Origin of the sequence: Streptomyces mangrovi, from assembly GCF_900114215.1 — a bacterium.
Classification (GTDB): Bacteria; Actinomycetota; Actinomycetes; order Streptomycetales; family Streptomycetaceae; genus Streptomyces; species Streptomyces barkulensis.
The window spans coordinates 57,672-145,184 of record NZ_FOSG01000017.1 but is presented as its reverse complement, the minus strand read 5'-3'; the positions used below and the strand labels follow the sequence as shown (position 1 = coordinate 145,184).

The following is an 87,513-nucleotide window of genomic DNA, read 5'->3' as shown; positions in this document are numbered from 1 at the left end:
TCGTGGGGACAGTGTGCCGATCCTGGTGCCGCCGCGGGTGCACCGGCGGGTGGCGCAGTTGGCGCGGGAGCACCGGGCGACTCCCTTCATGGTGGTGCACGCGGCGCTGGCGGCGCTGCTGACGCGGTTGGGTGCGGGGACGGATGTGCCGATCGGGTCTCCGGTGGCGGGGCGTACCGACGACGCGCTGGACGATCTGGTGGGGTTCTTCGTGAACACGCTGGTGCTGCGGACCGATACCTCGGGTGATCCGAGTTTCGCGGAGTTGCTGGAGCGGGTGCGTGCCGTCGATCTGGGGGCCTACGCGCACCAGGACCTCCCCTTCGAACGACTGGTGGAACTCCGCGACCCCGAGCGCTCACTGGCCCGCCACCCGCTGTTCCAGGTGGCGCTGAACTTCGACACGGCCGAGACGGCCGGAGCGCGCGACACCGCGCCCGGGCTGGACGGGCTGACGGTGAGCAGGGAACGGCTCGGGGTCACGACGTCGAAGTTCGACCTCACCTTCGCGCTCACGGAGGCACGCACCCGCGACGGTCGCGCCGACGGGCTGCGGGGCGTGCTGGAGTACAGCACCGACCTGTTCGACCGGAGCACCGCCCAGCGGCTGGTGGAGCGGTTCGTCCGCCTGCTGGAGGCCGTCGCGCAGGCGCCCGGCACCACCCTCGGCGAGATCGACGTCCTGCTGCCGGGCGAGCGCGAGCTCCTGGAAGGAGCGTGGAGCGAGCCCGACCCACAGCCGGAGACCGCCGGGCCCGTCCGGAGCGGTGCCCACTTCCCGGAGCTGTTCGAGAAGCAGGTCGCCCTCACCCCGCACGCGCCGGCGGTCCGGGACGGCGACCTGGAGGTCACCTACGCCGAACTGAACGCCCGGGCCAACCGGCTGGCCCGGCTGCTCGCCGCAAGGGGAGCCGGGCCCGAGGCCACCGTCGCGGTCCTGCTGCCGCGCGGCGTCGAGCTGATCACCGCGCTGGTGGCGGTCCAGAAGGCCGGGGCCGCGTACGTCCCCATGGACACCGAGCTGCCCACCGAGCGGATCGCCCACATGCTGGAGGACGCCGGCCCGGCGCTCGTCGTGACTGTGGCCGGGACACGGGACGCGCTCCCGGCCGGACCGGTCCCCGTGCTCCGCCTGGACGCCCCGGACACCGGGACCGCGCTCGCCGGCCTCGACGCCGCCGACCGCCGCGTACCGGCCGGGGAGCGCAACCCGGCCTATGTCGTCTACACCTCCGGGTCCACCGGCACACCGAAGGGCGTCGTGATCGAGCAGCGGTCCCTGGCGGCCTTCCTGGTGCGCTCGGCCGCCCGGTACCGCGGCGCCGCGGGAACCGCGCTGCTGCACGGCTCCCCGGCCTTCGACCTCACGGTGACCACGCTGTTCACCCCGCTGGTCGCCGGCGGCCGCATCGTGGTGGCGGACCTGGACGCGGCTGAGGACGACACCCCGGACAGGCCCGACCTGCTGAAGGTCACACCGTCCCACCTCGCGTTCCTGGACGGCATCGCCTCCTGGGCGGCTCCCACCGCCGATCTGGTCGTCGGGGGTGAACAGCTCACCGGAGCGCGACTGGCCCGGCTGCGCCAGGCGCGTCCCGGAACGCGGGTCTACAACGACTACGGGCCGACCGAGGCGACCGTCAGCTGCGCGGACTTCGTCCTGGAACCGGGGGCCGAGCCGCCCGCGGACATCGTGCCGATCGGACGCCCCCTGGCGGGCCACCGGCTGTTCGTCCTGGACGCCGCGCTCCGTCCGGTGCCGATCGGCGTCCCCGGAGAGCTGTACATCGCCGGCGTGGGCCTGGCCCGCGGCTATCTCGGGCGGCCGGGAATGACCGCGGAGCGGTTCGTGGCCTGCCCGTTCGGGGAGCCGGGGGAGCGGATGTACCGCACCGGCGACCTCGCCCGCCGGCGGTCCGACGGAAACCTGGAGTACCTCGGCCGGACCGACGACCAGGTCAAGGTCCGCGGCTTCCGCATCGAGCCGGGAGAGATCGAGGCGGCGCTGCTGGACCGCCCGGAGGTCGGCCGGGCCGCCGTCGTCCTGCGGGAGGAGCGGCTGGTCGCCTACGTGGAGGTCCCACCGGCCGCGTTCGACGAGGCCGCGCTCCGGGAACGGCTCGTCGCCCGGCTGCCGCGGTACATGGTCCCGTCCGCGATCGTCCGGCTGGACGGCCTGCCGCTGGCTCCCGGCGGGAAGCTCGACCACAAGGCGCTGCCGCAGCCCCCGGCGCCCGCGGACGGAGCCCCGCACGGCCACCGGGCACCGCGGGACGCCTGGGAGCGGGTGCTGTGCGAGGCGTTCGGGGAGGTGCTCGGCGTCGCGCGGGTCGGCGCGGACGACGACTTCTTCATGCTCGGCGGTGACAGCATCGGCTCCATCCAGCTCGTCGGCCGGGTACGCAGGGCGGGCGGCCGTATAACCGTCCGCGACGTCTTCGAACGGCGTACGCCGGCCGCGCTCGCCGCCCGCTCCCGGGAGAGCGCCCCGGCCTCCGGCGTCCTCGGCGGCCGGGCCGTCGGCCCGGTGCCGCCGACGCCGGTCAGCTCCTGGCTGGCCGAGCGGGGCGGCACGGTCGAGGGCTACAACCAGTCCGTGCTGTTGCGTGTGCCGGCGGGAGCGCGCGAGACCGTTCCGGCCGCTGCCCTCCAGGCCCTGCTGGACCACCACGACGCGCTGCGGATGCGGGCCGAACCGGCGGCCGGCCACTGGCGGATGGAGATCGGCGAGGCGGGCGGCGTGGACGCGGCCGCCCTCCTGGAGCGGGTGCCGGCCGCGGACGTCCCGCGGGAGGAACTGGACCGGCTGATCCGCGCGCGCTGCGCCGCGGCCCGCGAACGGCTCGCCCCCGGCGAGGGCCGCATGCTGCGCGCCGTCTGGTTCGACAGGGGTGCGCAGGAGCCGGGGTACCTCGCGCTCGTCGCCCACCACCTGGTCGTGGACGGGGTGTCCTGGCGCATCCTCACCGCCGACCTCGGCGAGGCGTGGCAGGCCGTCGCCGACGGCCGGGAGCCCCGGCTCGACCAGGTGGGCACCCCGCTGAGGGTCTGGGCGCAGCGGCTGTCGGAACTCGCCGGCGACCCGCGCCGCATCGAGCAGTGCGCCTACTGGGAGGAGCAGTCGGCGCGGCCCCGGGAGGCCGGGAGGATCGACCCGGCCGTGGACGACAGAAGCACCGAGGGGGCGCTCTCCCTCACCCTCCCCGCCGAAGCCACCCGGGCCGTGCTGGGGCCGGTGCCCGCCGCGCTGGGCACCGAGGTGACCGCGGTCCTGCTGGGGGCGTTCGCCACCGCCGTGCGGCGGTGGCGGCCGGCGGAGGCGACGGACGGAGTCACGGTGGGGCTGGAGGGCCACGGCCGCGAGGAGGAGATCGTCCCCGGGGCCGACCTCTCCCGCACGGTCGGCTGGTTCACCGCCGCCCACCCGGTCCGGGTCCCGGCCGCCGGGCCGGACGACGAGCGGACCGGCGTACTGCGGTCGGTCGGCGAGGTGCTGGACCGCGTACCGGACGCCGGCCTCGGCTACGGCATGCTGCGGTACCTCAATCCGCGGACCCGGGAACGGCTCGCCTCCCGCCCCGCACCGCGCTACGGCTTCAACTACCTGGGGCGGTTCGGCGGCTCGGGCGGCGGCAGGGACGGAGCGGACGAAACCGCGGAGACCTTCGACTGGTCACCGGTGGGCAGCGGCGTCGCGGGCCAGCCCGGCGGACTCCCGCTCGCTCACGAGATCGAGGTCAACGCGGTCGCCGCGGACGGCCCCGGCGGCCCCCGTCTGATCGCCACCTGGTCCTGGGCCGGCCGGCTGCACCGGGAGGAGGACGTCCGCGAACTGGCGGAACTGTGGTTCCGGGAACTGCGCGAACTGGCCTCCGGCGAATGGACCCCGGCCACGCCCCCGCTCCCCGCGCCCCCGCCCCCGGCGGCCGCGGAACCGGAAGCCGCCGGCCCTCTGGTCGAACTCTCCGACACCGAACTCGACCAGCTCGAAGCAGAGTGGAAGGCAGAGTGATGAGCCGATCCCTGCAGGACGTCCTGCCCCTTTCCCCGCTGCAGGAGGGGTTGCTCTTCCACAGCGAGTACGTCGGCGACGAGGCCGTCGACGTCTACACCGTCCAGAACGAGGTGGAACTGCACGGCCCGCTGGACGTGCCGGCGCTGCGCGCGGCCGCCGAGGCGCTGCTGCGGCGCCACGACAACCTCCGGGCGGGCTTCGCGACCCGCGCGCTGAAGGACCCGGTGCAGTTCGTCCCCAGGCAGGTCGACCTCCCGTGGGAGGAGGCCGACCTGCGCCTGGTGGCCGACCCGGAGGCGGAGGCGGCACGACGGCTGGACGAGCACCGCTGGCGCCGCTTCCGGCCCTCCAAACCGCCACTGGTGCGGTTCCTGCTGCTGCGCACGGCGGAGGACCGCCACCGGTTCGCCCTCACCAACCACCACATCCTGCTGGACGGTTGGTCGATGCCGATGCTCCTGCGTGAACTCATGCTGCTCTACCGCACCGGCGGCGACACCTCCGCCCTGCCGCCGGTGCGCCGCTACCGGGACTACCTGGCCTGGCTGGGCCGGCGGGACGAACAGGCCGCACGGGAGGCCTGGCGGCAGGCGCTGGAGGGGCTGAGCGAGCCCACCCTCCTCGCCCCGCGGGCCGAGCGGGCCGCGGAGGCGCCGCGGTGGCTGGACTTCGAACTGCCCGCGGCGGTCTCGGCCGGGCTGACGGAGGCCGCCCGCGGCGCGGGCCTCACCCTCAACACCGTCGTACAGGGGCTGTGGGCGCTGGCCCTCGCCCGCACCACCGGCAGCCAGGACGTGGTGTACGGGGTGGTCGTCTCCGGCCGGCCGCCGGAGCTGGACGGCGTCGAGTCCATGATCGGTCTGTTCGCCAACACCCTCCCGCTACGGGCCCGGATGCCCGTGGACGAACCACTGACGGACTTCCTGCGGCGGTTGCAGCGCGAGCAGAGCGCCCTTCTGGACCACCAGCACCTGCGGCTGGCCGACATCCAGAACCTGGCCGGCCGGGGCGAACTGTTCGACTCGATGATGGCGTTCGAGAACTACCCGGCCGGGCCCGCGGAGGAACCCGCCGGCAAATTCCCCGCCACGCCGCCACGCGTACGCGTGGCGGCCTCGAAGATGCGCGATGCCATGCACTACCCGCTCGGCCTGCTCGTCTCCCCCGGCCCGCCGATGCGGTTCCGCATCGGCCACCGGCCCAGCGCGGTGACGTCCCGCCGGGCAGCCGCTCTGCGCGATCGCCTGCTGAGGCTCGCCGACGCCTTCCTGGCGACGCCGAACCTGCCCCTGGGCCGGCTCGACGTCCTCGACGACGCCGAACGAACCCTGGTGCTGGAGAAGTTCAACGACACCGCACGCGAGGTCGAGGACACCACCGCCACCGAGCTGTTTCTCGGGCAGGCCGCCCGCACCCCCGAACGGATCGCCGTGGAGACGGCCGACCGCGGCATCGACTACGCCCGGCTCGCCGACCGCTCGGGACGGCTGGCCCGCCTGCTGGTGGAGCGCGGAGCGCGGACCGAGCGCTTCGTCGCACTGGCACTGCCGCGCTCACCGGAACTGGTCGAGGCCGCGCTGGCGGTGTGGCAGACCGGTGCCGCCTACATACCGATCGACCCCGGCCATCCGGCCGACCGGCTCGCCCGGCTGCTGCGGGAGGCCGAGCCGCTCCTCACCGTCACCACCGCGGACCTGGCCGGCCGGCTGCCGGCCGGCCTCCCGCTGCTGATCCTGGACTCCCCGGAGACGGCCACCGCGCTGGAGGCGCTGCCCGGCGGCCCGCTGGGCGACGACGAGCGTCCCTCGCCGCCGGATCCGGGGAACGCCGCGTACGCCATCTACACCTCCGGCTCGACCGGCCGTCCCAAGGGCGTGGTGGCCACTCACCGGTCCCTCGTCGGCTACCTGCTGCGCGGGTCCGAGGAGTACCCCGCCGACGGGCGCTCCCTGGTGCACTCGCCGGTCTCCTTCGACCTCACGGTCGGAGCCCTCTACGTTCCGCTGGTCAGCGGGGGCACGGTCCGCCTCGCCTCGCTGGAGGACGAGCCGGTCCTGCGTCCCGGCGAGGCGCCCCCGGACTTCATGAAGGCGACCCCCGGTCACCTTTCGATGCTCGAGGAACTGCCGGAGGCGGTGAGCCCGGCCAAGGCGATCACTTTCGGCGGCGAACAGCTCACCGGCCGGCACCTGCGGCACTGGCGCGCCGGCCGCCCGGACGTCACCGTCTACAACGTCTACGGGCCCACCGAGACGACCGTGAACTGCTCCGAGCACCGGATCGCCCCGCACGAGCCCGTCGGCGACGGCCCGGTGCCCATCGGCCGGCCGCTGTGGAACACCCGCCTGTACGTCCTCGGCCCCGGCCTGGTCCCGGTGCCGGTCGGCGTCCCCGGAGAGCTGTACGTCGCCGGTTCCGGCCTGGCCCGCGGTTATCTCCGCGACCCGGGCAGGACCGCGGAGCGGTTCGTGGCCTGCCCGTTCGGGGAGCCGGGGGAGCGGATGTACCGCACCGGCGACCTGGTGCGGTGGAACGGGGAAGGCCTGCTGGAGTACCTCGGCAGGGCGGACGACCAGATCAGCCTGCGGGGTTTCCGGGTGGAACCCGGAGAGGTGGAGGCGGCGCTGGCGGCCCATCCCGCCGTCCGCCGGGCCGTGGTGGTGGTGCGGGAGGACGGGGCGGGCGACGCCCGGCTGGTCGGCTACGCCGTCCCCGCCGGGGAGGGCGCGTCCCCCTCCGCCCCGGCCGGGGCCGGCACCGCACTGCCCACGGCGCGGATCATGGAGCATCTGCGCCGGGTGCTGCCGCCTTACATGGTGCCCTCACACCTGGTCGGGATGCCCGCACTGCCCGTCACGCGCAACGGCAAGATCGACCGCTCCGCGCTGCCGGAACCCGCCGTCGAGGGCGCCTTCGCCGGAGGGCTGCCCAGGTCCCCGCGCGAGGAGATCCTGTGCGGGCTGTTCGCCGAGGTGCTCCGGCGCCCGCTGGTCTCCATCGACGACGACTTCTTCGCCCTGGGCGGCCATTCACTGCTGGTCACCCGGCTGATCAGCAGGGTGCGGGCGACCCTGGACGCGGAGGTCTCGGTGCGCGGTTTCTTCGAGCACCCCACGGTGAGATCCCTGTCCGCGCTGCTGGACACCCGCGGCCGCGGACGCCCGCCGGTGAGACCGGTGCCGCGCCCGGAGCGCGTACCGCTCTCGTACGCCCAGCAGCGGCTGTGGATCCTGCACCGGCTCACCGGCCCGAACTCCGTCTACAACATCCACCGGGCCCTGCGGCTGGACGGCGAGCTCGACGTCGGTGCGCTGGCGGCCGCGCTGCGCGACGTGGTGGAACGGCACGAGACGCTGCGCACCGTCTTCGCCGAGGACGGGGAGGGCCCGTTCCAGAGGGTGCTGCCGGTTTGGGAGGCGGGCGACCCCCTCACCGTCGTCCCGGTCGCCGGGGAGGAGGTGGACCGCACCGCCGACGAGCTGGCGGCCCACCACTTCGACCTGGAATCCGAACCGCCGATGCGTGCCTGGCTGCTGGAGAGCGGGCCGAGCTCCCGGGTGCTCGTGCTGGTCGTGCACCACATCGCCAGCGACGGCTGGTCGGGCAGGAGGCTCCTGCGCGATCTGTTCACCGCCTACGGCGCACGCCGCGAGGGCCGGGCCCCGGACTGGCGGCCGCTGCCGGTCCAGTACGTGGACTACGCCCTGTGGCAGCGGCGGTTCCTCGGTGAGGCGGACGACCCCGACAGTACCGCCGCCGCCCAGCTGGGCTACTGGGAGCGGCAGTTGGCCGATCTGCCGGAGGAGCTGCGGCTGCCGGCCGACCGGCCGCGCCCGGCCGAGCCGTCCCACACCGGCGGCCAGGTCTGGCTGTCGCTGCCCGCGGCGGTCCACTCCGCCGTGGTCGATCTGGCCCGGACGAGCCGGGCGAGCGTGTTCATGGTCGTCCAGGCCGCCGTCGCGGCCTTCCTCACCCGGATGGGCGCCGGGGAGGACATCCCCGTCGGCACCCCGGTGGCCGGGCGCACCGACGAGGCGGTGGAGGACCTGGTCGGATTCTTCGTCAACACCCTGGTCCTGCGGACCGACACCTCGGGCGACCCCGCGTTCGCCGAGCTCGTCGGGCGGGTCCGCGAGACCGCGCTGGCCGCCTACGCGCACCAGGACCTCCCCTTCGAACAACTGGTGGAGCGTCTGAGCCCGGCCCGTTCGCTCGGCCGGCACCCGCTCTTCCAGGTCGCGCTCTCCTGCAACAACACCGAGGAGCAGGCCGGGCGGCAGGGCTCCCCGCCCCCGGGGCTCACCGTCGGGGCGCACCGGGTGGAGACCGCGCGGTCGAAGTTCGACCTCATGTTCACCTTCCTGGAGAGCCACGGAGAGGACGGCCGGCCGGCCGGGATCGAGACCGCTCTGGAGTACGACGCCGACCTCTTCGACAGGGAGACCGCGCGGGACCTGCTGGAGAGGTTCGGCCGGATGCTCGCCCTCTGGACGGCGGACCCGGGCGGCCCTGTCGGAACCCGGGAACTACTCGCGGCCGGGGAGCGGCACACGGTCGTGACCGAGTGGAACGCCACCCGGCGTGCGGACCTGGTCGCGACGCTGCCGGAGATGTTCCAGGAGCAGGCGGCCCGAACCCCGGGGGCCACGGCACTCGAACACGCCGGACGCAGCCTGACGTACGCCGAGCTCAACGCCCGGGCCAACCGGCTGGCCAGGGTACTGGTCCGGCACGGCGTCGGCCCCGAACGCCGGGTGGCACTGCTGATGCCGCGCTCCGTCGGACAGATCACCGCGCTGCTGTCGGTGCTCAAGGCCGGCGGCGTCCTCGTACCGGTGGACCCGGGCTACCCGGACGAGCGCATCGGCTTCATGCTGCGCGACAGCGCCCCCGCGCTGGTTCTGGCGGCCGAGCCGTACGCGGCGGGGCGCGGGGAGATCGCGGGGTTCCCCGTCCTGATCCCCGACGGGGAGCCGGCCGGGGCGGCGCCGGCCGGACCGTCCGCGGCCGATCTCACCGACGACGACCGGACCGCCCCCCTGACCGCCGGCAACGCCGCGTACGTCGTCTACACCTCCGGCTCCACGGGCCGTCCCAAGGGCGTGGTGACCGAGCACCGCGGCCTGCTGTCGCTGGCCGTGGCGCAGCGGGAGCGGTACCCGGTGGAGGCAGGCAGCCGCGTGCTGCAGCTCGCGTCGCCCTCCTTCGACGGCGCGGTGCTGGAACTGCTGATGGCACTCACCACCGGAGGGACCCTGGTCCTGCCCGACCAGCCGGTCCTGGCCGGGGAAGCGCTCGGAGAGACCCTGGCCGCGCGGCGGATCAGCCACGCCTTCATCCCGCCGGCGGCGCTGACCGGTCTCAGCCCCGAGGGCCTGGACGGCCTGCGCTGTCTCGTCGTCGGCGGCGAGGCGGTCACGGCCTCGGTCGTGGACCGCTGGGCGCCCGGCCGGCGCATGCTCAACATCTACGGCCCGACCGAAGCCACCGCTGTCACGCTGACCAGCCGGGCCCTGTCCCCCGGCGGCCCGCCGCCCCCCATCGGCACCCCGGTGCCCAACACCCGGGTCTACGTGCTCGACGAGAGGCTGCGGCCGACTCCCCCCGGGGTGACGGGCGAGCTGTACCTGGCCGGCGCCTCGCTGGCGCGCGGCTACGGAAACCGCCCGGGACTCACCGCGACCCGGTACGTCGGCTGCCCGTTCGAGGGGGCGGGGGAGCGGATGTACCGCACCGGCGACCTGGTGCGATGGGACCGGGAGGGGCGCGTCCACTATGTGGGCCGCGCGGACGAGCAGATCAAACTGCGCGGCTTCCGGATCGAGCCCGGCGAGATCCAGGCCCGGCTCACCGAGCACGCCGCGGTACGGGAGGCGGCCGTCGTCCTGCGGGAGGGCGGGCAGGGTGAGCGGGGACTGGTGGCCTACGCGGTGCCGGCGGAGGGCCTGCCCCGTCCCACCGCCGCGGAGCTGCGGGCCCACCTGGCCGCTCTCGTACCGCCCTACATGCTGCCCTCGGCCTATGCGGTGCTGGACGCCCTTCCGGCCAACGCCAACGGCAAACTCGACCGGGACGCCCTGCCGGAACCGGAACCGCTCGCCGAGGAAGGCGGCCGGCCGCCCCGCGACGAAAGGGAGGCCGCGCTGTGCGAGTTGTTCGCCGAGGTACTGGAACGGGAGTGGATCGGCGCCGACGACGGGTTCTTCGAACACGGAGGGCACTCGCTGCTGGCCACCCGGCTGGTCGGGCGGATCCGCGAGCGGCTGGGCGTATCCGTCGCCGCGCGGGACCTGTTCGAGGTGCCCACGGCGGCCGGCCTGGCCGAGCGCATCGGACGGGGCGCCGAGCGCCGCGCCCCGGCGCCCCTGCTGACGCTGCGGGGGCGGGGCGACCGGCCGCCGCTGTTCTGCGTCCATCCGGCCGTCGGCCTGGGGTGGGCGTACGCGGGCCTCCTGCGAGAACTCCCCGCGGACGTCCCGCTGTACGCGCTGCAGGCCCGTACGCCCGCCGACGGCGGCGGCGAACTGCCGTGCGACATCGAGGAGATGGCCGGCGACTACGTCCGGCTGATCCGCTCCGTCCGGCCGCACGGGCCGTACCGGCTGCTCGGCTGGTCGCTGGGGGGCCACGTGGCCCACGCCATGGCCGGGCTGCTGGAGCGTGACGGCGAACGGGTGGAGCTGCTCGCCATGCTGGACGCCTACCCTCCCCGCCGCACGAAGGACCCCAGGCAGAGGGAGGAGGCGGCGGAGGCGGCGGAGGCCGAGATCATCGCGGCCAACCTGCGGGAGTCGGGGTTCGAGTGGGACGATGCGGAGCTGCGGGAGGGGCGCTTCCCGATGGAGCGGTTCCGCGCCCACCTGCGCGGGACGGACAGTTCGCTCGGCCATCTCGACGACGGCGAACTGACGGCGGTCAAGGACGTCTACGTCAACAACGTGCGGCTCATGCGGTCCTTCGTCCCCGGGCGTGTCCGCTGCGGGATCTTCCTGATGACCGCGGAGCGCTCCCGCAGCCTCGACCCGGAGGCGTGGAACGCCCACACCGAGGAGGGCGTCCGGGTGCACCGCGTCGACGCCGCCCACACGACCATGCTCACCGAACCGGCGTCGGCCGCCGAGGTCGGCCGCGTCCTGGCCCACCAGTTGGACTCCCTTTGGGGAGCACACACGAAGAAACGAGAGGTGTGAACGATGACCAACCCCTTCGACGACTCCGAGGGCACCTTCCACGTCCTGGTCAACGACGAGGGCCAGCACTCGCTGTGGCCGAACTTCGTCGACATCCCGGCGGGATGGCAGGCGGTGGTCAACGACCGTCCGCGCCAGGAGTGCCTGGACTACATCGAGGAGAACTGGACCGACATGCGGCCCAAGAGCCTCATCGAGGCCATGGCGGCCCACGAGAAGACCGCGGCCGAGTGACCGGGGCCGGGTGACCGGGCCGGGTGGGCGGGGCCGTCGCGGCCCCGCCCGCCCCGCCCACCCGGCCCGCGGCCGCCGGTGCGGCGGGCAGGAGCCCCGGCGACCGTGCCGACCGCGCCGCGGCACGGACCGGGCGGACGTCCCCTCCAGCCGCGCACCGCGGAAGACGACCACTCACGAACGGTCCTTCGGGCCGCCGACGACTTTCGAGGAAGCCTTCGATGCCGACGACACGGATCAACGGGATCCCCCTGGACCACGACCGCACCGGAAGCGGTCCCCCCGTCCTCATGATCATGGGGAGCGGCGCAGCCAAGTCGGCCTGGCACCTGCACCAGGTGCCCGCGCTGGTCGCCGAGGGCTTCGAGGTCGTCACGTTCACCAACCGCGGCATTCCTCCCAGCGGAGGAGAACCCGGCTTCACCCTCGGCGACATGGCGGCCGACACCATCGGCCTGATCGAGCACCTCGGCATCGGCCCCTGCTCGATCGTGGGGATGTCTCTGGGCGCCAGAGTCGCGCGGGAGGTCGCCCGCACCCGTCCCGACCTGGTCTCCCGGCTTGTCCTCGTGGCACCGCGCGGCCGCCTGGACCGGATGAGGGCGGCCGGCAACGCCGCCGAGATCGCCCTCGCCGACAGCGGCGTCACCCTGCCGCCGCGCTACCGCGCGGTGATGCGGGCGGTGCAGAACCTCTCTCCGCGGACGCTCGCGGACGACCAGCGGATCGCCGACTGGCTGGACATCTTCGAACTGGCGGTGACCGACGGGCCCGGTGTGCGCACCCAACTGGACCTCAGCGCGGTGGAGGACCGGCTGGAGGACCTGACCGGCATCACCGCCTCCTGCCGGGTGATCGCCTTCGCCGACGACATCGTGGCGCCGCCGCACCTGGCGGAAGAGATCGCCAGGACCCTGCCCCGGGCCGACTGCCACGTCGTCCCCCACTGCGGCCACTACGGCTACCTGGAGCGGCCCGACCAGGTCAACCGGCTCATCACGGAATTCCTCCGAGCACCCGAGACCACACAGGAGTGAAAGAGCACACCATGGAACCGAACACTCCCTGGCGGCCCGCCGAGATCAGCCCGAGCAGCCACTCACTCCCCGCCACCGCCGACGGCCTGGCCGGCTTCCTCCAGGACTCCGAGCGGATCGTCGAACTCCTGGCAGCCCACAAGGTGCTGGCCCTGCGCGGTTTCGGGGTCGGTCCGCAGGAACTGGAGAAGATCATGCCGCTCCTGCTGCCGGACCGCCTGGCGTACGTCTTCGGCAACTCGCCGCGCACCAAGGTGGGCCGCAACGTGTACACCTCCACGGAGTACCCGCGGGAGTTCACCATCTCGATGCACAGCGAGATGTCCTACGCCGCCCAGTGGCCCGCCCGACTGCTCTTCTACTGCGAGCGGGCGGCCGGCAGCGGGGGCGCCACGCCGGTGGTGGACAACGCCGTCTGGTACCGGGCGCTGGACCCGGAGGTCCGCGAGGCCTTCGCCGGCGGCCTGCGCTACACCCAGAACCTGCACGGGGGGCGGGGGCTGGGCAAGAGCTGGCAGGACACCTTCGAGACCGAGGACCGCCTCGAGGTCGAGGCCTACCTCTCCCGAAGCGGCGCCACCTGGCAGTGGAACGCGCGCGGCGGGCTGCGGGTCAGTCACGTCCGGCCCGCGACGGTCACGCACCCGGAGACCGGGGAAACGCTGTGGTTCAACCAGTCCGACCAGTGGCACCCGGCCACGCTCGGCGACGAGGCCGCCGCCGCGTTGACGGAGATGCTGCCCCCGGAGGAACTGCCCCAGTCGGTGACCTTCGCCGACGGCACCCCGATACCGGCCGACCACGTGCGGCAGGTGCGCGACCGCGGGCTGGAGCACGCGGTGGACAACGACTGGCGGACCGGAGACCTCATGCTCGTCGACAACGTCCAGGCGGCGCACGGCCGCAGGCCGTTCACCGGCGAGCGCCGGGTCCTGGTCGCCATGTCGGACTAGACGCCATGTCGGACCAGGCGGTACGCCGCGCGCCGGCACCCTCCCCACCGAGCCAAGGAAGGCCAGACGGATGAGCATCGCACTCGCCGACGTGGAAGGCGTGAACCAGCACGAGACCGAGTTCCTCTACGACGAGATCTTCACCCGGCGCGGTTACCTGCCCAAGACGCTGCACCTGCCGGAGGACCCCGTCGTCTTCGACGTGGGCGCCAACATCGGCGTGTACACGCTCTTCGTGAAGTCGGAGAGACCCGGTGCCGCGGTCTACTCCTTCGAACCGGTCCCCGAGGTGTACGAGGTCATGTGCCGCAACCGGGAGCGACACGGCGTGGCGGGGCTGGCCTGCCCCTACGGTCTCGCCGAGAAGGAGCAGGAGGTCGAGTTCACCCACTACCCGGGCTATTCGACCATGTCCACGCGCAGCACCCTGGCGGATACCGAGGCGGAGAAGACGTTCGTCAGGGGGCAGGTGCCGACCGGCCACCTGCCGGAGGCCGAGCAGATGCTGGACGAACTGCTGGCCTACAGGTTCCGGGAGCGGACGGTGCGCTGCCGGCTCCGTCCGCTCTCCGCGTTCCTCGACGAGCACCCCGTGGAGCGGATCGACATGCTGAAGATCGATGTCCAGCGCGGCGAGCTGGAGGTGCTGCGGGGTATCGGGGAACGGCACTGGCCGCTGGTGCGCCAGCTCGCGGTGGAGGTGCACGACAGCCCCGGCGGCGCCACCGCCGGCCGGCTCCGGGCGGTGACCGAAGGGCTGGAGCGGCGGGGGTTTCGTGTCGAGGCCGTGCAGGAGGAGCAGTACGCGGGCAGTGACCGCCACTTTGTGTTCGCCGTCTCGGAGCGCCACGGTGCCCGGGGCACGGCGGGGAAGTCCTGAGACGCGCGATCCGTTCGAAAGCCGGGCGCCCCGCCGCGCGGAACGCCCCGGGCGGCAGGACCGGACCGACCACCCCACAACCCCTTTGGAGGGACGGCATGAACCCCGAAAGCCGCTTCGAACTGTCCGACGCCGAACGTGCCGACGTGGCGCTCCTGGCGGACGAGCTGATGCGCACGCCCCCCGGCCTGGTGGACGGACAGGAGTGGCTCGACCGGTGCCGCGGCCTCTCCTGCCACCTGCCCGCCCGCCTCCGGAACCGGCTCCGGGCCTTCCGCCACGACCCGGGCCGCGCGGGCATGCTGCTCATACGCAACCTGCCCGAGGCCGACCCCGTGCCGCCCACCCCGCAGGAGAGCGACTCGGTGGAACGGAGAGCCACGCTGAGCGCCTCGGTGCTCTGCGCCGTCGCCATGGAACTGGGCGAGGTCGTCGCCTACCGCAACGAGAAGCGGGGGGCACTCGTCCAGAACGTGGTGCCCGTGCCCGGCCGGGAGGCCCAGCAGTCCAACGCCGGCTCCGTCCCGCTGGAGATGCACATCGAGAACGCCTTCCACCCCCACCGTCCCGACTACGTCGGGCTGCTCTGCGTCCGCAGCGACCACGACCTGGCCGCCGGACTGCGGGTCGCCTGCGTCCGCGCCGCGATGGAGCACCTGGACGCCGGGACGCGCCAGACCCTGCGGCGGCCCCTGTTCCTCACCGAACCACCGCCTTCCTTCGACCGGCCGGACAGCGGTACCAAACCGCACGCCGTGCTCACCGGCGACGCGGAGGACCCGGACATCCGCGTCGACTTCCACGCCACCCATTCCACGGACCCGTGGGGCGAACAGGCCATGGACGCGCTGGAGGACGCCGTCCGCGCGGTCTCCGAGGAGATCGTCCTGGCCCCGGCCGACCTGGTGTTCGTGGACAACCGCGTCACGCTGCACGGGCGCACGGCCTTCACCCCGCGCTACGACGGTGAGGACCGCTGGCTCCAGCGCGCCTTCGTCCACCTCGACCACCGCCGGTCCCGGGCCGTGCGCTCGCCGCACGGACATGTGCTGAACTGATGGCGGCGGACGGAGTGATCCACGTCGTCGGCCTGCACAAGCGGTTCGGAGCCGTCCAGGCCCTCCGGGGCGTGGACCTGACCGTGGCCCAGGGCGAGGTCATGGGTCTCCTGGGACACAACGGGGCGGGGAAGACCACCCTCGTCAACATCCTGTCCACCCTGATGCCCCCTACGGCGGGTACGGCCTCGGTCGCCGGCTTCGACGTGGCCGGGCGCCCGGAGGAGGTGCGCCGCCGCATCGGGGTCACGGGACAGTTCGCCTCGCTCGACGAACAGCTGTCCGGCCACGACAACCTCGTCCTGGTCGCCCGTCTGTGCGGAGCCTCCCGGGCGCGGGCCGGACGACGGGCGGACGAACTGCTGGAGGCCTTCGGGCTCGGTGACGCCGGCAGGCGGAAGGCGGTGACCTACTCGGGAGGCATGCGCCGCCGGCTGGATCTGGCACTGGGACTGGTCGGACGCCCCGAGATCCTGTTCCTGGACGAGCCGACCGTCGGGCTGGACCCTCCCAGCCGCATCGGGCTGTGGGAGATGGTCGAGGAACTCACCCGCGGCGGTACGACCGTCCTGCTCACCACGCAGTACCTGGAGGAGGCGGACCGGCTCGCCGACCGCATCACCGTACTGGAGGCCGGCCGGGTCCTCGTCTCCGGGACGGCGGCCGAGCTGAAGTCGCGGGCCGGCGGTGGTTTCATCTCCTTCAGGCTGGAACCGCACGGGGACCCGGCCGTGGCCGCCGAAGCCCTGCGCCTGGCCGGGCTCCCCCCGGGCGCGGAGACCGCGCGGGGCGAGCTGACCGTACCGGCGGAGGGCTCCGCGGACCTGGCCACGGTGATCCGGGTGCTGGACACCGTCGGGCAGAACGTGACCGAGATCCGCCACTCGGAGCCATCCCTGGACGACGTCTACCTCGCTCTGACCGGCGCGTGGTCCCGTGATCCCGTACCGGCGGGGCCGCCGCGCCGGGCGGGCGTCGCGAAGGCTCGGCGGCACACCGCGGACCCGCGGGAGACCGTGTGAACGGGCCGCGGACGACGGCGCCCCCGGCCGGCCTCCCGGCGCAGCCGCACGGCCCGCGCCGGGAGCCGGCGGGCAAGGCCGCGCAGCTGTGGGTCCTCACCGTCCGCCAGATCCGCCTGGTGTACGCCGACAGCAGGGTCGTGCTGTTCAGCGTGGCCCAGCCGGTGGTGATGCTGTTGCTGATCAGCCAGGTCTTCGGCAGCCTGGCGGACCGGTCGATCCTTCCGCGGGGCGTGTCCTACATCGAGTTCCTCCTGCCCGCCCTGCTGGTCACCACCGGGATCGGCACTTCGCAGTCCGCGGGGGTGGGCCTGGTGCGGGACATGGAGGGCGGGATGGTGCGCCGCTTCCGCGTGCTCCCGCTGTCGCTGCCGCTGGTTCTGGTGGCGCGATCGGTCGCCGACCTGACCCGTTCGGGGATGCAGCTGCTGGTCCTGGTGGTCGGCGGCCACCTGCTGTTCGGGTACCGGGCCGGGGGAGGAGTGGGGGGCCTGGTGGCGGCGCTGCTGCTGTCCACTCTGGTGATCTGGGCCCTGATCTGGATCTTCATAGCCCTGGCCGCGTGGCTGCGCAAGGTGGAGGTGCTTTCCAGCATCGGCTTCTTCGTCAACTTCCCGCTGATGTTCGCCTCCAGCGCGTTCGTGCCGGTCGAGGTGCTGCCCGGCTGGCTGGCTGCCGTCGCCACCGTCAACCCTGTGAGCCACGCGGTGGAGGCGTCCCGTGATCTCGCGCTCGGAGGGCAGGCCGGGAGCGAGGTGCCGGCGGCGCTGTGCGCGGGCCTGGGGCTGATGCTGGTGATGATGCTGCTCGCCTTCCGGGCCTTCCGCCGGCCGCCCGAGGAGTGAACCGCATCCGGTCAGAGCACGGAACGACGCCTCCTGCGCCACCACACGATGCCAATCGTCAGGATCACCGCCACGCCCAGCAGTACCCACAGGATCCTGGTGATCGTGGCCTCGGCCTCGCGCACGGAGGCCGAGGCCAGGGCACCCGCCGACACGTAGAGGGCGGACCACATCGAGGCTCCGGCGAGGGAGGCGGGAAGGAAGCGGATGTAGCGAACCGAGCCCACCCCGGCGGTCGCCGGAGTGAGGGTGCGGACGACGGGCAGCAGCCTGGTCAGGAAGACGGCGGTCGCTCCGTGCCGGTGGAAGAGAGTCTGGGCGCGGTCCCAGTGCCGCTGGCCGATCCGCCGTACCAGACGTGTCTCGCGCAGCCGTTCCCCGTAGCGGATACCGAGGAAGTACCCGAGGTGGTCACCGGCCGAACTGCTGACCGCCACGACGAGGAAGAGGGTCAGCAGTGAACGCGTCCCCTCCGTTCCGGCGCTCAGCACCAGTACCGCGACCTCACCGGGGACGAACATGCCCGCCCCGAGACCGGATTCCGCGAAAGCGAACACCGAGGCTAACGCGAACCTGGAGGTCGGATCCATCTCCGACACCGCTGTCAGTACATCGTGGATCCATGCCATGGCAGTTCTGGGCCGCCTCTCCTCGAACGTGGTACTCGGGTACGGTTTCCGCCGCGCGGGGCGCGAACACCGGTTCCGGTGATGCCCGCTCCCCGGAACTGCCGTGACTCCCCGGGAGAGTCGAAACGACTTTCGGACGGACATCGAATGAAGGGATCCCATGTGGCATGAGTCGTCCCGACTTTCGTGTGGATCGGCGTCCCGCGTTCGGGTGGACAGTTGAGCGGATTCCCGATTCTGCCGGAAACACCCCCGGTCGGGGGAAGTCTGTCCGGGAGGGGGTGAATATGCGCCAATGTACCAGGTGGTCCACCGGAGTGCCTCCCGCTGCGGGGCGCCGCCGACCGGGAGCGGCTTGTGCGGGGGAGGGCAGGGGCGACGGAGACCCAAAGCCGTTTCCCGGCACACCTTTCCGTGTCCGTTCTGCCGTCGGTCGCCGCCGTTGCGGGGCGGTGGGGATTCCGGGGCGGGCGCCGCCGAATCGGGGGCAAAAACTGGAACACGGTATTCCGGGTAATGAGACGGCCCGCGAAATTCCCGCGGAGATGAACCGCGGTTCGCCGAGCTTGTGCGGTCGGCGGGAGGGGCGCGGAAGCGTCCCACTCGCCGCGGGTAATCGAGGAAAATCCTTCACCGAAAGCGCTCTTGACGCGGAATGGAACTCCTGACAGGGTGCAACGGTGCCACTGCGGACCGGATTTGTAGTGCGCCGGTTTCCCGGAATTCCGTCGGTCGTGCATGTCCGTGCCGGTTGACGGGGTTGCGGGCCGTTTGCGAACAGCGGAGTACATCTGCCTCGCACACGGTACGGGTGGTCGGCGATGAGACCCATCGAATGACCGGATTGGTGGAAATGCAGGCGGACATATTGGCGGAGACGGATTCCTACCTGCCGTCCATGACCCTCGAAGAGTATCTGCGTGATGTGGTGCCGGCCCAAACGACCCTGAAGGCGACCGTGGACTTCGGCCGTCCGGGCGCCGACAAGGCGCTGAGGGCACTGGCGGCCACGACCACGGAATTCGACTCCGACGACACCGGGCGCGGTGACTCCTACCGCCGGGCCCAGCAGGACCCGTCGGTCCGCTGGCGGGGCATGCGGCAACTCCTGGAGTGGGCCGCCCCGCCGCAGGCGGCGCGGCCCCGCACCGTCCTGGACGTTCTCGGCGGGGACGGGACCGTCGCGCGTGCCGTCCACGAGCACGCCCTCGACCTGCGTGACCGTCTGAACATCCTGACGGGAGACCTCTCCGGCGGCATGGTCGAACGAGCCCTCGCCCAGGGCCTGCCCGCCGTCCGGCAGGCGGCGGACCACCTCTTCCTGGGGGACGGCACGGTCGATGCGACGCTGCTCGCCTACGGAACCCACCACATCGCCCCACAGGACAGGCTCAACGCGGTCACCGAGGCCCTGCGCGTCGTCAGACCCGGGGGCCGGGTCGTCCTGCACGACTTCGACACCACCAGCCCCATGGCGGAATTCTTCGCCGATGTCGTTCACCCCCACACCGCTGCGGGCCACGACTACCCGCACTTCTCGCGCGAGTCGCTGGCCGGACTCTTCGAGGAGGCGGGAGCACCGGCGTGTGTCGTCGACATGTACGATCCGCTGGTCGTCCGCGGCGGCACGGAGGAGGAGGCCCGGCGGCGCATGTGCGCGTATGTCGCCGACATGTACGGAGTCGGGGAGTACTTCGGCACGTTGGGCGGGACCGACGCCTGCTGGCGGGTTCTGGAGCGGTACTTCGGACACGAGGAGTACCTTGCGGGCCTGCCCGCGGAAACCGGCTTCCCCCCGGCCCCCGTCGTCCACCGCTCGCGGGGCGTGTACGTCGCCGAGGTGCCCCGTGCGGCGATAGTCGCGGTCGCGCGCAAAGCCGTGTGACCGCATGGCCAAAACCCCTTCGAAGCGGGCGGCGGCCGCTGGTCGGCCGACCGGGGCCGCGGGGAACCCGCGCGACCGCCGGGAGCCACGGCGGCCGAGGAGGCCGAGGAGGCCGAGGAGGCCGGGACGTGCCCGGCACCGTCACGGCCCCGCCCGTCGCGGTGCCGGGCTGTCGACGGGGATGCCCAGCCGTCCGGCCACGGTGGCGAGGGCCGCTCCCAGCGGGAGCGCGACCCGGGTGAGGGCGTGCCGGTCGCCCCGGGTCGGATCCCGGTTGACGATCAGCACCGGCTTCCCCTCGTCGGCCGCCTGGCGGACGAACCGGAGCCCGGACATCACCGTCAGCGAGGACCCCAGGACCAGCAGCGAGGACGCCTCCCGGACAAGCCTGCGGCAGTGCTCGACCCGCGGCGGCGGAACGGTCTCGCCGAAGAACACCACATCCGGTTTGAGGACGCCGCCGCAGACCGCGCAGGGCACCACGGAGAAGTCCCCGACCTGTTCGTCGGTGAGGTCGGCGTCACCGTCCGGGTTGATCCCCGCGGCCACCGGTTCGAAGCCCGCGTTGGCCTCCTCCAGCCGCCGGGCGAGTTCACCGCGCGGGCTGAGGGTGCCGCAGGACAGGCAGACGACCCGGGCCAGGCTTCCGTGGAGCTCCACGACCCCCTCGCTGCCGGCGGCCTGGTGCAGACCGTCGACGTTCTGGGTGATCACACCCGAGAGCAGCCCGTGCCGGCCGAGGGAGGCCACGGCCCGGTGCCCGGCGTTGGGGCGGGCGCGGCCGAAGGTGCGCCAGCCGAGATGGCTGCGCGCCCAGTACCGGCGCCGGGCCCGGGCACTGGCGGTGAAGTCCTGGTAGGTCATCGGGGTGTGCCTGTTCAGGCTTCCGTCGACGCCCCGGTAGTCGGGGATCCCCGACTCCGTGGAGATGCCCGCCCCGCTGAGCACCAGCACACCGCCGGTGCTCAGCGCATCGGCGACCGGCGCCAGGTCCGTGGTGCCCGGCGGCAGGTCCCCGGTGGGTGTCCAGCTCAAGGTGGGGCGTACGCGCATGCCGCCAGGGTACGGAACGGGCCGCGGCGGGTCGCTCCCACCGGTCGGCGGACGGGCGGAAGGGAGGACGGGGCAGGGGAAACGGGCGCCGGGAAGCAGGCACCGGCCCTGCCCGGCCCGCCCCACCCGACACCGCCCCATCCCGACCGCCTCGGTGCGGGGTTTTGCGTGACCGGATATCCGCCTACGGTTGGCGGCGGCACGCAGGGGACGGCGCTCTCGTGTCCGTTCCCGGCCCACCCGTCCCTCCGGTTCGCGGAGGGGAGAGCGGGGCCGACCGGTTTCTTGATGTCATGCGCACGCCACTCCATCGACCCAGGAGGTCATGTTGAGCGAGAACCGGACCACTCGTAGAAGCATCCTGAGAGCCGTCGGCGGGCTCTCCGCGGCCGCGGCCCTCGGCGGTGGAAGCGTCCTGGCGACGGCATCGGCGGCCCACGCGGCCGGTGACGGCTTCGGGCTGCGCATCGTGGACCGCAACGAGAGTGATCCACGGATGTGGTACTACCGGTTCGCGACCGACGAGATCGGCTGGGACCCCGGCGTCAACGTACTGCTGCCCGACGGCTACCACACCAGCGGACGCGCCTACCCCGTCCTCTACCTGCTTCACGGCGGTGGCACCGACCAGGACTTCATCACCTTCGACCGCTGGGGCATCCGCGCTCTGACCGCCGGGAAGCCGATCATCGTCGTGATGCCCGACGGCGGGCACGCGGGCTGGTACTCCAACCCGGTCAGCTCCCATGTCGGCCCCCGGAACTGGGAGTCCTTCCACATCAACCAGCTGCTCCCATGGGTCGAGGCGAACTTCCGGACCTACGCCGAGTACGACGGCCGTGCCGTCTGCGGGTTCTCGATGGGCGGATTCGGCGCGCTGAAGTACGCGGCCAAGTACTACGGGCACTTCGCCTCGGTGAGTTCCCACTCGGGGCCGGCCAGTCTGCGCCGTGACGGCGGCCTGGTCGCCCACTGGGCCAACCTGTCCTCCGCCGCCGTGGAGTTGGGCGGCGGCTCGGTCTACGGCATGCCGCTGTGGGACGAGGCCAGGGTCAGCGCCGACAACCCGGTCGAACGCGTCGAGAGCTACCGCCACAAACGGGTCTTCCTGGTCGCCGGCACCAGCCCCAACCCGGTCAACTGGTTCGACACCGTCAACGAGACCCAGGTGCTCGCCGGCCAGCGGGAGTTCCGGGGCCTCCTCGGACAGGCCGGCATCCCGCACGAGTGGCACGAGGAGCCCGGCGGGCACGTCTTCCGCGACTACATGTTCCGGCGCGACCTCGACGGCATCATCGCCCGACTCCGCAGGGCGTAGCCGGCCGGGAGCGCCCGGGCAGCGCCCTGTCAGTTCAGCAGCAGGGCGCTGTCCCACGACGTCGCCGGCGCGGCCCCCGTGGCGTAGGTGTGAAGGGCCAGGGCGATCCCCGCGGCTCCTTCCAGGAACCCGGGGCGGTCGAGGTCGCGCGGCGCGAGCGTGTGGCGGTACCGGTAGCCGAACGGCGCCCCCGCGTCGAACCGGTCCACGACCCGCGCCGCCAGTGCGTCGGCGTCGGCCCGGTAGTCCTGGTCGGGGCTGTCGTGCGCCATGCGCAGCACGATCTGGAGCAGCCCCGCCCAGCCGTGACAGAGCGCGGAGTCGCAGACCAGTTCGTCGCGCGCCGCGGCCAGCGCACCGCGGACGGCGGCATGGGCGTCGGCCCGCCAGTCCGCGCGGTCCAGCGCGACGCCCGCCAGGTGGACGGCACGCGCCGTGCCCGCGGCCCCGTAGCACCACGAGTCCCGTCCGCGCCCGGGCGGCTCCTCGCCCTTGAGACAGGCCGGTGTCACCAGATGCGGCCAGTGCGGTCCGGCCCCGTCGGTCGTGCGCCAGCGGGACAGCAGCGCCATGATTCGCTCGATGGCCTCGTCCTGGCGGGCCACCCGGAACCCGGCCCGCCAGGCGACGGAGAGGAGCGCCAAGGGCCCGCAGACGCCGTGTGCGAGGCCGATGTTGAGATGCTCCGCCAACCCGTGCTCCAGGCCGTCGGTGATCCACCACGCGGGCAGCCGGATCCCGTGCCGCGTGACCTCGTCCGCGGTCGCCACCGCCACCAGTGACTCGAGGACCTCGGTCAGCGCGTCCCCCGCCGCCTGCCGTGCCTCCGGTTCGGCCGCCGACTCGTACCGGGCGAGCAGGTAGCGGCCGATCCCGGCGGTGCCGCCGAGAACGTCGTACCGGTCCCAGGCGCCCACCGGTTCGCCGGCGTGCACCCTGTGCAGATCGGCTCGCGCGCGCTCGCGCGCCTGGACGGTGATGTGCCGGTCCAGCCCGGACAGCATGCCGGCGTAGCCGCCGAATCCGGTGGCCGCGGCCTGCCCGGCGAACGCGAGTGCGACCATGCCGCCGAACAGCGACTGGGGCAGCAGCCGGATGCCGCTGCCGAGGGCCGCGGACAGGTGCGCGTGCGCCCGGCCGCGCGACCTCGGTGTTCGTACGGCCAGTTCCGAGAACAGCAGGCTTACTCCGGGGTGGCCGTCGGAGAGCAGAAGGGGATCCCACACGGGCTGCGGATCGCCCGGATAGCGCATGAGGTTGTCCGGCGCGCCCGCGGCCTGTGCCACCCGGCCCGGATCGGCGAGCCGTTCGGCGATCTCGGCCACGATCCCGGCGGCCGCCTCCCGGTGGGCCGGGGCCCGGTCAGCGGGGGTCGAGACGGATGACGGCACGGAAACTCTCCAGTTCCTGCAGCAGATGACGGACCTCCGCGCGCCGGTGCGCGGGCAGGTCACCGACGCGCACCACCTCGCCGGCGTCCAGCCGGCCCAGCACCTCGGCGGCCTCGAGGCCGGCGGTGCCGGACGAGACGTTGCCGTTCGCCGCGTACCTGCGGGCGCCCTCGCCGGGCGCGGTCAGCAGGGGCGCACACGCCCGGACGGGGGTGTCGTCGTCCAGCGGCCGCGGTTTCGCGGGCGGCTCGGTCGGCCAGAACCCGCCGGCCGTTTCGACCCGCAGGGCCAGAGCGGTGGCCCGGTCGGTGAACCGGTCCTCGTCCAGGCAGTGCGCGAACGCGTCCAGGGCGTCGCCGAGGGCGGTGGGCAGCTCGCCCGACAACTGCCCGTCCGGACCGGCGTCCGGGGTGAACAACGGCGCCGTCGCCCGCGGACGGGTGCCCCGCAGCAGATCCTTGATCTCGTAGTACGGCCGGTGTTCACGGCGGGGGATCCCCACGTTGACGCTGGTCGCGGGCTCGTCGCCGGCGCTCTCCCCGACGTGGTGGTACCGCGACGGCCAGTACAGCAGGTCCCCCGGCTCGACCTCGGCGACGAAGGAGGAGTCCAGGTAAGGCCGGTAGTCCAGCACCGTGTGCACCGGCTCGGTCCACGGGCGCTCGTCCCAGAACCGCATCCGCTTGGTGCCCCGTACGCAGAACATGAACGTGGCGAAGCGGTCCTGGTGCACGCCGACGGGGCTGTGCTCGTAGGAGCCGTGGAACATGGTGGAGCCCGCGCTGTGCGCGGGCCGGCCGACGCGCTCCCACAGACCGGCGTAGAACCGCTGCGCACGCTCCCACAGGGGGTGGGAGAACGCGTGGAACAGGTGGACCACGAGGGCGTAACGCTGTCCGTCCAGCCGCTCGGCCATACGCCGCTCGTAGCCGTCGAACGAACGGTCCGACCGTTCTGGCAGGCAGTCGCGCGGCTGTGTCTGCTGCCGCCGCCCGACGAGGAACTGCACGTTGCGCGGCACGGCGAGCGGGTGCGGCGGCCGGGTGCCCAGCACGGCGGACTCGAACACCTCCGCCTCCGTGAAGGGCACGCTGCCGATGCCCTTGTACAGCACGGGTCCGCGGTCCCAGAACCGGTCGACGAAGACGTCCCAGTCCAGCGACTTCTCCACGGTCAGCGTCATCCGGCAGGCACCTCCGCCACGTCGATGCCGCGCAGCCGGTACAGCTTGTCCAGCAGCGCGAGCACGCCCTGATCGCCATCGCCATCGCCGTCGCCGCCGGCTCCCATGGCGCGCAGCACGTCGGCGACGCCGGTCTCCTCGCCGTCGCCCAGTGCGGGGTACACCCGGTCGCTCGCGGCTCTCGGCAGGGAGAAGACGTTCCCGTTGACCGCCCACACCACCTGTCCGGGCCCGTCGGGCATGCGGACGATCTCGCCGGTCCGCCGGATCCGGGTGTGCCAGGTCAGCGGGACGCCCTCCCGCGGCACCGGGATCGGTTCCAGACCGGCCGCGGACCGCAGCGCCGCCCAGCGCACGCGCAGCGTCCTGTTCAGCTGCTCGCCGCCCACGAGGGTGCGCAGCTCGTCACCGAGGGCGGTCAGGTGGGACAGCGCCCCGTCCTCGTCGTCGACGCGCGATCCGCGGCCGAAGGGGAAGTACGGCACGGTCTCGTCGTGGCCGCGCCGGCCGTGCACCAGATCGGCGAGCAGGTCCCGCAAGGCGGTGAAGGGAAGCCGCCGGTCGACCGGGATCCGCAGGCGCAGCGCCACGCACCGCTCGCGGTAGACGTCCACGTGCCGCCGGTCGCCCGGCCAGTACAGCAGCTCGCCGGCCCCGGCGCTCATGGTGCGCACACCCTCCGGTCCGTGTTCCGGGTCGGCGATCCCGGCCGGCGGGGGACCGCCGCTCTCGTCCCACAGCCGCACCTCCATACGCCCTCGCAGCACCCAGGTCAGCGCCGCGTGCGTGGGCGCCTCGGCGGCGCCTGTGTGCTCGGTGAACCGGTCGCCGACCAGCACCTCGGCGGTCACCGGGAGGTTCGGCCAGCCGACCTCCCGCCACAGCCCGCTGACCGCGGCGCGCACGGCGGACCAGAGCGCGTAGTCCAGGAGCAGCGGCTGACGCACGGACAGCAGGTAGCCCTGCCCGTGCACGTCGGAGTCCAGCCGGTCGAGGTAGTCGTCGAGGGTCCGGTCGCCGGTGTCCGGCAGGAGTGCGCCCGGCGCGCGCAGCCGGCCGTCGCCGACCAGCAGACGGACGTCGGGCATCACCCAGAACCGGGTGCCGGCGCGGAACGGGGCACACGAGCGGACGGTCAGGGCGTACATCTCGCAGGGCCCGGCCGGGGGCCGGGCAGGCAGCCGGGCCGGCCGCCTGCCCCAGTACCGCCGTCCGAACAAGGCCCAGTCGACGTCGCCGGGCGCCTGCCGGGCCCCGGTGGTCAGGGCGGTCATGATGCCTCCCTCTTCGTCAGGGGGAACCGCTGCCGGATTTGGTCCGTGTAGTCCGCCAGGGGCTCCATGCCCATCGCGGCGCGCCGGCGGTCCACGTCCTGCGGCTCCTCGATCGGATACGGCACCAGCTCGCCGGCCACGGCCTCGAACTTGGTGCCGTACACCTGGGGGACCTTGTCGGCGAGGCACAGTTCGTCGGTCAGGTACGCGACCTCGCGCCAGGGCAGATCACCGGCCGCCGCGGCCTGCCGCATCAGCTCCAGGCAGTGCCGGCGGAAGTCCAGGTGGTCCCTCGCATGCTGCACGAGACGGCTCGCCGCGGAGGCGGCCGCGGCGCCCACCATCCCGCGGCCCGGCCAGCCGTGTTCGGCCACCACGGTGGACAGCCACGCGATGCCGGCATCGGTCAGCGCCCGCAGACGGCGCTCCGTCGCGGCGTCGGCCATTCCGTCCTGCGCCCACGGCATCCGCAGGGCGCCGTCGAGCCGGTCCAGCCGCAGCAGCCGGCGGCGGATCTGACCCGCCTGCGTGGGCTCGGCCGGGACCTCGGGGGCGTCCACCGCGTCGATGCGCAGCCGTACCTTCTCCCGGTCCCAGATGTAGGTGATCCGCCTGCCCGCCTCCGGCCAGTCGAAGCCGACCTGGCCCTCGGCCGGGCTCTGCAGGTGCAGCCGCACACCGAGCGACTCGTCGGTGACGGCATGCTCGGTCACGTCGTCGAAGACATGCTCCACCGCGTCCCGGAGCGCGACCCCGAGACCGGCGAGCACCAGATTCGAGCACTCCAGGAGTTCCGGCAGCGGAGGCCAGCCCCCTTCGGGCTCGGGCCGGGCCGCGACCCTGGCCGTGGCGAAGGGCCGCGGCGGCGGCTCCACCCGCAGCACCGGTCCGCCCTCCAGCGAACGCACGAAGTAGGGCACGTCCATGCGCCGGAGCTGGTCGAGCTCCGCCCGGTCGAAGCGGACGTCCGCCTCGGCGGGGACCGGCGCGGCACCGCCGCCGGACAGCCACCGTGGCACCAGTGCGTCGAAGTACCGGAAGGTCGGCTGCCGCAGCACCCGGACGTAGTGACCCGCGGTGGCGGCCGACAGGAACCGCCGGAGCGCCGGCCGCTGCCGGCACATCAGGGTCCAGGCGTCGAACATGCCGCGCAGCATCGCCGGCAGGTAGGGGCCGTACCCGGCCCGGCCGCCGGTGTCCGCCACCACGGTCCGGGTCTCGGCCCTGGCGTAGGGCCGGCGCCGGCGGTACAGGCGCAGCGTTCCGTCCGGGTCCTCGTGCCAGCACACCGGCGGCCCCTCGGCGCTGCACCACCGCGGCGTGGCCTCCAGGCCGACGTGGTGCTGGTCGACCTCGGCGGTCCGGTCGTACAGCAGGCCCGTGTCGTAGAGCCGGGCTACACGGCAGAAGTAGATCTCCAGATCGATGGGGTACAGCAGCGGTTCGCGCTCGCCGGGCCTGCTCCCGGTCACCACGTTGCCGCCGATCAGGTCGGTGACCCCGAAGCCGAACATCGCGGCGGTCAGCGAGCCGGTGCGGTGCCAGAACCGCACCGCCTCCCGCGGCGACAGCCGCGTGCCGGTCAGCCGCCACGCGCCAAAGGAGCGGATCGGTCCCCACTGGGCCGGCGGCTCGATCCACTCCTGCCACAGGTAGCCCGGGCGGGCGCCGGACCAGCACGTCAGCACCGGAAGGCGGACCTCTCCGGACGCCTTGGGCGAGTTGTTCAGCAACTCGAACACCGATGCCGGCGGGCCGGAACCGCCGCACGCGGTGAACAGCAGCTCACCGGAGGCGGGCCGTGGCTTGTACGCCACCCGGCCGCCGCCGGCACAGTCGAGGCGTAACACCCGTTGCCGGCCGTTGTGGGTTTCCTCGCCGTGCGTCCACAGACCGACGACCGGTCCCCGGAAGGCCGGGGTGTCGGGCCAGCAGGTGCTCATGTCCCGCTGCAGCCGGTCCAGGAAGAGCGTCAGGAACGCCTCGCAGCGTGCCGCCCACTCCGGCACCCGGTCACGGGCGTACCGTGCCCGTCCGGTGGCGCAGGCCACGAACGCCTCGGACACCACCGGTCCGAAGAGATCGGCGTTGACCACGTCCAGCACGCCGGGGGCCACGACCGTCGCGTGGCGACGCGCCGCGGAGACGCACCAGCCGTCCAGCGTCTCCAGCATCTCCAGCAGCGGTGCGAAGCGACCGTCCCGGAGTGCGTGCGCGAGCATGCGTGCGTCCGCCGTGCCACCGAGCAACCGGTCCTCCACCACCGTCCCCTCCGGGCCGGCCGTGACGACCGGGGGGAACAGTCCGCCCGCGGCACCTTCACCGACCGCGGCGACCACTCGCCGTGCCACCGGCGGAAGTCCGGCCGAGGCGTCCGGGCAGGCCTCTCCGGCCGGAAGACCCATTTCCCACAGCGGCTCGATGTCCGCCGGCACATCCGACAAGGTCGCCCTCTCCACTCACCGACGCGGGGTGCTCGGTCCCTCCGGGTGGTGCCGTCGGCCGACGGCACCACCCGGGCCGTGTCAGCAGCAGTAGAAGCCCGCACACGAACCACAGGCGGTACCGCTGCCCGAGTTCGTCGGTGACGCCAGAGGCGGAATCTCCTGCTCCAGATCGCCGATCACCAGGTCGAACACCTCGTCGGCGTGCTGCTCGGGGGTGGCCTGGTCCTTCTCCTGGAGTGTTTGCATGAACGTTCCTCTCAGTCGAGTAACGGATGCGCCGTTCGATACCACCGGAGCAACCGGGCCACGTCAAGGGGGCGTGGTGTCACCGTGTGTGGCCGACCGGGTCCCTGGAGTGGGGGCCCGGGAGTACGGAAACGGGGGCGCGCAGGGGCGGGAGGCGCGTCCGGGACGGCGGGTCCACCCGGTCGAGCGGCGGGTGTTCCGGCCATGGGGACCAGGACCGCGGGAAGGCCGCCGAAGTCTGCCGGGCCGGTGCGCCGTCCTCGTCCGGGACCGTTGGCGGCCGTCAGGACCGGTCGAGCCAGGCCCGGCACAGCCACCAGGCGTCGACGGCCCCGAAGGTCCCGGCCGGGTCGATCCCCGTGACACCGGAGAAACGCTGAATCCGGTTGCGCACCGTATTGGGGTGGACGAACAGCCGCTCGGCCGCCGCCGGCACATCCCGGTCGGCCTCCAGCCAGGCGCGGACGGCCAGGGCGACCGGCTCGGCGTTCGCGCCCAGCCCGGCCAGCGCCGCCCCGTGGCGGTCCAGGAGAACCGCCGCCAGATCGGCCCGGTCCACCACCGCGGCCAGCGCCGCCACCTCGGCGACGTGCACCACGCCGGACCGCCCCGCCGACTCGGCCGCCGTGAGGGCGTCCACCGCGAGACGCCGCACGAGGGCCAGCCCTTCCGGCTCACCGGGGCCGGCGAGCCCGGCCGCCGCTCCCGCCCGGACCACGGCGCGGGCGGTGCGGTCCGGAGGCCGCCGGGCGTACACGGCGACCAGCAGTCCGTCCACCAGCGCGGACAGCGCCCGGTCACCCGGGCCGCGGGGTGCGCGGTCCGGCGTGGCCGCGACCTGGGCGTCCTCCGGCCGGGCGACCAGCACCCACAGCCCGCCCGCCGCCGGCAGGCCCGCCTCGGCGGCCGCCAGCGCCGCCGCCGAACCGCCGGCGAACAGCCGCCGCAGCAGCGCCGCGTCCCGCTCACCGCTCGGCGGCCCCTGGCCGGCCCCGGTGGCGCGATGGGCGGTGATCAGCCGGACCCGTACGGCCTCGGCCCAGTCGTCGTACAGCTCCCGTGCGTCCAGCAGTCGCTCGGGCGCCACCCCCGCCGGTCCCGCCAGCTCCCGGGCGCGGGACCAGATCGCCCGCTCGGCCACGTGCACGGCCGCGAGCACGGCCTCGATGGACACACCCTGGCGGGCGCGCGTCACCGCCAACTCCTCCACGAACGACAGCTCCGCCTCCGTCGGCCCCCGGCGGGCCGCCAGCGCCCGGGTGGCCGCGGCCAGCAGCGCGCGGGTGTGCCCGGCGATGTCGGCGGCGGGCAGGGCCGCGATCTCCTGCACCATCGTGCGGACGGTGGCCACGACCGAGGGCAGCAGGTCGTCCTCGCCGACGACCCGCTCGATGAGGTCGACCACCGGGGGCCAGTCGTCGCGCGTGTGCATCCCGCCATCCTGCCCGCCCTTGTGACGGGGAACAACACGGGGGCCGAAACGGGTGACGCACGCCATGTCCCGGCCGGTGGGACGCGCCTACGGTTGGGTCCCACCACAAACCGACCGCCACCGCCACCGCCACCGCCGCCCAGCCGTCCCGACGGCCCGGAGGCGCCGCCGCTCCCGCCGGCGCCCTGCCCGCGCGCGGTGCCGGCGCTCGCCCCGCAGCCCTCCCGTACCGCCCCAGGAGACGCCACCATGCCCCCTCCCCGCCGTGTCGCCGTGATCGGCGCCGGAGCGGCCGGTCTCGCCGCCACCAAGGCACTCCTCGACGCCGGCCTCGACACCGTCACCCACGAGAAGGGCGACCGGCCCGGAGGGCTGTGGGCCCGCGACAACAGCAGTGGCCTGTCACCTGCCTACGCGTCGCTCCACCTCAACACCAGCAAGGGCCGCACCCAGTTCGCGGACTTCCCCATGCCGGCCTCGTGGCCGGACTACCCGTCGGCCGACCTCGTGGCCGGCTACCTCGCCGACTACGCGCGGACCTTCGGCCTCGTCCCGCACATCCGCTACGGCACCACGGTCGTCTCCGTCGAACGCGAGGACGAGGCGGAGACCACCGCAGGGCATCCGCGACCGGCCCGCCCCGCGGCCGGTGACCCACCGGGCACCGGACACGCCTGGCGCGTCACCACCGACACCGGCGACACCGCCCGCTACGACGCCGTCGTGGTCGCCAACGGCCACAACTGGGACCCCCGGTTGCCCGAGCCGGGCTACCCAGGCAGCTTCCTCGGCACCCGTATCCACGCGCACGAGTACCGCACCGCCGAGATCTTCCGGGACCGCCGGGTGCTCGTCGTGGGCATGGGCAACTCAGCCATGGACATCGCCGTCGACGCCTCGTACACCGCCCGCGGACCGGTGCTGCTCTCGGCCCGCCGCGGGGTGCACATCGTCCCCAAGTACCTGTTCGGCCGCCCGGCCGACGCGACCGGCGGCGCCCTGTCCGTCCTGCCCTGGCGGATCCGCCAGCGGATCGCCCAGACCCTCCTCACACTGGCCGTGGGCCCCCCGCAGCGCTACGGGCTCCCCGCCCCCGCCGGAGGCCTCTTCCAGAACCACCCCACCGTCAGCGACACCATCCTGCACCGCCTCACCCACGGCGAGGTGGCCGCACGCCCCGGCATCGACCGCTTCGAGGGGGACCGGGTCGTCTTCACCGACGGCAGCTCCGACCCGGTCGACGTCATCGTCTGGGCCACCGGGTACCGGGTCACCATCCCCTTCCTGTCCACCCGATGGACGGGCGGGGACCCCGAGCGGCTGCCCCTGTACAAAAGGGTGTTCCACCTGGACGACCCCGGCCTCGCCTTCGTGGGGCTGATGCAGTCGACCGGCGCCGCCCTCCCCGTCGTCGAGGCACAGGCCAAACTGGCCGCCGCCCATCTGTCCGGCGCCTACGCACTCCCCACGGCGGCGGAGCAGCGGCGCTCCACCGACCGCGATCTGCGCGACGCCACCGCACGCTGGGGGAGCGACCGCAGGCCGCGGATGCGGATCGACTTCGACCGCTACCTGGCCGACCTGTCCCGGGAGACGAAGGCCGGACGCGCCCGCGCGCGCCGCGCCGCCGGCCGCCGGACCGCCCCGGCCCTCCGCGCGCGGAACACCGAGGAGAGCACCGTATGAACACCGGCCCCCACACCACCGCGACCGTCCGCACTTCTCCCGGGGCCGCTCTCGCCGTCCTGCTGAGGGGCGGCCGCCGCGACGCGCGCGGCCTGCGCGTTCTCGTCACGGGCGCGTCCGGCACCTTCGGCCGGGCGCTCTCCGCCCGGCTCGCGGAGCTCGGCGCGCACGTCGTCGGTCTGGACCTCGCACCCGGGCCGGACGACCCGGTCGAGGTCCTGGCCTGCGACATCACCGACGAAGACGCCGTGTCCGGCGCGGTGGCGGGCGCCCTCGCCCGGCTCGGAGGCCTGGACCTGCTGATCAACAACGCGGGGATCGGCGGACCCGCTCCGGCCGAACTCCCGCCCGGCCCCGAGGTCCGCCGCCAGCTCGACATCAACCTGCTCGGCACCTGGCGCGTGACGGCCGCCTGCGTGGACGCCCTCGTGGCCTCCCGGGGCCGGGTCGTCATGCTCTCCTCGCGGATGGCCGTCCTGCAGCTGCCCCTGGCGGCCGCGTACGGCGCCTCCAAGCGCGCGCTGGTGGCGTACGCCGACGCGCTCCGCCTGGAGATCGGCACCCATGTCGGCGTCAGCTGCGTCTACCCCTCGGCGGTGCGCAGCCCCATCCACGACTCGACCGCCGCGGCCGGGCTGTCACTGGAGGGGATGAGCCGGTACGAGCCGCTGGAAGGCGTGGTGGAGACGGTGCTCCGAGCCGGGCTCGGCCGCCGGGTCCGCCGCGACCTGGCCACCACCCGGCGAGGAGCGGTGGAGATCTTCCTGGCCCGCCATCTGCCGTCGCTGACCGACCGGATCGTCGCCCGCACCCTGGCCGGCCGCGTCCGGTCCGGCGCCCTCGACGGCGCGGAGCCGGCCGCCGGTGTCCTCCGGCGCCACGGAGGCCGGCCGTGACCGCCGTCCCCGCCCCGCCGATGCGGGAGGCCGCCGAGCCGGCCGGACCCCCGCGGCGGGCGCGGGCCGGCGACCTCGTGGCGTACGCCACCGGCTCGGTCGGCATGGGCGTGTGGGTCACCGTCCCCGGGCTGCTCCTGCTGTACTTCCTCACCCACACACTGGGCGTCTCGCCGTTCCTGGCCGGACTGACGCTCCTGGTGCCGAAGATCGTCGACGCGGTGGTCCACCCGCTGCTGGGCACGCTCTCCGACCGGCAGGCCCGCCGCGCCGGGCACCGGCGGGGCATGCTCCGCTGGGGACTGCTGCTGCCGCTCTCCCTGGCGGCCCTGTTCACCGTGCCCGCCGGTCTCACCGGGCCGGGGGCCGCGCTGTGGGTCGGCGGCTGGTTCATCGCCGGCAACCTGCTCTTCGCGTGTTTCCAGGTGCCGTATCTGACGACGCCCTCCGACCTGCGGATCGGCTACCACGAGCGCACCCGGGTCTTCATGTTCCGGATGCTCTTCCTGACCCTGGGGCTGCTCGCCTCCGGGGTCGCCGCGCCGGCCCTGGTCGCCTCGGGGGGCCGCGGGGACTACTCCCGGATGGCGGCGCTGCTGGCGGTGGGCATGGCCGTCTCCGGGGTCATCGGCCTCACCGGCGTCCGGCGGCTCACCGGCCGCTGCGGCTTCCGCCCGCCCGGCGGGCACGCGCACTCCGTCCTGGCCGACCTGCGTCTGGCCGGGCGGGACCGCGACTTCCGGGCGCTGGTGCTCTCCTACCTGTTCACCGGGACCACCACGCACCTCTTCCTCGCGGCGCTGCCCTTCTACACCCGGTACGTCTTCGGGGACGGCGGTCTCACCACCGTCTTCATGGGCGGCTTCCTCGCCCCGGCCGTGATCGCCGGGCCCGGCTGGCTGTGGCTGTCGCGCCGGACGGGCAAGCAGCGCGGACTGCTGCTGGCGCAGGGGGTGTTCATCGCCGGTTCGCTGGCACTGCTGCTGGGCGGGAGGGCCGGTGTGGCCTTCACGGTCGTGGTGGTGGTGGCCCTCGGCACCGCCTTCGCCGGGCTGCAGCTGCTGGCCTTCTCGATGGTGCCGGACGCGGTGGCCGCGGCGGAGACCCGGGGCACGGCCCGCGCCGGCGCGTACACCGGCGTCTGGACGGCCACCGAGGCGACGGGGACGGCTCTCGGACCCTACGTGTACTCCGCGGCCCTCGCCGTCGGCGGCTTCGTCGCCACCACGGAGGGGCACACCGTGGCGCAGCCGGACTCCGCGCTCACGGCACTGCTCCTGGGCTTCACCGTCCTCCCCGCCGTGCTGATGGCCGTCGCCGTCGCCTTCCAGCGCCGCTGCGGCCTGGACGAGGCCGCGCGGCGGTGACCGGGGCGTCCGCGTCCGGGGCAGGACGAGGAGAGCGCAGGCCCGCTGCCCGCCGGACGGCTGACATCCCCGCCGGGCGCGGGGCGGCGCGGGATCAGCCCCTTTGGAAGAACTCCACCTCAGCCAGGGCCAGGTGACGGTCCGCGGTCAGGTCGACGGCCGAGCGCAGGACCAGACGCACCGTCTTCACGTCGCTGATCCCGAGGGGGAACGTCTGCGGGCCCGGTTTGTCGCCGAGGGTGAGTTCCTCGCGGTGCCTCGTGCCGTCCTGCTCCGTCACCTCCAGATCCAGACGGAGCGCGCGTGCCTGTCGGGCGTAATCCTCGGGGGACTTGGACGCACCGTTGATGATGATCAGATCGACCAGCCGGAACGGCTCGCGGAAGGTGTAGGTCACCGAGGCGCCCGGCGCGGGCGCGCCCCAGTAGCGGTTGCTCACCCCGTCCGTGGTGTTCACCGCCGGGTGCCGGGGGAGCTCGGCGCTCGCCTCGATGTCCACCGGGGTCACGGGTCCGGGTTTGCTCATCTTGTCCCGGGCATCCTCGAACACGGTGCGCCCGGCCGGCAGCAGCAGAAGAGCGCCCGCGCACACAGCCGCCACCGCGGCCAGAGTCACCAGGAACCTCACCGCCCGGCCCGAGCCCGCCCGCGCCCGGCGGCGCGGCGGCCACACGGTCCGCCACCACGGCGGCGGGGCGGGATCGGCGGCGGGGTTCAGCGCCGCCGCGCAGCGCCGGCAGAACCGGCGGCCCGGCGGGTTGGGCGTGCCGCAGGCGTGGCAGGGCGTCCCCGCCGCCTCGTCCGGCACCGCCGCAGGGCGTACGACGGGGCGCGGGGCCACCGGCTTCGCGGGGCGTACGGGCACCACGGGGTCCGGCGTCGCCGTCTTGGGGGCAGGGGCAGGGGCAGGGGCAGGGGCCGGGGGCCCGGTGAGGTCCCGGCCGGGACCGGTCCGCGGGGGAGGGCTCGTGTCCTCCTCCCGGCCGGGTTCGGCGCCGGGGCCCGCGCCGCCTGCGGCGGACGCGGGCTTCTCCGCCGGAGGCGGCGCGGGCGCGGGCGCGGGTGCGGGCTCCGGCGGTGCCGCCTGCTCCGAGCGCGTGCCCGGAGCGGGCGGGGTGTCCGACCAGCCCAGGTAGGCGCCGCAGTTGCCGCAGAAGTCGTCTCCGGGGCCGTTGGACGTCCCGCACGCGGGACACACGTGCATGACGTCACCTCCCTTCGTCGGCGGGCGGGCCGGGCAGGACCTCCACCCGGCAGACGGTGTGCACCGGGCACATGGCCCGGACGATCTCGTGGACCCGGTCCGGGTCCACCCCCCTCCCACGGCCCGGCCACACCCGGACCAGGGCCCCGGCGGGTGGTTCGGGCGGGAAGTCGGCACCGGCGGTGCTCGACCAGGCCGCCCCGCCGTCCCCGGTCACCTCGGCGTGTACGCCGAGTGCGAGCCGCAGGCCCTCGACCAGACCGCGCCCGGTGCCGCGCCACCGGTGCAGTTCCACCGCGCGGACGACCGCCTCGCGGCGCGACTCCACGGGCCACCGCGGGTCGTCGTCGGCGCCCACCCACGACGCCAGCCAGGCCAGGAAGTCGGCCGGAGCCACCCGGGGGTCGAGGTAGGCGGGCAGGTTGTCGAGGGTCGCGAAGACCGGCGCGAGGACGGTGTCGAGACCGGCGGTGAACCGCTGCGCGAAGTCGTCGTCGGCGTACAGGGCGGGCAGTTGCCCGCCGATCGGGTACCTGCTCGGCAGTCCGGGTACGGCGGCGCGGCTCATCCCCGTGCCTCCGGCTCGACGGCCGTGACGGCCACCTGGTGCTGGTGGGAGAAGACCAGTGCGCCCGCGGCCACGTCGACGCGGTCCGCCGGCGCGCCGCGCCGCCCGGTGACCGGATCGGCGGGAAACAGCCGGACGTCCTCCACCAGCGCGTTGCCGGTCGCGCGTTGCAGCACGCCGAAGACCTCCCCGTACTGCACCGGCCGCCCGAACGGCCACCCGGTGCCGTCGGGGCCGCCGCGCAGCGGGTCGAGGTACCCGAACAGCGCGGTGAGCGCCGCGTCGCGCACCCGGTCGGTGTCGTCCGGCGCCGCCGAGAGCCGGGCCACCACGGTGACGCCCTGGTAGACCGGCGGCTCCACGACGAGGCGGGTACCGATCAGGCGCCGCTCGTCCAGACTCGCGGTGATCGCCCGGAGCACCTGCTCGGAGGGGATCAGCTGCTCGAAACGGAGCCGGCCGTCCTCGTCGGCGACCGCGTCCGGCACCACCAGGACCCGTACCGCACCCGCGCCGCCGGCGGGCAGGCAGCGGACCCGGCGCACCGAGGGCGCCGCCTGGCGGCCGATGATCTCGTAGTCCTCGGCGGTCACCGCGCGCTCCTGCATCCGCAGCGCCTCCGGCGCGCGCAGCTTGGCGTTGGCGACGGTCTCGCCGGCGACGCCGCCGCGCGCCGCCTCCCGGTTGACGACCCGCGCGACGTACGGAACGGAGCTGCGCAGCACGCGGATCGCGCCGCGGGCGACGTTGCCCGCCGGGCCGCCGCCGGTGCGGTAGCGGGCCACTTGCACCCGGGCGCCCTTGGGCGGCACGGCGCCGCACTGCCGCAGCGTGCCGTCCGGCTCGCGCAGTACGGGCGGGAAGGCGAACTCGCCGGTGGTGGCGTCCACGCGGACGTGCCGGTCGGCGGGCCCGGAACGGCCGAAGTGCTCCACCACCTCCCAGCGCTGCCACCCCTCGCCCGAGGACACCTCCACCACGGGTGGTTCGCCGTCGAGGAGGACCGGCGGGCGGCCGAGCCGGAACGTCTGTCCGGCGACCCCTTCCGAGATGCCGAGCGGCACGTCGGTCACGGTCTCGGCGTGCTCGACGGACATGGTGCCGCCCACGGTGAACACGGCCGCCTCGCGCACCGTCGGGGACTGGGAGTAGAACGGCTGGCCCGGCTCCGCCTCGGTGACGCGGCAGCGCAGCCAGCCGGCCCGCGTCCCGCCGATCACCGACGCCGTGTGCCCGGCCGGTACGTACACGATCACCTCACCGGGCCGGTTCAGCCCGCCGGTGGTGTCCGTGCCGGTCTCGCACACCTGCCAGCCGCCGCCGTTCCACGCCTCCCACACCAGCGGGGGCTGGCGCGGGTCCACGCCGACGCCCTCCACGCGGCTGTCCAGCCGCACCGCGACGATGCAGCGCGGCACCGCCGTCGGCAGGCCGAACAGCAGCGCGTCGCCCGGCTCCGGCACCGCCTGGAAGCAGGGCACGTCGCGGCCCTCGGCGAGCGTGCCGGTCCGGTCGGTCTGGTCGCCGGTCCGGGGCGCGGTCACCAGTCGCGTCAGTTCGCTCGGCGCGATGCGCAGTTCGTCCGTGGTCGTGAACACCACGGCCTCGTCCGTCTCGCCGCGCGCGGTGGTCACCTCGGTACCCGCGGGCAGCACCACCGTGTCGGGCTGCGGCGCCGACAGGTGGAAGTCGACCTCCGCCACGGCCGCGGCCGGCGGGAACAGGCGGACGCCCAGCAGGTCGAGGAACGCGGTGTAGTTCTTGTCCGGGACCCGGTTCAGCCGGTACAGCAGCTGGTCCACGAGGTGGGCGAACGTCTCGATCAGGGTGACGCCCGGGTCGGAGACGTTGTGGTCGGTCCACTCCGGCGCGCGCTGCCGCACGTACCGCTTCGCCTCGTCGACGAGCTGCTGGAAGCGCCGGTCGTCCAGGTTGGGGGAGGGCAGGGCCATCAGTCGGCGCCCCTCTCCCCGGACCCCTCGTCGGAGGGGATCGTGTAGAAGGGGAAGACCAGGTTGCGCCGGTCGTTGGTGGAGCGCACGGTGTAGCGCACGTCGATGTAGAGGGTGCCGGCCTCGACGGTGTCGAAGGCGACCACCACGTCGTCCACCGCGATGCGCGGCTCCCACCGCTGGAGGGCCTCGCGCACCTGCTGTGCGACGCGCCCGGCGGTGGCGCCGTCGCCGGGGGCGAAGACGTAGTCGTGGATGCCGCAGCCGAACTCGGGGCGCATGGGGCGCTCGCCGGGCGCGGTGCCGAGCACCAGGCGGATCGCCTCCTCGATCTCCCGATCCCTCTCGACCATGCCGATCCCGCCGGTCGGCCCGACCCGCAGCGGGAACGCCCAGCCGCGGCCGATGAACCGCTCGCTCATCACGCGCCCCCGATCAGGACGTTCACGGCGCCGGTCAGGACCGTCGCGCCGCACACGCTCCGCCCGCGCGCCCGCGCGGCCGGCAGACCGCCGACGAGCACCGTGCCCGCGGCGAGCGCGGCCGGGTCGGGCTTGATCACGTTGACCGGCCCCAGGGCCGCGTGCTGGGGGACCGGGCAGACGACCAGGCTGCCCACGACGGCGGCGGGGCGGCCGCCGATCAGCACGCGCGCCACCGCCGCGGCGGCGCCGGGCGGCGGGGTGGTGATCCGGCCACCGTGGTCGGTGGGGTCGCCGGTGCGGGCTGCGGCTGGCATGCGGTGCTCCTCGGGGAGTGTCGGGTGAGGGCGGACAGGGGTCAGTTGATCCGGATGAGCCGGGCTTTGAGGACGCCGAGCAGACCGCCGTCGACGGTGACGTCCGAGCTGCCGGTGACGCTGACCGAACGGCCGCCGACCTTCACCCCGGCGCTGCCGTTGATGTCCACGTTCCGGCCCGACACACTCACGTCGCCCCGCCCCGCGTCCAGGGCGATGCCCCTGTCGTCGAGCCGGACGGAGGTGAGGGGCTGCCGGCCCGTTCCGGAGCGCACCGTCAGCTCGATCCGGCCTCGCCGGTCGTCGAGGAACACCTCCAGGCGCCCGTCACCGGTGGTGAGCCGCACTCCGGACGGCCCCGGGGCCCTCGCGTCCAGCAGCTCCACCCGGTGTCCCGAACGCGACACCACCGAGCGGCGGTTGACCTTCCCGCTGGTGCCGTCGACCAGCGGCACGTCGTGGGGCGAGGGCCGGTCCACGCCGTTGTAGAGCCCGCCGATGACGTACGGGCTGTCCAGCAGGCCCTGCTCGAAGCCGACCAGGACCTCGTCGTTGACCTCAGGGCTGACCACGCCCCCGCCGCCCCCGCCACCCCACTGCACGGTGCGCACCCAGTCGGTGACGTAGGTGTCGTCCAGCCAGGGGAACTTCAGCCGTACCGCACCGCGTTCGGCACCGCCCGGTTCGCGCACGTCCGTCACCACGCCGATCGCCAGACCCGGCATGCGCGGGCCGCGGGACGGCGCGTTGGCGCCGGTCACCAGGCCGGTCAGGGAGCGGTCCGGGCTGGCGCTGACCCACACCGTCGTCCGGTACCCGCCGTGCGGGTCCAGGACGTGCTGCACCGCCGTGGCCGTGTAGCGGCCGGAGAACGCCTGCCCGACGTTGCCGAGCGCCACGGGCCTGCCCGCCCGCAGCAGGGGATTGCCCTCGGCCACCGCCTCCAGCTCGGCGAAGCCCGCGCCGACCTGCGCGGCCGTGGCGCCCGCGACCGCCGTCGCCTCGGCCTGGGTGCGGTACGGGGTGTCCGTGACGGTCAGTTTCGCCGCCTTGCCGAACCGGGCGCTCATCGCCGGACTCAGGCCCGGGATCGCCGTCTCGCTGTCCACCGACGGATGCCGGGACACCAGCGGCCGTTTCGTGGCGACGTCCCAGCCGCGCACCTCCACCGACGACGCCCCGTCCGCGGCCGACAGCGAGGCCCGCAGTGCCAGCAGGTTCCGGCCGTACTCCAGCACCATCGGGTGCCGTGTGGCCGGGGTCGAGGGGGAGGGCGCGCCGGAGGCCGGCCGCGGCCGGGTGAACTGGAGCAGCCCCTGGTCGTCGACGCGCACCTGTGCCCCGCTCTCGCCCGCCAGGTACTGCAGGAAGTCCCAGTCGGAGATGTTCGCCTGCGACAGCTGCCGGTAGGTGACCGGTGCGGCCTGCACGGTTCCGCAGGTCAGTCCGGCCCCGGCGGCCACCTTGCGGACGATCGCCGCGGCCGTCATGTTCCGGTAGGCCACCACCTTCCGGCCCCGCTGGAGGCGGTGCGCCCTGGAGTAGGCGCGCACCACCGTGAACGAGCCCGTGCGGTCGCGGTCCACCTCCAGGGCCGTCACCTCGCCGTCGAACAGCCGCTCGCGCGCCTGCCCGGACACGGTCACCACCGACACCCGCAGCGGGGTGCCGATGGTGATGCCGGTCGCCTTCAGGAACTCGTGGTCGGGGTCGCGGAAGGTGAGCTGTGCCGCGTCGGGGAGCCCCACGTTCTCGTCCACCACGCAGCTCACCAGCTGGGCGGCCCAGACGGGCGGAAGCGGGGCGGGCGTCTCCACGACGGGGTCCGCCGCGAAGGACCGGCCGCCACGCGCCTCGGGTGTGGTCACCGCTCCTCCTCGCCTCCCGCGTCCCGCAGCCCCGGCACCACCAGCTCGGTGCCGGGCGCGAGCGCCATCGGGTCGTCGATTCCGTTCGCCTCCGCGATGGCCCGCCAGGCCGTCGCGTCGCCGTATTCGCGCCAGGCCAGCAGGGCCAGGCTGTCGCCCGCCACCACGGTGTGCGTGCTGCGGGCGGTGCGCGCGCCGGACGTCGGGTTCTGGCCCGGCGGGTCGACACTCGCCTCCTCGATCGACAGTGCGCAGGTGGCCCGCAGCGGCTTGCCGTCGACGTCGAACAGCGTGTACGTCACCGACAGGCTGGAGAGGACCCCGTCGAACGAGGTCGTCCGCGCGGTGCCCCACTCGAACCGCACCCACGGGCTGGCCGGCTTCTCGCGGCTCAGGCTGGCCGGGGTCGGCACGCACGCCTTCATCAGCTTCTCCACGGCCTGTTCCACGGAGTCGTCGTGGGTGGCGGTCGCGTCCACGAACACCTCCAGGCTCAGTGTGCGCGGGCCGCTGCCGACGAACTCGGGCAGCGCCGACTGCCCCGCCATCCGGGACGGGGAACGGCGCCACTCGGTGGTCTTCTGCAACTGCAGGGTGGAGGGGTTGAACTGGAGGTCGAGCCGGGCGATCGTCCCGCCGGGCTTCGCGCCGACCGAGGCCGGGGGTTCCTTCAGGGTCAGCTGGGCCCTGGCCCGGCCGGCACGGACCGCTGGGGACATACGGGGATCTCCTCTCCGGGAGCGGGAGCGTCTGGGGGAGGCGTGCGTGAGCGCGTGTCAGGAGGGGCGCAGCCCCTCGTGGGCGATCTCCAGGCTCTCCACCGCCGCCTGGGAACTGGAGGGATCGAAGGACGGCCCCTGCCAGCGCACCGGGACGATCCCGAACACCTGCCAGCCGACGATCGGGGTCAGGTCCGGTTTCAGCGCCACGATCTCGCCCTCCTTGGGTTCCACCCGCCGCAGCGTCTCGTCGAGCCAGCGGCCGATCTTCACCGTGTCCGCGGTGACCGGCCGGGTGAGCGTGATGTTCGACCAGGTCACACGCCCGGGCAGGTTCCAGGTGAAGCCGTTGTTGCCGCCCTCGGCGTAGCTCTCCACCTCGACCTCGGCGCCCATGCCGGAGCAGGTGTGGAAGGCGCCCAGGTCGTCGCCGCCGATCGCGAGCCGGAAGAACACGCTCGTCGCGAAGATGCTGTCCGTCATCGGTCCGTCGTCCGTCCTTCGTTCCGTGCCTTCAGCGGCGTCCGTCGTAGGGGCGGCCCGTGCGCTCCCGGCCGCGCCGCAGTTCGGTGCGGAGCAGCCGGGCCATCGGGTCGAGCAGGCGGCGCGCCAGATCGTCCAGGTCGAGGCCGGGGTCCTGCGGTGCCTCGGGGGGACGGGCCGTGCCCCTGCCGGATACGGACGGCGCGGAGGCCGACCGCGGCCGGCCGCGCGCCGGTACCTCCCTGGCCGGTACGCCCGCGGGCACGGCGGCGCTGCCGGCGCCTGTGGCGGTGCGCTGGATGGGGGGCGCCGCCCGGCCGGTCCCGCCGCCCGCCGCCGGGCCGCGGACCGGAGCCGGCCCGGGGACCGGCGCGGCGGTCCGTGGCCGGACCACGGGGATGTTCCCTGCCGGTGCCGGTGCCGGTGCCGGTGCCGGTGTGGTCGGCGGACGGTCGGCGAGCGCCGGCGTCCGCGGGCCGGCCGCCGGCAGGGAGCGCGTCGGTACGGCGGGGGCCGGGGCCGCCCCGGAGGTCTGTCCGCGGGGCGGCGCGGGCCGGACGACCGGGACACGCCGGCCGGGACCGGGAGATCCGGCGCCCCGGGAGCTGGGCGCCCTGGGACCGGGGGGCACGGACGCGGACGCGGCCCGCTGGATCCGCGGTCCCGCGGGCCGTACGGGCTTGCCCGCGGTCGGCGCGGAGTGGCCCAGGGAGGCGGCCGGCGCGTCGGACCAGCGCGCCGCCACCACGGGAGTACGTCCACCGGGGCGGGAGGCGGAGGGCGGCGCCGCCCCTTGCGGACCCCGGGTCTTCAGGGTGAGCGGGCGCGCGGTGAGCAGCGGAAGGGTGCGGAGCGCCGCCGGGGCCGTGTGCGAGTGCGACCCGGGGCGTGTCACGGTGAGGGGGCGCGGGCCGGCGACGGCCGGGCCCGGCGCGGCGGGGGGCCGCCGGCTTTTGGAGCCCGGCCCGCCGCGCGCCGCACCGGGCCGCCGTGCGCTCCCCGCCGGGCCTTCCCCGCCCACGGTGTCGATGGAACCCCCTGGGGCGGGTTGGTGGGGGACGACGGACGGGGACGGCGTCACCAGCGGCGTGGCGGGCCCGTTTCGGTGGCTCGCGGGCCCGGACGGCGCGGTGTCCCCGGCGGGGGAGAGGTCCGCGGGACCACGCCGGGAACCGTCCGCTCCCAGCAGCGGCGCACCCGCGCCGCCGCCTCCCGGGACGGGCGGTACGGCGGGCGGTGCGGCTTCGGCGGGCTCCCGGCCCCGGCGCGCCGGGGCCCGCTGGAGGTCCGGCCCGTGCGCCGTGCCGGAGGCGCGGTCACCGGATGGGAGGGAGCCGGGCGGTTCGGCGCTCGGCGGCAGCGCGGACAGCGGTGCGCCCAGGCCGCCGCGCGTACGTGCCCCGGTCCGCCCCGCGCCGGGGCCTTGGCGCGAGGCGCCGTGGGCCGCTCCCCCCGCGCCGCCGTCGGACGGATCCGGTGCGCCGTCAGGGGCACCGTCCGCGCGGCGCTGGACGACGGGCAGCGCCGGACCGGGCGCGGCTCCGGCGCTGGGCGCGGGCGACGTGGTCGGTGCCGCTGCCGGGGTCGGGCCGGGCTCCGTCAGCGGCACGGCGGTGGGGGGCATCCCACCCAGCGGGGCGCCGAGGCGTGCGCTGCCGGCCGCGCGCGCGGTGGCGTGCTGCCCGGGAGCGGCTGAGCGCGCTCTCGCCTCGCCCGGTGCGGTCGGGCCGGAGCCGGGTGTGTCGGGGGGCGTACCGCCGCCGGGCGCCGGAGCGGCGGCGGGCGGCAGGGCGGGGAGGCGGCGCACCGGTCCGACCGGGCGTCGGGCCACGGTCGGAGAAGAAGCGACCGGACGTGCCCGGACGAGCGGACGGGACGCCTCGGAGCCGGCCGCCCCCGGCAGCCTGCCGTCCCGGGTGAGCCGCGGCTCCGCGACCGCCGCCGTGGCGGCCGTAGCCGTCACCGCCGTCTGCCGGCCGGCCGGTTCGGAAGGCGCGGACCCACCGGACGCGTCCGCCCCGGCCGGCGACCGGGGCGTGCTCCCGGGGCGGTGCCCGGATGTGCCGGACGGTGTCTCCGGCGCGGGCCCACCGGGAGCGGGTCGGGCCGCGATGCCGTCAGTGGCTGCGGCCGGGAGCACGGCCACGCGCCGTACCAGCGGGATCTCCGGAGCGGCCGGCCGGGGGCCGCCGTCGGCGGGGGCCACGACCGGACCGGTGGCGGGCCTCGCCGCCCGCTGGACGTGGGGAGGCGACGGGGAGAACACGGCGGGTGAGCCCGTGGAAGTGAGACCACGGGGGCGCGGCGCATCGGCCGGACCGCCCTTCCCGGCGGGGTCGTCGTCACTGCCGTCGCCGGGGCGCGTCACGGCCGGCTCCCGCCCCGAGCCCGCGTTCGCGGACGGAAGGGGCGGGGCGGCCGGAGCAGTGGCCGGACGGGCCGGGCCGTCCGCGGCTCCGGCCTCCGACGCACCCTCCCACGGACCGTCGGCCTCCTGCGGGCGCAGTGCCCGCAGCAGCAGCGGCCCCCCGCCTTCGTGGGCGTGCCGGGGGGTGGCCGGGCGGGCGACGCCGCGTACCAGACCGGCCGGGGCCGTGGGCAGCACGGCGTGGCCGAGACCGGTGCCGAACGACGGATTCCGCCAGGCGGCCAGGCCCGCGCGGAAGGCCAGGCCGTCACTGACACCGAGCGGTGCGCGTGCCACGGTGAGCTCCGGTGGCGCGGTGCGGCGCCAGCCGCCGTCCCAGTCGCCGGGCACGGAGGAGACCGGCCCGCCGGACGCGCCCCGGTCCGGACCGCCTCTCCCGGCCGGACCGCCCGCCCCGGCGGAGGCGGTCCGGCGGCGCAGCCTGCCCCACCATGCCATGAGCTCAACCGCCTTCGTTCACACGGGTGTTGATACGGGCGATCTCGGCCACCCACTGCCGGCGTTCGTCATGGGTCAGGTCGAGGATCTCCTCGCGCTGCCAGTGGAAGTGATAGGCGATGTACGCGATCTCCTCCCGGAGCCGGGGAAGGGCGTACGTCACGATTCCCCCAGGCGCCCACCCGAGAGGTCGACCTCGAAGCCACCCTCGCAGTGCGGGCAGGTCACCGCCGCCCGGGTGTGGCCCTCGCTGTTGACACGGCGGTAGAAGTCCTGGAGGAAGGCGACGTCGGTGGCGTACATCCGCTCCACGATCCCGGCGTGCACATCGGTGATCGTGCCGATCCGGGTGATCACCTGGCTCAGCAGCACCACGCTCAGGTATGCCGGGTTCTCCTTGACCCGCAGGTCGATCTGGGGCCGCAGCTCGTCGCGGGCGGTGGCCAGGCGCATCGCGCCGTGACGGTGCACCGTGCCCGCCTCGTCGACGTAGCCGCGCGGCAGCTCGAACTCGAACTCGGTGCGCAGCCCGTGGTCCTCTCCGGGCGGCGGTGCGGCGGGGGCTGCCGCCGTCTGCTCCGCGGCCGGGGCGGGCGCCGTCACCTGGAGGATCTCCTCCAGATTGCCCGCCGTCACCGTACGGCGTCTCATTCGACGATGATCTCCTCGAACACGATCGTGACGGACTCGGTGGCCGGAGACGACTCGCCGGCCTTCAGGGACGGGCCCTCCCACCTGGAGGCCCAGCCCTGCATCAGCTGGATGCGGCGGACCGTGTTGCCCTCGGAGTCCTTGATCTCGATGGTGAGGTTCTGCCGTGCGGAGTTCACGGCGCCGTTGTTCAGGGTCTCCTTGATCCAGCTGGTGAACTCGCTGCTCTGGTCGAGTCCCCGGGTGATCGTGATCTCCCCGGCCTGCCGGGCGCCGGGCTGCTTGCGGATGATCTGCTTGCCCTCCGCGCTGACCTGCTTGACCTCGACGACCTCCTCCTCGACGGTCAGCCCGCTGATCTCCTGGACCGACTCGACCAGATAGCCGCCGAGCTGCACGCCGAAGACATGGGTGGAAAGAGCGTCGCCCACTGCCATGACTGTTGGTCACCTTTCCTTGCGGACCCGTGGGTCACTCGTCGATGAGGCTGGTGCTGTCGGAGAACTGGGCCAGCCGGAACACCACGAACTCCGCGGGCTTGACCGGCGAGACGCCGATCTCGCAGACGACCCGGCCCTGGTCGATGGACTCCTGCGGGTTGTTGTCGCGGTCGCACTTCACATAGAACGCCTCCTCGGCGGTGCGTCCGAACAGCGCGCCCCGGCGCCACTCCTCGGTGAGGAACGCGGTGACGTTGCGCCGGATGCTGGACCACAGCCGGTCGTCGTTCGGCTCGAAGACCACCCACTGGGTGCCCAGGAGGATCGACTCCTCCAGGTAGTTGAACAGGCGGCGTACGTTCAGATAGCGCCAGGCCGGGTCGGAGGAGAGGGTGCGGGCGCCCCACACCCGGATGCCCCGGCCGGGGAAGGCCCTCACGCAGTTCACACCGATCGGGTTCAGCAGGTCCTGCTCGCCCTTGCTGAGCCGGAACTCCAGGTCCACCGCGCCGCGGACCACTTCGTTGGCGGGCGCCTTGTGTACGCCGCGCTCGGCGTCGCTGCGCGCCCACACGCCGGCGATGTGGCCGCTCGGCGGGACGGCGGCGTTGCGTCCGGCGGCCGGGTCGAAGACCCGCACCCACGGGTAGTAGAAGGTCGCGTACCGGGAGTCGTAGCCCGCCTCGTCGTTGCGCCAGGCGCGCACCTGCTGGGCGGTCAGCCCGGGCGGGGTGTCCAGGACGGCCACCCGGTCGCCCATCTGCTCGCAGTGCGAGATCACCGCCAGCTGCACGGTGCGCACACCCTCGGCGTCGATGTCGCCGCGCCGGTAGGCGCTCATCAGGTCCGGCACCGCGACCATGGTGATCTCGTCGATGGTCTCCAGGCCGCCGACCCCGGTGCGGGCCGCGGGGTCGCCGACGTACTCGGACGCGTCGAGACGGGACACCTCGCCGGAGCCGGGCGCGGCGGGCACGGCCGGGGCGCCGGGCAGCGCCACGGTCTGGTTGGCGGGCCTGCTCTGGCCGGTGCCCCGCTGTTCGGTGACCTCGATCAGCTTGGAGGCGCGGGCCTGGCTGACCAGGTACCCCTTGACGTTCTTGCGGCTGGAGGCCTCGTACGTCTCGGCCACCCGGTCGCCCTGGCGGACCAGGACCTTGAAGCGGTCCTGCGGCGGGTCCTCGCCGTCCGCGTCGGCGATCTCCACCGACACCCCCGAGACACCCGGGCGGGCCGCGACAAGGAAGCCGCCGAGCTCCACCGGCTCCGCGGCCGGGTCCTCCTGCCGCGCGCCGCCGTCGGACGCCGGCACGGAGGCGTCCTCGGCGGAACCGCCGATCCGCACGATGTACGCGGCGCCGCCGCCGTTGGAGAAGTACCCGTGGACCGCGTGGGCCAGGTAGGTGCCCTCGGTGAAGCCGCCGAAGATCTGGGTGTACTGGTCCCAGTTGGTGACCAGTGTCGGCGTGTGGAACGGGCCGCTCCCGGCGAACCCGACGAACGCGGCGATGGCCGTGCCGACCCCCTCGATCGGCCGGGCACCGGACTGCACCTCCTCCACGTACACGCCCGGGGTGAGGTACGTCGGCATGCTCGCTCCTTACGCGTTCCTGCAGGTCACCTGTGTCCAGGCCGAGTCTGCGTGGTGGGTCCGCCCCGGCGACAGGGACCTGCGGCCCTGCGCGGGGGCAGGACCGCTGCCCTCCCGGACTCCCCGCGCCGGCCGCCCGGCCGCCGCCCGTCTCTGCCCCCGTGCTGCCCTTGCGGACCTGGACGACCCGCCCGCCCGCGCGGTCCACTGGGGGCCGCGGCAGGGGTGTGCCGACGAGGAGGCAGCAGGTGCAGAGGCCCAGGCAACGCAACGAGCGGAGCGAGGACCGGCAGCCGGCGAGTGGCCGTCCCGCCGCCCGGCGGGAGACCTCAGGGGACGCCGCCGTGCCACCCCCGCTCACCGCCGACGCGCTCCGCGCGGCGCAGCGCGGAGCGGGCAACGACGCGGTGAACACCATGATCGCCCGCCGCACCCGCGCCACGCCTGTCCCGGAGGAACAACCGGACACCGGGGTGCACGAGGTTCTGGGCTCGGCCGGCAAACCGCTCGCCGCGCCGGTGCGCCGGGACATGGAGGCCCGGTTCGGGACCGACTTCTCCGACGTGCGGCTGCACACCGGAGCCACCGCCGCCCGCTCGGCCCGCGCCATCGGGGCGCGCGCCTACACCTCCGGCAGCCATGTCGTCATCGGCGACGGCGGCGGCGACCAGCACACCCTCGCCCATGAACTCACCCATGTCGTCCAGCAGCGCCAGGGCCCGGTCTCCGGCACCGACCACGGCGACGGCCTGCGGGTCTCCGACCCCTCCGACCGCTTCGAGCGCGAGGCGGAGGCCACCGCCGCCAGGGTGCTGCGAGGCCCGGCGCCCCTTCAACAGCGGTCGTCGACCCCGGCCGCGAGCACCCCCGGCACCGCGCGTACGGGCTCTGTCCAGCGGACGGAGGCGTCCGCCCCGGCTCCGGCCGCACAGCAGAAGCCCTCTATGGCGATCCATCAGCCGGCCTATGCGTCCGGAGACCAGTTCGCGGTCGCCGCGACGCTGATGAACGACTCGAAGGCACAGGTCTACATCACCTGCGCCGCAGGCGAGGAGAAAGCCGCCGACGCGATCAAGGGGTTCTACGTCCAGTCGGGCATAGGCGAGGACCGGATCCACAGGATCCCGGTCGGCGAATCGGAGAGCCGGACCACGGCGGCGAAGAAGGCGGCCGGCATGAAGGTCGTCGGTGTCGGTGACGCGACGACGTACGTCGGGGAGAACTTCCACGGAGACATGCGCAAGAAGATCCGGGCCGGCTGGGGACTGGACGCGGGGGAACCGACCGGGGATCCGGACCCTGTCGAAGTATGGCTGCGGAAGGAAGGGGTGGACGCGAAGGGAAAGAAGATCGCGGTCCTCTGGTCCAGGTTCAGCGGCAAGAAGGGCGAGGTCCACATCGAGCACGATTCCGGCTACATCGGAATGGCCCAGATAATCGCCGGGCTCGGCAGCATCGACCTGGTGCTGATCGTGGGCGACTCCGCACCGAGGAAGAAGCAGAGGATGGAAGGGAAGGGGGAGGAGGACACGAAGTACGGTTCGATCGCGAAGTCCTTCACCCCGAAGGAGAAGGAGAGCGACGGCTACGACGAGCAGATGCGGAACTTCAACGCCAAGGTCGTCGACCTCACCGAGTTCTGGAGCAGACCGGACTTCCAGAGCATCGTGGGCGGGACCCGAAACCACCAGTTCCAGGTGTTCGACTACCTGGACCGCCACGCGACCACTCGCCACCTGGGCTTCCGCAGCGGGAACCTCGAAGCGATGGCCCTGATGGGATTCACGGTCAAGTACATGGAGGAGCCCGACAGCGTCATCGGCGGCAGCCGCATGGAGGCGTGGCACGCGGTCGACGGCACTGACAGGACGGCGGGCGGCGGCATGGCGCCGGGCTATGAGCGCCTCAGGGTCAGCGCACCACCGACCCGATCAGGAAAGCACCAGAAGTCGCTCACGCTCGATGAGCAGAGCGGCGACCAGAAGCACGCCGACTGGCACCGGGCGGAGAAGGGGACGTACGAGCACCTGAAGAGGGAGGGGCGAAGTCCTGACGGTGGCTCGCTGCCCAAGGGATTCGCCGGCGAGGACCTTGCGAACATCGACGCCTACCTGCTCACCGGAAGGAGCGAGGAAGGACTCGCCCCTGACCTGATCGACGCCGTCAAGGGGATTTCCGGGGAGTACGAGGACGCGGAGAAACAGCTGAACAGGGCCAAGAGCGAGGCCGACAAGGCGAGGGCCGCTTCCAGGAAGGTGTCGGCGGACCCGAACAAGAAGCAGAGCGTCAGGGATTCCTTTGAGCGGAAGGCGGAGGAGTCGGAGCGGAAGTTGGAGACCGTCAGGCGCGCGTCGGAGCGGACCATGGAGGACGCGGCGAAGAGGTTCCGCGAACTGTGCGCGCAGTACGGTCCGCTCGACGCCCTCCGGGCGCGGAACCTCTTCGCCTCGAACATCGCTCACCGCCTCACACCGGACGCCCCGGCCTGAGGGACCGTGCCGCGCGGCCCCTCAGGCGTCGCCGGCCTCCGCCAGCCACGGCCCGAACTCGCCCTCCAGAACCAGCCGTCCGAGCTTGCGGTACTCCTGCGCCACCGCTGTGACCACCTGCCGCATGGTCAGCGGCCCGCCGGCTTCCGCCGCGAGGTAGGCCGCCGTCACCGCGCAGGCCCGGATCGAGCCGCCGGCCAGCTCGAAGCGGTCCGCGCAGAAGGTTAGGTCCAGATCGCCGTCCCGGGGCAGCACCCCGCCCAGGCACCGATCCCACAGGGCCAGGCGCTGGTCGGCGTCGGGCACGGGGAAGTCCGCCACCACGTCCAGGCGGCGGGTGAACGCCTCGTCCAGGTTGGCCCGCAGGTTGGTGGTCAGCACCGCGATCCCGTCGAACGACTCCATGCGTTGCAGCAGATACGCCGACTCGATGTTGGCGTGCCGATCGTGGGCGTCCTTCACCTCCGAGCGCTTGCCGAAGATCGCGTCGGCCTCGTCGAAGAGCAGCACCGCGTTGACCGCCGACGCCTCGGTGAAGATCCGCTCCAGGTTCTTCTCGGTCTCCCCGACGTACTTGTCGACCACCGTGGACAGGTCCACCACGTACAGGTCCATGCCCAGGTCGGCGGCGACCACCTCGGCCGACATGGTCTTGCCGGTGCCCGACTCGCCGGCGAACAGCGCGATCACCCCGCGCCCCCGGCCGCCGCCGGGCCGCATCCCCCACTGCCCGAGCACCTGCTCGCGGTGACGGGCGCGCAGCGCGAGTTCGCGCAGCCTGCGGTGGGTGCCGGGCGGGAGCACCAGATCGTCCCAGCCGACCGTCGGCTCGATCCGGCGGGCGAGTCGGTCCAGTCCCGCGCCGTTCTGGGCGCGCACGGCGGCCCGCAGGTCGTCCTCGTGGACCGGACGGCCGGTGAGGGACGCGGTGCGCACCGCCACGTCGGCGGCGCGGCGCAGCTGCCCGGAGTCCAGCCGGTGGGCGGCGACCGCCCGGGCGAGCGCCTCGGCCTCGCCGACCACACGGGCGTCACCGGCGGCCCGCTCCAGGGCGTGCCGCCAGCGCGCGACCTGCCGCTCGGGGGAGGGCGCGGGCACGGTCACGGTGACGGGGGTGTCGGCCGCCCACACCGGGTCCCAGCCGGTGGTGCCGTACGTCAGGAGCGAAATCCCCCGCAGGGCGCCGCACAACGCCGCCAGCATCCGGGCCCGCTCTCCGGGCTTGTCGGGCAGTGCCTCCAGCGGGCCGAGCACGACACCGGAACCGGTCAGACGGGCTTCGAGGGCGGCCACCCGGGCGAGTGCCGGCACATCGCCGGAGTGCCGGGCGAGCGCCGCCGCGTCCAGGACGAGCGGACGCAGCCCGGCCGTGCGCAGGGCGGCGACGGCCAATCCTCCGGCGTCGCCGCCCCGGCCGCGCAGGTGGACCAGGCCGACCCCGGTCCCGGCCGCGGCCGCCGCGCGGCGGACCTCCGCCGCCTCGGCGGCCGGGTCCTCCCACGCCTCGCCGAGCACCCCGGCGAGCCGGGCGTCGGGCCGGGAGTCCTCCAGCAGGTGCCCGGTGACCCGGTCGGGCACGGCCAGGACGCGGGACAGCGGTGGCCGTTCCGGCTCGGTGACCTCCAGCAGGCCACCCTCCACCAGCGGCGCTCCGGGGGCGAGCCGGAAACGGGCGGGGGACGCCCCGGCGAGCCCGCACAGCTCCAGGGCGAGCCCGACCGTGGGGCGGCGGCGCGTCAGGTCGTCGTTGAGATAGCCGTAGAGCCGCTCGAACCGCGCGTCCAGATCGGGCGCCACCGCGATCAGCAGCAGGTCCAGGTCCAGTGGGGACAGTCCGAACCGCGCGGAGAGGCCGCCGAGGACGGAACCGGCCGGCGGGTGCCGGGGCTCGTGGGCGGGCAGGCCGAGGCCGCCCGGCTCCTCCAGGATGCGGGCCGCGGCCTCGGGGGTGAGGTACTGGCCCCGGTAGGGGTCGTCGGGGTCGGGGTCGGTGGCACGGCGGGATGCCACCGCGTGCCGCACCCGCTCCTCCACGGCGCGGAGCCGCGCCCACACGTACTCCACGCCGGCGGCGGCCTCGGCGGCGGTCCGCGGGGCGGTTTCGGTGGTGTGCGTCACGGCCGGCGCTCCCCCCGGCGGCGCCGGGCAGGAGCGGACGGCCGCTCGCGCGGACCGGCGAAGCCCTCCGGTCCCGGATCGCCCACCTCCGTGTAGCGCAGCCGCCGTCCCGCCGACTCCCCGTCCCCGTGCCGGACGGCGGAGCGCACGGCGAGCCCTTCGGTGACCGGCGGCGCGACGGCCCGGCTCACCCCGGCGAGCGGCGCCCTCACCCGCACTCCGAGCGAGGCCTTCAGCTCCCCGCCGAGCGCCGACCACACATCCGAGGCGGCCGGCGCGTCGAGCCCGGCCCCGGCGGTGTCCAGGCCCACGGTCAGGCCGAGTTCGGCGAGCGTGCCGGTGAGCAGCCGCGCGGGCAGGGTGTCGACGGCCACCAGGCAGGCGAGCACCTGCGAGAGCAGCCGGTGCTCGTCCCGCGGGCGGCTCGCCCACGCCGTGACCAGGTACGTCAGCTCGAACCAGCGCGGCGGGGTGCGCCGCGCCACGAGGTGTCCGTCCGCGTCGTACACCTCCCCGGCGCCGCTGCCGCGCCGGGTGGCGTCCTCGCGGATGTCGTACAGGAAGACGCAGACCGCCGGGCCGGTGCGGCGCGCCGCCCAGTCCCGGGTGGGGGCGTCGAAGACCACCTCGACGCCCGACGCCTCCAGGCCGGACTCGCCCAGCAGGCGGCGCAGCCCCTCGTCGACCTCGTGGATCACCGGCGGGTCACCTCGTCGGGCGGCTGCACACTGCCGCTGACCACCAGGAAGTCGGTCTTGACCGCCGAGAATCCGGGACCGGTGGCGGTGATGGTGCGCGGCCCGGTTCGGTCCTTGGCGAGGATGAGCAGCTGGCCGATGAACGTGCCGTCCGGCTCCGGCACGGTCGGCGCCGCCGACGCGGTGATGCCCGGCTTCCAGGTGAACCGCACCGGCACTCCCGGCGGGAAGTCCCTGCCTCGCACCGAGGTGACGAATCCGGGCTTGCCGATCCCGGGCACCGCCACGATGCGCGGCCGCAGGACGCGCAGCCGCTGCCGGGCGGTGTTGTCGCGCCGGTCGGCGTCCGTCCCGGTGGTGGTGAGCTCGCCGGTGACGCGGCCGGTCAGTGCCCTGTCGGGGCTGAGGACGACCCGGACGACGGTGTTCGCACCCGGGGCCAGGTCCGGCAGCGCACACACCCAGGAGCGGTCGCAGCCCGGCGGCGGCCCGTTGTGCGGGACGCCCCGGGGCAGGCCGATGCGCAGCCGCAGCCCGGTCGCCAGGGCGTTGCGGCCGTTGCGGACGGTGTACGTCACCACGACGCGCCCGCCGACGTAGCCGGGGTTCGGCTGGGCCGTGACGCGGACCCCGGGCCCGGCCTCGGGCTCGTCCGGCGCCGGAGGCACGGCGGGCGGTGGATCGGCGGGCGGTGAAGGGGCGGGTGGAGGACTGGTGGGCGGTTCCGGGGGCGGGGCCGGGCGTACCGGCACCACGGTCCGGCCCGCGTTGTCGGCGGGCCGCGGGTCCAGGACGGCGCCGGTGACCGACCAGCCGACCGGTGCGTCGCCGGGGGCGGTCCCGGTGAGGGTGACGTCCACCGGGACGGTGGTGCCGGGCGGCACCACGCCGATGTCGCACTGGAGGGCGGCGGCGTCGCAGGTGCCCCCGGGCCGGGTCAGCCGGGTGATCCGCACGCCGGGCGGCGGCGCGGCGGTCAGCCGGGTGCCGGGGGAAGCGGCGGGGCCGTTGTTCACGACGTCCACGCGGACCGTGGCGGAACGGCCCACGGCTACCCCGGGCACGGTGCCGGGTGCGCGGACCGCGAGGTCCACGGACCGCTGCACGGCGGGTTCCTTCTGCCGGCCCGGCAGCCCGGCGGTGAGCGGGGTGAGGCGGCCGGAGGCGATCTCCACCAGACGGAGCTTCTCGGGGCTGTTGGCCGGAAGGGCGGCGCGCGAGCTGAACACCAGGTGCCTGCCGTCGGCCGTCCAGGCGGCGTCACGCGGCTGGAACGGGCCGGTGGCCGAGGTGTCCGGCAACTCCCGGCGGCAGGCGCCGGGAAGGCCGCGGGCGGTGTCGGGCAGCAGCACCCGGCAGCCGTCGCCCGACGGGGAGGTCAGCAGGATGCCGTTGCGTTCGTCGGTCCGGCCTCCGCCGTTCTTCCGGTTGAAGGCGATGGTGCGCCCGTCCGGTGAGAACGCCGGGCTGTCGTCGATGACCTCGCAGTCGCCCGGGCAGATCGCGGCGCTCAGGTCGCGCTGCCGGTCCAGGTCGTCCACGGGCACGGTCCAGACGTGCTTGTTGCCGCCCCTCCCGTCGATCACGTGGTCGCGGGTGAAGGCCAGGGTGGTGCCGTCGGGGGACCAGGCGGGCTGGGCGTCGCCGCCTGCGCCCTGTCCGCCGGGCGGGACGATCTCGCCGCGGATCGCGCCGGTCGCCGCGTCCGCGATCAGGATGCGGCCGGGACCGGCGTCCTGATCGGTGCCGCCCGGCGAGGCCCGGGTGAAGGCGAGGTGCCTGCCGTCCGGGGAGAGCGTCGGGTCGGTGTCCCAGTCCCCCGGGCCACGCCCCGCGAGCGGCAGGGGCGCCGCGCCGGTCCCGTCGGCGTCCGCCGTCCAGATCCGCTGGATGCGGCTGCCGGGGTCGCCCTCGAAGCGGGTCACCACGATCCGGCGGCCGTCGGGCGTGTAGTCCTGCCGCTCGGTCCACGGGTCGTACCCGGGGTCGGGCCGGAACAGCGGGTCCTCGGCGGGGTCGGTCTCGGTGTCGGCCCTCGGGTCCTCCCTGAGGACCGTCAGCCCCAGGTCCCGGGGGTCGGCCCCGTCCAGCCGGACGTCCTGCAGCGTCACCGTGTTCGGGCCGGAGGCCGAGGTGCGCTCCACCACCGCGCCTCCGCCGTCGAGGGGGCCGAGCCAGGTGGGGGAGAGGACCTCCCGGTCCTCACTGAGCACCAGCGAGGGGACCCGGTCGGAGCGCGCGGGCACCCGGAACACATGGTCCCAGTCACCTTCGCACTCACAGGTGATCTCGGGGCTCAGGAACAGCACCTCGTCCCCGCCGGGCAGCCACGCCGCCCCGTGGGCACGCCACCCCGCCTGCGCGCCTTCGAGCAGCGGCCCGTCGGTGCGCCCGTCCGTCACGCGCAGCCGGGGGCCGTTCTGCCCGGCGGCTGTGGCGGTATACGCGATCAGGTCCCGGTGGGCGGGGTCGCCGGCAGGGTTCCACACCGGCTCGGTGGCCTCGCCGTCGGCGGGGTCGGTGATCCGGGAGGCGGGGCCGCCGGCCAGAGGCCGTACGTAGAGCTGCCGGCCGGCCCCCGGACCGCCGTCGCCGGAGTACGCCAGGCGCCGCCCGTCCGGGGAGACCGTCGGGTGCTCCTCGTCCGAGGGCGTGTCGGTGAGCCGCGTCAGGCCGGTGCCGTCGGTGCGCACCAGCCACAGGTCGCGCTGCCTGCGCCCGCCCGGGCCGCCGGGTTCGGCCGAGTCGAACACCACGGCCCGGCCGTCCGGCGTCAGCCGGGGGTGCGCGGCGTCCCGGCCGCCGGTGAGACGGCGTACCGAGCCGTCGGCGGACCGCAGGTAGATCTGGGGGGCCTTCTCGTCACGGCGGCTGGCGAACACCATCGCGTCGCCCAGGGCGGACGGCTGGACGTCGAAGTGGGCCGGGCCCTCGCCGAACAGCGGTGTGCTGGAGGTATCGGTGGCGACCCGGCCGAGGCTGCGGTGCCGGGTGCCGGCGTACGCGACCCGGGTGCCCGCGGTGTCGGCCGACCGCGGCCGGGCCTCGGCGCCGCCCTGCCCGGGGTCCTGCTCGGAGGCCGCCGTGACCGTGAGAAGCGGGATCATCAGCAGCAACGACGTGCCGATCCTGGCCGGGCGCCTCCGCCCGCCGGATCCGGCGCTTCCTCTCGCGGTCCCCACGGTCCTCCTCACAGTCCGATGCGGCATCCGGGTGTGCCCCCGCCACCCTGCGACGGCCGTGTGTGGCGCGGCAGGGCGGCGGGGCCGTACCCGGGGGAAGCGTGCGGTGCGCTTTCGGGCAGTGCCGCGGTACCGGCCGCCGTCAGATCAGCCCGTTGCGCAGCGCGTAGCCGACGGCGTGGGCCCGGTTGCGCAGCTGCAGCCGTGTGGTGATCTCGTGCAGCACGTTCTTGACGGTCCGTTCGGAGTACGCGGTCTTGCGGGCGATCTCCGCGGTGTCCAGGCCTTCCGCCACCAGACGCAGCATGTCCGCCTCACGCGTGGTCAGCGTGGACAGGGACACACCCCGCGGATCGAGCGCCGAACGCTGGAGGCCGCCCACGTGCGTGAGCAGCTTGCCGAGCAGGTCGCCGGGCAGCACGCCTTCGCCGTTGGCCATCGCCAGGACCAGGTGGAGAAGACGATCCTGGTCGGCATCGGCACGCCGAAGCACCGCCGCCACGCCGCACTCGATGACGCGTTGCAGCGCGCCGGGCCCCAGAGTGCCGACCACGAGGCCGGCGCGGGTGGCGGTGTTGTGCCGCAGCCGGTGCAGCAGGGCGGCCACGTCGTCGTCGACGCCGTCCACGACCACCAGCGATGTCTGGGCCCGCTCCGCGTCGGCACCGTCGAGCAGGTCCACCTCGGGGCGCGAGCGTAACTGCTGCACGACGCCGACGCGCAGGACGGGATCGGCGGCGTAGACGGCCACGGTCACCCGGCCCGGGAGATCGGGACGGGAGGGCCGGTGCGCGGACCGGGGCTGGGCGGGCACATATGGCGTGGAGGCGGTCATGGCCGGGCTGCTCTTCTCTGGAGAGTGCATGGGAAGCCACCTGTTCCGTAAGTGCTGGGTCCGCGGGACGACGTGGGGACGGGCCGCCCGTGCGCTGCCGGCACACGGTGACGGAACACCGCGGGCCACGCCCTCCCGCGGAGAGATCGGTTGTTGTCCCCGGGCACGACGACTGCCCGGGTTTTGCCCTCGCGCTCCTCGTCGAGCCCTTGGGCACGGTCCTACCGTGGCGGCGTGACACCTTCCGAAGCCTCTTCCGGCCCCGGTGCGGCCGGCCCCGACATCCCGGCGGTGACGGTGGCACCGGGCGACACGGCCACGACCAGTGTGACGGTCCGCAACGACGGCGACATCGTCGAGGCGTACAGCCTGGAGGTCGTCGGGGACTGTGCCGCCTGGTCCACCGTGGACACCCCGCGGATCTCCCTGTATCCCGGCACCTCGCAGACGGTGACGATCCGTCTGGAGCCGCCGCGCTCCCCGCAGGTGCGGGCCGGTGAGACCCCCCTGGGAGTGCGGATCCTGCCGGCCGAACACCCCGAGTCGGTGCGGGTGCTCGAAACCACCGTGCACGTCGGGGAGTTCCGGGAACTGCACACGGAGTTGGCTCCGGGCCGCCGGCACGGCTGGCTGCGGGGCCGCTACCGGCTGAAGGTGCGCAACCGGGGCAACACCCCCGTGCGGGTGGGGTTCACCCCCGGCCAGGCGGGTGAGGAACTGGGGTTCGCCTTCAGCCCGGCGGAGCCGGAACTTCAGCCCGGGGAGTCGGTGGAGGCCGGGCTGCGGGTCCGTACGGGCAAGCCGGTGTGGTTCGGCTCCCCGGTGGTGTGGCCGTTCACCGTGGACACCACCGAAGCCGGCGAAACCGGCGACCGGGAGACGGTGCGACGGGACGCGACCGCCGTCCGGGCTCCGCTGGAGGCGGAGTTCGTCCAGATCCCGGTCTTCCCCAAGTGGCTGCTCGTGGTGCTCGCGGCGCTGCTGGCGCTGTTGCTCGCCTGGTTCGCGCTGGTCCGTCCGGTGGTGCGCAGTGCCGCCGAGGAAGCGGCCGGCGAGATGGTCCAGTCGCGTCCCACGCATGCCGGGGAGCAGGGCGGACAGGGGCCGGGCACCGGCCCCGGCGGCGGTTCGGAAGCCCGCCCCGGTGACCGGGGCACGGGAGCGTCGCCCGGTTCCGGTGGCGACGGGGGCGCGGCCGACGGCGACGCCGGAGTCGCGGGCGGCGCCGGCCGGCAGAGTTCGGCGACCATCGACCTGCGGACACCCGACGGGGAGACCAGGGCCGGTACCTACTCGGTACCGGAGAACAGCGTCTTCCGGGTCACGGACATCGTCGTCGCCAACTTCCAGGGCGACGAGGGAGTGCTGACGATCACGTTCGGCGAACGCAAGATCACCACGATCGCGCTGGAGACCTTCCGCAACCAGGACTACCACTGGGTGACCCCCATCGAGATCCCTGAGAACGAAACCGTGACCATGGAAGTGACCTGTGAGAAGCCGGGCACACCGGCCACCGGTCGCCGGGCGCGGGGATGCCATGAAGTTCTGAACGTGAGCGGTGTGCTCAGCCGTACAGCGGGGTGAACACCCTTCACAAGACTATCCACCGGCGGCCCGGCGGAGCCGGTCCGGATCCTGCCCTGTCTGGAAAACGATGGGCCAGGACCGAAAACCGGCTCCGCCCGGATGGGCGTGCCCCACCGCCGTGGGCGGCGGGGCACTTACGACCGGTCCGCGGAGGCGTCGATGTCATCGGTGCCGAGGCCGAACAGCCGGTTGTCGCTCCACCACTCCGGCGTCTCGTCGACGACCGGGGTGAGATCCAGCAGCGTCACCTCGTTGCGGCCCAGGACGAGGTCCACATCGGCGCGCCCGCCGGCGACGGGCACGCTCCGGTGCGAGCGAGCGGGCTCGGCGGCCTCGTGGAGGGCGTCGAGTTGGCGGTCGCCGGGTGCGAGCGGCCGCCCCATCTCGCACCAGGCGGCCCAGGGGTTGCCGGCGTCCTCGCTCACGGAGCGGCGGCGTGCGAAGGCGGATCCCCGCGCCTCCGGGGCGCCGACGGGCAGAGACAGCCGGAGCGTGTGGCCGTCGGCGGGCTCGCCGCCGGCCGGATCGGCCGGCGCCCAGGCCAGTAGGGTGACGCGCCCGTCGCCGTGCCGGGTCACCAGATGGTCCTCGCCCCGGGCGAGGATCTGCTCGCCCATCTCGGCCATGAACGTGTACAGGTGGTAGGTGGGTTTTCTGATCTGCCGGTGTGTCAGCAGCCCGAAGCCGCCGTGGAACGGCGCGGTGGGGATGCCCACCTCCTCGAACACGTCGCTGAACGTCCAGTACGAGAAGGAGTCGGCGATGTCGCCCCCGTTCACCAGAACCGGCGCGAGGTACGCCGCGTGGAACGCGGTGTCGTGGACCGGGTTGTCCGGCCGGTACGAGGAGTTGAACTCGGTGATGTGGACCGGCAGACCGGCGAGTTCGGTGCCCGCCAGCTGCCGCCGCGGGGCGCCGAACTGCTCCAGCAGCGCCGACGCCGGCATGAGCGTCTGGTGGGCGCCGAACGGCACGGGCTGGACGGGGCCGGAGGTGTAGGCGTGGCGGCTCACGAAGTCGATCGGCAGGTCGCGGGCCTCGACGAACTCGGCGAAGCGCTGGATCCACTCGTCCTCGTAACCCGGCGCCAGCGAGGGGCCGCCCACCTGGAGTCCGGCGTCGACCTCCTTGACGGCCAGTGAGGTCACCTCGTAGAGGCGGTGGTAGGCGTTCTGGTCCGCGGACCAGAACGCCGCCAGGTTGGGCTCGTTCCACACCTCGATCGGCCATCGGCGCACCTGGTCGATGCCGTAGCGGTCGACCAGGTGCCCGATGACGGCGCGGACGAGGTCCGCCCACTCCTTCTCGTCGCGGGGCGGAGTGATGTTGCCCTTCCACCAGAACACGGTGTCGTCGCCGGAGGCGAGCCCGGACGGCATGAAGCCGAGCTCGAGGAAGGGCGCGATACCCATTCCCAGGTAGGCGTCCACCACCTGGTCGACGTACATGAAGGCGTGGCGCACGTGCCGCTCGCCGGCCCAGTCGTAGGGGCGGTGGACGCCCATCCCGTCGCTGAGCAGGCCGTGTCCCCGGATGTACCGGAAACCGATCTCCCGCTGGACGAGGCCGAGGGAGTCCTGATAGTCGCGCCGCAGCGCGAGGTCGAGCCGGCCTGTGCCGACGCAGTGGCGCCAGGCGCCGGAGAGCCGGGCTGTCGGCTGCCGGGGAACAGCGATCCGCATGGTGGGGGTTCCTTTGCTGCGATGCGGTGCGGTGCGGGGTGGGTGGTGCGATGCGGTGCGGGGTGGGGCTCGCCGGAGGTGTTCGGGATGAAAGCCGACCTTCCAGGTCGAGGCCCGGAAGCCGGGGCCCGGCCGGGTGCGACCGAGTCCGTCCCCGATCGTCACCCCGCCCGTTCGTGACCGCCCACGACGGTGGCTGCGTCGGTAACGATTGGGCAACTTGCGAAAACTATTGGTTGCTTCTCGCTTGTTTCTGACTGTACACCTTAGCTCCCGCTTCGCGGACGGCCTATTAGTTTGCGCAAATTGACAGTAGTTGGATCACTGACGACAGATCAGGGAGTTCCACGGTGATGAGGAAAACCCGCAGCATGACGGCTGCCGCGATCGGCTTGGGCATCGCACTCGCCGCCACCGGCTGCGCCGGCGGCAGCGACGGTTCGTCCGATGGCCAGGGCATGGTGACCCTCTGGACGAACGCGATGGAAGGGCGCGGCGCGGAGTACTGGAAGAGCGCCGCGAAGGAGTACCACTCGCTGCACCCGGACGTCACGATCAAGATCCAGTCGGTCCAGAACGAGGACCTCGACGGCAAGCTGCAGAACGCGCTCAACTCCAACTCCGCGCCCGACATCTTCCTGCAGCGCGGCGGCGGCAAGATGCAGGCCATGGTCGACGCCGGCCAGATCCAGGCGCTGGACCTGACCGACACCGACAGGGCCAACGTGGGCGACGCGGCTCTCGAGGGCGTCTCGATCGACGGCAAGGTCTACGCGATGCCGCTCGACACGCAGCCCGAGGGCATCTACTACAGCAAGGACCTGTTCAAGAAGGCCGGCATCACCTCGCCGCCGACGACGATGGACGAACTCAAGGACGCCGTCGCGAAGCTGAAGGCGATCGACGTCGCGCCGATCGCGGTCGGCGCCAAGGACGCCTGGCCGGCCGCGCACTGGTACTACAACTTCGCCCTGCGCGAGTGCAGCCAGGAGGCCATGCAGGAGGCCGCCAAGTCGCTCGCATTCGACGACCCGTGCTGGACCAAGGCCGGCGAGGACCTGGAGTCGCTCCTGGAGGCCGACCCCTTCCAGAAGGGCTTCCTGACCGCCTCGTCGCAGCAGGGCGCCGGTTCGTCGGCGGGCATGCTCGCCAACCACAAGGCGGCCATGGAACTCATGGGCAACTGGAACCCCGGTGTGATCGCCGACCTGACCCCGGACAAGAAGCCCCTCCCCGATCTGGGCTGGTTCCCCTTCCCCGCCGTGCCCGGCGGCCAGGGCGACCCGACCGCCATCATGGGCGGCGCCGGCGGGTACTCGCTGTCCAAGAACGCCCCCGAGGAAGCCCTCGACTTCCTCCGGTTCGTCGTGACCAAGGACCAGCAGGAGGCCTATGCCGAGGCCTTCGACACGATCCCGGTGAACAAGGATGCCCAGGGGGTCGTCACCGAGCCCTACAACATCTCGGCGCTGCAGGCCTTCAACAAGGCCGCCTACTCGATGCAGTTCCTCGACACCGTCTACGGCCAGAACGTCGGCAACGCCATGAACATCGCCGTCGTGAACCTGATGGCCGGCGAGGGCTCCGCCGCCGACATCGTCAAGGACGTCAAAGCCGCCGCCGAGAAGGGCTGAGTAAGCAGACATGAGCGACACCCTGGGCACTGACACGGCCGACGGCCGCCAGTCGCAGGGCACGCCCCGAGCCGGGGACGCGGCCGTGTCCGCGCCCCCGGCTCCGCCGCGAGCGGCTGCGCACCGCCGGGGCCGTGCCAGGATGCGACTGGAGATCGCGGTCCTGTCCGCACCGGCGATCATCACGTTCCTGGCGTTCGTGATCTTCCCGGTCGCGCTCGCCGCGTACTACGGCTTCTACCGGTGGAAGGGCTACGGGGACCCCACCGACTGGGTCGGCCTGAACAACTACAAGCTGATCCTCACCGACCCCGCCTTCCACGACGTCCTGTGGCACAACGGCCTGATCCTGGTGCTCTCACTGGTCATCCAGGGCCCGCTGGCGATCGTCCTCGCACTGCTGCTCAACCAGAGGATCCGCGGCCGCTCGACCATCCGCGTCCTGATCTTCGTGCCCTACATCATCTCCGAGGTCATCGTCGGCACCGGCTGGAGTCTGATGCTCCAGAGCAACGGAGCCGTCAACGACCTGCTGCGCAGCATCGGCCTGGGCTCCCTGGAGACCGACTGGATCGCCGACCCGGACCTGGCCATCTGGACGCTGATGGTCATCATCACGTGGAAGTACATCGGCTTCGCGGTGATCCTGATGCTCGCCGGCCTGCAGTCGATCCCCGACGAACTCTTCGAGGCCGCGCAGATCGACGGCGCCTCCTACTGGCAGATCCAGCGCCGCATCACACTGCCGCTGCTGGGACCGACGATCCGTATCTGGGCGTTCCTGTCGATCATCGGCTCGCTGCAGTTGTTCGACCTCGTCTACATCATCTGGGGTCAGTACGTCTCGGGCACCGCGGGCACCTCGACCATGGCGATCTACATGCTCGCCCAGGGCCGCAACGCGGGCAACTACGGCTACGGCAGCGCCGTCGCGGTCGTGATGTTCCTGATCTCGCTCGGCGTCGCGCTGCTCTACCAGCGCTTCGTCCTGCGCCGCGACCTCAAGGGCGCCGTCACCGAAGGGACCGTGTGATGAGTGCGACGACCGCCACCTCCCGGATGTCCTCCACGACGGAACCGAAGCCGTCCGCCGGCCGCCGCGGCAACCGTGACAGGCCGCAGAAGTGGGGGAGCCCCATCACCTACTTCGTCGCGCTGCTCTTCGTCGGCGTCTGCGTCGCACCGGTGCTCTTCATCGTGCTCGGCGGATTCCGTACCAACTCGCAGATCACCACGGAACCGGCCGCCCTGCCCAGTCCCTGGGTGGTCGGCAACTACCTCGATGTCCTGAAGTCGACGATGTTCTGGGGCGAGTTCGCCAACTCCCTCGTCGTCGCGGTCGCGAGCACCGTCGGTATCGTCGTCCTCGGCCTGATGGTGAGCTTCGTGATCGCACGCTACGACTTCAGGTTCAAGGGCGCGATGTACTCCCTGTTCGCCGCGGGCCTGATGTTCCCGATGGTCGTCGCGATCACCCCGCTGTACCTCGTCATCAAGGACCTCGGCCTCGTCGACAACCTGCTCGGCGTGATCATCCCGCAGATCGCCTTCGGCCTGCCGGTGACCGTCATCATCCTGGTGCCGTTCCTGCGAGCCATTCCGAACGAGATCGAGGAGGCCGCCGCGATCGACGGTATGAGCCGGCTCGGATTCTTCTTCCGCATGGTGGTTCCGCTGTCGCTGCCCGGCGTGGTCACCGTCGGCATCCTCGGGTTCGTCGGCAGCTGGAACAACTACATCCTGCCCCTGTACATCCTCAACTCGCAGGCGAACTACACCCTGCCGCTCGGAGTCCAGGTGTTCTCCTCGCAGTACTCCACGGACACCGCGAAGGTCCTCGCGTTCACCTCACTCGCCATGCTGCCCGCACTGGTCTTCTTCTCGGTCTTCGAGAAGCGGATCGTCGGCGGTCTCACCGGCGCCGTGAAGGGCTGAAACCGGCACCGGCGTCTTTGAGCCGGAGCGTCCCGTGCCTGCCCCTGCCGTGTCCGCGGCGGGGGCGGGCCGCTGACCGACGGCATCGCTCAGCCCACGACCCACCCCGTGCCATCCCCCGGAAAGGACCGCCGAATTGCCCCGCGCCCGCATCGAGCTCGACCGACAGGCCGTCATCGCCCCCGTCCGACGCCGCACCTTCGGCTCGTTCGTCGAGCACCTCGGCCGCTGCGTGTACACCGGGCTCTACGAGCCGGAACACCCGAGCGCGAACGACGAAGGGTTCCGCATGGACGTCGTCGAACTCGTCAGAGAACTCGGCTGCACGACCGTCCGCTACCCGGGCGGCAACTTCGTCTCCGGGTTCCGCTGGGAGGACTCGGTCGGCCCGCGCGAGAAGCGCCCGGTGCGCCGCGACCTCGCCTGGCACTCGCTCGAATCGAACCAGATCGGCCTCGACGAGTTCGCCAGATGGCTCAAGCTAACCGGCTCCGAGCTGATGCTGGCGGTCAACGTCGCCACACGAGGCATCCTGCCCGCCCTGGACCTGCTCGAGTACGCCAACCACCCGTCCGGTACGGCGTGGTCGGACCTGCGCATCGCCAACGGCACACCGGAGCCGCACAACGTACGCATGTGGTGCCTGGGCAACGAGATGGACGGGCCCTGGCAGACCGGGTTCATGACGGCGGACGACTACGGCAAGATCGCCGCCCGCACCGCCGCCGCGATGAAGACGGCCGACAAGGACCTCGAACTCGTGGTCTGCGGCTCCTCCGGGTCCGGCATGCCGACCTTCGGCGACTGGGAGCGCACGGTGCTCGAGCACGCCTACGACCACGTCGACTACGTCTCGTGCCACGCGTACTACCAGGAACACGACGGCGACCTCGGCTCCTTCCTCGCCTCGGCCATCGACATGGACTACTTCATCGACACCGTCGTCGCCACCGCCGACCACGTGGGGCACAAGAAACGCTCGGGCAAGAAGATCAACGTCTCCTTCGACGAGTGGAACGTCTGGTATCTCAAGGAGCACCAGGAGTCCGAGGAGGTCGGTGACGAGTGGCGCCACGCCCCCCGGCAGCTCGAGGACAAGTACACGGTGGCGGACGCCGTCGTCGTCGGCAACCTGCTGATGACGCTCCTCAAACGCAGCGACCGCGTCACCTCGGCCTCGCTCGCGCAGCTCGTCAACGTGATCGCTCCGATCATGACCGAGCCCGGCGGCCCGGCCTGGCGGCAGACGACCTTCCACCCGTTCTCGATCACGAGCCGGCTCGCTTCCGGCGAGGTGATCCGGCCCGTGATCGAGGCGCCGACGTACGAAACCGCGCGCCACGGCGAGGCGTCCGTCATCGACGCCGTCGCGACCGTGGACGAGGACCGGGCCGCGGTCTTCCTCGTCAACCGCGACCTGGCCGAGGCCGCGCAGGTCACGATCGATGTACGCGGCCTCGGCTCCTCGCGCGTCGCCGAGGCGGTCACGCTCGCCGACTCCGATGTGTACGCGAAGAACACGCTCGCCGAGCAGCGCCGGGTGACCCCGGCCGTGAACCCGAGCGCGGCACTCGCCGACGGCCTGCTCACCATCGAGCTGCCGCCGGTGTCGTGGACGGCGGTCGCCCTGCGATGAGCGACGGCACCGGACCCGGTCAGGAGCCGGACCCGATAGCCGAACGCCGCGAGACGACCTGTGCGTTGCGCGATGGAACGCGGCTTCGGACCGTCCTGCTGCTTCCGCACGGGAGGGGGCCGTGGCCGGCCCTGCTGACCCGCCACCCCTATGACGCGACCCGTGACGAACACGACGGGATACTCGACGTCCGGCGCCTGGTCGCCGCCGGATACCTCGTCGCGCTCCAGGACGTGCGGGGGCGCTTCGGCTCCGCAGGGGTCTTCGACCCCTGCGCGCAGGAGGTGGCCGACGGCGCCGACGCCGTGGCCTGGCTCGCGGCGCTTCCCGAATGCACCGGCACCGTCGGGATGTGGGGCGCGTCCTACGCCTCGGACACCCAGTTCAGCGCTCTTCTGGGAGGCGCTCCGGCTCTGCGGGCGATCGCTCCCGCCATGACGCCGGCGATGTCGGCGCTCGACGGTTTCCGGTTCCGCGGCGGTGTGCCGGAGATCGGCAGCACCCTCGCGTGGACGCACTACGCGATCGCCCCGGACCTGATCACGCGCATCGGCTCCGCCCGCGAACGGGAGGCCGAGCGCAGGCGGTGGGAGGCGACCGAGCGTGCGATCGGATCCGGGGAGGCGTTCCGGGCCGGCGCCGCGCATGCCGGCCCGGACGCCGAGGCGATCGTCGTGTGGGGTCTGGACCGGTTGCGGGAGCCACTGGGGTCGGCGCGGCACCGCGCCGGGAAGATCGTCGACCGGATCGGCGCGATCGACATCCCGGTCTTCCTGACAGGCGGGTGGTTCGACGTCTTCCTCGGGCCGACGCTGGAGATCTACCGGCGTCTGCTGCGCCGCGCGAAGGACGCCGGTGGTCCGGCGCCTCGCCTTCTGGTCGGCCCCTGGTCGCATGACGACATGTCGGGCCGGACAGCCGGTGCGGATTTCGGGCCGGACGCGTCCGCCGACGATCTCGGCGGCGGCGCAGACCTCACCGCGCGGCACGTGCGGTGGTTCGACGCCGTCCTGCGCGCGGGCGAGGCGGACACGCCGCCGGTGCGTGTGTTCCTGATGGGCTCGAACCGGTGGATCGACCTGGACGAGTTCCCCCCGCGCGACACACGGACGCTCGAGCTGTACCTGAGCGCCGGGGGATCACTCGCGGCCGAGCCGACCGGGAGCGGCGAACGGAGGCTGACCAGCGATCCGGCATCCCCGGTGCCGACGTGCGGCGGTGCGGTACTCCTCTTCGCGCCGTTCGAGGCCGGGCCTGCCGACCAGAGGGCGATCGAGGCGCGGCAGGACGTGGTCTCGTGGCGCACCGTGCCGCTCGCCGAGGAACTCACGGTGATGGGCGCGGTCCGCGCCGTCGTCCATCTCGCGACCACGGGAACGGACGCGGACGTGGTCGTGCGGCTGTGCGACGAACACCCGGACGGCAGCAGCCTCGTCATCGCCGACGGTGTGCAGCGGGGGTCGGCGCGGCTGGTCGACCCGATCACGGGCCTGGGCGAGCGGCGACCGGTCGAGCCGGACCGGGAGCAGGAGTTCGTCGTGGACCTCTGGTCGACGGCGCACACGTTCCTGCCGGGCCACCGGGTGCGGGTCGACATCGCACCGAGTTCGTCACCCCGCTGGGACGTCGGACGCAACGTCTTCGAGCCGGCCGGGGCGACGGAGGCGCCCACCGTGGCGGAATACACGATCCGCCATGGCGCCGCCCGTCCGAGCCGCCTCGTCCTGCAGGTCGTGACGACAGCGCCGCGATGAGACCGGCCGGGACGCCCCCGGCCGCGTCATCGGCGTCGCGCCGAGGTCGCCGGGGCCGGTCCGGTGGAGGCACGGACGACCAGCTCGGTGGCCAGCTCCATACGGGCGGGGGACCGGGCGCCGCCCTCTTCGCCGCGGGAGAGCTCGATCAGGAGCCTGACCGCCGCGGCGCCCAGCTCGGTGCTGGGCTGTCTGACGGTCGTCAGCCCGGGGGTGATGTACTGCGCCTCGGGCAGGTCGTCGAAGCCGATGACACTGATGTCCTGGGGAATCCGCAGGCCCCGGGCGTCCAGTGCGTCGTAGATGCCCAGTGCCATGGAGTCCGCGCAGGCGAAGAGCCCCGTGATCCCCGGGTCGCCGTCGAGCAGGGTGTGGGTGGCGGCCTTGGCCTTGGCGCGGTTCCATCCGCCATAGGCCACGGACACCGTGGCGCTGCCGCCGGTCGCCGTGTCGGCCGCCGCGCGGAAACCGTCGACGCGCGCCCGGCTGAACAGATGGCGGGCGTGGCCGGCGACGACCCCCATCCGCTCGTGACCGAGGGACAGAAGGTGCTCGGCGGCCATGCGGCCGCCGTCCCAGTTCGCCACGCCGACGCTCGCCGTCCCTGACGGCGGTGTGCTCATCGGATCGATCAGCACCACGGGGACGCCTGCGGCACTGAGCGCGTTGAACTCCCGCGAGGTGGGGTCGACCAGCGTCCCGATCGTGCCGATGGTGCGCCTTCTCAGGACCCGCGACACCCAGTCGCCGTGCGGCTCGGCGAGCGTCAGCACGACATCGAGCCCCGCTGCGGCCGCCTCCCGCCCGACCCCGGCTATCAGCAGGTTCGCCCATGACCCCTCGAAGTGGGTGACCACGAGATCGAGCACGTTGGACAAGCCGCTCTCGTCCCGCGCACCTTCGCTCTTGGCCCCGGCCCGGCGGGTGTAGCCGACGGCCTGCACGGCTTCCATGACCTTCACACGCGTCTCGGCCGAGACATCGGTTCCGCCTCGCAGCACCTTGGACACGGTGGGCACGCTCGTACCGGCTGTTTTGGCCACCAAGGACAGGGTGGGGCGCGATCCGGCGGGTCGAGGTGGCATGGGGGACAGATTAACCGGCGGAGAAGCCGTCCAGGACGCCGGGCCGGTGCCGCGGCCGGCGCCTCCCGGTCCGGCACCACCGGCCGCCGACCCTCGGGGCGCGGCCTCGCGGCAGGCCGCGTCCGGCACCCGCACGGGACCGCAGGCGTCGTACGCGGCCGCGGGCCGAGCGTTACGCGGAGGGCGCCGAGGCCGGGGTGTACTCGAACCAGTCGAAGGCGACCGCGCCCTTGGTGGCGTACATGCCGATCACACGGCCGGTGAAGCCACAGGCGACCTCGGTGGACAGATAGCGCCCGTCCAGTTCGGCGAGCGGCCGGGCCCCGGGGGTGCCGGGATCCCCGAGCCAGAAGGCGAGGGTGTCGGGGCCCGTGGTCCCGCCGTCGGTGAGTTCGGGCGACGCGGGCACGAGGCCGGACGTCCGGACCGTCACGGCGAGGGTCAGCTGTCCGGCCGGGACCGGTCGGCCGGCCACGGTCTGGCGCAGCGGGCCGATCCGGGCGACGACGCGGGCCTGCCCGTTTTCGACCTCCAGTTCGTAGTGGTGGGCCTCGTCCAGGCGCACGCAGAGGCCGCCGCGTCCCGCACCCGGGTCGATCGCGGCGGTGACACGGCAGTCGTGGTGCTGCTGACGGCGGCCGACGAAGGTGTACCCGGGACGGTCGAGGGTGGGGCCGGTGGCGTGGAGGACCAGCCGGCCTGGGCGCTCGGTGAGCGACCAGGAACCCTCCGGGCGGGCGAACGGCGAGATCCAGTGCGGCGCGAGAGCGGCACTGTCGAAGTCGTCACGGGCGGGCGGGGCCGGAACCGGATGCCAGGCGCCGCCCGGGGCCGTGTGGCTCTCGGGGACGGGCGCGACGACGGGCCAGCCGTCCTCACCCCACTCCACAGGGGTCAAGAACGTCTCACGGCCGAGCACGTGCACGTCGGGCGTGAAGCCACGGGGGCGGACGCCGAGCAGCACCATCCACCAGCTGCCGTCGGGAGCCTCCACCAGGTCGGCGTGGCCGGTGTTCTGGATGGAGCGGGAGGTACCGCTGTGGGACAGCAGAGGATTGGCGGGTGCGCCCTCCCAGGGGCCGCGCGGCGAGCGGCCGCGGGCGATGGAGACGCTGTGACCGCGTTCCGTGCCGCCCTCCGCGATCAGCAGGTACCACCAGTCGCCGATGCGGTAGAGGTGCGGCGCCTCGGGGTACTTGAGGCCGCTGCCCGACCATGTGGCGAAGGGCCCCTCCAGCACCTCGCCCCCGACCGGGTCGATCCTGGCCATGTTGATGCCGCCCTCGGACCCGGAGAAGGCGCACCAGCAGGTGCCGTCCTCCTCCCACGCCAGGTCGGGGTCGATCCCGGGCAGGTCGATCCACACCGGGTCGCTCCACGGCCCTTCGGGCCGCTCGGCCGAGACGACGAAGTTGCCGCCGCCGTCGATGTTGGTGTTGACGACCCAGTAACGGCCGTCGTGGTGGCGGATCGTGGGGGCGTAGAGGCCGCCGGACGCCTTGGAGCCGGGCAGGGGCAGCGGCAGTTGCCCGGGCCGGTCGAGCACGTTGCCGATGTGCTCCCAGTGCACGAGGTCCCTGCTGTGGAAGAGCGGCAGTCCGGGGAAGTACTCGAAGCTGGAGCACACCAGGTAGTAGTCGTCACCGACCCGGCACACGCTCGGATCGGGGTGGAACCCACTGATCACAGGGTTTTCGTAGGTATGCAAGGAAAACGTGTTCCCTTCGAGCCGCCGGGCACCGTGGAGCGATTCTAGACGGCGTCCCGTGTCCGGGCTCGACCGGTGCGGGACGGCCGGGCGCGAAGGGCCGGCCGCGCCGGAACCACCACCACGTCCGCGCACCGGCGCGTTTCCCGGCCTGCCGGGGCATGGAGTACGGCCGCCTGTGCGCGCCGCCGGACAGCCCCGGATATCACGGGTGGGGCCCACGCGGTCCGCGAACACGCGATGTCCCTGCCCATGTCGCCGGACTGGGTTGAATTCGGCCTTGCCCGCCACTCCGCCGCATCGGCACGAGACCGGGAAAGGACCGGTGAGTTTTGGCCATTCTCATGGTTGACCAGGTGTCAATTTCCCTGCGCGGAAGAGATTCCGGGTCGGCCGGGAAGTCGCTTCAGCTGTGACGGCACTCGACTATGCTGCGAACATGAAGTCTGCTGAGCCACCACTTGCCGCCCGTGCGAACTCGGTCGGCTCATCGCCCGTACGCGACATCCTGGCTCTCACCTCGCGTCCCGAGGTGATCTCGTTCGCCGGCGGCCTGCCGGCGCCCGAACTGTTCGACGCCGAAGGCATCCGGGCCGCCTATGACCGGGTGCTGGCCGAGGAGGCGGAGCGGGCGCTGCAGTACTCCACCAGCGAGGGCGACCCCGAGTTGCGTGCCGTCACCGCGGCCCGGCTGACCGCGCGGGGCCTTCCGACCGAGGCCGATGACCTTCTCGTCACCAACGGGTCGCAGCAGGCGCTCACATTGCTGACCACCACGCTGGTGGAGCCCGGCGACGTGGTCCTGGTCGAGGATCCCTGTTATCTGGCCGCTCTGCAGGCCCTCTCGTTCGCGGGCACACGGATCGTGGCCGTACCGACCGACGACCAGGGGATCGACCCGGCGGCCCTGGAGGAGATCGCCGTCCGCGAGCGCCCGAAGCTGCTGTACATCGTTCCGACGTTCCAGAATCCGACCGGCCGGACGCTGCCCGCGAAGCGCCGCCGCGCGGTCGCCGAGGTGGCCCAGCGGCACGGATTCTGGATTGTGGAGGACGATCCCTACGGCGAACTCCGTTACAGCGGCGAGGAAGTGCCCTGGATCGCCTCGGCGCCGGCCGCGGCGGACCGTACGGTCCTGCTGGGCACCTTCTCCAAGATCATGGCGCCGGGAATGCGACTGGGCTACCTGCGGGCACCCGGGCGGCTGCGCCGGGCCTGTGTGATCGCCAAGCAGTCCGCGGATCTGCACACCTCCACCGTCGACCAGGCGGCGGCCGCCCGATATCTTCGCGACCGCGACCTCGCCGCGCACCTCTCCACCGTCCGTGCCGCCTACCGCGAGCGCCGGGACGCGTTGCTCGATTCCCTGCCCGAGGCCATGCCGGCGGGGAGCAGATGGAACCACCCCGACGGTGGCATGTTCGTCTGGGCGAGACTCCCCGACGGGCTCGATGCGACGAAGCTGCTGTCCGTCGTGATCAAACACGACGTGGCCTACGTGCCGGGAGCACCGTTCTTCGCGGGCACACCGGACCCGGCGTCACTGCGGTTGTCGTTCACCACTCACTCTCCCGAGGAGATCCGTGAGGGGCTTCGGCGGCTGGCCGAGGCCTTCGCGACCGCGGGCGTTTCCGCGTCGTAGCGCGTCGTCCGCTCTGTCAGCGCTCATGTGTTCGCGGCCGTCGGCTCCTCAGTCTTGCTGTACGGGCCGGAACGGAAGGTGCTCCGGCCTGTCCGCTCCTGTCGGCGGTGAGCGTCTCCCTGTCCGTGCAGCCGGCGGCGGGGCGGCGGCCCCGGATCCCGGGGCCGCCGGTGTCCCCGTCTTCCCGCCCCGTCGAGGGCGAAGGCCCGGCCTGATGCCGTTCGTGCCGCAACGGATCTGCTCCGGTGGCGGGTCCGGCGACCACCTCGGCTGACAGGCCGGTGGTCCTCCGGCGGCCGGTGATCGCTGCGTGTTTCACGTCCCCCGCCACACTCCATCTCCATGGCCAAACGGTCAGCGGCTCGAAGCCGCACCATCGGCCACGCGCGTTCCGGGACGGGGCGGTCCTTTCGGTTTTCCGTGGCCCGCTGTGGAATTCCGTCGACGGGAACCCGGCGGATCGCGAATCCGGAGTCCCGGCCTCCTGCCGGGAACGCACGGGCTGTCGTCGGCACCGCACAGTGGATTCCGGCCATGTTCCCGAAGTGCTTCGAGGGAAAGATTTCGGCCCCTCCTCCCGTGCCGGTTGAGTCCGAATCTCGCGGCGCGGCCTCTTTCGAAGCTTTTCCGCGCAAACCCCGGACATTCGGTTCCGGTGAGCGGACAAGTCGCCTGTCTTGTTTTCCCCCTTCTCGTTTATGGCGCGGATTCGAGAACTCCCTGCTTGTGGATGGAAATGGAACTGCTAATTCCGGGAAGTGCCCCGTGTGGTGTTCGGTGTGTCTTGCCCCGCGCTCCGGAAGCGTGTTTAACTGATCCGCGAGATCGCGGCCGCCCATGGCGCCGGCCGGCTTTTATTCCGCTCGGTCACCTTCGCTGAAACCCTGCCTGTGTGCTGCCCTGAGCGGCACTCGAGGAGACGCGTATGCACTTTGCGACGCATAGCTCGATCGGCCGCACAACGAATGCCATGACCAAGAGCCACACAGAACTTCCGCCCGAGCGGTTCCTTCGAGTGACATCACCTGGAAAACGATTTCCCGGCCACGCACCCGGGGCAGACCTCGGCCCACGTTCCCGGACCCCCGCAGCCCCCTGACCCGCGCAAACGCCCGACGGGACCGGCGCCCGGACGGACGGTGCCCCTGGACTCGGTACCGGACGCGGACGGCGAAGGAGCCGGCGACGACCGGTCCGTCCGACGGCCCCGACGGCGGCTTCGCGGTTCCGTCGGACGACGCGGACCACCGTTCGCCCCGGCCGGAACCGGCCGGAACCGGCCGTTACCCCGTGAGGCCGGAGGGCGGTCCTCCGCCTGTCCTGTCGGATCTCCCGCATCGAGCACACCGACGTCCACTGGAGGGATATGAGCCCGCGCAGCCACGCGGCCCGTTAGTCGTCCACTGGTTCTCCGAAACGAAACCGACTGAGTGAGGTACAGGTCATGAGTGTGTCCATTCCGACGGATGAGGAAGTCGTCGTCCGGACCCCGGAGGAGTTCCTGGCGATGCCGGAGGAGTACCGGGAGATCTGCCTCCGGCAGATGATGGTCAACACCGAGGGAGAGCTCTCCGGAGGCGACGACTACATACAGGTCTTCCTGCCGCTGGCGCCCAACGCCGAAGAGCGTCAGGTCTGCGCCGAGCGCGCGGTCGAGGAGTACGACCACTACAAGATCGGCAAGCGGGTGCTGGCCGGTGTCGGCGTGGACACCGGCTACATGGAGAAGCAGACGCTCGCCGAGCGGACCCTGTTCGCCGACCAGACGCTGCACACCTGCACCACATGGGCCGAGCGCGGCATCTTCTCGTACATCGGGGAAGAGACCGCGATGGTGATGATCTCCGAGTTCGCTCACAGCAGTTACAAGCCCTGGGCCGAGGCGGTGCGCACCATCATCCAGGACGAGAAGATCCACATCGCCCATGGCGCCCGGGTGTGCCGCAACTTCGCGGAGACCGAGGAGGGCCGCTACGAACTGCAGCGGGCTCTGGACCGGCTCTGGCCGACCTTCGTGAAGATCTTCGGCAGCCCCCGGTCGGAACGGGCCCGGCTCGCCGTGCGCTTCGGGCTGCGCAAGACCACCAACGGCGAGGCGTGCGATGTGTGGCGCGCGAAGGTCACCCCCCGGATCGAGCGCCTGGGACTGCGCGTTCCCGAGTGACAGGCAGCCGCCCCTACACCGAGGAGCTTCGTCAGATGGCAATACCCGTCACGATCGCGCAGCGCCCGCTGAGCCGCAGAGAGGCCAAGGAACGCACCGCGGCCCTCCTCCAGGACCGGCCCGACCTGGCCGAGCGGCTGCACCGACTGCGCCGCCAGGGACGCGCCGTCCGCTCCTGCGAGGTGCATCTCACCAACGCGTGCAACATCCGCTGCAAGGGCTGCTGGTACTTCGAGGGCGGTTTCGACTCCGCGGTGAGCGAGGAACGCGACCTCGCCAAGATCCGCGCCTTCACCCGCCGACTGCGCGAGGACGGGGTGAACCAGGCCACGCTGATCGGCGGCGAGCCGACGCTCGTCCCGCAGCGCGTCGAGGTGTTCGTCGAGGAACTGCCCTACATCACCATCTCCACCAACGGCCTGCGTCCCATGCCCCTGCAAGGCTTCGAGAGGATCGCCGTCGCCGTCAGCATCTTCGGCGGCGGTCCGCTCGACGACGATCTGCGCGCCATCCGCGTCAACGGATCGAAGTTCACCGGCCTCTTCGACACGGCGCTCTCCCACTACCGGGACGACTCGCGGGTGATGTTCATCTTCGCGCTCTCGGAGTCCGGCCTGGACCACATCGAGCCCACGGTCCGGAAGATCGCCGACAACGGCAACATCGTCACCTTCAACTTCTACAGCGAGCACGGCTCGGACAACCCGATCCGGATCGAGAACGAGAAGCGCGTCCTCGACGAGGCCCTCCGGGTCAAGGAGCTCTACCCGGAGACCGTCGTCAGCCACCCCTACTTCATCCGGACGCTGATCACCGGCACCACCCACTGGGGCGGGCGGTTCGGCTACGACGTCTGCCCCAGCCTCAGCGTGGACCACCCGGACCACGCCGAGCGGGTGACCAACGGCAACCCGGTCATCCCGGGCTTCAACGCCTGGGGCGCCGACTACGAGTCGCTCCAGTTCTGCTGCACCTCGGGCGACTGCAACGGCTGCCGGGACAGCCAGGCCGTCTACAGCTGGCTCGTGGTCAGCGCCAACCGCTTCCTCGACAGCGCGGAGCGACTCGAGGAGTGGCTGGACATCGCCGAGAGCTACTGGCGGCAGTGGTACTGGTCCCCCTTCCACGCGAGCAGGGCCGACACGGTCGGTGCCTGACCGACCGGAAGCGCCCGAGCTTTCCGGAAGCCGCCGGAGGCCGGCCTTCACCGGCCGGCCTCCGGCGGCCCCTTCCTCCCACACCGCACCCGAGGAGAAGCATGTCTCTCACGCTCGACCGCAAGGCCATCGAAACCTTCGTCGCGGACGCACTGGTGGACCTCGGGGTCGACCGGTCCGACATCGTCGTCGATGCCTCGCTCGACGATCTGGAGATCGACTCCCTCGACATGGTGGAGCTGAGCCAGTCCATCAGGCGGGACCTGGACATACCCGTCAAGCCCAAGGACTTCGACGAGGTCGAGACCGTCGGGCAGGTGCTCAAGGTCTGCTGCGAGAAGGCCGGCTGCGAGTGACCGTTGGAGTGATCACCGGCTTCGGGGCGGTTACTCCGCTCGGTGTCGGTGCCGGTCTGCTCCACGACCGCGCGGTGGCCGGACAGAGCGGTCTGACCGACGGCGTGGGGCGGTGCGGCGACTTCACGGCCCGGGAGCATCTGTCCCGTCACGAGACCCGCCGCACCGACCGCTTCAGCCAACTCGCGCTCGTCGCGGCCGCGGAGGCACTGGCCCAGGCCGGCTGGCGGACGGCAGCCCCGCCGTATCCGTCCGACCGGGTGGCCTGTGTGATCGGCTGCGGCCTGGGCGGCACCACGACCCTCGGGATCCAGCAGGGCGTCCTCGACCGGCAGGGGGAGGAGTACGTCTCACCGCTGACGGTGCCGATGGCGATGGCCAACGCCGCGGCCTCGCACCTGTCGATGCGCTACGCCCTCCACGGCGAGTCGCTGTGCGTCGCCTCGGCCTGCGCCAGCGGTGCGCAGGCCATCGGCACCGGGCTGCGGCTGCTGGCCGCCGGCGCGGCGGACGCGGTCGTGGCGGGCGGGACCGAGGCGTCCACCTCACCGTTGATCAGCGCCGCCTTCCGAGCCGCCGGCGCGCTGTCGCCCACCGGCGCGTCCGTGCCCTTCGACCGGGACCGGGACGGATTCCTCCTCGGCGAGGGGGCGGGGATCCTGGTGCTGGAGACCGCGGCCGGGGCCGCCCGGCGTGGCGCCGCCGTGCTCGGCAGCGTACTCGGCTACGGGGCCTCCTCGGACGCCCACCACGTGACCGCCCCGGAGCCCAGCGGGCGCAGCGCGGCGGCCGCCGTCACCCGTGCGCTGGCGGAAGCGGAGGTGGCCCCGGGTGACATCGGCTACATCAACGCGCACGGGACCGGCACCGTCCTCAACGACCGGCTGGAGTGCGACGCGCTGCGGCTGGCGCTCGGCGACGCCCTGCCCGCCATCCCGATGTCCTCCAGCAAGGCCGGCCTGGGCCATCTGCTCGGCGCCGCCGGGGCGGTGGAGGCGATCGCCACCCTCCAGGCCCTGCGCCACGCGACCGCGCCGCCGACCGTGGGGCTGCGTCGCCCGGACGAGCGGCTCGGTCCCTTGGACCTGATCCGCACCGCACGGCGACTGGCCGCGCCGGTACCGGGCCGACCGCTGATCGGGCTCTCCACCTCGTTCGGGTTCGGCGGCCACAACGCGGCCCTCGTGCTGGCCTCCGCCCCCTCCATCACTACGAAAGGCCGTGGGTGATGTTGTCGTTCCACGGACAGCGCTATCTGGTCACCGGAGTCCTCAACGAGGACTCCATCGCCTGGCACACCGCCCGCCGGCTCCAGCAGGCGGGGGCGGAGGTGCTGCTGACCGGCTTCGGCCGCTCCCGCCGCATCACCGAGGCGGCAGCGGCCGGCCTTCCCACCCCGCCCGAGGTGCTGGAGCTGGACGTCACCCGCCCCGGGGACTTCACCCGGCTGGCGGAGGAACTGGACAAGCGCTGGGGCGCGGTGGACGGGGTGCTGCACGCCATCGCCTCCGCGCCCGAGGACGCCATCAGCGGCAACTTCCTGACCACCGGGCCCGAGGACGCGGCGTTCGCCTTCCGCACCGCGGCCTACTCCCTGCACTCCCTGACCACCGCGCTCACCCCGCTGCTGAGCGCCGACGGGCGCCGGGGCAGTGTGGTGGGGCTCGACTTCGACTCCTCGGCGGCCTGGCCCGGATACGACTGGATGGGCGTCGGCAAGGCCGCTCTGGGGGCTGTCTGCCGCTACCTCGCCCTGTACCTCGGGCCCGCGGGGATCCGCGTCAACCTCGTCGCGGCCGGCCCTGTGGAGACCGTGGCGGGGCGTGGTATCGGCACCTTCGACCGGATCGCGGACCGCTGGGAGGCCGAGGCACCGCTGGGCTGGGACCGCACCGACACGGAGCGACTCACCGGACCGATCCTCTTCCTGCTCTCGGACCTCGCCTCCACCGTCACCGGCGAGATCGTGCACGCCGACGGCGGGATGCACGCGGTCCACATGGGCTGGGGCGCCGTTCCCGCGGGCGGTGAAGCCGCCGGGGGCGGCGGGCGGCGCCCGGCAGCTCCGCACCCGGCGACCAAGGAGACCACACGATGACAGCGGCTATCGTCGGCATCGGCGCCGCGCTTCCCGAAAAGACCGTTCCCAACAGTTACTTCACCTCCCGTCTCGACACCTCCGACGAGTGGATCCGCAAGCGCACCGGCATCGCGGAGCGCCGCTTCCTGGCGGAGGACGGCCATCTGGCCGACCTTGCGGTGGCCGCGTCCCGGCAGGCCCTGCGCACCGCCGGACGCGCCGCCGCCGACGTACACCACATCGTGGTGGCGACGACCACCCCGGACCGGGTCACCCCGGGACTGGCCGTCGAGGTAGCCACCCGGCTCGGCATGCCGCGGGCGGCCGCGTTCGACCTTCACGCCGCCTGTGCCGGCTTCGTCTACGCACTGGACCACGCGAGCGCGCTGATCGAGTCCGGGCGGGCCAAAGCCGTCCTGGTCTGCGGAGCCGAGGCGCTCACCCGCATCACCGACCGCACCGACCGCTCGACCGCCGTCCTGCTGGGCGACGGAGCGGGCGCCGTTCTGCTCGCCGACGTGGCGCGGGCTCCCGCGCCCTGCTTCTCACTGGGCTCCGACGGCGAGCGGATCCCGCTTCTCTACGCCGACCGCCACGACCGGGTGCTGCGCATGGACGGTCCGGAGATCTTCGTACACGCGGTGGAGAAGATGAGCGCCGCGACCCGGCGGGTGCTCGGTCGGCAGGAGCTGGCGCCGGAGGAGATCGACCTGTTCGTCGCCCACCAGGCCAATGCCCGCATCGTGCGTGCCGTCGCGAAGGAGCTCGGTGTGCCCGCCGAGCGGGTCTTCCTCAACGTGGACCGCGTGGCCAACACTTCGTCGGCGTCCATTCCGATCGCTTTGGCCCAGGCCTGGGAGGAGGGGCTGCTGAGCGGGTCGGGGCTGCTGGGCGTGGCCGCCTTCGGGGCCGGCATCACCTGGGGCGCCGGAGTGGTGGGCTGGCGACTGGGAGAGTTGTGACACCCGCAGGAGCGGCGCGACCGCCCCGCATCCCCCTGCTCGCCCGGATCACCACCCCGGACGGTGCCCGACTGACGGTCCGCGCCCTGTCCCGGCAGGAGCCGCAGGCCCCGGTGGTGGTGCTGCTGCCGGCCATGGGCATGTCCGCACGCAACTACACCCCGCTGGCGCGCGCCCTGCACGCACAGGGGCTGACCGTAGTCACCACGGACCTGCGCGGCCACGGGGAGAGCCTGCCCCGGCCGCGGCGCGGCGTCCGCTTCGGCTACCGGGAGATCGTCGAGCAGGACATCGGGGCGGTGCTGCGGGAGGTCCAGGCGGCCTTCCCCGAGGCCCCCAGGCTCCTGCTGGGACACAGCCTGGGCGGTCAACTGGGGCTGGTGCACTGCGGCGTGTTCCAGCCGCCGGTCGCCGGGGTGGTGCTGGTGGCGTCGGGATCGGCCTGGTACCGGTGCTTCGGCCCGCTCGAGGGCGTACGGCGGCTGCTGCTCGGCCAGCTGTGCGCGGTGGGCGCGATGGTGCTCGGCCACTGGCCGGGCGAGCGGCTGGGCTTCGCCGGCCGGGAGTCCGCGCGGCTGATCCGCGACTGGGCCCGGCAGGTGCGCACCGGCCGCTACAGGGTCCGGGGCGGCTGCGCCGACTACGAGCGGATGCTGCGCACCGTACGGATGCCGGTGCTGGCGGTGGACGTCGAGGGAGACGATCTGGCGCCGCCCCGTGCGGTCGACCACCTCTGCGCCAAGACGCCGCACGCGGATGTCGTGCGCTGGAGCCTCACCCGCGCCGGCGCGTCCGGAAAGCCACTGGGCCATTTCCGCTGGATCCGCCACCACACCGGACTGGTCGAGAGGATCGCCGCATGGGCCTTCCAGGTGACCGGCGCCGACGCCGCCGACACCGCATGCCGGTAGAACCGCCTGCGAGTCCGGGGCCGGCGCGCCGCACCATCGTGCCGGGCGCGGGTACGGGCACGGGCTCGCCGATGCTGTCCGGGCTGCTGCCGCCGTGGGCGGGATGCGCCGAAGTGCGCGGGGAGGAGGCCGTGGTCCTCTTCCCGGAGGAGGCGGACGTCGTCGCCCGGGCCCGTGCCGGGCGCCGACGGGAGTTCGGCACCGCCCGGCTGTGCGCCCGGCGGGCGCTGGGCGCCCTGGGGCTCCCCGCCTCCCCGCTGCCGCGCGGTCCGCGGGGCGCGCCCGTCTGGCCGGAGGGGGTGGTGGGGAGCATCACCCACTGCGACGGCTACCGGGCGGCGGCGGTGGCCCGTGACCGGGACGCGGTGGCCCTGGGCGTGGACGCCGAGCCCGACGCGCCCCTGTCCGCCCGGGCGCTGGAGGCAGTGGCGTCCGGCGAGGAACGGCGACGTCTGGTGGAACACCGGCGGTGCCGCCCGGACGTGTCCTGGGACCGCCTGCTGTTCAGCGCCAAGGAGTCCGTCTACAAGGTGTGGTCCCCGCTGGTCGGCCGCTGGCTGGGCTTCGAGGACGCCGAGGTGAGGTTCGATCCGCCCGGTGAGGGGTCCCGGGGCACTTTCCACGCCACGATCCCGGCGGCTCCCACCGGGATCCCCCTGCCGCGCCGGCTGAGCGGACACTGGCTGTCCCGCGATGGGCTGCTGGTCACCGCGATCGCCGTATGCCCCCCGCCCCCCGACCGCATGGAGAGGACACCATGACCGCCGCGGACACCGCCGCCGAGAACACCGATGACATCAACGCGCTGATCGGCAAGGAGTTCCCCTGGCTCGCCTCCGACCACGTGGTCGCAGCGGTGACCGAGGACCGACTTGTCATGGAGGCCCGATCAAAGTCCCTGGAGCGGGGTCCGGCCGAGGGCACCGTGTCCGGCCCGGCCCAGTTCCGCATGGCCGACCTGGCCGGTTACCTGCTGATCAAACACCGTTCCGGAGCGGACTGTTCGGTGCGGCTGCGCACCGTGAGTCTGAGCTGCCTGGACGCACCGGCCCCAGGTGTTCTCACGGCACGGGCGACCATGCTCCGCCACAGCAAGCGGAATGCCGAGGTGCGGGTCGACATCTGCGACGCGCGGGACAACAGGATCTGTGCCGCCTCCCTCCTGTACTCCGTCCGATGATCCCGAGGAGAACTGTCATGGCCATCACACCGGAGGAGCTGCGGAGCCCGTCCGAACTCCTGTCCCGCACGGCCCTGCGACACGCGAGCCGGGCAGCCGTCCGGCTCGACGGCCAGGAACTGACCTTCGCCGAACTCGACGACCTCAGCTCCCGCACCGCCGCGTACCTGCGCTCCCGGAATGTCACCGCGGGCGACCGAGTGGCCCTGTCCTTTCCCAACGTCCCGCTCTTCGCAGCCCTCTACTACGGCATCCTGCGCGCGGGCGCAGTCGTCGTGCCCATGAACCCCATGCTCAAGTCCCGGGAGGTGGCGCACTGTCTGGCGGACGCCGGTGCCGCCCTGCTGCTCACCTGGCACGAAGGCGCCGACGAGGCGGCGAAGGGAGCCCGTTCGGTGGGCACCCGGCACATCGCGGTGGAGCCGGCCGCGTTCGCCGAGACCCTGCGACAACACCGGCCCGGGGACTTCACAGGCGAGAGATCGGCCTCCGACACGGCCGTCGTCCTCTACACCTCGGGCACCACCGGCAAGCCCAAGGGGGCCGAACTCACCGGCGCCAACATCCTGCACAACGTCGCCGCGGCGGTGGACGTGCTGCGGCTGGGCCCCGAGGACGTGACGTTCGGCGGCCTGCCGCTCTTCCACTCCTTCGGGCAGGTGATGGGGCTCAACTGCGCGGTGGCGGTGGGCGCGTGCCTCACCCTGCTGCCGCGCTTCGAAGCAGCCCGCGCCCTCTCGCTGATCGAGCGCGACAAGGTCACCGTCTTCCTCGGCGTGCCGACGATGTACACCCTTGTGCTCGGCGCGGCGGACCACGGCCGCCACGACGTGTCCTCGCTGCGCGTCTGCGTCTGCGGCGGCTCCCCACTGCCGGTCGAGGTGCTGCGCGGCTTCGAGGACCTCTTCGGATGCGCGGTCCTCGAAGGTTACGGACTGTCCGAGTCCTCTCCGTTGGCCTGCATCAACCGCATCGACCGGAAACGCGTCGCCGGCACCGTGGGTATTCCCGTCGACGGTGTCGAGATGCGGGTCGTGGACGAGGAGGGCAAGGAGGTGCCCGTCGGAGAGGTCGGCGAGATAGTGATGCGCGGACACAACGTCATGAAGGGCTACTGGCGCCGCCCGGAGGCCACCGCCGAGACGGTCAAGGACGGCTGGCTGCACACCGGGGACCTCGGCATCCGGGACACCACCGGCGACTTCCGCATCGTGGACCGGCTCAAGGACGTCATCATCAGGGGCGGCTTCAACGTCTACCCCCGGGAGGTCGAAGACGTCCTGTACCGGCATCCGGCCGTCATGGAAGCCGCGGTGGTGGGAATTGCGCACCCCACCCACGGAGAGGAGGTCGCCGCCACCGTCGTCCTCAAACCGGGTGCCGAGACGACCCCCGGACAACTGCGTGACTTCGTTCGCGAGCAGGTGGCGAGCTACAAGTACCCGCGTGTCGTCCGGATCGCCGCGTCCCTGCCCAAAGGGCCGACCGGGAAGATCCTCAAGCGGGAGATCACCGTCTCCTGACACACGGCGGCGGCGTCCGGTGGTGTGGTGGGTACGCGTGTACGGCCCTGCGCCGGAGGTCCCGGGGCGGGCGCCGCCTTGCGCCTGCTCGCCGTGGAGCCGGGGCGGAGCCGAACACCTTGAGCAACCGTCAGGCGCTGGCGCGGACGATCAGCCGGGTGGGCAGGATCAGGGGAGTGGGGTCCTGTCCGTTGACGAGGGCGACGAGCATGTGCGCCATCTTCCGCCCGAGGGCCTGTACGGGCTGCTGGACGGTGGTGAGCGGCGGGTCGGCGACCCGGGCGACGGCCAGGTCGTCGAAACCCACCACGGCGATGTCGTCGGGTACCGTCCGTCCGGCCTCGCGCAGTGTGCGCAGCGCTCCCACCCCCATGTTGTCGTTGGCGGCGAACACCCCGTCCACCTCGGGATGGTTCACCAGCAGCGCGGCCATGGCGGCGGCGCCGCTGGGTTCGGTGAAGTCCCCCTCCTGCGGCGGGAGAGGGGAGAGGCCGGCCGCCAGCATGGCGTCCCGGTAGCCGCGGTACCGGGCGCGTCCGACCCCGGTGTCCAGCCGCCCGCAGATCGCGGCAACGCGCGTCCGGCCGCGCGAGACCAGATACTCGGTCGCCTCACGGGCCCCGCCGACGTTGTCGGCGTCCACGTACCACCGGGGAGCCGGGCCGACCGGCCGCCCTCCGAAGACGACGGGCATCGCCGTCTCCTCGGCCATACGGATCAGTGGATCGTTCTCGCGCAGGGCCATCAGCATCACGCCGTCGGCGCCCCTGGAGCGAAGGAGGTCCTCCACCCGCCTGCGGCCCCGGTCGGAAGCGGCCAGACACAGCATCAGATGCAGGTCGGCCTCCTCCAGCGCGCCTGACGCCCCCACGATCACCTGGGCGAAGAACGGATCCGCGAAGATCGACGGATCCTCTCCCGAGACGACCAGGGCGGCCACCCCCGTCCGGCGGGTGGCCAGTGCCCGGGCGGTCGTGTTGGGCACGTAACCGAGTCGCCGGACGGCCCGCTCGACCGCCTCGCGTTTGGCGCGGCTGACATGCGGGGCGTTGTTGAGGGCGCGGGAGGCCACGGAACGGGACACGCCCGCGAGTTCGGCCACCTCGTCGAGCGTCGATCGCCGACGCGCCACATCCTCTGCCATGACCCCCGAGCCTCTCCCTGCCGACCGGACGGGAAGCGTCTCACCCCCGCCCGCCTGCCTGCCACCCGCCCGGTGGACGAGGAGGACAGAGAAGGGGCGGGCCCGGCCGCGAGGACTGGAAGCGCTTCCAGAAAAACCGTACGCCTCCGCCGTGCCGTCGACGTTGATCCCCCGAGTACTTGACAGTCCAATGGACCCAACCACACGATACCTGTCACGACGAAGGCTCCGGAGTCTGGGAGCGCTTCCAGTGGGAGCGCTCCCAGAGGTCTCCGCCGAGTCCTCGCGCGTGTTCTCCCCGCCGGAGAGCCCGTCGCCGGCGGAGAGGCGTACCACCGCACTTCCTTCAGCGCGTCGCACGCCCGGAGCGCGGGCGCGCGACGCACCCCCCACCAGGAAACCGAGGTACCGTCATGCGCCGTAGCATCCGCGCCCTCACCGCAGCGCTCCTCGCCCTGCCGCTGGCACTCGCCGTCGCACCGTCCGCCCACGCCGCCGACCCGACCACCATGACCAACGGGTTCTACGTGGACCCCGACTCCAGCGCCAAGCGGTGGGTCGCCGCCAACCCCGGCGACGGCCGGGCGTCCGCGATCAACGCCTCCATCGCCAACACCCCGACGGCCCGCTGGTTCGGCTCGTGGAGCGGCACCATCGGCACCGCCACGGGCGCGTACGCGGGGGCGGCGGACCGCGCCGACAAACTGCCCCTGCTCGTCGCCTACAACATCTACAACCGCGACTACTGCGGCGGGCACTCCTCGGGCGGAGCCTCCTCGCCGTCCGCCTACGCGAGCTGGATCGCGCAGTTCGCCGGCGGAATCGGCAACCGCCCGGCCGTCGTGATCCTGGAGCCGGACTCGCTGGGGGACTACGGCTGCATGACGCAGGCCCAGATCGACGAGCGCGAGCGCATGCTCACCGGGGCCCTCACCGAGTTCAGCCGCCAGGCCCCCAACACCTGGGTCTACATGGACGCCGGCAACCCGGGCTGGGCATCCCCGGCGACCATGGCCCAGCGTCTGCACGAAGCCGGCCTCCGGCAGGCCCGCGGCTTCTCGCTCAACGTCTCCAACTACTTCACCACGGCCGAGAACACCGCCTACGGCAACGCGGTCAACAGCGAACTGAGGTCCCGCTACGGCTACACCAAGCCGTTCGTCGTGGACACCAGCCGCAACGGCAACGGCTCCAACGGCCAGTGGTGCAACCCCTCGGGCCGCCGCATCGGCACCCCCACCCAGCAGGGCGGCGGCGCCGAGATGCTGCTGTGGATCAAGGTTCCGGGCGAGTCCGACGGCAACTGCGGCGTCGGAGCCGGCTCCTCGGCCGGCCAGTTCCTCCCCGAGGTCGCCTACAAGATGATCTACGGCTACTGATCACCGAACTCCGCGCCCCCCGGCCCGGGAGGCACCTCGTACGCCTTGAGGAAGGTACTCGGCGACTCCCGGCCGTAAGGAGCGCCCTGCCCCCGCAGGGCGCCGCGGAAGGCGGAGCGGGGCAGGCAGGCTCCGCCGCGGTCGCCCGCGCCCGTGCGGCGGGCCGGTGTCCTGCCCGCCGCGCCTGCTCCATCCGGCTTCTTCGCGACCTGTGCAACGCGCCCGAGGCGGCCCGGGCGCCGCGGGAGGAGCCGGATTGGAGCCGGTCTGTGCCCCGACACCGGCAGGCGGTGCCTCCCGCCTGCGGAGAGGAATCGGGTCAGGGCCGGATCGGCTCGCCGGCCCGCCGACACGGCAACACACCGAGCCCCGGACGTTTTTCGAATCGGAGGACACCCCCATGCTCCGCCACCGCCCGACCCGAGGCCGCCGCACGGCCGGCCTCCTCACCACAGCGTTGGTCGCCCTGTCGGCCGGCTTGACCGCGATCGCGCCCGCTCATCCGGCCCACGCCGACACCGCCACCCTGGGCGAACTGGCCGAGGCCGAGGGCCGTTACTTCGGCTCCGCCACGGACAACCCCGAACTGTCCGACACCCAGTACACGCAGATCCTGGGCAGCGAGTTCGGCCAGATCACCGTCGGCAACACCATGAAGTGGCAGTACACCGAGCCGTCCCGGGGCCGGTTCGACTACACCGCCGCCGAGGAGATAGTCGGCCTGGCCGAGTCCAACGGCCAGTCGGTGCGCGGACACACCCTGGTGTGGCACAACCAGCTGCCGGGCTGGGTCGAGGACGTGCCCGCCGACGAACTTCTCGGGGTCATGCGCGACCACATCACCCACGAAGTCGACCACTTCGAAGACCGGCTGGTCCACTGGGACGTGGTCAACGAGGCGTTCGAGGAGGACGGCAGCCGCCGGCAGTCGGTCTTCCAGCAGAAGATCGGCGACAGCTACATCGCCGAGGCCTTCAAGGCCGCCCGCGCCGCCGATCCGGACGTCAAGCTCTACTACAACGACTACAACATCGAAGGCATCGGCCCCAAGAGCGACGCCGTCTACGAGATGGTGAAGTCCTTCAAGGCCCAGGGCGTCCCCATCGACGGCGTCGGAATGCAGGCCCACCTGATCGCCGGCCAGGTCCCGGCGAGCCTTCAGCGGAACATCCAGCGCTTCGCCGACCTGGGCGTCGATGTCGCCGTCACCGAACTCGACATCCGCATGACCCTGCCGCGTACCGCCGCCAAGGACGCACAGCAGGCCACCGACTACGGCGCCGTGGTCGAGGCGTGCCTGGCGGTCTCCCGGTGCGTCGGCATCACCGTCTGGGACTACACCGACAAGTACTCCTGGGTTCCTTCCGTCTTCCCCGGCGAGGGCGCCGCTCTGCCGTGGGACGAGGACTTCGCCAAGAAGCCCGCATACCACGCCATCGCCGCCGCGCTCGGCGGCGGCAGCCCCGCCCCCGGCGGCAACTGCACCGCCACCTACCGCGTCACCAGCCAGTGGCAGGGCGGCTTCACCGCCGAGATCACCGTCGGGAACGACCACACCGCGCCGATCGACGGCTGGACCGTCACCTGGATGCTGCCCGGCGGCCAGTCCATCAGCCACCTGTGGAACGGAGACCTCACCGTCGACGGGCAGAACGTCACCGTCCGCAACGCCGGCTACAACGGCACCCTCGGCAGCAACGGAAGCACCACCTTCGGTTTCCAGGGCGAAGGGGCGGCCGGCACTCCGGCGGACGTGACCTGCACCCCCGGCCGGCCGTCCGGGACCTCGGCGTAGCCGGTCGGCGTCCGTTCGCCGGCGGCTCGCCGTGCCGGGAGGAGTCGGCGGGGCGGGTGGAGCCGGTGGGGCGGGTGGGCCCCACGGCCGGGCCCGTGCTCCGGTTCTCGGCTCACCGCGGACGCAGTGTCCGACGTCCGCGGTGAGCCGCTCTTGCCTTCGTGGAGCACCCGGTGGGCTCCAGCCTGATGGGCTCGTCATGCCGGGGCAGATGGTGTTCTGGACACCCAAGGAGGCTGCCGGGCCCCGCGGCTGTCCGCCAGGGGCGGCTGACCGCCGCGAACGGGCTGTCTCCCCGAGTCACCGCCGGCGGCGCGGTGCGGGATACGGCCACGGAACCTTCAGGGATCGTTCAGCTGCTCCGGGAACGCATGCGGGATCGGGACCGGGCAGGCGTCGGCGAGCCGTTCGCGGACGCTGTCGTCGTGGAGGGGCCGGTCAGCGGTGAACGCGTCACCGGCCGCCACGTGACCGGTGTTCACCGGCGCCGACCGACCAGCAGCGTCTGCACCACACGACCGCAGTCGCCGGCCGTGTCGTCCAGGCGTCCCACGGCCAGCCCGGACCCGCGCGGGCTGGCGTCCGTGGCCGACCGCAGGCACAGCCACTCGCCCACCGGGTCGCGGTGCAGGGCGAGCGTGACATCGGTGTTGATGACGAGCCGGTGATGGTGGTCCAGCTCGAAGGCGACCGCCCAACTGCTGTCCGCCACGGTCAGCGCACGGGTGAGCGGAGTGTCCTCGCCCCCGGCCAGCAGCGGGATGAGCTGACGCGCCCAGGCCGTGCCGGGCCCCGGGGTGTCGAATCCCGTGCCCGGCTCGAAGCGCCACTCCATGGCGGCGATGTAGCCCGCCAGGTGCGCGCCGGCCATGGTGTGCCCCGGCTGGGCCCCGGGCAGGGGCGGCGCGGGGGGCGCCGAGCGCAGGGACGGCGTGTCCGGCGGGCTGGCGGCCATCCGCCACGCACGGGCCAGCATCACCGTCTCCCCGCCCGAGTCGATCTCTCCTTCCAGCAACTCCACATGACGGCCCGAGCGCACGGTCCGGACGCTGACGTGGAGGTCGGCGACGGGCACCGGCCGCGGCAGTTCCACCGTCACCCGGGCGATCCGGAAGCCCGGCCGCGGCTCGTGCCGCTCCATCGCCCTTCCCAGCAGGGCCGAGGGCGGCCCGCCGTGCTGCCACTCGGGGCTCCAGGGCCCCGCGGTGGCCGGGCCGCTCGCATAGCGGCCGTGTCCCAGATCGCGGTAGAAGGCCTCCGGCAGGACGGCCGGGGTGGAGGGGTCCGCGGTGTTCACAGGGTGTGCTCCTCATCGACGACGGACTCGGGCGTGGTGCCGGCCGTGATCCGGCCGGTCCGATCTGGTCGACGCCCGCGGTGCCCCGGCCCGGTGCCCCGGCCCGGTCTCCAGGCCGCCGGCCTGACTCCTCCGCCCTCTCCCCGGGCGCGGAACCCGCACCGGTAGGACTCGGGCGGAACCCCCACCGTGCGGCCGAAGCGCCGGCGCAGGGTCGTGGCCGTGCCCATGCCGGTGTCGACGCCGAGAATCCCACGTGCCGCCGGGGCGTCGAGGCCTGGGATCCCCGACGCGAGAGGTAGGGCCACGGAAATCGGCATGATCCGTACCGTTGCCCTCGCGTCTTTCCAGGTCAATGCTTTCCTGCCGAAGTAGTACGCGAGTACGACCGCGTGGGCGGGGGTCCGGGGAGCGTTTCCCGGAGGCCCCGGAGGCCCCGGAGGCCCCGGAGGCCC

64 protein-coding genes and 1 pseudogene are annotated in these 87,513 nt (G+C 73.1%); 34 read left to right on the top strand and 31 right to left on the bottom strand.

Annotation, left to right across the window (positions count from 1 at the left end; genetic code table 11):
• From BM237_RS21665 to BM237_RS21625, 9 genes are all read left to right on the top strand, one after another.
• Nucleotides 1-4,012 (top strand): non-ribosomal peptide synthetase (locus tag BM237_RS21665; RefSeq protein ID WP_139238149.1); only part of this gene is annotated, 4,012 nt, incomplete at its 5' end.
• The gene (locus BM237_RS21660) at nucleotides 4,012-11,205 is read left to right on the top strand and encodes an amino acid adenylation domain-containing protein (RefSeq protein WP_175541095.1); all 7,194 of its coding nucleotides are present in this window, start codon (nucleotides 4,012-4,014) and stop codon (nucleotides 11,203-11,205) included. The genes BM237_RS21665 and BM237_RS21660, both read left to right, overlap by 1 nt.
• Before the next feature lie 3 nt (nucleotides 11,206-11,208).
• On the top strand, nucleotides 11,209-11,439 hold the full coding sequence (locus BM237_RS21655) for an MbtH family protein (RefSeq protein WP_093851398.1): 231 nt from the start codon (nucleotides 11,209-11,211) through the stop codon (nucleotides 11,437-11,439).
• 221 nt (nucleotides 11,440-11,660) lie between these two features.
• Nucleotides 11,661-12,476 carry an alpha/beta fold hydrolase gene (locus tag BM237_RS21650; RefSeq protein ID WP_093851397.1) on the top strand — a complete coding sequence of 272 codons (816 nt, stop codon included), beginning with the start codon at nucleotides 11,661-11,663 and terminating at the stop codon, nucleotides 12,474-12,476.
• 11 nt (nucleotides 12,477-12,487) lie between these two features.
• The gene (locus BM237_RS21645) at nucleotides 12,488-13,429 is read left to right on the top strand and encodes a TauD/TfdA family dioxygenase (protein WP_093851396.1); all 942 of its coding nucleotides are present in this window, start codon (nucleotides 12,488-12,490) and stop codon (nucleotides 13,427-13,429) included.
• Between the two features lie 70 nt (nucleotides 13,430-13,499).
• Nucleotides 13,500-14,309, top strand: coding sequence for an FkbM family methyltransferase (locus tag BM237_RS21640; protein ID WP_093851395.1), 810 nt, complete (start codon nucleotides 13,500-13,502; stop codon nucleotides 14,307-14,309).
• A 98-nt stretch (nucleotides 14,310-14,407) separates the two neighbouring features.
• Nucleotides 14,408-15,367: a TauD/TfdA family dioxygenase gene (locus BM237_RS21635; protein WP_093851394.1), complete on the top strand. Its 960-nt coding sequence runs from the start codon at nucleotides 14,408-14,410 to the stop codon at nucleotides 15,365-15,367.
• Nucleotides 15,367-16,389: an ATP-binding cassette domain-containing protein gene (locus BM237_RS21630; RefSeq protein WP_093851393.1), complete on the top strand. Its 1,023-nt coding sequence runs from the start codon at nucleotides 15,367-15,369 to the stop codon at nucleotides 16,387-16,389. Before BM237_RS21635 ends, BM237_RS21630 begins: the two co-directional genes overlap by 1 nt.
• On the top strand, nucleotides 16,386-17,234 hold the full coding sequence (locus BM237_RS21625; RefSeq protein ID WP_245793899.1) for an ABC transporter permease: 849 nt from the start codon (nucleotides 16,386-16,388) through the stop codon (nucleotides 17,232-17,234). The genes BM237_RS21630 and BM237_RS21625 overlap by 4 nt, the downstream gene beginning before the upstream one ends.
• Nucleotides 17,235-17,245: 11 nt before the next feature.
• Here the strand turns inward: BM237_RS21625 and BM237_RS21620 are convergent, their stop codons facing one another.
• Entirely contained in the window at nucleotides 17,246-17,791 is a 546-nt protein-coding gene (locus BM237_RS21620; protein ID WP_245793897.1) for a DedA family protein, read from the bottom strand.
• A 970-nt stretch (nucleotides 17,792-18,761) separates the two neighbouring features.
• Here BM237_RS21620 and BM237_RS21615 point away from each other — a divergent pair.
• Entirely contained in the window at nucleotides 18,762-19,748 is a 987-nt protein-coding gene (locus tag BM237_RS21615) for a class I SAM-dependent methyltransferase (protein WP_217655904.1), read from the top strand.
• Between the two features lie 141 nt (nucleotides 19,749-19,889).
• On the opposite strand, the gene BM237_RS21610 is transcribed toward BM237_RS21615, so the two are convergent.
• Nucleotides 19,890-20,801 carry an NAD-dependent protein deacetylase gene (locus BM237_RS21610; RefSeq protein ID WP_093851390.1) on the bottom strand — a complete coding sequence of 304 codons (912 nt, stop codon included), beginning with the start codon at nucleotides 20,799-20,801 and terminating at the stop codon, nucleotides 19,890-19,892.
• 325 nt (nucleotides 20,802-21,126) lie between these two features.
• Here BM237_RS21610 and BM237_RS21605 point away from each other — a divergent pair, with 325 nt between their 5' ends.
• Entirely contained in the window at nucleotides 21,127-22,119 is a 993-nt protein-coding gene (locus tag BM237_RS21605) for an alpha/beta hydrolase (RefSeq protein ID WP_093851389.1), read from the top strand.
• Between the two features lie 29 nt (nucleotides 22,120-22,148).
• On the opposite strand, the gene BM237_RS21600 is transcribed toward BM237_RS21605, so the two are convergent.
• The 6 genes from BM237_RS21600 to BM237_RS21580 form a co-directional block, all read right to left on the bottom strand.
• Nucleotides 22,149-23,510, bottom strand: a complete 1,362-nt coding sequence (locus BM237_RS21600; RefSeq protein ID WP_093851388.1) for a lanthionine synthetase C family protein — start codon at nucleotides 23,508-23,510, stop codon at nucleotides 22,149-22,151.
• Nucleotides 23,482-24,693, bottom strand: a complete 1,212-nt coding sequence (locus BM237_RS21595) for a JmjC domain-containing protein (protein WP_093851387.1) — start codon at nucleotides 24,691-24,693, stop codon at nucleotides 23,482-23,484. The genes BM237_RS21600 and BM237_RS21595 overlap by 29 nt, the downstream gene beginning before the upstream one ends.
• Nucleotides 24,690-25,967: a hypothetical protein gene (locus BM237_RS21590; protein WP_093851386.1), complete on the bottom strand. Its 1,278-nt coding sequence runs from the start codon at nucleotides 25,965-25,967 to the stop codon at nucleotides 24,690-24,692. Before BM237_RS21590 ends, BM237_RS21595 begins: the two co-directional genes overlap by 4 nt.
• Entirely contained in the window at nucleotides 25,964-28,402 is a 2,439-nt protein-coding gene (locus BM237_RS21585; RefSeq protein WP_245793902.1) for a DUF6624 domain-containing protein, read from the bottom strand. Before BM237_RS21585 ends, BM237_RS21590 begins: the two co-directional genes overlap by 4 nt.
• A gap of 90 nt (nucleotides 28,403-28,492) precedes the next feature.
• Nucleotides 28,493-28,660, bottom strand: a complete 168-nt coding sequence (locus BM237_RS29405; RefSeq protein ID WP_175541094.1) for a hypothetical protein — start codon at nucleotides 28,658-28,660, stop codon at nucleotides 28,493-28,495.
• Nucleotides 28,661-28,943: 283 nt separating this feature from the next.
• Nucleotides 28,944-30,092, bottom strand: a complete 1,149-nt coding sequence (locus tag BM237_RS21580; protein WP_093851385.1) for a helix-turn-helix domain-containing protein — start codon at nucleotides 30,090-30,092, stop codon at nucleotides 28,944-28,946.
• 249 nt (nucleotides 30,093-30,341) lie between these two features.
• On the opposite strand from BM237_RS21580, the gene BM237_RS21575 reads away from it, so the two are divergent.
• From BM237_RS21575 to BM237_RS21565, 3 genes are read left to right on the top strand one after another with little or no spacing between them, the layout of a single operon-like run.
• Nucleotides 30,342-31,778 (top strand): flavin-containing monooxygenase, encoded by a 1,437-nt coding sequence (locus BM237_RS21575; RefSeq protein ID WP_093851384.1) that lies wholly within the window; start codon nucleotides 30,342-30,344, stop codon nucleotides 31,776-31,778.
• Complete coding sequence (locus BM237_RS21570) at nucleotides 31,775-32,674, top strand: SDR family NAD(P)-dependent oxidoreductase (protein ID WP_093851383.1); 900 nt, start codon at nucleotides 31,775-31,777, stop codon at nucleotides 32,672-32,674. Before BM237_RS21575 ends, BM237_RS21570 begins: the two co-directional genes overlap by 4 nt.
• On the top strand, nucleotides 32,671-34,041 hold the full coding sequence (locus BM237_RS21565; RefSeq protein WP_245793894.1) for an MFS transporter: 1,371 nt from the start codon (nucleotides 32,671-32,673) through the stop codon (nucleotides 34,039-34,041). The genes BM237_RS21570 and BM237_RS21565 overlap by 4 nt, the downstream gene beginning before the upstream one ends.
• A gap of 94 nt (nucleotides 34,042-34,135) precedes the next feature.
• Here BM237_RS21565 and BM237_RS21560 read toward each other — a convergent pair whose 3' ends face one another.
• The 13 genes from BM237_RS21560 to BM237_RS21505 all read right to left on the bottom strand — a co-directional run bounded on the left by BM237_RS21560 (nucleotide 34,136) and on the right by BM237_RS21505 (nucleotide 47,122).
• A complete protein-coding gene (locus BM237_RS21560) occupies nucleotides 34,136-35,245 on the bottom strand; it encodes a zinc ribbon domain-containing protein (protein WP_093851382.1) in 1,110 nt (369 codons plus the stop codon).
• A 4-nt stretch (nucleotides 35,246-35,249) separates the two neighbouring features.
• Complete coding sequence (locus BM237_RS21555; protein WP_093851381.1) at nucleotides 35,250-35,813, bottom strand: phage tail protein; 564 nt, start codon at nucleotides 35,811-35,813, stop codon at nucleotides 35,250-35,252.
• The gene (locus BM237_RS21550) at nucleotides 35,810-37,765 is read right to left on the bottom strand and encodes a putative baseplate assembly protein (protein WP_093851380.1); all 1,956 of its coding nucleotides are present in this window, start codon (nucleotides 37,763-37,765) and stop codon (nucleotides 35,810-35,812) included. The genes BM237_RS21555 and BM237_RS21550 overlap by 4 nt, the downstream gene beginning before the upstream one ends.
• The gene (locus BM237_RS21545) at nucleotides 37,765-38,187 is read right to left on the bottom strand and encodes a GPW/gp25 family protein (RefSeq protein WP_093851379.1); all 423 of its coding nucleotides are present in this window, start codon (nucleotides 38,185-38,187) and stop codon (nucleotides 37,765-37,767) included. The genes BM237_RS21550 and BM237_RS21545 overlap by 1 nt, the downstream gene beginning before the upstream one ends.
• On the bottom strand, nucleotides 38,187-38,504 hold the full coding sequence (locus tag BM237_RS21540; RefSeq protein WP_093851378.1) for a PAAR domain-containing protein: 318 nt from the start codon (nucleotides 38,502-38,504) through the stop codon (nucleotides 38,187-38,189). The genes BM237_RS21545 and BM237_RS21540 overlap by 1 nt, the downstream gene beginning before the upstream one ends.
• Nucleotides 38,505-38,545: 41 nt before the next feature.
• The gene (locus BM237_RS21535; protein WP_093851377.1) at nucleotides 38,546-40,372 is read right to left on the bottom strand and encodes a VgrG-related protein; all 1,827 of its coding nucleotides are present in this window, start codon (nucleotides 40,370-40,372) and stop codon (nucleotides 38,546-38,548) included.
• Nucleotides 40,369-41,091 (bottom strand): CIS tube protein, encoded by a 723-nt coding sequence (locus BM237_RS21530; protein WP_093851376.1) that lies wholly within the window; start codon nucleotides 41,089-41,091, stop codon nucleotides 40,369-40,371. Before BM237_RS21530 ends, BM237_RS21535 begins: the two co-directional genes overlap by 4 nt.
• A 57-nt stretch (nucleotides 41,092-41,148) precedes the next feature.
• On the bottom strand, nucleotides 41,149-41,574 hold the full coding sequence (locus BM237_RS21525; protein WP_093851375.1) for a phage tail protein: 426 nt from the start codon (nucleotides 41,572-41,574) through the stop codon (nucleotides 41,149-41,151).
• Between the two features lie 31 nt (nucleotides 41,575-41,605).
• On the bottom strand, nucleotides 41,606-41,968 hold the full coding sequence (locus tag BM237_RS29020; protein WP_139238148.1) for a hypothetical protein: 363 nt from the start codon (nucleotides 41,966-41,968) through the stop codon (nucleotides 41,606-41,608).
• Between the two features lie 2,476 nt (nucleotides 41,969-44,444).
• On the bottom strand, nucleotides 44,445-44,603 hold the full coding sequence (locus BM237_RS29400; RefSeq protein ID WP_020938517.1) for a DUF6760 family protein: 159 nt from the start codon (nucleotides 44,601-44,603) through the stop codon (nucleotides 44,445-44,447).
• Nucleotides 44,600-45,091 (bottom strand): zinc-ribbon domain-containing protein, encoded by a 492-nt coding sequence (locus tag BM237_RS21515; RefSeq protein ID WP_093851373.1) that lies wholly within the window; start codon nucleotides 45,089-45,091, stop codon nucleotides 44,600-44,602. Before BM237_RS21515 ends, BM237_RS29400 begins: the two co-directional genes overlap by 4 nt.
• Nucleotides 45,088-45,528, bottom strand: coding sequence for a phage tail protein (locus tag BM237_RS21510; protein WP_093851372.1), 441 nt, complete (start codon nucleotides 45,526-45,528; stop codon nucleotides 45,088-45,090). The genes BM237_RS21515 and BM237_RS21510 overlap by 4 nt, the downstream gene beginning before the upstream one ends.
• Nucleotides 45,529-45,562: 34 nt before the next feature.
• Entirely contained in the window at nucleotides 45,563-47,122 is a 1,560-nt protein-coding gene (locus BM237_RS21505) for a phage tail sheath family protein (RefSeq protein WP_093851371.1), read from the bottom strand.
• Nucleotides 47,123-47,370: 248 nt separating this feature from the next.
• Between BM237_RS21505 and BM237_RS30065 the strand changes: the two genes are divergently transcribed.
• The gene (locus tag BM237_RS30065; protein ID WP_425443727.1) at nucleotides 47,371-49,611 is read left to right on the top strand and encodes an eCIS core domain-containing protein; all 2,241 of its coding nucleotides are present in this window, start codon (nucleotides 47,371-47,373) and stop codon (nucleotides 49,609-49,611) included.
• A gap of 21 nt (nucleotides 49,612-49,632) precedes the next feature.
• On the opposite strand, the gene BM237_RS21495 is transcribed toward BM237_RS30065, so the two are convergent.
• The 4 genes from BM237_RS21495 to BM237_RS21480 all read right to left on the bottom strand — a co-directional run bounded on the left by BM237_RS21495 (nucleotide 49,633) and on the right by BM237_RS21480 (nucleotide 56,474).
• The gene (locus BM237_RS21495; RefSeq protein WP_093851370.1) at nucleotides 49,633-51,729 is read right to left on the bottom strand and encodes an ATP-binding protein; all 2,097 of its coding nucleotides are present in this window, start codon (nucleotides 51,727-51,729) and stop codon (nucleotides 49,633-49,635) included.
• The gene (locus BM237_RS21490) at nucleotides 51,726-52,427 is read right to left on the bottom strand and encodes a Pvc16 family protein (protein ID WP_093851369.1); all 702 of its coding nucleotides are present in this window, start codon (nucleotides 52,425-52,427) and stop codon (nucleotides 51,726-51,728) included. The genes BM237_RS21495 and BM237_RS21490 overlap by 4 nt, the downstream gene beginning before the upstream one ends.
• Nucleotides 52,424-55,534, bottom strand: a complete 3,111-nt coding sequence (locus BM237_RS21485) for a hypothetical protein (RefSeq protein ID WP_425443728.1) — start codon at nucleotides 55,532-55,534, stop codon at nucleotides 52,424-52,426. Before BM237_RS21485 ends, BM237_RS21490 begins: the two co-directional genes overlap by 4 nt.
• A gap of 217 nt (nucleotides 55,535-55,751) precedes the next feature.
• On the bottom strand, nucleotides 55,752-56,474 hold the full coding sequence (locus tag BM237_RS21480) for a helix-turn-helix transcriptional regulator (protein WP_245793891.1): 723 nt from the start codon (nucleotides 56,472-56,474) through the stop codon (nucleotides 55,752-55,754).
• 204 nt (nucleotides 56,475-56,678) lie between these two features.
• Here BM237_RS21480 and BM237_RS21475 point away from each other — a divergent pair, with 204 nt between their 5' ends.
• Nucleotides 56,679-58,031, top strand: coding sequence for a COG1470 family protein (locus BM237_RS21475; protein WP_093851366.1), 1,353 nt, complete (start codon nucleotides 56,679-56,681; stop codon nucleotides 58,029-58,031).
• A 137-nt stretch (nucleotides 58,032-58,168) separates the two neighbouring features.
• On the opposite strand, the gene BM237_RS21470 is transcribed toward BM237_RS21475, so the two are convergent.
• The gene (locus BM237_RS21470; protein WP_093851365.1) at nucleotides 58,169-59,716 is read right to left on the bottom strand and encodes a GH39 family glycosyl hydrolase; all 1,548 of its coding nucleotides are present in this window, start codon (nucleotides 59,714-59,716) and stop codon (nucleotides 58,169-58,171) included.
• Nucleotides 59,717-60,087: 371 nt separating this feature from the next.
• Between BM237_RS21470 and BM237_RS21465 the strand changes: the two genes are divergently transcribed.
• The 5 genes from BM237_RS21465 to BM237_RS21445 all read left to right on the top strand — a co-directional run bounded on the left by BM237_RS21465 (nucleotide 60,088) and on the right by BM237_RS21445 (nucleotide 66,675).
• A complete protein-coding gene (locus BM237_RS21465) occupies nucleotides 60,088-61,350 on the top strand; it encodes an ABC transporter substrate-binding protein (RefSeq protein ID WP_245793889.1) in 1,263 nt (420 codons plus the stop codon).
• A gap of 10 nt (nucleotides 61,351-61,360) precedes the next feature.
• Nucleotides 61,361-62,383: a carbohydrate ABC transporter permease gene (locus tag BM237_RS21460; protein WP_093851363.1), complete on the top strand. Its 1,023-nt coding sequence runs from the start codon at nucleotides 61,361-61,363 to the stop codon at nucleotides 62,381-62,383.
• Nucleotides 62,383-63,285, top strand: coding sequence for a carbohydrate ABC transporter permease (locus BM237_RS21455; RefSeq protein ID WP_093851362.1), 903 nt, complete (start codon nucleotides 62,383-62,385; stop codon nucleotides 63,283-63,285). Before BM237_RS21460 ends, BM237_RS21455 begins: the two co-directional genes overlap by 1 nt.
• 136 nt (nucleotides 63,286-63,421) lie before the next feature.
• On the top strand, nucleotides 63,422-64,921 hold the full coding sequence (gene arfA, locus BM237_RS21450) for an arabinosylfuranosidase ArfA (protein ID WP_093851361.1): 1,500 nt from the start codon (nucleotides 63,422-63,424) through the stop codon (nucleotides 64,919-64,921).
• Nucleotides 64,918-66,675 (top strand): CocE/NonD family hydrolase, encoded by a 1,758-nt coding sequence (locus BM237_RS21445; RefSeq protein WP_093851360.1) that lies wholly within the window; start codon nucleotides 64,918-64,920, stop codon nucleotides 66,673-66,675. The genes arfA and BM237_RS21445 overlap by 4 nt, the downstream gene beginning before the upstream one ends.
• A gap of 26 nt (nucleotides 66,676-66,701) precedes the next feature.
• On the opposite strand, the gene BM237_RS21440 is transcribed toward BM237_RS21445, so the two are convergent.
• Nucleotides 66,702-67,760, bottom strand: a complete 1,059-nt coding sequence (locus BM237_RS21440; RefSeq protein ID WP_093851359.1) for a LacI family DNA-binding transcriptional regulator — start codon at nucleotides 67,758-67,760, stop codon at nucleotides 66,702-66,704.
• 172 nt (nucleotides 67,761-67,932) lie between these two features.
• Complete coding sequence (locus BM237_RS21435; RefSeq protein WP_093851358.1) at nucleotides 67,933-69,468, bottom strand: glycoside hydrolase family 43 protein; 1,536 nt, start codon at nucleotides 69,466-69,468, stop codon at nucleotides 67,933-67,935.
• Between the two features lie 439 nt (nucleotides 69,469-69,907).
• On the opposite strand from BM237_RS21435, the gene BM237_RS21430 reads away from it, so the two are divergent.
• The 11 genes from BM237_RS21430 to BM237_RS21380 all read left to right on the top strand — a co-directional run bounded on the left by BM237_RS21430 (nucleotide 69,908) and on the right by BM237_RS21380 (nucleotide 81,443).
• Nucleotides 69,908-71,110 carry an aminotransferase-like domain-containing protein gene (locus tag BM237_RS21430; protein ID WP_093851404.1) on the top strand — a complete coding sequence of 401 codons (1,203 nt, stop codon included), beginning with the start codon at nucleotides 69,908-69,910 and terminating at the stop codon, nucleotides 71,108-71,110.
• 1,444 nt (nucleotides 71,111-72,554) lie between these two features.
• On the top strand, nucleotides 72,555-73,274 hold the full coding sequence (locus BM237_RS21425; protein WP_175541093.1) for a Phenylacetic acid catabolic protein: 720 nt from the start codon (nucleotides 72,555-72,557) through the stop codon (nucleotides 73,272-73,274).
• Between the two features lie 35 nt (nucleotides 73,275-73,309).
• Nucleotides 73,310-74,431, top strand: coding sequence for a radical SAM protein (locus BM237_RS21420; protein ID WP_093851357.1), 1,122 nt, complete (start codon nucleotides 73,310-73,312; stop codon nucleotides 74,429-74,431).
• Between the two features lie 101 nt (nucleotides 74,432-74,532).
• Nucleotides 74,533-74,787 (top strand): acyl carrier protein, encoded by a 255-nt coding sequence (locus tag BM237_RS21415; RefSeq protein ID WP_093851356.1) that lies wholly within the window; start codon nucleotides 74,533-74,535, stop codon nucleotides 74,785-74,787.
• Entirely contained in the window at nucleotides 74,784-76,016 is a 1,233-nt protein-coding gene (locus BM237_RS21410; RefSeq protein ID WP_093851355.1) for a beta-ketoacyl-[acyl-carrier-protein] synthase family protein, read from the top strand. The genes BM237_RS21415 and BM237_RS21410 overlap by 4 nt, the downstream gene beginning before the upstream one ends.
• Nucleotides 76,016-76,885, top strand: coding sequence for an enoyl-ACP reductase FabI (gene fabI / locus BM237_RS21405; protein WP_175541092.1), 870 nt, complete (start codon nucleotides 76,016-76,018; stop codon nucleotides 76,883-76,885). Before BM237_RS21410 ends, fabI begins: the two co-directional genes overlap by 1 nt.
• The gene (locus tag BM237_RS21400) at nucleotides 76,882-77,829 is read left to right on the top strand and encodes a beta-ketoacyl-ACP synthase 3 (RefSeq protein ID WP_093851353.1); all 948 of its coding nucleotides are present in this window, start codon (nucleotides 76,882-76,884) and stop codon (nucleotides 77,827-77,829) included. The genes fabI and BM237_RS21400 overlap by 4 nt, the downstream gene beginning before the upstream one ends.
• Nucleotides 77,826-78,740: an alpha/beta hydrolase family protein gene (locus BM237_RS21395; protein WP_093851352.1), complete on the top strand. Its 915-nt coding sequence runs from the start codon at nucleotides 77,826-77,828 to the stop codon at nucleotides 78,738-78,740. Before BM237_RS21400 ends, BM237_RS21395 begins: the two co-directional genes overlap by 4 nt.
• Before the next feature lie 71 nt (nucleotides 78,741-78,811).
• On the top strand, nucleotides 78,812-79,501 hold the full coding sequence (locus tag BM237_RS21390; RefSeq protein ID WP_093851351.1) for a 4'-phosphopantetheinyl transferase family protein: 690 nt from the start codon (nucleotides 78,812-78,814) through the stop codon (nucleotides 79,499-79,501).
• Nucleotides 79,498-79,920 carry a PaaI family thioesterase gene (locus BM237_RS21385; protein WP_093851350.1) on the top strand — a complete coding sequence of 141 codons (423 nt, stop codon included), beginning with the start codon at nucleotides 79,498-79,500 and terminating at the stop codon, nucleotides 79,918-79,920. The genes BM237_RS21390 and BM237_RS21385 overlap by 4 nt, the downstream gene beginning before the upstream one ends.
• 17 nt (nucleotides 79,921-79,937) lie before the next feature.
• Nucleotides 79,938-81,443, top strand: a complete 1,506-nt coding sequence (locus BM237_RS21380) for a long-chain-fatty-acid--CoA ligase (RefSeq protein WP_093851349.1) — start codon at nucleotides 79,938-79,940, stop codon at nucleotides 81,441-81,443.
• 130 nt (nucleotides 81,444-81,573) lie between these two features.
• On the opposite strand, the gene BM237_RS21375 is transcribed toward BM237_RS21380, so the two are convergent.
• A complete protein-coding gene (locus tag BM237_RS21375; protein WP_175541091.1) occupies nucleotides 81,574-82,587 on the bottom strand; it encodes a LacI family DNA-binding transcriptional regulator in 1,014 nt (337 codons plus the stop codon).
• A gap of 413 nt (nucleotides 82,588-83,000) precedes the next feature.
• Between BM237_RS21375 and BM237_RS21370 the strand changes: the two genes are divergently transcribed.
• Together BM237_RS21370 and BM237_RS21365 are read left to right on the top strand one after the other, a co-directional pair.
• Complete coding sequence (locus BM237_RS21370) at nucleotides 83,001-83,966, top strand: glycoside hydrolase family 6 protein (RefSeq protein WP_093851347.1); 966 nt, start codon at nucleotides 83,001-83,003, stop codon at nucleotides 83,964-83,966.
• A gap of 400 nt (nucleotides 83,967-84,366) precedes the next feature.
• Nucleotides 84,367-85,761 carry a glycoside hydrolase family 10 protein gene (locus BM237_RS21365; protein ID WP_093851346.1) on the top strand — a complete coding sequence of 465 codons (1,395 nt, stop codon included), beginning with the start codon at nucleotides 84,367-84,369 and terminating at the stop codon, nucleotides 85,759-85,761.
• A gap of 478 nt (nucleotides 85,762-86,239) precedes the next feature.
• On the opposite strand, the gene BM237_RS21360 is transcribed toward BM237_RS21365, so the two are convergent.
• Both BM237_RS21360 and BM237_RS30570 read right to left on the bottom strand, forming a co-directional pair.
• Nucleotides 86,240-87,058: a thioesterase family protein gene (locus BM237_RS21360; RefSeq protein ID WP_093851345.1), complete on the bottom strand. Its 819-nt coding sequence runs from the start codon at nucleotides 87,056-87,058 to the stop codon at nucleotides 86,240-86,242.
• A gap of 104 nt (nucleotides 87,059-87,162) precedes the next feature.
• A pseudogene (locus tag BM237_RS30570) lies at nucleotides 87,163-87,294 on the bottom strand (AraC family transcriptional regulator); the annotation flags it as partial.
• Nucleotides 87,295-87,513: the final 219 nt, after the last annotated feature.

Bases quoted from the DNA above. Each gene is read 5' to 3' on its own strand.
- BM237_RS21660 (WP_175541095.1), top strand. From the start codon at position 4,012: ATGAGCCGATCCCTGCAGGACGTCCTGCCCCTTTCCCCGCTGCAGGAG.
- BM237_RS21655 (WP_093851398.1), top strand. From the start codon at position 11,209: ATGACCAACCCCTTCGACGACTCCGAGGGCACCTTCCACGTCCTGGTC.
- BM237_RS21650 (WP_093851397.1), top strand. From the start codon at position 11,661: ATGCCGACGACACGGATCAACGGGATCCCCCTGGACCACGACCGCACC.
- BM237_RS21645 (WP_093851396.1), top strand. From the start codon at position 12,488: ATGGAACCGAACACTCCCTGGCGGCCCGCCGAGATCAGCCCGAGCAGC.
- BM237_RS21640 (WP_093851395.1), top strand. From the start codon at position 13,500: ATGAGCATCGCACTCGCCGACGTGGAAGGCGTGAACCAGCACGAGACC.
- BM237_RS21635 (WP_093851394.1), top strand. From the start codon at position 14,408: ATGAACCCCGAAAGCCGCTTCGAACTGTCCGACGCCGAACGTGCCGAC.
- BM237_RS21630 (WP_093851393.1), top strand. From the start codon at position 15,367: ATGGCGGCGGACGGAGTGATCCACGTCGTCGGCCTGCACAAGCGGTTC.
- BM237_RS21615 (WP_217655904.1), top strand. From the start codon at position 18,762: ATGACCCTCGAAGAGTATCTGCGTGATGTGGTGCCGGCCCAAACGACC.
- BM237_RS21610 (WP_093851390.1), bottom strand. From the start codon at position 20,801: ATGCGCGTACGCCCCACCTTGAGCTGGACACCCACCGGGGACCTGCCG.
- BM237_RS21605 (WP_093851389.1), top strand. From the start codon at position 21,127: ATGTTGAGCGAGAACCGGACCACTCGTAGAAGCATCCTGAGAGCCGTC.
- BM237_RS21595 (WP_093851387.1), bottom strand. From the start codon at position 24,693: ATGACGCTGACCGTGGAGAAGTCGCTGGACTGGGACGTCTTCGTCGAC.
- BM237_RS21590 (WP_093851386.1), bottom strand. From the start codon at position 25,967: ATGACCGCCCTGACCACCGGGGCCCGGCAGGCGCCCGGCGACGTCGAC.
- BM237_RS29405 (WP_175541094.1), bottom strand. From the start codon at position 28,660: ATGCAAACACTCCAGGAGAAGGACCAGGCCACCCCCGAGCAGCACGCC.
- BM237_RS21580 (WP_093851385.1), bottom strand. From the start codon at position 30,092: ATGCACACGCGCGACGACTGGCCCCCGGTGGTCGACCTCATCGAGCGG.
- BM237_RS21575 (WP_093851384.1), top strand. From the start codon at position 30,342: ATGCCCCCTCCCCGCCGTGTCGCCGTGATCGGCGCCGGAGCGGCCGGT.
- BM237_RS21570 (WP_093851383.1), top strand. From the start codon at position 31,775: ATGAACACCGGCCCCCACACCACCGCGACCGTCCGCACTTCTCCCGGG.
- BM237_RS21560 (WP_093851382.1), bottom strand. From the start codon at position 35,245: ATGCACGTGTGTCCCGCGTGCGGGACGTCCAACGGCCCCGGAGACGAC.
- BM237_RS21555 (WP_093851381.1), bottom strand. From the start codon at position 35,813: ATGAGCCGCGCCGCCGTACCCGGACTGCCGAGCAGGTACCCGATCGGC.
- BM237_RS21550 (WP_093851380.1), bottom strand. From the start codon at position 37,765: ATGGCCCTGCCCTCCCCCAACCTGGACGACCGGCGCTTCCAGCAGCTC.
- BM237_RS21545 (WP_093851379.1), bottom strand. From the start codon at position 38,187: ATGAGCGAGCGGTTCATCGGCCGCGGCTGGGCGTTCCCGCTGCGGGTC.
- BM237_RS21540 (WP_093851378.1), bottom strand. From the start codon at position 38,504: ATGCCAGCCGCAGCCCGCACCGGCGACCCCACCGACCACGGTGGCCGG.
- BM237_RS21530 (WP_093851376.1), bottom strand. From the start codon at position 41,091: ATGTCCCCAGCGGTCCGTGCCGGCCGGGCCAGGGCCCAGCTGACCCTG.
- BM237_RS21525 (WP_093851375.1), bottom strand. From the start codon at position 41,574: ATGACGGACAGCATCTTCGCGACGAGCGTGTTCTTCCGGCTCGCGATC.
- BM237_RS21515 (WP_093851373.1), bottom strand. From the start codon at position 45,091: ATGAGACGCCGTACGGTGACGGCGGGCAATCTGGAGGAGATCCTCCAG.
- BM237_RS21510 (WP_093851372.1), bottom strand. From the start codon at position 45,528: ATGGCAGTGGGCGACGCTCTTTCCACCCATGTCTTCGGCGTGCAGCTC.
- BM237_RS21505 (WP_093851371.1), bottom strand. From the start codon at position 47,122: ATGCCGACGTACCTCACCCCGGGCGTGTACGTGGAGGAGGTGCAGTCC.
- BM237_RS21485 (WP_425443728.1), bottom strand. From the start codon at position 55,534: ATGATCCCGCTTCTCACGGTCACGGCGGCCTCCGAGCAGGACCCCGGG.
- BM237_RS21480 (WP_245793891.1), bottom strand. From the start codon at position 56,474: ATGCACTCTCCAGAGAAGAGCAGCCCGGCCATGACCGCCTCCACGCCA.
- BM237_RS21470 (WP_093851365.1), bottom strand. From the start codon at position 59,716: ATGCGGATCGCTGTTCCCCGGCAGCCGACAGCCCGGCTCTCCGGCGCC.
- BM237_RS21465 (WP_245793889.1), top strand. From the start codon at position 60,088: ATGACGGCTGCCGCGATCGGCTTGGGCATCGCACTCGCCGCCACCGGC.
- BM237_RS21460 (WP_093851363.1), top strand. From the start codon at position 61,361: ATGAGCGACACCCTGGGCACTGACACGGCCGACGGCCGCCAGTCGCAG.
- BM237_RS21455 (WP_093851362.1), top strand. From the start codon at position 62,383: ATGAGTGCGACGACCGCCACCTCCCGGATGTCCTCCACGACGGAACCG.
- BM237_RS21445 (WP_093851360.1), top strand. From the start codon at position 64,918: ATGAGCGACGGCACCGGACCCGGTCAGGAGCCGGACCCGATAGCCGAA.
- BM237_RS21440 (WP_093851359.1), bottom strand. From the start codon at position 67,760: ATGCCACCTCGACCCGCCGGATCGCGCCCCACCCTGTCCTTGGTGGCC.
- BM237_RS21430 (WP_093851404.1), top strand. From the start codon at position 69,908: ATGAAGTCTGCTGAGCCACCACTTGCCGCCCGTGCGAACTCGGTCGGC.
- BM237_RS21425 (WP_175541093.1), top strand. From the start codon at position 72,555: ATGAGTGTGTCCATTCCGACGGATGAGGAAGTCGTCGTCCGGACCCCG.
- BM237_RS21420 (WP_093851357.1), top strand. From the start codon at position 73,310: ATGGCAATACCCGTCACGATCGCGCAGCGCCCGCTGAGCCGCAGAGAG.
- BM237_RS21415 (WP_093851356.1), top strand. From the start codon at position 74,533: ATGTCTCTCACGCTCGACCGCAAGGCCATCGAAACCTTCGTCGCGGAC.
- fabI (WP_175541092.1), top strand. From the start codon at position 76,016: ATGTTGTCGTTCCACGGACAGCGCTATCTGGTCACCGGAGTCCTCAAC.
- BM237_RS21400 (WP_093851353.1), top strand. From the start codon at position 76,882: ATGACAGCGGCTATCGTCGGCATCGGCGCCGCGCTTCCCGAAAAGACC.
- BM237_RS21390 (WP_093851351.1), top strand. From the start codon at position 78,812: ATGCTGTCCGGGCTGCTGCCGCCGTGGGCGGGATGCGCCGAAGTGCGC.
- BM237_RS21385 (WP_093851350.1), top strand. From the start codon at position 79,498: ATGACCGCCGCGGACACCGCCGCCGAGAACACCGATGACATCAACGCG.
- BM237_RS21380 (WP_093851349.1), top strand. From the start codon at position 79,938: ATGGCCATCACACCGGAGGAGCTGCGGAGCCCGTCCGAACTCCTGTCC.
- BM237_RS21375 (WP_175541091.1), bottom strand. From the start codon at position 82,587: ATGGCAGAGGATGTGGCGCGTCGGCGATCGACGCTCGACGAGGTGGCC.
- BM237_RS21370 (WP_093851347.1), top strand. From the start codon at position 83,001: ATGCGCCGTAGCATCCGCGCCCTCACCGCAGCGCTCCTCGCCCTGCCG.
- BM237_RS21365 (WP_093851346.1), top strand. From the start codon at position 84,367: ATGCTCCGCCACCGCCCGACCCGAGGCCGCCGCACGGCCGGCCTCCTC.